The organism is Salinimonas profundi (assembly GCF_014750655.1).
Lineage (GTDB): Bacteria > Pseudomonadota > Gammaproteobacteria > Enterobacterales > Alteromonadaceae > Alteromonas > Alteromonas profundi_A.
This window is the reverse complement of record NZ_JABBXD010000002.1, coordinates 1-101795: the sequence shown is the minus strand read 5'-3', so window position 1 is coordinate 101795 and position 101795 is coordinate 1. Positions and strand designations below refer to the sequence as shown.

Sequence of the window (101795 nt, the reverse complement as noted above, 5' to 3'; positions counted from 1 at the left end):
CGAAAGCGTTGCTTTCGAAAGAAGATTTTCAGTCCCCTTCGTCTAGAGGCCTAGGACACCGCCCTTTCACGGCGGTAACAGGGGTTCGAATCCCCTAGGGGACGCCATAAACAAAAACCAGCCTTCGGGCTGGTTTTTTTTTTGCATCTGTGGCGGATGAGAACCCTTTTATCATCCGTTTATCTCAACGTACTTTGTGAAATACAAATCAGAAGGGGTCGACTGTCGCGTAGGGAACGCGACAGAACGTACTTGTGCACAGCCCGAGAGTGAAGGGTAGGAAGCACCTGATATCCTTCAGTAGACGTTATATTAAAAAAACAGCATTCCTGGAGGCTGACTTTCTATATCTAATTGTTTGCCTCATCCACCGCTGCGTAAAATTACTTAGCACTAAAGTTCAATAGTTTTTGGAATGAAAGCGATTACACTGCTGCATGAAAGCATTATTGGGCATGTTCGATGAACTTAAATTTACATGTGTCAGACCAAGCCACGGGAAGTGGTTTAATGGATGGATTATCTGTTTTTTGTTATCAGCAAAGACTGGATGTAAAGGAAGTGCTTAAGTTTGAGAAAAATACATCAGTCACCGCACGATTGAGTGATGAATCATTGATCCAGTGTACAGTTTTTTCTGCGGGAATCATCGATATTCAGCGAACAACATCAACGCGTCAGTTGAGTTACCGGCTTACCAAAAATTGTTTCACCTGGTCATCAGCGCTGATAGCACACGATACGATCAGCGCTGAATAACAAAACTGGGCGACTTAAGGCTCGCCCAAATATTCGTCTACCGTTTCCTGCCACTCCCGTGTATTGATGATTCGTAATAACGAGGTATTGAATTTTTCCCGTTGCTGACTCCCTTCAGGCAATCCAATAGAGTAGTCCTGTCTGTCAATAACATCAGGCAGCACGGTAACATCTTCACTGAAGCTTTGGTTGATGCGATAAGATAAGATGGGTTTGTCATATACCAACGCGTCGGCATTTCCCTTTTGCAGTGCCGCTAATCCATCGTTCACCGTCTCAACCGTCTTGTAGTCAATATTACGGTTGTCCAGAAAAGAAGCGCTTGCTGAATTTGTCAGTGTCAGAACCTTTACACCCGGCAGATCATCCACGCCCTGAACCTTGGTCTGTAACTGACTCACGGTAAGACTGGTCGCAATAGCAGCGGTAAAACTACTGATGATAATGATTGCAGCAAACATCCAGATAAAGCCCACGATGCGACCGCCAAGCGTAACGGGTGACTTATCTCCGTAACCGACGGTAGTCATGGTAACGGCAGCCCACCAGAAGCCCGCGCCAATCCCTTTGGCCGTTCCGCCTCCGAATTGTTCTTTGTTACCCTTTCGCTCTGCAAGCCAGACGACCAGACCTACCCCGAGAAGCAAGAGACACAACCCACCCAGTGCGACAAAAAACTTCCATGAAAAGAAGCCTGAAACTGCTGCCATTAATCGGCTTTCATCTTTAGGTACCGCTATGGCTAAGCCAGTGGTGTAATACGGGTGGGTAAAGTCTATCCGGGATTCTCTGTCCGCGTTAACCGTCAGCGCAGCAATAGAAGCATCGTATTTACCCGATTCAAGACCTGAAATCATATCCGACAGCTCAGTTTCAGCGTATTGAAACTGCAAATTGCGTGCTTCAGCAATTTTTTCGAACAACGCAATACTGATACCCTCAAATTCACCGTCCTCATTCTTCATAACGAACGGCGGGGCTTCTTTGGTTGCAACAATCATTTTGCCTTGTTGGGCAAAGAGTGAACCAGATACAGTACTGGTTCCAATGAGTACCATCAGGCAAAGTAAAATTTTACGCATCGATGTTTTTTCCTTTTTATGCGGTCTGTGCTTTCCAATAGATATCTTTTCTTGTTCGGTAGCGATATAGATCGCTTGCGTAATGGCATGTTGCCAAAACTTAATAAACAAATTCTGTGGTATTTCAACCTAACATAATGATGAGCCGTAAGCATCTGCACACAGCAGACGCAGCATTCGGGTCGTCTGTGTTAACATTGTCATTTTTAAAATAAGGCGGAAATCAATCTATGCAGGAATATCCCATCGGGACACCAGGCCAGCCCTGGTCAGATGAAGAAAAAGCGCAGTGGAAAGAAAAACAGTCAATTCAGCGCAGTTATCGCGAAGAGGTATTAGAGAAAATACCTGACAGTTTGGATGGCTTTTCCATCGTCCAGTACGGTGCCCTCCCTTATGATGAAGAAAAATATCCCCTCTACGCGCTGGTCAGCGAGCCGATGTCTCAGACTAAACCTACCATTCTTGTCACGGGTGGTGTACATGGATATGAGACCAGTGGTGTCCAGGGCGCATTACGGTTTATCAATAACGATGTAATGCGGTATACCTCGCGATTTAATTTCGTCATTGTTCCCTGCATTAGCCCCTGGGGATATGAGACCATTAATCGCTGGAACCCCATGGCGATGGATCCAAATCGTTCATTTTATAAAGACAGTCCGGCGCCCGAATCAGCCCTTGTTATGCAGTTTCTGGACTCTCTGGATGTGTCCTTTCTGATGCATATTGATCTGCATGAAACAACCGACACGGATAACAGCGAGTTTCGTCCGGCTCTGGCAGCGCGCGATGGCATTACCAATACTAACTGGAATATCCCCGACGGCTTTTACACGGTTGCCAATACTCAGGCGCCGCAAATGGATTTTCAAAAAGCAGTGATAGAGTCGGTCCGCAAGGTGACGCACATCGCACCCAGTGACGATGAGGGACGCTTAATTGGAGAACCGGTTCAATCTGAGGGTGTCATTTGCTATGACAAGAAAAAGCTGCATTTGTGTGGTGGTATGACAGATGCCACATTTGTAACAACCACAGAGGTTTATCCTGACTCCCAGCAGGCAACGCCGGAGCAGTGTAATCAGGCGCAGGTCGCCGCTATTACCGGCGCGTTGGACTATCTGATGGCTGCAAATCTGTAAATTTACGTATAGACGTTTGAATGTATAGACGTCTAAATGTATATTGAAGGCTTCTTGATCAAGAGGCCTTTTTTCGTGTTTCAATTTACCGCACTTATCTTTGCTGATAACAAGCAGCAACTTATCTCAAAAGCGGCCCCCAGCCGTGATGACTTTGAGCACTTTCTGGTTCAACGATTTGGTATCTATGTGTGCTTATGGCATGTCTGTGGCGATGGACGTGAACATGGCCATCGTTAACATTTAGCAATATTGCGACTTTGAGTCAGTCCGGGCGTTTGATAAACTGCGCGCCCCACTAATATTGTGATAATGACAGATATGAAAGTAGTACTTGCTCCGATGGAGGGCGTGGTTGATCATCTGATGCGGGAAATGCTGACGCAAGTTGGTGGTTTCGATCTGTGTGTCACTGAGTTCGTCCGTGTCGTCGATCAAAAGCTGCCTGCTAAAACGTTCCTGCGGTTATGTCCGGAGCTTGAGAATGGCGGCAAGACGGCGTCGGGCGTGCCTGTCAGAGTCCAGTTACTGGGTCAGCACCCTCAATGGCTGGCTGAAAATGCACTGACTGCTATAGAGCTGGGGTCACCCGGTGTTGATTTAAATTTTGGCTGTCCGGCCAAAACCGTTAATAAAAGCCGGGGCGGAGCAGTGTTGCTAAAGGAAACCCAGGCGCTTTATGACATTGTTAAAGCCGTGCGGGAGGCCGTTCCGTCATCGTTTCCGGTAACAGCAAAAATTCGTCTTGGCTTTGATGATAAATCAAAGGCGATAGACAATGCCCAGGCCATAGAAGCGGCTGGGGCAAGTGAGCTTACTGTCCACGCGCGAACCAAAACGGAAGGCTATAAACCACCGGCGTACTGGGACTGGATCGCAAAGATAAAAAGTAAGACGACGCTTCCTGTGATCGCCAATGGTGAAATCTGGAGTGCGGAAGATGCCTACCAATGTCAGCAACAGTCTGCATGTGAAAATATCATGATAGGGCGTGGTGCCCTGGCACTGCCAAATCTTGCTAATTGTATTAAACAAACGGCGTCGCCGATGTCCTGGGAGGCTTTGACCGGTTTGTTAATCCAGTATTCCGGTTATGAAATTTATGGGGATAAGGGGCGTTACTACCCTAATCGAATCAAACAATGGTGTGGTTATCTTAAACGCCAATTCCCGCAGGCCGAGCAGTTATTTAACGATATCCGTCGATTACAGAATGCTGATGATATTGTGGCAGTGCTGCGTCGTCAGTCTTCGCAATAGTCTGGCATTTAGTCTCAAAAATTTGGTTTTCCATCGAACCTGAAGTAGCGTAAGCGTAGTATAAAGGTGTGATTTATTGATCACTTCCTAAACGACTTATAACAAAACCGACAGGCAAATAATGCCTGTTACTACAACAAGATGGAAACACCATGGCTCATACTCGCACTTGCGTAACTGCTGCGCTGGCGTTTTTGGTTCCTGCGCTGTTAAGCGGCTGTCAGTCAACCCAGAATTCGGGGAACGACAGCGAACAGGCGGCCCAAAAAGTCAACATAGATACAAATCCCTACCCAAGCACCTATACCCCCATTGAAGGACAGCCCACTGTAATTACCAATGTTACGGTAATCGACGGTGTGGGTAATAAAATCGATAACGGCATGGTGTATTTTGCTGATGGCAAAATTCAGGCAGTGGGGGAAAACATCGATTTTCCCGATGATGCTCGCGTCATTGATGGTGAAGGCAAATGGGTAACGCCCGGTATCATAGATAATCACAGTCACCTTGGGGTGTATCCATCACCGGCCATCGGGTCATTATCTGATGGTAATGAAATGACCAAACCGGTCACACCCGGTGTGTGGGCCGAGCACTCTGTTTGGCCACAGGATGCAGGCTTCGCACGTGCGTTGGCCGGCGGGGTCACAACACTTCAAATCCTACCTGGCTCTGCCAACTTGTTTGGCGGTCGCTCGGTCGTGCTGAAAAATGTGCCTAGCCGCACCATGCAGGATATGAAATTCCCTGAAGCCCCTTATGGAATGAAGATGGCTTGCGGTGAGAACCCTAAGCGTGTTTATGGTAAAAAAGGCGGCCCGATGACTCGCATGGGTAATGTAAGAGGCTACCGTCAGGCTTGGTCTGATGCGCAGGATTACATGCGTAAATGGGAAAAATATGAAGCCGACGTAGACGCAGGTAAAGAGGCTACGCCGCCCAAGCGTGATCTTGACCTGGAGACCATGGCCGGTGTGTTGAATGGCGACATTCTGGTGCATATGCATTGTTACCGAGCTGACGAGATGGTCACCATGATGGATATGATGAAGGAGTTTGATTATCAAATCAGCTCATTCCATCACGCAGTCGAGGCTTACAAAATTGCTGATAAGCTTGAGCAAAATAACGTCTGTGCATCGATGTGGGCTGACTGGTGGGGCTTTAAGATGGAAGCCTATGACGGTATCCGTGAAAATATACCGATGGTCGAAAAAGCGGGAGCCTGTGCAATTGTCCATTCAGACAGCGATATCGGCATTCAGCGTCTGAACCAGGAAGCGGCCAAAGCATGGTCTGATGGTAAGCGTGCTGGCATTGATATTTCAATGGCGGATGCATGGGTCTGGCTAACAGCTAATCCGGCAAAATCACTGGGTATCTTTGATAAAACCGGATCGCTCGAGGCGGGCAAAAATGCGGACCTCGTGCTGTGGACCGGCAACCCGTTCTCCACTTACACAAAAGCAGAAAAGGTATATATCGACGGCGGGCAGGTTTTTGATTTGAATGATCCGCGCATGCAACCACAAAGTGACTTTGAAGTGGGTCAGGCAGCTCAGGGAGAAAACCAGTGAGAAAACTAATCATTGCAGCAGCACTTGCCAGTGCAGGCTTTGCTCAAAGCGCGTTGGCTCAGAACATTGCGATTACAGGCGCAAAAATTTACACCCAGACCGAACAGGGTGTTATTGAAAATGGCACGTTGCTTATTCGCGATGGCAACATCGAAAGCATTGGTAACGATGTAAATGTGCCTGATGGCTACCGCAAGTATGATGCTAGTGGAAAAGTCGTGACACCCGGATTGGTGGGAGCCATGACATCGCTGGGGTTGGTCGAGGTTGAATCCTGGGCGGGTGTGGTTGATGCCTCAGTGGGTGATGCCAGTGTTTCGCATAGCGGGGCAGCGTTTGATGTAAGCTATGCCATTAACCCCGACTCAACAGTCATTGATGTATCACGCATTGAAGGCGTGACGTCTGCGGCCACTACGATCTCCTATACAGACTATTTGTTTCAGGGGCAGGGCAGTGTGATTTCCCTGGGTAAAGGTGCTGAAATCATTAAACCACGCGCCTTTACGGTGTTGGATGTCGGTGGAAATGGTGCCGAACACTCCGGCGGTTCGCGCGCTGCATTATGGGTGACACTGGAAAAACTGTTTGATGAAGCCAGCGGACTTTCCGAAGCACCGGGCCTCGATACAGTGTGGGAAGGATTGAACACTCGGGCTGATATCGAAGCGCTCCAGCGTATTTTAAGCGGGGATATGCCGCTGGTCATGGAAGCAGAGCGTAAATCAGATATCCTTCAGATACTGGCGTTTAAAAAGCGGCATCCGGAAGTGAATATTATTTTGATGGACGCAGCAGAGGCCTGGCGGGTTGCCGATGAACTGGCCGAGGCTGATATCCCGGTCATCATGAACCCGGAAATGAACCTGCCAGATAGCTTTGAGGCCATTGGTGCAAGCATTGAAAATGCCGCCCGTCTGGCAAAAGCCGGCGTTAAGGTGGCTGTGGGCATGGAGACCCATAATATTCGCCTGGCGACACAACATGCTGGTAATGCGGTTGCTAACGGCCTTACCCATGAGCAGGGCATTGCCAGCCTTACAAGCAATCCGGCCAGTATTCTGGGAGTGTCTGATCGGGTAGGATCGCTGGCAGCTGGTAAACAGGCTGACGTGGTTATATGGAGTGGCGATCCTCTGGAAGTTACCGAATATGCTGAGCAGGTCTTTATAAAGGGTGAGCCTATCGATATGGATAGTCGCCAGACTGAGCTTCGCGACAGATATCAGAATTTTTACGGGCAGGATGGCAAGACATCTCAATACATACAGCCTTAACATTTTAACGATAAAAAAGCCGGCATACCGCCGGCTTTTTTGGCTTTAAATATGTATTACTCAACTAACGGACGTAATTTTGTGTCCATGAATTCGGCAATCAGTGGCTGCGCTTGTTTGTTCGGGTGGATGCCATCGCGTTGCATAAGTGATCTATCCAGTGCTACAGACTCCAGAAAGAATGGTATAAGTGGCACCTCCTGATTCTGCGCGACATCGTCAAATGCATCAGCAAACATACTGGTGTAGCGTTTTCCGTAGTTCGGCGGTATCTCCATATCCTGCAAAAAAACAGTGGCGCCTGATGCTTGTGCCAAATCAATCATATTGTTGAGGTTTTTCTTCATTTTGGTGATAGAGTGGCCTTGCAGACCATCATTTCCGCCCAGCTCGATTAATACATGCGTGGGAGAATGCTGCTCCAGTAATCCGGGTAAACGAGATAATCCGCCATCAGTGGTATCGCCGCTTATCGCAGCATTTATTATCTCAATCTGAAGCGCCTCGTCTGCCCAGCGCTTTTGTAACAGACTGACCCAACCATTGTGCGTCTGAAGGCCGTAAGCCGCGCTTAGGCTATCGCCCAGAATCAGTAACGATGTCTTGGCCTTTTCTGATTGCTGTGTTTGTGCAAAGGATTGATCTGCCAGCAGTAACAGAGGTAAAAATAGAACAAGCAAGGCTTGTCTTATCGAAAATCGACGATGAATAATAAACACGACCGCGGTGACTCCTTTATGATTAAAACCAGCCAGTTAACCAAAATAGTTAGTACGAACGAAGGTGAACTGGAGATTCTTAAACCCATCTCCTTTGAAGTCAAGTCTGGTCAGACCGTTGCTATTGTCGGCGCGTCGGGCTCCGGTAAATCAACACTTTTAGGCTTGCTGGCAGGGTTGGATCAGGTTTCAGGCGGGCAAATCTTTTTAGATGATGAACCCCTGCACGAGATGGACGAAGAACAGCGGGCGCAGTTAAGAGGCGCTAAAGTAGGCTTCATCTTTCAAAGCTTTATGTTAGTACAAAGCCTTACTGCGATTGAAAACGTGATGTTGCCTGCCGAAATCGCGGGTTTTGATGATGCTCGGGAACAGGCAAAAGAAATCCTTGAACAGGTTGGGCTGGGCCACCGCGCTAACCACTATCCAAATCAGTTGTCCGGTGGCGAGCAGCAACGCGTAGCTATTGCCAGGGCGTTTATTGGCAAGCCCAAAATTTTGTTTGCCGATGAGCCTACCGGAAATCTGGATGCCGCTAACAGTGAGAAAATTGAAAAGCTGTTATTTGAGCTAAACCGTGACTTAGGCACGACACTGATACTGGTTACCCATGATGAAGCGCTGGCCCGGCATTGTCAGCGACAACTCACCATGCAGGCCGGCGCGCTCAGCGAAACCAGCTCGGATGACACCTTGAAACAGGGTATCGCATAATATGAACCGAGTTTTCAGCCTGGCGTGGCGCCTGTTTAAACATGAAGCTCGCAGAGGCGAGCTGACCATAATCCTGGCGGCAATTATTCTTTCAGTGGCCGCCGTATTATCACTGTCACTTTTTAGCGAGCGTTTACAAGGCGCCCTTACTGAACGTTCGGCCAGTTTTCTGGCTGCAGACCGTCAGCTTGAGGCCCGACAACCCCTGAAGCCCGAGTGGCTCAGCGCCGCTCGGTCACAGTCGCTACAGACCGCGCAACAGGTTCAGACCCGTTCAATGGTGTTCGGACCACAGGAAATGTCATTAACCGATCTTCGGGCCGTGAACAGTGCCTATCCGCTAAAAGGTGAAATCACTGTTGCCGATAAACCCTTTGGCACCGAAGAAAAAGTTAGTCAGGTGCCAAATCCCGGCGAGGCATGGATAGATTCGCGTCTTTTCCAGCTTTTAGCGGTGTCAGTGGGCGACAGTATTGAAATTGGTCAGGCTTCATTTGAAGTCACCAGAGTCTTATCTGAGATACCCGATGCCGGTTTTAGCCTGTTCAGTACCGACCCGATTGTGCTGATTCGCATAGCGGATCTGGAAAAAGCAAATATTACCGGGCCAGGCAGCCGGGTTTCCTACAAAGCGTACTTTTCCGGTGATGAGGCGCAACTTGAAACCTACTATGATTGGTTGCGACCACAACTGGATGAAGAGATTCATCGCTGGCAATCGGTCCAGGATGATGAATCTCCCATTGGGCGCTCCGTTGCACGTGCAGGCCAGTATTTTCTGCTCGCCAGTTTACTGGCCATCGTACTGGCAGCTGTCTCTATTGCGGTGGCCGCTCAGCGCTACAGCCAGCGTCACTACGACCCAGTCGCCATCATGAAAACGCTGGGTGCCAGCAAATCAATGATACGAAAGGTATATGTGCTCCAAGTGATGTTTATTGCGGTTCTGGGCATCGCAATCGGTATTGCTGCCGGGGTGCTTATTCAGCAGATGGTTGTCAGCGCATTAGCGGATAAAGTAGAAGTAAGTCTGGCAGTGTGGCACTGGCGGCCCGTGCTTATCGCCGTTTTCACTGGCGTTATCTGCGCCGTGCTGTTTTCAATGTATCCGCTGCTACGACTCTTTTCTGTTCCGCCGCTGCGGGTTTTGCGCAGGGATATGGACTCCAGCCTGAGCTCCAGAACATTCCAGTTTGCTATTTCAGGCTCCGCTGTTTTTTTGCTGATGTGGGCTTACAGCCAGAACCTGAAGATTAGCGCTATTTTGTTTGTTTCCGGCATCGTATTGGTAGCTGCGCTGATTTGTGTCACCTTCGGTCTTATCAGGCTGGGGCGGTGGCTCGGAAGCAGTAAAATGGGGGCATGGCAACTTGCCTGGGCGCGTATTCGCAGGCGGGCCATGGATAACAGCGTTCAGCTAATCAGTTTCTCTATTACGATTATGCTGCTGCTGGTCGTGCTGGTAATGCGTAATGATATGATTAAGCAGTGGCAGGCGCAGTTGCCTGAAGGAACGCCAAACTACTTTATGATCAACATCACTGAGGATGAGCGCCCTCAGCTTGAGTCACACTTTGCTGAGAATGATGTCACCATCGATCGCTTTTATCCGGTAGTGCGCGGACGTTTTATTGCTGTTAACGATCGCAGGGTCAACACGGAAGTCACCAAAGAAGATGTTGAGCCCGAAGATCAGGAAGACACCCAGGATGGGCTGGGCCGTGAGGCAAACCTCACCTGGTCAAATCAGCTTCAAAAAGAAAACAGTATTGTTGCCGGTTCCTGGCACGGCAATGCGCAGACGCCGTCTCAGACAAATGATATGTATGAAGTCTCGGTAGAAAGCGAAGTTGCTGTTCGGCTTGAGATAGCAATGGGCGATACCCTGACTTTTGATATCGGTTCGCAGATAGTGAAGGCGAAAGTAACCAGTCTTCGTCAGGTGAACTGGCAGACCATGCAACCCAATTTCTTTTTTGTTTTATCGCCTGAGGCGATGACGTCATTTACGCCCACTTACATTACCAGCTTCTATCTGCCGACAGAGAGAAAACCAGAACTCACCAGCTTATTGCAGCCATTTGCATCGGTGACGTTATTCGATGTGGATGCGCGCATCAATCAGCTTCGCGGAATTGTTGAACAGGTGTCTCTGGCAGTAGAGTTTATTTTAATTCTGGTGCTGGTAGCCGGTTCGCTGGTGCTTATTGCACAGGTGCAAGCAAGTATGGATGAACGGCAACAGGAACTGGCTATTCTTAGAACGCTGGGCGCGAAGGGGCGATTAATTCGCTCAAGTGTGATTTATGAGTTTGTGATTATCGGTGTGGTAGCAGGTTTCATGGCTGCACTGGCCAATGAGTTCAGCTTATACCTGTTACAAACACAGCTGTTTAACATGACCCCGTCGTTCCATTTTTCTTACTGGCTGATAGCGCCGATCACCGGTGCAGTTGTGGTAGGGTTATTAGGAGCAGTGGGATGCTGGCGCTTACTAACGCTTAACACCAGCGACTTACTTCGTAAAATTATGTAGATAAGAGGGGATGCCCCCCTTTTATCTACGCTGTTCTTTGGACTCATTGCAGCACCGGAGAATTTCAGCTGTTGAATATGTCTTTCAAAGCGCCTTCTAAATCCGGATGGGTAAATGTGAATCCTGCCTGTTGTAGTTTTTCAGGCAGTACTTTCTGACCTGTCAGCAGCATCTCGGCAGCTTCGCCCATTGCCGCTTTCAGCGCGAATGAGGGAACAGTAAATATAGAGGGCCGGTGAAGCACATCGGCAAGGGTACTGGTAAAGGTTTTATTGGTCACCGGGTGTGGCGCGGTCATATTAAAGGCGCCCTCACAGTCGTTTTCATTCAGCAGGAATATAATAGCTTTGACCATATCATCGATATGGATCCATGACATATATTGCTTGCCATCGCCCATTTTACCCCCTAAACCCAGCTTAAATGGGAGCGTCATTTTATCCAGTGCGCCTTCCCCCTTTGCCAATACAATTCCGGTTCTGAGTAGGCACACGCGACTGACGTCGCTGACCTCTAGCGCGATATTTTCCCACTTCTGACAAAGCTCGTGGGTGAACTCTCTGTGTACGGTGTGATTTTTTTCGGTAACCGGCGTATCACCCTGTCGGCCATAGTAGCCAATTGCCGAACCGGACAAAAACGTGTGAGGCGGCTGCGATGCCGTTTTGATTCTGGCGACCAGTTCGCGGGTAATTTCCCATCGGCTATCGCAGATACGTCGCTTTTGCATCGCATTCCAGCGCTTATCGGCAATCGGCTCGCCAGCCAGATTGATGACGGCATCCAGAGTACTGAAATCAGCAATCTCTGTCAGCGACCCTATCAGCGAGACGTTCTCAGGTAAGGCCGATGCCGCGCGTGACTTATCGCGGGTCAGCACGGTTATTTCATGCGTTAAGTGCAGGCGATCGATAAGATGCCTGCCAATTAAACCAGTACCGCCAGTTATCAATATTCGCACATCGGCTCCTTTATTATTTGTGGCAGGAGAGTGTTAAAGAGACAGAATCTGAGAACCGCAGTGCATGCGGTTTATCGACCTCTACCTCGGCAAAAGTGACCCAATGATGCTCAGCTGCAACGTTAAGCACTTCTGCGGTTAATTTTTCAAGTAACGAAAATCGGTTATTCTGCACCAGTGCAATAATGGACTTTGTCACTGTTTTGTAGTTAAGTGCATCCTCCACACTGTCGCTGTCGGTCGCCCGACCAGCGTCATAATGAATTTTTACATTAACAACAACATCCTGTTTGTTCTTGATTTCATCATCATTAATACCGATGTAAGTGCGAAGGCGTAGATTTTTAATTTTGATTGTAGCCTGATTCAAATTCATGAAATTGCTCGTATTTATGTTTTGATGTATAGAATACCGACAGTATCAAATTTGTACTTAAAAAACGGAAATATCGTTTATTATGGAACTTAAATCGCCCACCGCTAAAGCGTTGATAGTATTAGCTTGTCTTGTGGTTGTTCTGGCAGGGATAAAAGCAGCATCCGCGATCATGGTGCCATTCTTCCTTTCCGGGTTTATTGCTATTGCCTGTAGCCCCCTGATTAACTGGGCATCACGGCATCACGTCCCCAAATGGTTATCCATATCACTGGTGATTGTGATGATTGTCGTGATTGGTTTTCTGCTGGCGGGGCTGGTGGGCCAGTCACTGGCAGATTTCAGGCAGAACCTTCCCCAGTACCGAAGTCAGTTGGACAACGAATTTAACTGGGTCATCGATAAGCTGGCGGCCATGAATATTCATGTCGACCGTGAATTAATCACTTCCCAGCTCGATCCGGGGTTGGCCATGTCGCTTGCTACAAACTTCATCAGCGGCATGGGAGGCGTGCTATCTAACCTGTTTCTTATTCTGCTGACGGTAATTTTTATGTTGTTTGAAGCCAGTAGTATTCCGGTAAGGTTACATACCGCACTGGCTGATCCGGATATGAAAATGCAGTACATCGACCGTTTTATACGCTCAGTGAACAGCTACCTGGCGATTAAAACTGTGGTAAGCCTGGCAACCGGACTGATTATCGGTATCTGGTTATACGTCATGCAGGTAGACCACTTTTTGCTGTGGGCGGTATTGGCATTTATGCTCAATTTTATTCCCAATATCGGATCAATTATCGCTGCATTGCCAGCGGTACTGATTGCCTTTGTACAGTATGGTTTTGCCTCGGCGGGCTTAGCGGCGCTGGGCTTTGTACTGGTAAATACAATTATGGGTAATCTCATCGAGCCGCGTTTGATGGGACGGGGAATGGGATTGTCCACGCTGGTGGTATTTCTTTCCCTGATTTTCTGGGGATGGCTGCTCGGTACAGTCGGGATGTTGTTATCAGTGCCGCTGACCATGGTGGTGAAAATAGCGTTGGAGTCGCGTTCTGAAAGCCGCTGGCTGGCAATCTTGCTCTCTAGTGCCAGTGAAAAGAAAGCCCCGGCTTAGTGCGCGTCGGGGTAGGGCAGGCGTATCTGTATACGAGCGCCGCCCCACGTGCTGTCTTCTATGATAATCTGGCCCTGGTATATATCCACCAGATCACTGACCACGGCCATCCCAATTCCCTGACCTTCGGTATAGGTATCAAGCCTGGCGCCGCGACCCAGTAATTCATGCTGCTGCGTGGCGGGAATGCCGGGGCCGTCATCCTCGACAATGATAATAGTCGCATTGTGCATTGTTGTGACAGACAGGCTGACTTTTTCGTCTGCCGCTTTACAGGCGTTATCCAGCAAATTTCCCAGGATTTCAAATAGATCTGTTTCGTCACCGTAAAAAACCGCATTGTCATTGGTACGTTCATCTATGGTGAGTGACTTATCTCTGTAGATCGTTTGCATGCTGCGGGCTAGCTTTTCACTGACCGGTTTAACGGGTACCGGCGCCTGCCATCCCTTTGTCCCGGCGGTCGCCCGTTTTAGCTGACGCTGTATTAGTAGATCAACCTGCTCCAAAGCATCGTTGGCCTCATGAGGCAGTCCGCTGGTACCCATTGCCACAGCCAGCGGCGTTTTAAGGCTATGTGCCAGGTCGCCCAGACTGTTCTTATAACGGGAGCGCTGTTGCGATTCTGTCGCGATTAACTGGTTAATGCTTTTCTTAAGGCCATCGAATTCTTTTGGATAGCGGGCAGTAAGTCTTTCCTGTTTGCCATCGCTGGCTTGTTTAATTTCCGCTATCAGCGTGCGTACCGGTGCCAGTATCAATACGTGCCCGGCACTGACGATTAACAATAACAGTCCACCCAGCCCGGCCAGTCCTTTCCATACGGTTTCTAAAAACAATGCGCGCTTGGCAGAAAATGCTGCCGTGTCGTTTAATACATAAAAACGCACGGGGATAAAATCATCACCCTGAGCAAACTCAGCAGTATAGGCATAAAGAAAGTGAGCTGTATTATCAGGCTGCAGACGGTAATTTTGCTCAAAAACAGACTGACCAACCGCCGGGGCAGGCAAACGGGTGTAGTCAGGTGCGCCTAATGATGAAGCTGATTGCCAGACAATCTTATCTTTCAGCATAATAATGCCGATGAAACTTGAGTCAGGGAGATTGAGCTGTTCGTCATACAGAAGATCCGGCATCTGGATGCCTGTCTCGCTAAGTTCAAACTCTGAAATCAGAGACAGATTCATCAGCTTGAGCTCATCGGCTTTAGCTTGTGTCAGACTGGTGGAATACGCATCCTCAAGTACGTAGGCCGTGACAGGTAAAAATATTACCAGCGCAACCACCGCCAGAAGCAGGCTTCTTATCTTAAGGGAGAGACGTCTCATAACTGCGGATTAATACGATAACCGCGGCCTCGTAAGGTTTCAATGGGATGCAGGGTGCCCTCAGGATCAATCTTTTTACGAAGCCGCCCGATGAAGACTTCAATCACATTGCTGTCCAGATCAAAATCCTGATCATAGATATGTTCGGTTAACTCGGTTTTAGACACCGTTTTTTGAGGGTTGAGCATCAGATATTCCATCACCCGGTATTCATAGGCTGTGAGATCCAGCAACCTTTCGTTCACCTTTAACTGCTGTGAAACGGTATCCAGCGAGACTGGGCCACGTTCAATTACCGGATTTGCCTGACCCGCCGCCCGTCGTATCAACGCTTTTACCCGTGCCAGTAACTCTTCGTTATGGAATGGTTTGGTAAGATAGTCATCAGCACCTGCATCAAGGCCCTCCACCTTTTCCTGCCAGCGGTCCCGGGCGGTTAAAATGAGTATGGGCGTCTTTACCTGTTGCTGACGAGCTTTTCTGATCAGTGCAAAACCATCCAGCACAGGCAAGCCTACGTCTATAATGGCTGCATCATAAGGATACTCAGTGGCCAGAAACAATCCATGATCGCCGGCGTCTGCTAAATCGACACTGTAGCCATTATCCTGAAGCAACTTGTCCAGCTGCGTCAGTAAACGACTATCATCTTCAACAACTAAAATCCGCATCAGCGCTTCTCTTCTTTTTTTGAACGTTTTACCTGGCCGGACTTTTTATCCACATCCACAGACACTACCCGGCCGGATTTCTTCAGCACCTTTACCCGATAATTGTCGCGATCCTGTTCGACTTTAAGCACACGTCCACGAACTTGTTTTTGTGCTTTTTCAGCCGCCTGAGATTTACTCAGGCTCACTTCTTTGGACGGCGGCGACTGCTGTGCAAGTGCCAGAGGAGCGGCGCTCAATCCACATATAATGAGAACAAAAATCAACGCTTTCATAGCACTGTGCTTCCTAATAACCGAGATAAGACTAATGTACTGTTTCCAGCCTGATAATACTATACAGGGCTTATCTGAATTGAGCATGAATGTGCTGACCATAGACACAAAGGATAGAAATTTTGCACAAACTGCGAAGGCCTTACCTGTCGTTCTTGTCCTGACAATATTCAATGAGCGTAAATTTATGATAAATAATGTTTTTTATCATGGTGCGGGCGTTGCATTACAAAGCTGACTGAATAGTAAAATTAAAACGCGCGTGAGGCGGGCAACAGCGTTTTCAGACCCCCGCAAGTTTCTGTTCCGCGCGAATAACCCGGAGAGAGTATGTCTACTGATATTCGAACAAAAATGTGGAAAGCAATGGCTGACAGCCCTAACGTTATGCTGAGCCTGACAGATACCAATGAACCATCAGAGCCGATGCGCGCGCAGCTTGATAAAGAAGCAGACAGCGAATTTTGGTTTTACACCACAACGTCAAACCGCGTCGCTTCAGGCGGTAACGCCATGGTCCACTTCTCTAGTAAAGGACACGATATGTATGCCTGTATTCGGGGGAAGCTTGTTGAGGAGACTCGTGACGAGATCATAGACAAGTACTGGTCGAAGCCGGTAGAGGCATGGTATGAGAAGGGTAAAGATGATCCCTCGCTGAAGATGATGCGGTTTGAGCTGGATGATGCAGAAATCTGGGAAGCCGATCCGAGCTTTAAAGGCATGTTTAAAATGATGACCGGCAAGGATATAGAGCCTGAAGAGATGGGCGAGCATGATAAAGTGAAGTTGTAATTAATCAGAGCCGAAAAAAAGCCGGATGATAATCACCCGGCTTTTTTATGTTCGGTCTATTGAACCCGCATTTACAGCTTTACGAAGCCTTTATGGCAACACTTTTTTATACGGTTTCACCACAACATCTGCGTACACACCTGCCTTGACGTAGGGATCATTGTTCGCCCATTGCTTTGCTTCATCGATAGATGCAAACTCTGCCACGACTAACGACCCGGTGAAACCCGCCGGACCCGGATCAGGTGAATCGATAGCCGGAAACGGACCGGCCATGACCAGTCGCCCATCAGCTTTAAGCGCTTCAAGCCTTGCCAGGTGGTCCGGCCGCGCGCCTAATCGCTTTTCAAGACTGTCGGGCGTATCTGTCGCGCATATCATATAAAGCATCAGCTTTCCTTGTGAGTGGCAGCTTTCATGCCGCTGACAAACTTACTCAATTCGCTTAGCATTGCTGGTGTGTCTTCCAGATGCTTTGCAATGATGTTGACTGTGGCAGAGCCGCTGATAGCGCCGGCCGCACCAGCCTCAATGGCGGCTTTAACCTGTTCAGGTTTAGAGATCCCAAAACCAAGCAGAGGCGGAGCACAGTGGTATTTACTCAGATTTTCCACCAGTGATGCAGCGGGTATCTGCGCGGCAGTTTCTGCGCCTGTCACACCGGCTCTGCCCAGTAAGTATGTATAACCGGATGACTGTTTGCCAATTTGCTCCAGCGTTTCTTCACTGGCATTGGGCGGCGCAATAAGAATCTGTTTGATACCCTGGGAATTTGCAGCATCAATAAACCGGGCAGCTTCCCGAAGCGGCACATCAGCAATAAGCACAGAGTCTACCCCGGCCTGTGCTGCGCGTTGATAGAAGTTATCCAGTCCGTTGGCCATGACCAGATTACTATATAACAACAACCCTACCGGAATGTCAGGATGACGTTCACGAATTCGGGTAAGCAGCGCAAAGCAATCCGCCGTGGTCACTTTGCTTTTCCGGGCACGGATACTGGCGGCCTGAATGGTAGGGCCATCGGCAATAGGGTCGGAATAGGGAAGACCGAGCTCAAGTGCATCCGCGCCACTTTCAATCAGGGTGTCGATAATTTTTTCGCTGGTTTGAAGATCAGGATCGCCAAGTGTGACAAACGGGACGAATGCGCCCTGATTTTTTTGCTCAAGGGCGCTGAACATTGCTGCATATCTATCCATTAACATCGTCCTCCAATAACTTTGTAACAACACCGATGTCCTTGTCACCCCGGCCAGATAAGTTAACCACTAATATGGTATCGTCCTCGGCGTCATCTGCCATATTCAGTGCATGAGCCAGTGCGTGGGCGGTTTCCAGCGCCGGAATAATACCTTCTTTTCGCGCCAGCAGTTTAAAGGCATTTAGTGCTTCATCATCAGTTACCGACACATATTCAGCCCGTCCGGTATCGGCCAGGTGGGCATGCTGCGGCCCTACTGCCGGATAATCCAACCCGGCTGACACGGAATAACTCTCTTCAATCTGACCTTCTTCGTCCTGCATAATATACGTGCTTGAACCATGCAGAATACCTTTTGAACCTGTACAGATGGTTGCACCATGTTCCTTGGTATGGAGTCCTTTACCAGCTGGCTCCACGCCAACCAGCCTGACGCTTTCTTCTTCAATAAAATCGGCGAACATACCAATTGCATTGGAGCCGCCACCAACACAGGCGATGACCGCGTCGGGCAGACGTCCCTCTTTTTCCATGATCTGAGCGCGCGTTTCCTCACCAATCATCCGGTGAAACTCGCGAACGATAGTGGGGAAGGGGTGAGGACCAGCAGCCGTACCTAACAGATAATGCGCTTTATCATAGTTAGCGGACCAGTCTCTCATCGCTTCATTAACAGCATCTTTGAGTGTCCCTGAGCCTGCATTGACCGGAATCACCTCTGCACCCATCAGACGCATTCTGAATACATTCGGGGCCTGACGCTCAACGTCCTTCGCGCCCATATAAATACGCGCTTTCAAACCCAGCAGGGCACAGGCCAGCGCGGTAGCCGTTCCATGCTGGCCAGCACCGGTCTCGGCGATGACTTCCGTTTTACCCATACGTTTGGTTAACAGCGCCTGTCCCAATACCTGATTGGTTTTGTGGGCGCCGCCGTGCAGCAAATCTTCACGCTTCAGGTACAATTTAACCTTGGGGTTGCTGACCAGATTACGTGTCAGTGTCATTGCAGTGGGGCGGCCGGCATAGTCTTTGAGCAGAGCCTGAAATTCTTTTTCGAATTCCGGGTCTTTTTGTGCATCAATGAACGCCTGCTCAAGCTGATCAAGGGCGGGGATAAGTAGCTCAGGAACATACATTCCGCCGTACTCCCCGAATTTTGGATCTAACTGATTCATGGAAATTCCTGTATAAAATTGAAACTAATAATTTCGCAAATTTGTGAATAAGGTCTGGATTTTATCCGCCGACTTGCGCCCGGGTGAGGACTCCACCCCCGAGCTCACATCGATGATGGCGGCACCGGTTTGCCTGGCCTCAACAATACTGTCGGGTGAAATACCACCTGCCAGAATAACGCGGGATTTATCAGCAAGGCTGGCTAACAATGACCAGTCAAACTGCTTACCCGTGCCGCCTGTCTGGCTCCCCACACGGGTATCAAGTAATACATAATCAACCGTGTCATCATCAAGCAATGTGGTCACACTGTCGGGCAGTGCATCAGCGACCCCTACGACCTGCCATATCCGACAGGACTCTGGTAACTGATTACGCAGCGACTGCCTGAACGTGGCGTCGGTGTTATTGTGAAGCTGCACAGCGTTTAGTCCGATTGTCTGCACCGCGTGTAACATATCGTCTATTGACGCATCCACAAACACACCCACATAGCTGCCCGGTACCGCCGTAGCTATCTGTCGCGCGGCGTCGACGGACAGCGCCCGGGGCGATTGTGTCGCGAAAATAAAGCCGGCAAAGCTGGCGCCGGATTTAAATGCGGTATAGGCGGCGTCGGCATCGGTAATACCACATACTTTCACCGCGCCGTAAATAAGTGATTTTACGGCCATAGGTAAGTCGGGCTGGGCCATCAACGCGCTACCAACCAAAAAACCATCGCAGTACGGACTTAACCTCAGTACATCTTCATGGGTATAGATGCCCGATTCTGATATCACCACGAAGTCATGGTCAGCATCTTCCAGCATAGGTACCAGTGCTTCGGTACGGCCAAGATCAGTGCTTAAATCCCGCAAGTTACGGTTGTTGATCCCTATTATGCTGGCTTTAAGCGCGATAGCGCGATGCATTTCCTCTTCATTGCTGACCTCGGTGAGTATGTCCAGTCCCAGATCATCTGCAATATCAGCCAGTTCAGCATACTGCTCATCGTTTAGCACGCTGAGCATCAACAGTATCGCATCAGCCTGATAGTAGCGCGCCAGATAGACCTGATACGGATCGATGAAAAAGTCTTTATTCAATACGGGTTGGGATACTTTGGATGTGACCCGCTCCAGATTTGCATAGCTTCCCTGAAAATACTTCTGGTCAGTGAGCACCGAAATTGCTGCGGCATGCGGCGCGTAGGCATCAATAATCTCATCAAGATCAAAGGGGTCGCGAATCAAACCTTTTGAGGGAGACGCTTTTTTACACTCAAAAATAAAGCCCGCCTGTGGCTCGGCGAGTGCAGCGAACAGACTTTTTTGCGAACGCTGAAGCCCGGCTTTTACCGTGTCGATATCTAACCGCGTTTTCTGCTCGATTAGCTCCTGACGTTTATTTTCGACAATCTTTTCAAGTACGTTAGCCATGACTGTTCTCCTGCTGACTGATTGTGGCCACCTGCTTGAGTACATCAAGCGGTGCGCCTTCTGCCATTTTTGACATGGCCAGTTCTGCACCTTGTTTAAATGTATCGACGGTACCGGTGACTTTCAACAGCGCCCCGCAGTTCATCGCAATCGCCGCTTTGTGCGCCTCATCTCCCTCACCAGCAAGTGCTGCCTCGACCAGCTTTTTATTTTCATCCGGATCGCCGCCTTCAATGGCACTTAACGGGTATTCCTGAAGCCCGAAGTCTTTGGGCGTCACATCGTAGTGCCGGCTATCACCATGCTCCAAATCAACCACATGAGTGGGGCCGTGTAATGCCAGTTCATCCAGTCCGCTGCCATGAACAATCAGGGCGCGATGCTGACCCAGTAGCATTAGCGTCTGAGCGTACGCGTCCAGTAAGTCTGGCGAATACACACCAAATACACCATGGCTGGGACCCGCCGGATTGGCCAGCGGGCCAAGAATATTGAACAGTGTCCGGGTTTTAAGAGATGCCCGGACCGGCGCTGCGTGGCGCATGCCTGCATGGTAAACCGGTGCAAAAAGAAAGCTGAAATTGGCTTCATCCAGGCAGCTACGGGCGGTTTGCGGTGAAATTTCTAAATTTACCCCAAATTGACGAAACAGATCAGCAGAGCCTGAGCGTGAAGAAACACTACGATTTCCATGCTTGGCCACCTTCACACCACAGGCTGCAGCAACAACACCGGCCGCACTGGAGATATTAATAGTATTGTGGCCATCGCCGCCGGTCCCTACGATGTCAGCAAACGGATAGGTTGGCGAAGGAAAGGGCAGGGCATTGGACACCATGGCACTGGCCGCGCCCGCAATTTCCACCGGTGACTCTTTTTTCAGTTTAAGGGCAACCAGAACTGCGGCCACAACCGCATCGGGCTGCTCGCCATGCATAATGCTGTTAAACAACGCAAACGACTGCGTCTGGGAAAGCGACTCGCCTGCATAGAGCGTATTCAGCGCATCGGTGGCATCAAACATGAGACGCTCCTTGATCAGTAAGAAAGTGGATACTTTGTTTAAGTAGCTGACTGCCCTGCGCACTTAAAATGGATTCCGGGTGAAACTGAAAACCCAGCATCCTGTCATTTTCATGCAGCACTGCCATGGATACGGTCGCGCAGGTTGCAACCGGCGTTAAGCTGTCCGGCAATGACGTTGCCACCAGTGAATGATAACGTGCAACCTGCAGAGGCTGTGGCAAACCATCAAAAAGTGCACTGCCATTATGCGTGATCATGGAGGATTTTCCATGCATGACATGTTCTGCTCTGCCAATGGTACCGCCATAATGGTGAACAATAGCCTGGTGGCCCAGGCATATTCCCAGCACCGGGAACACGCCCTCAACCCGTTTTAACAGCTCCGGCATACAGCCCGCCTCATGCGGTGCGCCGGGACCGGGCGAAAGCAGCAGCAAAACTGCCGACTCTTTTGCCTGCGCCTGCATTCGCTCGAATAATGTCTGCGCATCAACCGTGTTGCGATAAACAACAATATTCAGATCCATCGTTCTGAGCTCATCCACCAGGTTGTAGGTAAATGAGTCGATATTATCCAGTAGGAAAACGGTCACCGCCTGACTCATTGTACAGACTCCTTCATAGATTGCGCGTGCTTCACCGCGTTAATCACTGCTTGCGCCTTACTGCGTGTTTCATTGGCTTCACTGAGAGGATCAGAGTCATAAACCACACCGGCACCGGCCTGAATATAGGCCGTATTATCTTTCACAAAAGCCGAACGGATAACGATGCAGGTATCCATATCACCGTGACCATTTATATAGCCAACAGCACCGCCGTAACTTCCCCGACGCTGCTTTTCTACCTGACGGATGAGTGTGGCTGCACTGACCTTGGGAGCACCCACCAGTGTGCCCATATTCATGCAGGCCTGATAAGCATGCAGCGCATCCAGATCGCCGCGCAGCTGGCCGACCACGCGGGAAACCAGATGCATGACATGAGAATAACGGTCTACTTTCAGCAGATCCCTGACATACCGGGTACCCGGCTCGCTCACTTTAGCGACGTCATTGCGGGCCAGGTCTACCAACATAATATGTTCTGATTTTTCTTTCTCATCCTCGCGCAGGTTAAGCTCAATACGACTATCCAGGTCTGCATCAATGGTGCCATCAGCACGCTTGCCGCGTGGTCGGGTGCCAGCGATAGGATACACTTCTACCTGATTACTGGCTTTATCGTACTTAAGCGCCGATTCCGGCGATGCACCGAAGATGGTGAATTCAGCATCCTGCATATAAAACATGTACGGGCTGGGATTTTGTTTTTTCAGTGCAGCATAGGCACTAAGCGGTGAGGGGCAGGGAAGTGAAAATGTTCGCGAAGGCACTACCTGGAAAATATCCCCGGCCAGAATATGGGTTTTCAGATAATTGACATTTTCCATAAACGCTTCATCGGAAGTATCGACCGAAACACTGACATCCTCATCAGTTTGCAGATCGTGCCCTGCAGATTCGGGGACTTGCTTCAGTTGCTGCTGGAGGCTCTCCAGACGCTGCGCCACACTGAAATAATTTGAGGCCACGCCGGGACCTGAAAACACACTGCCAATCAATTGCGTGGTGTTCGACTTATGATCGATAGTCAGCAGAGTTTCTGCCAGGTAGAAAACAAAATCCGGACAATCGTTCTGGCCTTCTGCTACTTCTGGTAACTTTTCAAATGTCGCCAGTAAATCATAAGCGAATGCACCACCCAGAAATACAGCCTGGGGATGGTCGCGAAGCGCAACAATATGGTTAACCACCAGACGCAGCGCATCGAATACACTGGCCGCTTTCAGGCGCGCATCCTCATCAAAAGTACTGTCGGGCAAAGTGAATGTCATCAGCGCGCTATTTTCGCTAAGTGAGCAGGCGGCTTGTGCCGGACAATATTCACTGAACAAGGGTAAGGTCGCCTTGCCGTTATCGCTTAATGCGGTAACGGTAACTGTTTCATTACGACACTCAATGCGAAGAGCTGCATCCACCATTAACAGGCTTTGAAGATCGTCTTTGCTGTCGATTTCGGCCGATTCAAGCAGCAAAGCGTGCGAAGAGGCTGCACAGATGTGCGAATACGCTGCCAGGGGATCCGGCAAATAAGGCGCCTGCTGAATAATCGTTTCTACTTTACCGGGCTGTTCGCCCAGTTCGGCTAAGCTCATTGAATGATATCTCCTGCTAAAACAAAAAAAGCCCGTACAAGACGGGCTTTTTTCTGTGTTATTTACACGCACCAATGCGCACACCGCCCGTTAAGTCAGGGAGTGCCACCACCAGATAGCGCGGTGAAGCGCGATTTGTTGAAAAGAAACAGGCATTGGTGAATAAATTCCGGGTAAACTTCGTTAGCCAACGATGGCTGTTAAACTGTATAGTATGCCTATAGAAGAAAACAAATCGCACCGTGTGTCAACCTTAATGAGAAAAATTCGTGAAAATTGACCTACATAGCCATACCACGTTTTCTGATGGTCAGCTTTCTCCGGCAGAGCTGATTCAACGCGCGCATACCATGCAGGTTGATGTGCTGGCTATTACCGACCACGATACTACAGCAGGGTTACCCGAAGCACATGAGGCGCAGCGTCAGCACTCACGCCCCTTGCTCATTGTCGATGGTGTGGAAATATCGACGGCCTGGCACAATTTTGATATTCATATTGTAGGCTTACAGGTCGATACACAGCATCCTGCGTTAACGACGTTTTTATCGGCGCAAGCCGAACGGCGCGAAGAGCGGGCGCACAGAATTGCCGATAAGCTTGAAAAGTGTGGCTTCGATGGCGTGTATGAAAAAGCGAAAGCAAACGCCGGCAAGGGACAGATAACACGCGCCCACTTTGCCCGGGTTCTGGTCAGTGATTACGGTGTCAGTTCCATGGATGCAGTGTTTAAAAAGTATTTGGGAAAAGGTAAACGGGCGGCAGTTAAGGCACAATGGCCGGAGATAGCTGAAGCGGTGGATATTATTCATCAGGCTGGCGGGCAAGCGGTGCTGGCCCATCCAGCGCATTACGATATGACCGCAAAATGGTTGCGTCGACTGGTCGATGAGTTCAGTCAAGCCGACGGCGATGCTATCGAGTGTGCATCAGTCGCCGTTGGTAAACAAAAGCAGATGTTGATTGATGAGCTGGCTGTGTCGAACGATCTTAAGGTGTCTACCGGTTCTGATTTTCATTTTCCATCGCGCTGGACTGAACTGGGCCGCAGTGCAAAACCGTCAACATCGCTTACGCGCATTTGGGACAGCTGGGATTTATCAGCATCCTGATAACTTTAGGTATTTATTATGAGCCAGTTTTTTCAGATACATCCCGAAAACCCGCAACCACGCTTACTAAAGCAAGCCTGTGAACTGATCCGTCAGGGCGAGGTCATTGTGTATCCCACTGATTCAGGTTACGCCATTGGCTGTCAGATGGACGATAAAAAGGCGCTGGATAAGTTGTGCCAGATTCGTGATATTGAGAAAGACCACAATTTCACACTGATGTGCCGCGATATGTCGGAGCTTTCGTTTTATGCAAAAGTGGACAATACTGCGTTTCGTCAGATCAAAAACAATACACCGGGGCCCTATACATTTATTCTTAAAGCCACCCGGGAAGTACCACGCCGGCTACAAAACCCAAAGCGGAAAACCATCGGCATCCGGGTTCCGGATAATGTTATAGCCCTGAAATTACTCGAAACCCTCAATGAGCCGCTGATGTCTGCCTCGCTGATATTACCGGGGGAGCGCATGGCAGAGTCCGATCCCGAAGAAATCCGCGATAAGCTGGAAAAGCGTGTCGGCCTCATAATTGATGGCGGGCCATTGGGCGAACAACCTACCACAGTGATAGATGTATCAGAGGGGCCGGCTGTTGTTTTACGTGAGGGAAGCGGCGATGTATCGCCGTTTGTGTAGGCCGGTTATGATGCTGCGGATACAACGGTCTTGAGTGAGTTCCAGGATGCCGGACCGGTTCAGCAACCGCTCCCACTGGCGTTTATTCACGGTCAGGCTTTAATTGAAAAACCTCAGGATCTGTATATACCCCCTGAGGCCCTTGAGGTTATTTTAGAAAGCTTTGAAGGGCCCCTCGATCTCCTGCTCTATCTGATAAAAAAGCAAAAATTTGATATTACCACCTTGCCGGTGGCACAGATTACTGCGCAGTACATGGAGTACGTAGAAGCAATGACTGCGCTTAAGCTTGAGCTGGCTGCAGAATATCTGGTCATGGCTGCCGTGCTGGCAGAGATTAAATCCCGGTTATTACTGCCAAAACCGCCCTCTGATAACGCAGAGGAGGACGACCCCAGAGCAGAGCTTATCCGGCGTTTAAAAGAATATGAAGTGGTAAAGGACGCTGCCCGGGAAATTGATGCGCAACCACGCATTGGCCGCGACATTTATGCCGTAAGGGGCGAAGTGGGGCAGCCTGTGCAGCCCGTTAAAATTGATCCCGACGTTGCTTTGGATGATATTGTCCACGCCTTTAGAAATGCGATGAAACGCGCAGCGGCATTTGAGCACCATACTATCGAAAAGGAAGTGCTCAGCACACGCGAGCGCATGAGCCGGATTATGGAACAGGTGAGTGATGAGCACTATACGCCTTTAGATGCATTATTCACCTTTGATGAGGGCAGAGCCGGGTGCGTAGTCTCTTTTCTGGCTATACTGGAACTGGTTAAAGAACAAATGATTTTGTGCACGCAGGCAGGACCTTATGCCCGAATTTATGTAAAATTGGGCGGGTATGAAGAGGATTAATCGTGCTCAGCTAAAACAGCTGGTCGAAGCGACCCTGTTTGTAGCAGATAAACCGATGAGTAAAAGCCGGCTCAGGGAGACCACGCTGGCAGCGTTTGCGGTGTCCGACAAGCAGCTTTCCAGCGTCATCGAGGAACTGATACTGGACTATCAGCCCCGTGGCATTCAGCTTGTTGAAGTAGCCAGTGGCTATCGTTTCCAGTCACTGGACAGTCTGGCGCCCTTACTTAGCGTATTATGGCAAGAAAGTGCACCTAAGTACTCCAGAGCCATGCTTGAGACACTGGCGCTTATTGCTTATCGACAGCCTATTACGCGTGGCGAGATTGAACAGGTACGCGGTGTAGCTGTCAGCAGTAACATTATAAAGACACTGACCGAGCGCGAATGGATCAAAACCGTCGGTCATAAAGAAGTGCCAGGCAGGCCGGCGTTGTACGCCACTACCAAAGCGTTTCTTGATTATTTTTCGTTAAAATCGTTAGCCGAACTTCCCAGTGCTGAACAATTTGATGTACTGGCAAATCAGGATAGCGACGATACAGAGGTACCGTCTGCAATGTCAGACCGTACGAACGATAAACCTGAACCTGAGAGTTTACCCACCAATGAGTGAAAAATTACAAAAAGTCCTGGCGAATCAGGGCCTGGGCTCCCGCCGGGAAATGGAGCGCTGGATAGAGCAGGGCCGAGTGTCAGTGAACGGCAGTGTTGCGACCCTGGGCGACCGGGTTGAGCCAGAAGCACAAATTCGTGTTGACGGTCATCTGTTATCACGACAAACCGAAAAGCCGGTGTGCCGGGTGCTGATGTATAACAAGCCGGAGGGTGAGCTATGTAGTCGGCACGATCCTGAAGGGCGGCCGACCGTATTTGAACGATTGCCTGCTATCCGTCTGGGCCGTTGGATTGCAGTAGGACGACTGGACATTAACACCAGCGGTTTGCTGCTGTTTACCAATGATGGTGAGCTGGCTAACCGGTTGATGCACCCGAAAAACGAAGTGGAGCGTGAATATGCGGTGCGGGTATTTGGTGAAGTATCAAAGCCTACACTGGCTAAGCTGCAAAAAGGCGTTGAGCTGGATGATGGTGTTGCCCGCTTTACCACAATAACGCCGCGCCCGAATGATGATGAAAGTATGAATCAGTGGTTTAACGTGACACTTCAGGAAGGCAAAAATCGTGAAGTCAGGCGTTTGTGGGAGTCTCAGGACGTTCAGGTCAGTCGTCTTATACGGGTACGCTATGGACCTGTAGAGCTGCAAAAGCGCTTGCCTATCGGTGCATGGGTTGAGCTGGAGCTTAGCGATGTTAATGCGCTGCGTCGTCTGGTGCAGCTGGATGACGAAACACAAAGCCTGGTCGATGTGCGCCAGACCAAGCTGGACCATGCCCGCTTAAGCCGTATGCGTCGCTCGGTAAAAAAACACCGGGCCCGCAAAGAAGCACAGACGAAAAAACGTTGATATCACAGGCGCAGGGTTATTCTGCGCCTGTCTCTTTCACATCAGGTTTACACCTTTTCTGAATTTTAGACTCTCCCTGTTGTATCTGCTGCAATCTGTCCTGATGACATGTGCGACTGTCGTATCAGATATATCGTTACGATCTTATTAAACGCCGGTTGCGTAGCACATCATACGACAATCCGTGCTGGGTAAGCGTTATAGCGTTTTTCTCGCTGGCAGCATTAACCGTAACAAGTGAGGAGTTTAATTATGCAAGACATGCCACACATCGGCGTGGGTACTTTTCGTTTAGAAGACGACACTGCACACAAAGCGGTGGTTGATGCGCTTAAAGTTGGCTTTCGCCATATCGATACGGCGCAGGTATACGGCAACGAAGAGCAGGTAGGTGATGCGATCCGTACCCAAAATATGGATCGCGATGACATTTTCGTTACCACCAAAGTCTGGTTTGATCATTTTGGCAATGACAGCTTTATCGAAAGCGTCCATGAAAGCCTGGCTAAACTGAAACTCGACTATGTGGATTTACTGCTCATTCACTGGCCGTCTCCCCATGATAAGGTGCCAATGGAGCAATATCTTTCAAGCCTGAAACAGGCAAAAGATGAAGGTCTGACGCGACATATTGGTGTGTCCAACTTCACGATTGCTCAGATGGAGCAAGCCGTTGAAATTCTGGGTGAAGGCGAAATATACACGAATCAGATTGAGCTTCATCCGTACATGCAGAACCGCAAGGTTGCTGAACGCGCTGAAGAACTCGGGATGAAAGTGACAGCATATATGCCTTTTGCCGTGGGCAAGGTGATGGACAGTGATGTGCTTAAAGACATCGGTGAAAAATTTGATGCTACACCTGCACAGGTCACACTGGCCTGGATGGTAGAAAAAGGCTACTACACCATTCCATCGTCAACCAATCCTGATCATATCAAGGATAATTTTGAGTTCGATAAAGTAAAATTGTCCGACGATGATATCAACCGTATTGACGAGCTTGATAATGGTGATCGAATCGTTGATCCTGATTTCGCGCCCCAGTGGGATTAGTGATAATTACGACGCTCAGATAGCATAAAAAGGGTATTGCAGGATAATCCTGCAATATCCTTTTTTGTATTACTCACAGGTGCAGGGTAATGTTTGGGCATCTCCCTTGCTGAGCGATGATTTATGTAGAGGTCAGGGTGAAAGAACAGCAACTAGCCAGAGCAAAACGCATCGCGCTGATTTGGCTGCTTGGTGCAGCAATGCTATTTATTGCGGCTACCATTGGTGAAAATGCGACGTCGCTGGCAAACTGGCAAACGCTTATCGGCTTTATTAAAATGACCAGCGAGGCTGCACTGATAGGTGGGTTGGCAGACTGGTTTGCTGTTACTGCGTTGTTCAAACCGATTCCGCCACGGTATCCCATTCCTCATACAAATATCGTGGCAGCTAACAAGCATATGATCGCTCAGAATTTGTCTGAGTTTGTGCAGGAAAAATTTTTCCATGCACAGGCCATCGCCTCACTGGTTCAGGAAAGTCAGCCGGCACAAGCACTCAGTAAATGGTTAAGACAGCCTGACAATGCGCGTCGTACGGCCCGCATTGGTGCCGATATCGCACGTGGTGGTCTGACGCTCGTCAATGATGAAAAAATAAGCCGTCTGTTTACGACTAATCTTAGCAAGATGCTGCGGCGAATTGATTTATCGCCACTGGCAGGTGGCACACTGGAAGTGCTTACCCGGGAAGGGCGCCATCAACAGTTGCTTGACCAGATGATAGCAAAAGCAGCAGCATTGCTTCAGCGCCCGGCCGCGCAGCGGTTCATTACCAATAAACTACATTTGTGGCTGAAAACCGAGCATCGTCGACTGGAACGAATACTGCCCTCTGCGTGGCTGAGCGAACAGGGAGCACGAGTGGCAACGAAAGCCATCATCAGCACCATTGATGATATTAATGAAGACCCGGACCACCCTTTTCGCAAACGCTTTGATACGTATGTCCAGCAACTAATCGATGATGTTAAACACGATCCGGACCTGGCCCACAAACTCAATTCGCTCAGAGACCGGATGCTGGATAACACGGTACTACATACGTATATCACCCATATTCTTGATGATCTTTATGCCCGACTGGATGCAGATTTATCCAGCCCTGATAGCCGTATACAGGCGCACATGGCAACGCTGTTGCAAGACATGGCCATCACGCTAGATGAAAAGCCAGAGGTCAGTGCCTCTATTAATCGCTATCTGACAGAGGCTGCCACTTACATGGGGCCGCAGATGAGTGATTTTCTTACCGGCCATATTAAAACCACTATTGAGAACTGGGACGAGCAGGAAATGGCTGAACAAATTGAACTCAATATTGGTAAAGACCTTCAAAAAGTGCGAATCAACGGGACGCTGGTGGGCGGACTTATCGGGGGCATATTATTTATTATTGAGTTAGGTATTGGTCGGGCTCTCACACTTTAATTTCATCCGGATTTTCCAGGGAAGCATCCGATACGGCTTGCTTCAATTGCGGAAAAAAACGGTGAAACGCCGCCTCCATATTCGCATAGTTTGCTTCAATCTCAGTAATGCTGTCATAAAAATTATGAGTGAAGCGAATTCTGCTGGCTGTGTTATCCAACGCGCGGGCAACACCCTGTAAACTGCCATACGTTGTCAGCCACTGATGCCGAGTCATACTTTTTACCGTGTGTTGCATATTGACGGGCATATCAGACAAGCAGTCGGACAAATCCCGGTAAACCGACTGACAGAATGGATCCAGAGGCTGGACCGAATAAGTTGCCCAGTTTTTTATCAGGAAATGGTCAAAGGCAATATCAACGATGATGCCTGCAAAGCGGCGGCGGGCAGGGGATACTTTTTGCTTGAGTGTTGTGACTTCGACGTGGCTATCGGTGAATTTATCCACCCACCGGTGATTAGCCAGCCCACGCTGTACAGCGTGGCTGAACATTTCTGGCCTACTGCCGCGCATAAAGTCGCCCAGTAAATTCCCAAATCGCGAAGACGGGCCAGGTTGCGCCAGATAAAGATGAGCCAGGTAGTTCATTATCGTTACTTACAGATATTCGGATGAAACACAGCTGGAACGGTGGACTCAGAACAATCCCATAAAACGTCGTCACCGACGATAACCGGTTCCATAATCAGTTCACCGGCCGACGCATTGCCGGCATTGTCAAATTGCATGGAGATCCTGCCCCGGACAATTTGGATATGTTGCCCGTATTTTTCTGTAAAGGCCCCCGGTAACGACAGATCGCTGAGTTGTGACGGGCGACGCCCCGTTTGCTGTATATAACGTTGTGCAGACTTGCCCAGGGTTTGTGAAGCTCTTACCTGGTTTTGTAAACCCGACAGATCAGAAAATGCCTTAAACGGGATATAAAGTGATGTAATCAGCGCGCCGGCGATAAGCAAAAAGCCGGTAATCAAAAATACTGCCAGTACCCGCGCGCTTTCATGCCCGTTACCAATACCGTGATTGTACCGCTGATTCCAGCGTCGCTGGTCGGTTGTCATAAATATAATACATTCAACTAACGCTACCAACCAGGGCACTGGTGTCCAGCAAAACAGTAAATAAATCACACCGCGCCACTGCCCAAGATAAAAACGATGTAAGCCCAGCGCGCCGCCAAATAATGCCAGTGCAGATGCTGCTACTCTGCTTCTGTAGGTAAAGCGAGAGGACACATGCCCACATTTTTCACAACGTAACGTATGTGTACTGCATTCGGTGGCACAATTTTCACAGTGCGACGTGGAGCGTGGTGATTCAGGTCTGGCTGACATAGTGTTGATATGCATGGTTTAAAAGCGCATTGTTACACAGGCGGGGCATCTCCTGCCAGTGATGGCGCGTCGGCAGCCAGCTGTTGGCGCAGGTAATCGATGAATATACGCACTTTTGTACTCATTTTTTTGTGTTCTGTCACCACTGCCCAGATGCCCTCGGCAGGCATACGGTGTGCATTTAACACTTCTGTCAGGTGCCCGTCGTCGATAAGCGGGCGCACGTAGTAATCAGGCAACTGAACAATCCCCAGCCCCTGAGTGGCCTGCTCTAACAGCACCCGGCCAGAGTTACAGCGAATTTTGCCGGATAAGCGAATAGTCTGAGGCTTACCGGCTACCTGAAATCGCCAGAAGTCCATCGTGCCGACCAGGCAGCTGTGTTCACGCAAATCCTTAATGGCTGCCGGAGTACCATGCTGTGCCAGATAGGCGGGGCTGGCACAGGTATGAACGGTCCTGTCAGTAAGCCGGCGAGCGATAAGTGTCGAGTCATTCAGATGTCCAAGCCGGATAGCGACATCAACATTTGATTCGCGTAAATCGAGCAAATCATTGGTCAGCATCAGTGATATCGATATTTGCGGGTAGGCTTGCAGAAATGCAGTCAGCAATGGTGCGATAAATGTCTCGCCGTATGCTACAGGTGCCGTTACGGTAAGCAGCCCGGCTGGCTTATGTTGAAGGTTTGCGACCGCATCTTCGGCATCGCTGAGTAATTCTATTATGGGCTCACAACGACTATAGAATGTTTGCCCGGCTTCAGTGAGTGAAACACGCCGCGTGGTTCGGTTAAGCAGTTTGACCTGCAGGCGCTCTTCTAACGCTGCTACTGCGCGACTGACCTGCACAACACTGTAATTAAGTGATGCAGCCGCTTTCGTAAAACTCTGGCTTTGAACGACTGCAACAAATTCGGTAACGCCCGTCCATTTATTCATTTTATTATTTCACGAGTGAAAAAGTGTCTTTCATTTTAGGGGGATTATACCAATAGGTGAAGTGGTTATACTGCCCGATATGACAAAGAGGGAGAAATATTATGACAATTTCACTATCACCGGGCCAGACCTCAATATCAGCGAAAGCGGCTGTAGCATGGGGCCCAGGGGAACCGTTACGCGTCGAAACGATTGATGTCGCTTTACCAAAAGCGGGTGAAGTATTGATTCGGGTTGTTGCCAGTGGTGTGTGTCACACTGATGCGTTCACATTAAGTGGTGACGATCCGGAGGGGATATTCCCGGCCGTATTAGGCCATGAGGGCGGCGGTATTGTAGAGATGGTCGGTGAGGGGGTTACCAGTGTTAAGCCCGGTGACCATGTGATCCCTCTTTACACGGCAGAATGCGGTGAGTGCAAATTCTGTCTGTCTGGCAAGACAAATTTATGTCAGGCGGTCAGAGAAACGCAGGGTAAAGGCGTCATGCCGGACGGTACCACGCGTTTTTCAAAAGACGGTCAGCCAATTTATCATTATATGGGATGCTCTACGTTCTCAGAATATACAGTATTACCTGAGATATCGCTGGCCAGGGTCGATAAGGCTGCACCGCTTGAAGAAGTCTGCTTGCTGGGATGCGGTGTGACAACGGGTATGGGCGCTGTGCTTAATACCGCAAAGGTCAGCAAAGGTGACACCGTGGCAATATTCGGGCTGGGCGGAATAGGTTTGTCAGCCATAATCGGGGCAAGAATGGCGGGCGCTTCCCGGATTATCGGGATTGACATCAACGAAAGCAAATTCACGCTTGCTCGTCAGTTAGGCGCTACCGATCTGGTGAATCCTGCCCAGTACGCTGACCCGATTGAGAAAGTCATCGTTGATATGACCGATGGCGGGGTTGATTACTCGTTTGAGTGCATCGGTAATGTCAATGTGATGAGGCAGGCGCTTGAGTGCTGTCATAAAGGATGGGGAGAATCTGTCATCATCGGTGTGGCAGGAGCAGGGCAGGAGATATCAACACGACCCTTTCAGTTAGTTACCGGGCGCGTGTGGAAAGGTTCGGCATTCGGTGGTGTTAAAGGACGCAGTGAGCTACCGGGTATTGTGCAGCAATACCTGAATGGCGAGTTCGGGCTTAAGGAATTTATCACTCACACGATGGAGCTGGACGCGATTAATGATGCATTCGACCTTATGCATAAAGGCGAAAGCATTCGTTCGGTAATTCGTTTCTAACATATCGGCGGGCCAGCAGCGGGCTGGCCTGGCAGGCTTTTCTGAAGGAAAACGATTAATCGGGGTGATACCCTTCCCGCCGGCTAACGTATAGGTTGACGCTGGTGCACCACTTATCTGACGTTATGACACTTTTATGTCATTTTTATGACAATCTCGTTGACAGCGTCAGGCGAGTACGTACACTTCGCGACATATCGGCCATCGCTGCGGTCAGTGGCAAATGGGCGTTAACTTTCTCGTAATTTCGGAGGCCACTTTGGCGCGGCGTTTTTCTGTTCGTTTGCTTTCCCTTTGTTCAGTACTGTCAGTGTTTTCATCACATGCAGAGTTGGTGAATACTGAGTGGGTGAAGATACCTGGAAAAAATCAGTCTGGTGTACTTTTTGGCGGTGACGATAAGTTTGCTTCGATGCAGGTAAATATCCGGGGACAATTTCGTTACTCATCTAAATTTCCGGATGTGCCCAGAGAGCCGGACGATTTTAAGGGGGCAGAAGATGACGAATATAATGTCAATCGTGCCCGTCTGAAAGCAAAAGGCCATGTTGGAAAGTCCTGGCTTACTTACTCCTGGGAGTACGAGCTATCTGATGAGTACCTGCTTGATTACCAGTTCAGATTTGAAAAATATGATGCGCTGAAAGTAAAAGCCGGTCAGTGGAAGCTTGAATATTCCAGAGAAAGAAGTATCAGCAGTGGTGGCCAGCAGATGCTGGAGCGCTCACTTATCAATCGCGTGTTTACCATCGACCGGCATAAAGCCATCTCGGTGTATGGGCAATTAAATAAAGGGACGCGCGCAGACATCAACTACTGGGCGGGTATTGCCAGTGGTCAGGGACGGGGTAATGGTACATCAGGGCCGGGAAGGCCATTATATTTCGCCAGAGTTCAGTGGAACCCGACCGGTAATGGTGTAGCTTTTGTGGGCAGCGATATTAGTGGGCATGATGATCTTGCGCTTTCGGTAGCTTACGCTTGGGCTGATTATGAAAGCCTGTTCAGTCGCTTTTCATCGTCCGGTGGCGGTCAGCTGAAGCGCTGGCCCACTGTCGAGGGGCAGATAAATGATGTCAATCAATTCACCCTTGATTCCGCACTTATGTACAAAGGCTTCAGCTGGCAGGGCGAGTACCATGAAAAGAAGGTGCGCGCTTCGGGTCAACCGACACTGGAGCTTGACGGCTTTTATGCTCAGGGCGGGTATTTCATTCATCGGTCACTGTCCTGGTGGCCAAAAAATGTGGAAGTCGCTGCGCGATTTGCGGCTTATGAATCGCAAATCGATTTTAATACCCACACCAACCGGGAAAGGGCGATAGCGGTAAACTGGTTTTTAAACGGCCATAACAACAAACTCACGGCAGATATTACAAAATACAATTTAAGCAGTGATGAATATTCTGATTATGATGACACCCGATTCAGGTTGCAGTGGGATGTCACATTTTAAATCAGCTGCACAAAAAAAGGCTCGTTGTTAAACGAGCCTTTTTCTTTGTGTCTACACGCTATAGCCCTGTTCTGCGCTGTCTGACAAGTTATCAGTGATATACAGCGAGATCGTACTGCGAGCGGGGCGAAAATAAAATTCTGAAAAAGCGTGACTCTACTTTCTGGGTGGTCCCGTTACTTAATCAGACCTGATATAACGTGCTGGCTATTGGATTAATTGCCTGAAAAGAGTTCAGACTTTTTCTTAATCTTACAGTCAAAAATTTTCTGAGTGTTTTTTCTTCCAATATAAAAAGCCACTGTGTATGGGTGTTTACGCTGAAAGAACTTTGCTACAGACTTAATCATAAATCCTCCTGTTCTTCTTTTACGATTTTTATACTATACCAATCTTTAGCAAGGATCTAGTTTATTTCACACAACTGTCATAAAAGTGAAATATTCGAGTGTTAGCTAAAAAGTTGCCTGTCCCATGAAGGGTGAACTAGTCGCTGGCAGAAGGCGTAACACAAAGAAGTACTTACTACATAGCAGGGCAAAACATATCCTTACGCTGTGCTGGTAAATGCACAGATGAAGAATCATGCACGATTCTTACCAAAATTTAGTTATGAGGTGTAGCATGACAAAATCACATGATAAAACCAGTAAAAACAGTACCGATCAGGACAAGAAAGAAGACGTCAGCAAAATCAGCGAAGATGAAGCCGAGGCTGGCGTACCCGACGATGAAAGTATTGCCGGCGAGGAAGACCCGGGTTCTGCTATTGAAGAATGGGTTAAAGATAAAAAGGATTATGAAGAACGTCACAAAAACGATGACAAGGCATAATCGATAATACAGACGCTCGATATTAGTGTTACCTTTCTACAGTACTAAGAAGGATTTACAAGCGAAAAAATAACAACCAATCGCTAGTCAACATAGTGCTCGCCGCATGTCTGAAATGGCACGTGTGGTGGTAGAGGATGATAGCGATATTGCACTGCCGTGGTGCAAGAGTACTGGTTAAAAGTAGTAGTTAAATGAAGATGCCATTTAAAAACTGCTCTGAGAAGATTCATGCCCGGCTACCTCCCTTTCGACCACAAGCCGGGCGATTTTCCTTATTTATTTTCGCTAAATTGCTCAAACGCCTGCATTGCATCTGCTGCATACATCAAGGAAGGGCCACCACCCATATAAATCGCCATCGCCAGTGTTTCTTCAACTTCCTGTTGTGTTGCGCCCAGTTCAACCAATGCCTTCGTGTGAAAGCCGATACAGCCATCACAACGCGTCGATACACCAATTGCCAGCGCGATCAGTTCTTTGGTCTTTTTATCCAATGCACCGTCAGATGTTGCACCTTTAGCCATTGCGGAGAAGCCCTGCATAGTATCAGGAATATTGTTGCGTAATCCCTTCATGTTAGACGAGATGCGCTGGATAATGTCAGGGTAGGATTTGCTCATAGATAATGTCCTGTGTGAGTAAGTAATAATTTCAACTAAGTTAACTGTACGTCATACCACATCGTAAATTTGTACGTTACGATCAATTCTTTGAACCGGCAGAAATGATATATTTTGGGGCATCAGGGAATATCTTTTTTAAAAATCGGGACTCGCCATCCCCATTTTAAGGCCCCCAGACGCAATGAGATTGTGGTTACCAGCGAGGCTGCAATACACCAAAGATAGGGCGCGCCTGCATACAGTAACCCGGCATAAACAAGCCCTCCGGCAATACATGCAGTGGCATAGAGCTCACAGCGCATAACCAGTGGCACCTTGCGGGCGATGACATCGCGCATCAGACCGCCGAAAATAGCCGTTACCGTACCCAGCGTTATGGCGACCCCCATGCCGGTTTCATTTATTAGTGCTTTTTCAATACCAATCACATTATAGAGTGCAAGACCAAATGCATCGAATCCGATCATCAACCTGTTCGATATCCCTGAGTTTAACCGAATTAATATAACGGTAACGATAATAGCGCCGTAAGTTGAATAGAGGTAATCCGGCTTAGCTATCCAGAAAATGGGCTGATCCAATAATACATCCCGCAGGGTCCCACCACCCACTGCAGTAATCACGGCCAGTACAACAACGCCAAAGCTATCCACCTCTTCCTCGTAGGCGACCAGAGCACCTGATATAGCAAAAAAAGCAATACTGATCGTGTTCAGAAGATGAAACCAATCATCGCTCATTAATATTCTCTTATTTGATAGTGCTGATAGAGATTCTTTAGTCTTAAAAAAAATTTAGATCAACACCAAAACCTGATTTGACGTTGAACATTTCCAGTCAGCTGAATTTGCGGAAGATTAAGTGATGTTTATTTAAAAGGAAGACGGCGAGAAATGAGAGTAATGGTTTGCAAAATTATACTTTCGTATAAATTTCACAAAATTTTGACCACTATTGCAAACAAGTGCGTATGACACACTGTGAAAGCGTAATAGGTTTTATCATGTCTGTGCCACAACTGAAATCAACATTTATGTCCAGCGATGCTTTGGACGCGTTGTCTTATTTTTGCACTATCCGCCAGCTCTCAGTGCACTCATTGGAGCTTGCCGCTCATAACATTGTTGCGAAGCTTTATGATAGTTTGTCACTGGAAGTGAAGCTTATTGATAAAAATCATGCGCAAATGATATTGCAGTCTCCGGATTTTACCGAGGATTATATTATGTCCCGCAAGGATGGATGCTGGGAAGCGTTGCATAATTAAAACCGCCGTTTACCTGATTATCCTAATATTTTTTCAGCGCTTTATGTCACCATTTTAACGAAATGCTGCATCTATAATCATCTGAAGTGAGTATTGTCCAAAATACATGAACTTATGGACGATATTGTGCACAAAAGAGCCACTTTCACCGCTATCCCACTTTCCCTAATCAGCCTTAGCACGTTTGCTGCGTACCATGATATTGAAATTGTTGAAATTAAAAGCCGGCAGGTCAATCTTGTAGGTGACGCTATATCTGCTGCTGAAGGTGTCGTCGGTCAACAGGAAATACAATTACGGCCATTGATGCGTACCGGTGATGTACTGGAGTTTGTGCCAGGCATGGTTGCTACTCAACACAGCGGCTCCGGAAAAGCGAACCAATATTTTCTGCGTGGATTTAACCTTGACCATGGCACTGACTTTGCCACGTCAGTTGATGGTATGCCGGTTAATATGCGTACGCATGGTCACGGCCAGGGATATACCGACCTTAATTTTATCATCCCCGAAACTATCCAGTCTTTAACGTACCAGAAAGGCGTATATTATCCCCAAGTGGGTGATTTTAGCGGGGCGGGCAGTGCCCAATTGAAAACGATGAACAGAGCACCGTCGCCAATGACCGAAGTGACTCTTGGCGAATATGGTTATCGACGCGCAGTTGGCGTGACTAACTTTACCGGTCCTGCCGGGCACTGGCTGGTAGCCGCTGAGAAGCATTTTTACGAAGGGCCCTGGACAGATATCAATGAAGATATCAATAAAACCAACGCATTAATTAAATGGAGCGCAGCATTGGGGGAGGGTGACTTTGCTGTTACTTTCATGGGCTATGACAACAGCTGGAACAGTGCTGATCAGATCCCTTCTCGCGCTGTAAGCGCCGGTCGAATTGGTAACCTTGGCTCAATCGATGAAACTGTTGGCGGGGAGTCTGGTCGCTACAGTCTCAGTGCAGACTGGTCCAGTGACAGGTGGCACGTATCTGCTTACGCAATATCCTATGATTTAAATTTATGGTCCAATTTCACCTATTTTTTAGATAATCCAGCGCAAGGCGACCAGTTTGAGCAAGTCGATGATCGAATGATATACGGCGGTCAGGCAAGTTACACGAACAGTCATACCACCTTCGGAGCGCCCTCTGTGACACAGCTTGGTGTGCAAACAAGGGTTGATGATATTGATGAGGTGGGATTGTACGCGACCCAGGCCAGAACCCGGTTGGGCACAACTCGCAGTGATGCAGTAGAACAGAGCAGCCTGAGCAGTTTTTTTAAAAACGAAACGCAATGGACTTCCGCGTTTCGCAGTGTGGTGGGTGCACGCATCGATTATTTTGATTTCTCCGTACGCGATCGCGCGGGTATTAATCGTTTTGGTGTGGATCTTTCGTTAAATAGTGGAGATGCGTCTGACGCTATTTCCTCGCTGAAAGGAAGTTTGATTTATACCCTGTCACCGGAGTGGGAATTGTATGCTTCCGCGGGGCAGGGCTTACACTCAAATGATGCCAGAGGGACAACAATAAATGTTGATCCGGTCTCCGGCGAGCACGTGGAGCAGGTGAATCCGCTGGTTCGAACCACAGGGTTTGAGGCTGGCGTGCGCGCATTTTATGATGAAACCCTCAATGCTTCTTTGTCGTTGTGGCAGCTTGAGCTGGATAGTGAGCTATTATTTGTCGGTGATGCAGGCAATACTGAAGCGAGTCGGCAGAGCAAGCGTCATGGTCTGGAACTCACCGCCTACTATTACTTTGCGCCCGCGTGGAGTCTTGACCTGGAGTACGCCTATACAGATGCGCAGTTCACCGACAGTGACCCTGCCGGCGACAGTATCCCAGGAGCGTTAAAGCACGTCTTGCAGGCCGGAATAAGTGCTGACCTTGAAAACGGATGGTTTGGTAGTCTTCGCATGCGTTATTTTGGTCATCGCCCCCTGACAGAAGATCAAAGTATCTCTTCGCCCTCAAGTATGCTATTTAATCTACAGGCCGGTAAAACGTGGAAGCAATGGCAGATTACGGTTAGCGTTCTTAATCTGACCGATAGCGATGATCACGATGTTGACTATTACTACGCGTCGAGACAGCAGGGCGAATCTGCTGAAGGCATTGAAGATATTCACTATCATATTTTCGAGCCGAGAGCGGTGCGGGTCGCTGCGCGTTATCGATTTTAATAGTTATCACTGAATAATAATAAAGCATTATTAAATTATAATTAATACTTAAGTATGATCTTATCTGTTAGTGTCGCGTATCCATTTTCCCAAACTCATACCGACACTGTCTTTCACTTTCGTACCTTGCTACGTAACCCTGTTTGTCGCGGTGTCCAAAACACAGGGTTTTACCATGTTTATGCGCACTGCCAGACACCATCAGACGGTGTCAGATATTTCCTCACAGTTATCTCAGCATCAGGCGTTTTACGATGCAGTGAGTCACGCCGTTCCTCTGGTCAAATTTACGCCTGACGCTGTTGTCTCAGAAGTAAATCATCAATTTGCCGACATGATGGGCTTCGCGGCAAGCGAATTGATCGGTAAACGTCACTCGGCGTTATGTACTGCGTCATTTGCAGCCTCCAACGAGTATCAGGCACTGTGGCAAGACCTGCAGGCAGGGAAAACGGTGCGCGGTACCTTCGCGCGCGTGCACAAGTCCGGACGCACGGTATGGCTCGAGTCCACATATTTTCCTGTCACCGATGACTATGGTAAAACCGAGTCGGTGATAAAAATTGCCTATGATGTGACGCTCAAGCATGAGCAGTGGCTCAGACTGACTGCACTGACCAATGCCCTGGATCGCTCAACCGCGATTATTGAATTTGAACCCGATGGCACAATAAAAGAAGCCAATACTAACTTCCTTAAAACCGTCGGGTACACAAAATCGCAAATTATCGGCAAACATCACCGCATGTTTTGTGACGATGTGTTTTACCAGCAAAACCCCGACTTCTGGCAAATCCTCGCACGTGGAACAGTAGAGTCAGGGCTTTATCGGCGTCTTGATGCAAATAATCAGGAAGTTTGGCTTGAAGCCACCTATAACCCCGTATTCGATGACTTCGGGAAGGTCGTGTCGGTGATAAAATTTGCCACCAACGTTACAGAATCGGTGCGAGAAAAGGCCTCTGTGCTGAAAACAACGGAAGTCGCATTGTCCACTGCCCGTGAAACGGCGCAGGTGGCTATGGATGGCAAGGCGTCGCTGGAGGAGGCGGTCCATGGCTTCAATGAAACGTTAAATGAGGTCAATGAAACCAGTGTCCTGATGAACAGTTTGGGTGAGCAGTCTTCGCGCATTGAGGCAATTGTTTCTACGATTCAGGGGGTTGCCGAGCAAACCAATTTGTTAGCGCTCAATGCCGCCATCGAGGCTGCGCGAGCCGGTGAAACCGGCCGCGGGTTTGCCGTCGTTGCTGATGAGGTTCGCCACCTCGCCCAGCGCACCAATGAGTCAACGGTGGAAATTGAATCAGTGGTTAATGAGAATAAACGGTTATCCGAAAAAGCATCGGCTCACATGCATCGTGTGAAGCAGCATGTCGATAAAAATAGTCACTATATCAGCGGGGTGCAGTTGACTATGGAGAAGATTGAAGCCGGGGCAGTCAATGTTACCAGTAGCGTGTCACGGTTGTCGGAAAACTCTGACGACTCATAGGCTATGTTCAAAGTTGATCGCCCGGCCAATGCCCTCAATGCCGGGCGTGATATCCTGCGGACTTGCGCCTAACTGAGATAACTGTGATTTAAGCTGATGGATAAACTCTTCGCTGCGGCCAAACCGAATCTTCATCAAAATGGGCTTTTTGGTATCTTTCGCAACATCTTCCAGACCAAATTTTCGCTTCCCTGACACGGTGTAACGTGTTCGGTGAGCATTAATCGTTGCATCTGTATAACAATTGGCTACTGCAATCGGAAAGTCCGGCAGGTTATGGCTACCGAAAGCATAACTGTCGTGCGTGTGCTGATGACTTTCACTCAGTTCTTCCCCGTCCATTTTAAACACTTCATTGTGACCCAGCGTCACTTCATTTAAAGCATTAGGATTGAGTACCCACACAGTGGGCGTTGTTACATCCTGTTGCCAGATTGCAAAATACAATGCTATCAGCGGGCTGGTGCTCCAGTGCAATAATCGTGTGGGAATGCCAAATCGATCGGCCATGGTGTACCAGCAAAAGGTTCGGTTGCTACAGGCGTCTTCGGGCTGAAAATGTTTAACCCTGCGAACAAAGTCATCGAAAATGGTCCGTTCTCTGTCAGCCGCGATATTATCGCGCCATTGCGTGGAGCGCATAATGACAGGTGTTAGCCGATACATCGAACTTTCTACCCCACGAAACCATAAAGCCCGGGGATCGCAGTCAAGTTTTCGCGCGATAAGAGCAACCGATTCTACAAAATCACTGAGAGACGCAAGAGGGCGCGTGTTCTGGATATAGCCATGACGTTGTTCAAATTGCATAGTAGAAATTATCAGCATAAAAATTTTTGGCTACGCTATCACGCAACGCAAGGAAAAGCTTATACTTTCGTCTAGATAATCCTTTTTTTTTACTCATCGTCTTGCTTCGCCTCGGGTCTCGGAAAATACTTACAAAAATAGCGTTGGTAAGTATTAAAAATATCCGGGTTTTATTATGGCCAGTCTCAATTCAAGCGTCATTCAGGCACTGTCAGAGTTTTGTGATTATTGTTCAGTTACGATGCAATCTGTTGAAAGTCAGCAGCACAATGTGATCGCGCGACTCAGCTGTTAACGGTGTCTTTATATCTATATGGTCGATGCTAAAAATCTGGAATTTGTGGTTATCGATGATTTGAATACCCAAACATATTTTGCGGAGTTACTTTTCGATAGGTGGACATTTTCTACCGTATCCTTGTGTGCCTGAAATCCACTTTTTACTTTTCTCTACCGAACTTTTTGCGCCTGCCGGGGTTATAAATCTAGAACCCTGAAAAGAGGAGCAGACATGTTAGGTAAATCGTATCTGGTAGTCGCTAATCAAGCAGAAGCAAAAATTTTCATCGAGAAAGACGGTGTCAGCAGCCTGGAGCCTGTCGTGACATTACTCAATGATGATGGCAGATCATCTGATGCAAGCCTGGTCACTGACCGTCCCGGCGCTATTTCAGCTCCAAGTAATGCGGTGCAGGGGGTTGACACCATGAGCAGAAAAGATGCATCAGAGGTAGAAGCCAAAAGGTTTGCCGGTAACGTGACAGACTGGCTCGAAAGTAAACGGTGTGAAGAGAAAATCTATCACATTGATATTATTGCTGAAGCCAGCTTCCTGGGTAAACTCAGAAATCATATGAATAAAAACTTGGAGCAGCTCATTGGCTGCACGATCAATAAAGATGTGGTCAGAGAAGACCATGACACCTGGCAGAATTATCTTAAAGAGGCCGGTCGAGGCTCAACGCTTCAATAAATTATCAGCCTGCTGGCTTAGACGGTAAGAAAAACCGGATATGAAACCCATATCCGGTTTTTTATCTCAGGCAGATTGCGTTTGCGTCAGTTCACTCACCATTGTCTCACGCATTTTAAATTTTTGAATCTTACCTGTCACCGTCATCGGATAAGCATCGACGATACGGATGTACCGAGGCACTTTGAAATAGGCAAGTTCATTCTTCAGGTATTCCCTTATAGCCTGCTCATCCAGCGAAGCGCCGTCTTTCACTTTTAGCCACAGGCATACCTGCTCGCCAAATTTGTCGTCAGGAATACCAAACACAGCGGCGTCGCTGACATCCTCATGCAGATAAAGCACCTCTTCAATCTCCCGCGGATAAATATTCTCACCGCCGCGGATGATCATATCTTTCATGCGACCAACAATTGTTACGTAGCCCTCTTCATCCATGACACCTAAATCGCCGGAGTGAAGCCATTGCTGCGAATCGATGGTGGCGCGGGTCTTCGCTTCATCATCCCAGTATCCTTGCATGACACAATATCCTCTGGCGCAAATCTCTCCCGGACTGCCAATCGGCACAGTCTCATTGTGCTCATTAACAATTTTAACTTCCGTGTGGGCCATGGCACGGCCCACTGTTTTAACCTGCTTTTCCAACGGTGCGTCGGTATCGGTAATATGGTTGATAGGACTGCACTCTGTCTGACCATAGCCGATAACCACATCGGTCATGTTGAACAGGTTGTGTACTTTTCGCATAAGTTCTTCAGGACACGTACTTCCCGCCATCACGCCGGTACGCAGTGTACTTACGTTGAAGTCAGCAAAGTTTGGTAATTCCAGCTCAGCAATAAACATGGTGGGCACACCGTGCAAGCCTGTACATTTTTCCGTTTCTACAGCGCGTAAGGTTGCCACAGGATCAAAGGATTCACAGGGATAGACCGCACATGCCCCCCTGGCCAGGCAGACCAAATTACCCAGAACCATACCAAAGCAGTGATATAACGGGACCGGAATGCAGAGTCTGTCGTGTTGCGAAAACCGCATTGCTTCTGCAACCAGCAACCCGTTATTTAATATATTTCTGTGAGTTAAAGTCGCGCCTTTCGGATTACCGGTGGTGCCGGAAGTAAATTGAATATTGATCGCCTCATCTGCTGTCAGTGTTACCGCTATTTGTTGCAGCCGCGCATGATCCTGTTCGCCTCCCGCCTGCTGTAACTCATGAAAAGGCAGCATCCCGTCACACTGCTTTTCACCGATACTTATGACGCGTGCAAGGTGGGGCAGTGCCTTACAGTTAACTTCACTATGCCCGCCTTGTTTTAGTTCCGGCGCCAGCTCATAAAGCATTTGCACATAGTCAGATGATTTGAATTGCTGAGCCATTACCAGAAATTTTACCTGAACATTGTTAAGTGCAAACGCCAGTTCACCAGGTCGGTAAGCCGGATTTAGACACACCATTATCGCCCCGATCCTGGCGGTAGCCATTTGAATTAATGCCCACTCAATGTTATTCGGCGACCAGATCCCGACGCGATCGCCTTTCTCAACCCCAATTGCGAGCAGACCGGCGGCGACCCGGTCAATTTCTTTCTGATAAGTCTGATAGTCCCAGCGGATATTTTGATGAGACACAACAATGGCGTCATGATGTGGGTACTTGTCGACAATCTTATCAAGATGCTGGCCGATAGTTAATTCACTCAATGCAGGACTTTCAGGTCCAGAAAAGTAACTTTGAGTAAGGGGGAAACCAGTAGAAGGGGTCGTGTGATGCAACGTCATAAATAAAAGCTCCATGCTAGGGCACGTTAGATGAGGAAACGTTGTTACATTAACGCATCAGCGATTTTGCTGAACTGCGGGCATGGAATTACAATAAACAAGCAAAATGGCTTATGCAATTGACATAGGACTAAAGTCGAATCCCGTAAAGATGTCGACATCTCTTAGTTGTAAAGAAAAGAGAACGCAGGCGCGTTTAAGGCAATTCCTTTGATGGCGGATGACCAAATTCACGCAAATACTCGCGGCTGAATTGGGATGCGCTGGTATAGCCCGCTTCCAGTGCGCTGGTCGTTACGCCTGCGCGTCCCTCGCGCAAAAGCGCGCGGGCATGCTGCAGTCGCAAACGTTTTTGAAATTGCAGCGGACTGAGTGCTGTGACAGCTTTAAAATGAGAATGGAATGCCGACACACTCATACCGGCAAGGGAAGCCAGCTCATCAACGGACAACGGCTGCTGGAAATGACTGTTTATCCAACCAATCGCTTTTGACACTTTTCTGATGGCCGAGTCTGCCTGTGCAATCTGTAAAACCTCCGGGCCCATTTTACTGCGCAGCAGGCGAATCAGTATTTCATCAATACAGTGTGGTACCAGTAAGTCTGCATCTTTTTGTTCTGTAAGAATGGTGAGCATACGATTGGCTGCTGAAATGATGCCGGCGTTAGCGTCTTTAACATAAACTGCGCGCGAGGATTTGCGCTCAGGCACCCCTTCGGGAAACACTTTTGCAGATAAGCGATGTAATGCTTCAGGGTGCAATGGAATGACCAGGCAAAAGTAGGGGGCGTCCTTACTTGCCTGCGTGACCCGAATACTGATAGGAACGGCCGCTGAATATACCACCATTTTTCTGTAATCATATTCAAAGGTGGTATCTGCCAGAGTGACCTGTTTGGCACCCTGAGGAACGATACAGATACTCGGCTGTGATAGAACACATGTCGTCTCGCTCTGTACTTCCGTAGAGCGCACAACGTGCAACAGCCCCCCTGCAAGATCAAAATTGCCATCATGAGGTGCAAACGCACAGAGAGCAGCACTTAACATGTCACAATCATCAGGACGAGGTTGGGCCTCTTCATCTTTTTCAACTGATAAATCGATCATTGATGCTCTCTGCTACTGGCGTTTGCTAATTTACCTCATAATATAACACTGACAGAAAGTTACGCGTCAACAGACAGCGACGACATGTCGATAACGAAGCGGTGAGCCACGTCACCCTTTTCAAGATGGGCAAACGCATCATTGACTTCATCAGCATTGATCATTTTGCATTCAGGATGAATGTTATGCTCAGCGCAGAAATCCAGCACTTCCTGCGTTTCCTTTATGCCACCAATCAATGATCCCGCGACGCGCCGTCTGCCCAGCACCAGTGGTGCCGTAATGGGCTCTTCCATCGGACCAATCTGACCAACAATCACCAGTGTCCCGTCAATATCAAGCAGAGGCGTGTAGGGATTAAGGTCATGCTTTACCGGCACTGTATCGATAATGACATCAAACGCATTGGCAGATGCCTCCATCGCTTCTTTATCGTCTGAAACGAGGATGCCACTGGCACCAATATTTTTGGCTTCCTGTTCTTTTTTAGCCGATCGGCTTAGCACCGTAACTTCAGCGCCCATCGCCACCGCAAGCTTAACCGCCATGTGACCCAAACCGCCCAGGCCAATTACCCCGACACGACTGCCTTGTTTTACGCCAAATTTCTTCAGCGGTGTATAGGTGGTAATACCGGCGCACAGGATCGGCGCCGTGCGGGCCATATCCAGTGAATCTGGTACGCGCATCACAAACTCTTCTCGCGCTACAATATGCTTTGAGTAACCCCCTTGCGTGATTTCGCCTGTCTGTCTGTCAGGTGCACCGTAGGTCGGCGTCATACCATCGCGACAAAATTGCTCTTCATGATTCTCGCACTGGTCGCACGTCTGGCAGCTGTCGACCATACAGCCTACCGCGACATGATCGCCCACCTTATACTTAGAAACCTGTGAGCCCACATCAATAACTTTACCAACGATTTCATGACCGGGAACAAGTGGATAAGGCTGATCGCCCCAGTCGCCATTTACCGTATGCAAATCCGAATGACATACACCGCTGTATAAAATTTCTATGGAGACGTCATTGTCACGCAAATTACGGCGCTCAAAATGATAAGGCACCATATGTGCGTCAGATGATTTCGCTGCATAACCGATAGTTTTCATAGTTCACCTTTGTGGTTTTAAGTTTCTGTTACGTTACTTTACTCTTAACCAAATAAATGGCTTGCCTATTCTTACGCCGCTTTTGCCTAAATCTATTTTCATCACATGATTAACTTTCATTTATCTATCGCTGAGCAGCAAAATTAACGACTTGCTCTTGCCTGGTATACTGAGTGATTGCCTGATTATCCTGCTTAAATGAAATAAACACGACCAAGATAAGGCAACACATCAGGAAACATTAAACATCACCCCAAGTTACTTGCCAGACAAATTTCATTACTGTATAAATAAACAAGTACTGTATATCTATAGAGTGTTTTTATGCTTGTTCAATTGTCTATTAAAAACTTTGCTGTTGTGCGGGAACTGACGGTTAACTTTGAACAGGGACTTACAGCAATTACGGGTGAAACCGGCGCAGGTAAGTCTATCGCCATAGATGCGCTGAGCTTGTGTCTTGGTGAGCGTGCGGATGCAGGCTCGGTCAGAAAAGAAGCCGCTAAGGCTGAAATCGTCGCGCATTTTGCACTCAACGGAAATACGGCGGCAATGGCCTGGCTGTCAGAGCATGAACTGGAAGCCGATGACGACGCGGAAAGCTGCTTCATTCGACGGGTAGTCTCTAAAGAGGGGCGTTCAAAAGCTTTTATCAATGGCGTCCCGGTATCACTGCAACAACTTAAAGGTTTTGGTCAGTTTCTGTTAGCGATTCACGGACAAAACACGCATTTACAACTGTTAAAAGATGATGTGCAGCGTAATCATCTGGATAGCTTTGCCAATCACAAGGCGCTGACGAGCGCTGTCAATCAGTCTTTTCAACAGTGGCGCGATGCGCAAAAGCAATTCCAGTTATTACAGCAACAAGCGCAAACCCGCGCTGACAGGCGTCAGCTGTTGGTCTATCAGGTTGAAGAACTGGACGACTTTGCACTGGCAGATAATGAATTTGAAGAGCTTGAAACAGAGCATAAAAGACTCAGCAATGGGCAGGCTTTACTGGAACAAGCCCAGACCAGTTTTTATAACCTGTACGAGAATGATGAGGGCAATGCGCTTTCGGTCATACAGAATAGTCTGGAGCGTCTCATCCAGTTACAGGAGCACGATGCAAGTCTCTCTCCGATTATCACCATGCTGAATGATGCGTCGATTCAGGTCGAAGAAGCGGCATCTGAACTTCGCAGTTATTGTGACGCGCTCGAAATCGATCCGCTCAGGCTCCAGCAAGTGGAAAGTCGCTATAGCAAATGTCTTGAGCTGGCCAGAAAGCACAGTGTTGAACCTGAGCATCTGTATGAGTTGCATCAGGCGTTGACGCAAGAGTTTAAGCAGCTGGAAGATGAAGATAACCAACTTGAGGCGATAGCCGTTGCACTTGAAAAAGCAAAAGCAGACTACATGACCGCTGCTCGTAAACTGTCGGACTCAAGAAATGATGCCGCCACCATTTTTGCTCAAAAGATAGAAACGCAGATACGCCAGATGAATATGGCGCATGCCACCGTGGTGGTCGATGTCTCGTTCAATGCCGATAAAACCCCCTCAAATCGTGGGCTGGATGAGGTAACGTTACTGGTCTCTACCAATCCGGGTCAGGATCCTGATCGACTAGACAAAGTGGTTTCAGGCGGTGAGTTATCAAGAATTGGGCTGGCTATTCAGGTATTGGCAAGTGATCAGAGTGCGACACCAACTATGATTTTTGATGAGGTCGACACCGGAATCAGTGGCCCGACTGCATCTATCGTAGGTGGTTTATTGCGTAAGCTTGGACAGCGCAGTCAGGTGATGTGTGTTACACACTTACCTCAGGTAGCTGCGCAAGCCCATAACCAGCTATTTGTAACCAAGCTTACTGATGGACAAAGTACTCAAACAATGATGATGGCGCTGGCCGAGCAAGAACGTGTTGATGAACTAGCACGACTGTTAGCGGGCGATAAGGTGACTGATTCGGCGTTAGCTAACGCCAGAGAATTACTGAAAAGTTCAGGATCGAACTAATAAGCGGTTGATTGGTCATAGTGGGGTGGGGTAGCATGCTCCGCATCAAAATTCGTATTGTCGGGGCAGTACTCCGCTTACGAGATCATAAAAAAGTAACTGGACCAGATTCTCGAATGAAGTTGTATCAATACCTACTACTGGCTGCGCTGACTGTGTCGACAGCGGCGTGTTCAAACTGGATTTATCGAATTGATGTCCCTCAGGGTAATTTTCTTGACGAACGTGATGTTAAAGAGCTGCGTAAGGGTATGTCTAAAGACCAGGTAATTTATGTTCTGGGCCACCCTGTCGTTGAAGACTCGTTCAATGATGATACCTGGTATTATGTATATGATATGAAGCGCGGAATGCGCAAGCGTGGAGAAGATTTCCAGAAACAGCTCATTCTGACATTTGATAATGATAGTTTGGTTACCGCTACCGGTGACTTCGATCTTTCAGAAGATTTTGAAACACCACTGGATCAATAATATTACTTAGCGTTATTGGGTAACCTGTTACGCGTTGAACAGGTTATGCTTCTCTACGTTTACCGTCGGCGCATAGCGTGATTAATCACAACAGCGCTTTTGCTGGTCCCATCCGGATGTTGAGGCGCAGTAACACGTTTGACCGCTTGCGCCGTGCCGATACGGACACTTTTCTGTATTAAACGCGATAGTGCTGGTCAACACGCACATTCACTGATACTATCGCGCCGCTCTGAACTGGCTTTAATTACGTTCTCTCTTTGCTTCTGCCGTTAGTCCCTCTAAAACAGAAACTTTCCGTTTTAAGCTAAATAAGTTTGTCTGACATCGCTATCATTTTCGTGTTTATAGCTCATGCGACAGGCGTTCTCTGCCTTTTGGTTTACAGGATTACTGTAACAGCCAATGGTAAAAGAGCGCGCCTTGGCATATTCACTGATGTTTAACGTGGTCACCATCATCCTGCGTATCCGGTATTGAGTTTTGTTATTTAGAGCAACTGTACACTGAATGTTAATTACACAGTCTACAGTCTGAAGTCGACGAATTACGGTGTTCTGTCTGTCGCAACAGGATACATGACTATTTTTTGAATGCGCCGCGTGCACATAACCGGCAAATTCTCTATTATTTTTGAGGTTTATATGTCATTTACCCAGTTGGGCTTGTCAGATAATTTAATGAAGGCCATTGAAAAACAGGGCTACCAAACACCATCACCTATACAGGAAAAGGCAATTCCTGTCATTTTATCAGGCAGCGACGTACTTGCTGCCGCACAGACCGGTACAGGTAAGACCGCGGGCTTCAGCCTGCCGGTTCTGGAGCGGTTAGGTAAGGGCAATCCACCCAAAGGCAACCATGTAAGAGCTCTGATCCTTACACCGACCCGGGAGCTTGCTGCTCAGGTGGAACAAAATGTCAGAGAACTCAGCGAATTTACGCCACTTAATACCACAGTGGTGTTTGGTGGTGTGGGTATTAACCCGCAGATGAAGCGACTTCGTAAAGGGGTTGATATTCTGATAGCGACGCCTGGCCGCTTACTGGATTTGCACCAGCAAAATGCTGTTAAATTCGACCAGCTCGAAACGCTGGTACTGGATGAAGCCGACCGCATGCTGGATATGGGGTTTATCCACGATATAAAAAGGATTATCAAATTATTGCCTAAGGCGCGACAGACACTGATGTTCTCCGCAACCTTTTCAGAAACGGTTACTGCATTAGCACAAACTCTTACCCGTGATCCGGTGAAAATCTCCACCACGCCGGCAAACACCACCGTTGATAAAATTGACCAACGATTAATCTCTGTAGATAAAAACCGTAAAATGCCGGCTTTGATTTCTATGGTGAAGCAAAATAAATGGAAGCAGGTATTGGCTTTTACCCGGACTAAACATGGAGCCAACCGGTTATCCAAAAAGTTAGATGCCGCGGGGATTCCCAGTGCTGCTATTCACGGCAATAAGAGTCAGGGGGCCAGAACCAAAGCGCTGGCAGATTTTAAATCTTCCGATATAAATGTACTGGTCGCTACCGATATTGCGGCCAGAGGCATCGATATCAGTCAGTTACCTGTCGTGGTTAATGTTGATTTGCCCAACACCGCCGCTGATTATGTGCATAGAATCGGCAGAACAGGGCGAGCAGGCGCTGTAGGACAAGCGTGGTCTTTGGTCAGCGCAGATGAATATCAACAATTAAAGGATATTGAAACGCTGATACAAACCCTGATTCCACGGGAGAAATTAGCGGGTTTTGAACCAGAATTATCCCTGGCAGAAACGCGGTTATCACCCCCTAAAAAGCCTAATAAACCGAAAAAGCCAAAGCGTTCATCCAACGCGCGCGGCGCCACAGATGATAAGAATGGCAGAGGTCGCCCAAACAAGCCCGTGACGCCTCGCCGCTCATCGCGCCACGCGTCTTCAACATAATGCTTCAGTCAAAAAAAAAGCCATGCAGATGCATGGCTTTTCTCTTTATAGGGGTAGTAAGGGAGGCGGCTGTCTTATGCCTTTCTTGCGCGGCCACACACAAGGGCGATTAAGCCCAGTACCATCAACCCCAAAGAACCGGGTTCCGGTACTGTGACGCTAACAGCATCAAGCAGATTGCCAGTGGAGCCGCTGTTTAATGAGGTAAAGGTAATCGTTGTCATATCAGATGAGGCTACAAATACGGTGTTAAACGTATTCCATTGACGTCTTGTCGTTTGCGTAATGACCTCAGAAAACAGCGTAGTGTCGCTATTTGCATCACTTATCACAATTTTAAACGATTCGCTCAGGTTGTCTCTGGCCGTGTGGGCAAAATCAAGCGCGTAAACCTGCCCTGCGTCAGATGCAAAGCTCTGGTAAAGGCTTTGATAACCAGAGCCATTTGAATTCAATTCAGCTAATTGTGCTCCGTCGAACGCGGCGAAATTGTTCAGATTGTTCCAGATTTCAATACCGGCTTCTGAGGACCAGCCATCAACCTGTGAAGAGTTGAATGATTTCCAGCCACCGGCGTTAACAGTATTGTTTTCAAAGCTACCATTTACAATCAGACTGGCATTGGCTGTTACGCTTGCTAGTAGCGCAATACCGCCAATAAATGATGCGATCACCTTCTTCATAACTTTCCTTTTTTAAACTGCGAATGGGGTGTAAAGACGGCATACATGCCCTCTCGGTTACACTACTGGAAGCTATGTTCGTGCCACATTGAAAAATATATTAACAATCAATAATATAGATATTATTCATACAACTTTATTACTAATTGTGTAAAAAATAATGACACATTGGTAGGTGATAGATCAGGTATACTCAGAAAATGCAGAACCGGGCGGGTGGGCTTCATTTTTTATTGAGATACAAAAGGTAGTGCCAGTCCCACGATCGCTTTCAATCCACGCCTTACCCTTATGTGCTTTCGCGACAAGTCTTACCAGGTACAAGCCTAGTCCCCAGCCCTCTTTTCTCTGATCTCTGCCGCCGGTGTGACGGGATAAAAATTCGAACATAGAGTTCTGTTGTTCTGGCTCAATATACGACCCTTCGTTGTGAACACTGATAAGAATCTCATCGGTGTTCTTTTCAAGCGAGAGCGTTATCGGGCTTTCTACACTACCGTACTTAATACCGTTAGAAATGAGGTTTTCTACAACGCGTAAAATAGACATGTGATCACACACGACATGAGCGGTTTCCAGCTCAGTGGCAAAGCGGATAGGATTATCATAGACTTCCTGCGCTTCATTCGTGGCAACGCCTAATTCTTTAACCATGTCTTTCTGTTCGAAGCGAAATGTCATGCCACGGCCAGCTTCAAGTTGTGTGGTATCCAGTAATTCACTAATAAGTTTCAGCGCCCTTTCAAGACTGCGCTTAAGTGAACCAAACACTTTATCAGAGGTTGAGAGTCCAAGTTCACCGATTTCCACATAACTTCTGGCGACTGAAATAGGGTTTCTTAAATCGTGAGCGATAACACTGATAAGTTTTTCCTGAACTTCGTCCAGTGAGTTAGCAAATTGTTGTGCCGCCTGCGCGCAGCTGGTTTCGATGAATCTGTCAATTATCTCAGCGGTGGTGAGGCAAAGGATGTTGTTATCATAAAGGCGACTTCGCAAAACCTGACGGAGCAGTGAGTATTCCTGGATAACCTGTGCGACCGTATAACGTGCTACCGACGCTCTGGAGCGGCCGTGTTCATCACTGTATTTCGCGTCAAAATCAATGTTATTGATTTTTTCGATGTCGCTGCCAGATTCCAATTCAAATGCTTTCAGCTCGGACACCAGGTTTGCCAGAAAATAGGGAAGATAATTTCTGACAATTAAATCCGGCGCGTTAGAAGCTGCTTTCAACTTTTCATTGGCAAGTTCTTCCCACTGAGCAAAAATCTGCTCTTTTTGCGCTTCCAGATATAAACCGCATTCCGTGGTATTAACTGTCAAAACTGTATCCTTCTTGTATAGAGTCAGGTTGCCTAACGTGCGATTATCAATCGTCTATTACTACTTATTTACAGTTAATTTTGATTAATTTCAACATGCCTGGTTCGGTAAAAGGCGGATATATTGCGATGTCGGCGTGCTGTTAATAGAGCTTTGAACCCCAGCTCAGTTTACTGCGCAAAACGTTAAAGTAATTGTAGCCTTTTGGATGTACCATCGACAGCTTATCCTTGCTTTTTTGAACACGAATTTCATCGCCGGGTAGCACGGGAAGCACGATATGACTGTCGCAGCTTACTTGCAAGCTATCAGAATTAGCCCGCGATACCCGCATCGAAATGGTACTGTTGGCGTCAACAACGATAGGACGACTGCTTAACGTATGGGGAAACATGGGCACCATAGTAACCGCATCCAGCCGGGGCATAAGAATGGGGCCGCCCGCAGACAGCGAGTAGGCAGTTGATCCTGTCGGTGTTGACAAAATAAGTCCGTCAGAGCGCTGACTGAAAACAAATTGTTCATCAATGTAAATTTCAAATTCCATCATGTGCGCCACCTTTCCATGGTGTAAAACCACTTCGTTCACTGCGGTGTTGCTGCTTTTAAGCTTTTCATGCCGATATACGCCTACCTCCAGCAAAAAACGTTGCTCTGCAATGGCCTCGCCGGCAAAGATAAGATCAAGCTGTGAGGTAATATCATCCGGATGAATATCAGTCAGAAAGCCAAGATTACCGCGATTAACACCGACTACGTGAATATCAAATCGCGATAGTACTCTGGCTGCACCAAGCATACTGCCGTCACCACCCACCACCACCGCAAGGTCGGCATGCTTACCAATTGCCACAAGATTCTGCGCTTCAAGGTCTGGCGCGTTCAGTTCCTGCTGGATGTGCTCTTCAAGCAGGACCGTACAACCTCTGGCCTGGAGGTAGTCGATAAGGTGCTTAAGACTGGTGAGGGTTTCGGTGTGACCGGGTTTGCCGATAAGGCCGACCGTTTTATAGGGCATGGTATGCTAATGTCCCTGGCATCTGCGATGGTTGGGACATTAGCACAAAAATAAAGATAAATGAAAGCGTTAGCGGGCGGTCCAGCCGCCATCCAGTACCATTGTCTGGGCGGTAATATTGCGGGCCACATCACTTATGAGAAAGCGCGCTGTACCGGCCAGTTCCTCAATACTGATAAAGGCTTTTTTCGGCATCGGCTTTAACATGATTTCGTTGATGACTTCATCTTCACTGATACCATTTTCCTTTGCCTGATCAGCGATCTGCTTCTCAACTAAAGGTGTTTTAACATAGGCCGGGCAGAGCGTATTAATGGTGATATCTGCATCAGCGACTTCCAGCGCCAGTGTTTTGGCAAAGCCTAGTAAGCCATGTTTGGCAGACACATAGGCCGACTTATAGGGCGAGGCAACCAGAGAATGTATAGAGCCTACATTGATGATCCGGCCAAAATTTCGTTCCCGCATACCCGGTAAGAATGCCTGACTGAGTAGGGCGGGGGCGACCAGCATAATATCAATAAGCTGCTGCCATTTTTTGGCGGGAAAATCTTCTAGCCGCGACACATGTTGTATGCCTGCATTATTGATAAGAATATCAATTTTCAGGGTATCCAAACGCTTTGGCAGCGCCGCTACGGCGTCTGCATCAGTGACATCTACAGCAACCGCGCTGGCGTTTAATTGCTGATCAATGAGGCGCTGTGCGGCCTCGTTAACAGCCTGTTCATTGATATCCGCAAGGACCACATGATGGCCATCTTTTGCCAGGTTTTCTGCAAGACCGAAACCAATGCCACTGGCTCCACCGGTTATAAAAATTGTATGTGACATTATGACTTATCCTGTTTATCGGTTTTTGCAAATGACGCTATAAAGGCGTCTACAGCCTGAATCTGAGCACCCTCTCTGGTGGCATAATCTGCACCGGTATAGCCCCACCAGTCCCAGCATCCCTGGGGGTTTAAGGGCATAAAGAGCGACTTTTTCGTTTGCGGATAAATAACCACAAGGTTATTACTGTCAGCCCAACGGTTAAAGCCAGCATTATCTACATACGCTTTACCCACTTCATCAGCATACTGGTTACAGCCGTGAAAGCTCACATGCACCTGACAAGCCTCGCCTGTTTTACAGCTTTCAGGCACGTAGGCAAAACCTGTTTCGGCCAGCGTGTCTGCATTGGACCCGCCAATCTCTTTTTGATTGAACGAAACCACCTCACCCGATAAGGTTTTTGCGGGCGGCTTTAGCGCACCGAGTAAAAAAGAAAGTGCCTTGCCAGCTGCATCATAATCACAATCTCCGATATAGGGCGCGGCAGAACTGTCACAGGATACACCACTGTTTACGGTGGGTAACAGATGACCGAACGGCTTGTCTTTTACATACTGGATATCGCCACTGGTCAGCCAGCCCTGATATTGTTCATACAGTGATGCGGTGACAGTCTGTGCCACCCGCTTATCGCGGGTGCCATGAAATAACCAGACGCGATCCTCACTCAGATTAGATAATGGTGCTATTTTTCCCTGCGCGGCCCATTCCTCAGCGCGTTTAGAAAAGGTCTGTAGCGGAATCGGCTCTGATTTATCCACGCAGGCACCCAGCGCGATAGTGATATCGTTTCGCGCACAATAGTAGGGGCCTGCACTAACGATCGCTGCGCCGCTGACCTTATCACTGTGGGCAATATGAAACTGATTCGCCATGTATCCGCCGGAGGACAACCCGGAAACGGTGATATTGTCAGTATCAATGTTCATTTGCTGACACAGGGCTGAAGCGCTGTACAACGCCAGTCCCAGTGTAATCACGTATCCCTTCATGGTTTCCTCACTTATCATCATTTAAAAAGGATTTGAGTTTCTCGCCTTGCTCCTGGATATCAAGCACACCCTCAAGGTGACCCAGGTTGCCTTGTAATTCTGCATAGTGACTGTTTTTTCCTGCTTTGCGTAACTGTTCATAAGTACGGGTAGAGAGGTACGGCATAAGCAGCAAGTCGTTGGCGGCAGGCATAAACAGGGTTTTGGCCTTGATTGTTGACAGGCCTTGCTGCAGGCTGTCTTTGTGTCCTGCCACGAATAGCTGGCAGGCTCTGACCAGATAAAGCAAGTGATTGGCATCCATTTTATCAGCACGGCTTCGGGCGCGCTGCTCAAGCCAGTTAACGATGGAATGGCTTTGACGAATATCTTCCAGCGGGGCCGGTTCTACCGGCTGATAATCGATCGAGTTGCCCTGTTGATTAAAAAATGCCGGATGTAACGCCTGCTGGGTAATCAGCATCAGTGCGGATACCAGCCCTTCTGTAGGCGGCTCTTGACGGGTGTAATCGCCATCGTTCCAGTTTTTATCCAACCGAATAGGACGCGCCCAGTGCTCCAATGCAGCGGTTGTCCAGGCATCGCTTTGGCCGCTGCCGATAACCGATACCATTCTGGGTACCCACTGCGGATAAGCACTTGCCCAGTCGATAGCTTGCATCGACCCCATCGACGGACCAATGACAGCATGTAATTTGCGGATACCCAGACTTTCCAGTACCGCTTTTTGTACGTTCACAAAGTCACGGATAGTGACAACAGGAAAATCGAGCCCATACGGTTTATTGGTCTCAGGATTCACAGATGCCGGTCCGGTTGTGATGACGTTGTCATCGTACGCAGAAAGGTTAGCCAGTGAATCCACACTAATGACAAAATACTTTGATGTATCAATGGGCTTACCCGGGCCGATGATGGCATCCCAGTACCCGGGCTGGGCATCATCCTCATGATATTTACCGGCAGCGTGGGAAGAGCCGGAAAAATAATGCGTAATTAAAATAACATTATCTTTTGCTTCATTCAGTTCGCCATAACTTTCCCAACCCACGGTTACCTCAGGCAGTACTTTACCCGAGAACAGGGCAAACTGTTTGGTTGTAAATGTTTGCTTTTCGACCAGGGGCAGGGCGAGCGCCGTATTACAGCAAAACAACGCGATGAGCATTATACGGGCAGCGAAATGTGTTTTTGCGATCATGAAAAATTCCTGTTTTAAGAAAGCGTAAACATCGTAATGGCCATCGCCAGACCGATGAGCGGCGTAATGACAGTCAACGCAGCGACGGGTCCATATGCAGCCTGATGTGTCTCGTGACAGATAGCCCGGATAGTGGTAACAACATAGCCGTTATGGGGTAATGAGTCGAGTGCGCCTGATGAGATGGAAACAATCCGGTGCAACTCCTCCGGCTCTACGCCCTGATCCAGATAATGCGGTGCCACCAGAGGCAGTACGATGGCTTGTCCGCCGGACGCAGAGCCGGTCAGTCCGGCAATCACACTTACTGCAATGGCCGCGCCGATGAGTTCATTTCCCGGAATTTGGGTCATCAGGTCGACGGTGCTCATAAACGCATCCGTATTTTTAGCGATACTGCCGAAACCCACTACCGCTGCGGTATTGCCAATTGCTACCAACGCACCTGTGGTGCCCAGATTGATGGCGCCAGGTAAATTCTGAAAATGCTTATAGTTGACCAGCATCAGCGTCAGCACACCGCCGCCGAGGGCTACAATCAACGCATATTGCGCGATAGTATCGTGTAGAAAAAACGAGAGCAGTAATACTACAACAAGGGGGATGAGGCCGGTTGCCGGATTAGGATAATCGCGCTCAGGAATATCCGGGTCATGATCGCGTGCTTCAAAATGCTCTCCATTGGCGACAGCCTTGCCAATCATACGTTTGAGCCACCAGTAACCAAAGCATGCCATAAAGATTGCTACCACCAGACTGACTTCCCAGGCTGCAAAGGGTGAGGTGCCCAGATATTTGATGGGGATCCAGTTTTGAATCTCCGGGGAACCGGCAGAGGTCATCGTAAAGGTGACTGAACCAAACGCCAGGGTCGCTGGGATAAAGCGGCGCGGTAAGTTCGCGTCTTTAAACAAACTCAACGCCATAGGGTAAACAGAAAACGCAACGACAAACAGACTCACTCCACCATAGGTTAGAATCGCGCAGGCCAGCACGACCGCCAACACAGCATGCTTAAAGCCCAGCTTATCGACAATCCAGCGTGCCAGAGAGTCCGCAGCGCCGGTGTCTTCCATGAATTTGCCAAAAATGGCTCCCAGCAAAAACATAAAAAACCAGGCGGCAATGAAGCCTGAGAAGCCACTCATGTAAAGCGTGACAAAATTACTGTCGCCGCTAAACAGGGGGATGTGATTGGTAACTGCCACAATTAATGCACATAACGGGGCGGCTATAAATAAATTCATGCCCCGGATAGTCAGAATAATCAGCAATACCAGGCCCAGCAGCAGGCCAGTCATACTCAACATAATGCGTTTCCTTTTATTTGTTCTGTGACCGCAGAGCCTCAAAGGAACGTGATTATTCTGCCGACAGAGGGCTGGGTTTGACATAGTACGATGGTACTACGTACTAAGGTACTAGATACCTTAAGGAAAAAAGGCTTTAGATTAGATTTTGACCGCATCCTTTAAGAAAGCGAATTCTAAAGATAGAGACAATAATAGGGACCTGTTATGAAACACACCCAGATAAAATCGCTTGGTTTTAGTCGTACACTCTGCGCGGCTGCTGTAGCAACTGCCTTTGCCTATACGCCGGTCACACTGGCACAGGAAGACAACGCCGATGAAGAGAAGGGCAAGTTAGAAAGAATTGAAGTCACTGCACGTAAAACGGTGGAAACCTTACAGGAAGTGCCGGTAGCGATAACCTCCATCGGCGCGGCTGAGCTGACGGAAAAAGGCATCAGCGTACTGACCGAAGTACAACAGTTTTCGCCCAACACCACATTGCAAACCAGCCGTGGGACAAACTCGACACTGACCGCTTTCATCCGCGGTCTCGGTCAGCAAGACCCATTGTGGGGGTATGAGCCGGGCGTCGGTATCTATATTGATGATGTCTATGTTGCTCGTCCTCAGGGCGCGGTTCTGGATTTACTGGATGTACAGCGCATTGAAGTGCTGCGCGGACCGCAGGGAACCCTGTATGGGAAAAACACCATCGGTGGCGCAGTAAAATATGTGACCCGCGAAATGACGGGCGAGCCGCAGTTGAATGTTCAGGGCACTGTGGGCAGTTATAGCCAGCGCGACATTAAGGTCACCGGTCAGTATCCGCTCATTGATGATACGGTCTATCTGGGCTTTGGTTATGCCAATCTGAATCGTGACGGTTTTGGTGAATACCTGATTTTATCGCAACCTGGTCAGGATAATGAAAACTACAATAAAGATTTATGGGCGGCACGTCTTTCTCTGGAAATTCATGCCAGTGATGACTTATTTTTCCGCCTGGGCTGGGATAAAACAGAAGACGACTCAAATGCAAAAGGCGGATATCGCCTACTTCCCAGCCTGCGGACTGACGCGCCTCAACCCGACTCGGTGTTTGATTCTTATTCCAGCCTTCCTACCACTAACAAGGTTGAGTTAGACGGATATAGCTGGATGGCGCGCTACGATATTAACGACGCCATGCAGGTCAAGTATATCGGTTCGCATCGGGAAAGTTACTCACCCACTAATATCGACTTTGATAATACCCAGCTGGATATCTTTGATGTACCGGCCATCTATGAAGATGAGAATGACACCCACGAATTTCAGTTTAATTATACCGGCGACAGCATGACGCTGGTCAGCGGTCTGTACTATTACGATGGTGAGTCCTGTGGTGTCTTTGATGCGGTGCTGGGTGTGTTGGGCAGAGACTTTGCCGCAGCAGGCGTTTTCCCGGAAGGCACCACTGGCTTTACCCGTGAAGTGTCAGGCTGTAACAACAGTGAAAGCTGGGCCGGGTATGCGCAGGTCAATTATGATGTAACCGATAAGTTATCGTTGTCATTAGGTGCACGCTACACCGATGAAGAAAAACAGGCAACGGTCAATAATGGTACTGTTCTGTACAACCTGTATCCTGAGAGCGGCTGGGTTGACGGGTTTGTCAGACCCGACATGGTACCCATTCCACAGGTGCTGGGCACAGACACCGACGGCGACGGCGTACTTGATGCACCAGCGACCGAAAGCTGGTCACGCTTTACACCTCGGGTAGGCATTGAATATCAGTATTCCAGAGACATGATGTTCTTCGCCAGTTACGCACAGGGCTTCAAATCAGGCACATTCAACCCGCGAGCCACGACCAATGAGCCGGGTGTTGATCCTGAAATTGTTGATTCTTTTGAAATTGGTATGAAAAGCGACTTAACCGACCGATTCAGACTGAATACCACGCTGTTCAGCTACGACCATCAGGATCGGCAGTATATTGGCATAGAAGGCAATTCGAACGACCCGACGGCGCTGCAACAGCGTCTGCGCAATGCGGCTGAAACGTCAGCGAAAGGGATAGAGATCGAGGCTACCTTTGTGGCCACTGACAACCTGTCCTTTGACGTTGCTTACGGTTTCATCGACTTTGAAATTGAAGAGAATAATGCTGTGCCACCGCTCATCGGGCTTGCCAGCACACCGGAAAATACGCTGAATGTGGCCGCCAACTATGCCATGGATACCCAATATGGCTTCTTTACATTCAATGCGAACTATTATTACCGGGATGAATATCTGATTTTCGAAACCAGTGACCTTATTCAGCAGGATGCCTATGGCATGGTCAACCTGAGTATGAACTGGGAGAGTGTGGAAGGTAACTGGTACGGAGGCCTGCATCTGAAAAACCTGACCGATGAAGAATATATCGTGGGAGGGTATGACTTTGTGACCCAGAATGAAGATGGCAGCTTCGGCCCGGGCTTGGGTAACGACACCACGCTAATCAGTTATTACGGCGATCCCCGTACCGTTCATTTAACTGTGGGCTACCGTTTCTAATACAACCGCTTCAACATTTGTTGTCTTAGGCAGGGTCACACCTGCCTTTTTTTGTTTTCTCTTGCGGGTTTTCATTTCGTTGATATAGTAGTAACAACTTTGCAACCTGTTGTTCTTTGCTTATGTCCACGCCTGTTCTTATCGCTGATGATCATCCGTTATTTCGTGCTGCAATGAAACAGGCAGTTTGCGGCGTTGTCGGTGAAGCTATTCTGGAATCCTCCACATTGGCGGAAACCCTGGATACCCTGGCGGCAAACCCCGAGGTTGAGCTTCTCTTTTTAGATCTCAACATGCCGGGTACCACGGGCCTCAACGGGTTGGGAGAGCTACTGAATCGTTATCCGGATATACTCACCGTTGTGGTATCTGCGCAGGATGAGCCGGCGCTTATCCGGCGGGTTATGGATATCGGCGCCTGCGGTTTTATCCCAAAGTCCACCCCGCTGGATGAAATAACCTCTGCTGTTGAAAAAATCATGCAGGGCGAAAACTGGTTGCCCGAGCATGTGCAAAACGACACTCTCCAGCCTGAAGCTGTTGAGCAAACCCGTTTTGCGCACAACCTCGCCCAGCTTACGCCACATCAGTACACCGTGTTAAAAATGCTGGCAGCCGGGCTGCTCAATAAGCAAATTGCATTTGAGCTTTCTATTTCTGAATCTACGGTTAAGCAGCACGTTTCCGCTGTTTTACGCAAGTTACAGGTAGTAAACCGTACCCAGGCGGGTGTCCTGTTTAATCAACTGGTAGCTGAACACTAATTGAGTAATCGCTTAATCGCGCGCTTCAAGGCCAGCGACTTGACGGGTTTAGGTAAATAGTAAAGCTGTGCGGTGGCTGCAATCTCCTTGATATTTTCGTCTCGTTTAGCCGTATTTAATATACCGGGTACAGCATGCTGCCATCGCTCACGTAAATGCAGGGCAACGGATGTCCCTGTCTGCTGGTTACTCAGATGATAATCCACCACCATCAAAGACGGGGGCGCAGAGCATGCTGCCAGCGCAGACTCCAGATTATCTGCCAGCAGTGTCGTAGCGCCCCATTGTTCCAGCGTCAGCTTCATGGCTTTGGCCACGTCAGGATCGTTTTCAACAATCAGCACCGATTTGTCTACCAGAAATTGTTCCGTACATGAATTTGACTGTTCAACACTGACTGGCGGTGAAGGTAGATTCACCGGGCGGGCTACTCGTGGTAATGTCACGGTAAATCGCGTGCCTTTTCCCGGCATTGAATCCAGTCGGATAGGGTGGGCGAGTAGCTGGCTTATGCGGTCAACGATAGTCAGGCCCAATCCCAGCCCGGGATTGTTTTCATTGGCGTCCAGCTGATGAAACTCAGTAAATACTTCCTGTTGTTTTTCCGGCGCGATACCGGTACCGGTATCACATACCCAGATGGAAACAGTATTATCCGCACATCTTCTGACGCCAACCAGCACGGTTCCTGAGTCTGTATAACGAATTGCGTTGGAGACCAGATTCTGCACAATACGCCGCAGCAAGCGCTTATCAGAATGAACGTACACTGATGTCTGCGGATAATTAAGCGTCAGTCCTTTTTGACGGGCAATGACAGAAAATTCCTGTACCAGTGGGGTCAGCACATCGTTAAGCGCAAAGCAGGATACTTCCGGTATCATCACCCCGGATTCCAGCTTTGTCATATCCAGTAGCATAGAAAGGAGCGTTTCGGCACTGTTTAATGATGAAACGACACCCTGGCTTAATTCTTCCAGCGCCGTGCCGGTTGTACGTTGAGTCAGTAGAGAAGCAAATAAGGTGGCAGCATTAAAGGGCTGCATCAGATCATGCCCTGCAGCAGCGAGAAACCGCGTTTTACTTTCATTGGCGCGTTCAGCATCATTTCGCGCCTGTTGCAATTCTTCGGTGCGTTGCCTGACTCTGTCTTCCAGTGCCAGCTTTGAATTTTCAAGGGCTTCCTGAATCTGGATGTACTCGGTAATGTCACTGTAGGTGGTAACATAGCCACCGCCGGGTAAGGGACTGCCATTAAGCTCGATGACTTTTCCATCTGGCTGGCGGCGAATATATTTATAGCGGGTTCCTTCTTGCATAAAGGCAATGCGCTTGGCGATCTCATTGTCGACGTTATCACTGTCTCCCAACAGCCCGCGTTTAGCGTTGTATTGCAGCAATTGTTCAATGTGCATGCCGGTTTCAAGCACGTCTGCGGGGTAATCAAATAACGCTTCGTAGCGTTTGTTCCATGCCAGCAGACATAATTGCTGATCCAGAACACTGATGCCTTGATGAATATGTTGTACTGACGACTGTAGCACTTCGTGATTAAACTGAAATGACATTGAAGCTTCTTCGACCCAGTCTACAAGATCGGGGAGTTCATGGTGTCTGGTTTCTGCCAGTGCACTTAACAGGACGCGGGCACCCGGTGTTCCTACCTGATTTGCCAGCAGCCGCTCGACCTTCTGCAGTAACCCGGCACTGGCATAGCCCGTGCCCGCCGCGCTGTTGCCCGCAAGCTGCTCGCTGAGCTGCTGTTGTTCTTGTGGCTCTAACACCCGCTGTGTTAATTGCATCAGGTTGGCCACCCGAATCATCAACGCCGGTGTTTTGAGCGGCTCTTCATCATGAACGGTGTGGCGTGATGACGTCATGATGCTGATAAGTACCAATGTCACTACGTTTACCAGCAAACTAAGCACGAAGCCTCCGGCTAACTGGCTATCACTGGGCGCGGGCTCAAAGTAATAACTCGATAGCAGGCTGGGGTAAAGCACCCAGGCCAGCCAGCCGGCGAAACCGGTCAGTATGGCCATATAGGCGCCGGTAACAGTACTGCGCTGCCAGTACATGCCTAATAACATTGCCGGCAGCATCTGACCCAGCAGGGCAATAGCAATAATGCCGCTTTTGACCAGTGGCGCTGACTGACTGACATTCAGGTGATACCAGTAAGCCACCGATAGTACCACTAGTACGGTAATGCGCCGGATAGTAAGAATGCCGCTGGCTTTCATCGTACTTACTGAGCGTTTTTTCAGACGTATAGTCAACCAGAGTGGTGTAATCAGATTGTTGGCAATCATGATGCCTAGCGCCAGTGTCGCCACGATAATCATACTGGTGGTGGCAGAGAGCCCGCCAATAAAGGCCGCCATTGAAACCGGCAGGTTTGACTGGGATAACGGTAATGCCAGTACAAATTCGTCTGAGCTAATGACTGCGGTGTCCAGCAGCATCTGCCCGGCCAGCGCCAGCGGCAAAATAAATACAGTCATACTCAACAGGTATAACGGAAACAGCCAGCGAGCCGTGCGAAGCTCGCCATCACCGTTACTTTCGACAAAATTCATATGAAATTGTCGGGGCAGAACAAACATGGAACACACGCCTAACAGCACATGCCCCAGGTAAACCCATGGCGCATTGTCAGCATAAAGAATGTCGCGGGATGCCGGGTGCTGCGCAGCCTGTGCCACCAGATCCAGGGGGCCGTCGAACAGGACATAACAGGCAAACAGGCCGACGACAGATAATCCAATCAGCTTGAGCACAGACTCAACGGCGATAGTGAGTAATAACCCAGGGTGCTTCTCTTTGAGGCTCAGGCTTCGGGTGCCGAATAAAATGGCGAACAGTGCCATTAAAGCAGCAACGTAGATGCCAACCGTGTTAAGACCCTGTCGGGCGTTCGGCGCCAGCAAGTTAATGCTTTTGGTTATCGCATCCAGCTGTAAGGCAATGTAGGGGATCACGCCGATAAAGCATATCGCTGTGATAACAGCGGCAATGAGGTGTGAACGCTGGTAACGAAGCGCGATGAAGTCAGCCAGCGAGCTGATGCTGTGCTGCTGGCAAAGCCGGTTTATGCGTAATAACACCGGAAACATAAACATCATTACCAGTATGATGCCAGCGTAGGTGGGTACCACCGCCCATCCAAACTGTACAGCTTGTGTGGTGGTGCCGAAAAATGCCCATGATGTGCAGTGAACGCCTAATCCCAGGCTATAGAGAATCGGATGCTGTTGATTGGCCTTCAGGTACTTGTCACCTAAAAAAGCGACAATGAACAAAAACGTCAGATATCCCACCACGATGGCGCCGACAGTCCAGATACTTAGCATGGTTTTTATAATTAAACGAGTTACCAGACAATAACATACCGCAAGTTGACCGCGCTTCACAGGTAACAGTAAGGGAAATCTTATAGGTAACCCTTGAAGCTGCTCAAACAAACCCCATTACTAAGCCCACACGCAGTTCAGCACTGACTGAGCAAAAGATTAAATAACAAAGTTTTTTGCATACAGGGGCTGGAAAAATCACTGAACGACCCTATTGAAGGGGTAACGAAAAATTGCCCTGAATATTTAGTTGGAGGTAGGCATGAGCGAAAAGCGCGACGAGCAGGCGCAGCCAGAAAATGACGCTGAGATAACCGCAGAAAACGTGCAGGAAGAGGCACAGGAAATTCCGGTTCAGGAAGGTGAGGTTGTCAGCGAAGAAGAAGCCGCTGCCGGTGATGATGACGCGCAGCAACGCATCTATGCACTTGAAACAGCATTAAGCGAAGCGGAAGCAAAAATCAAAGATCAGCAGGAAGGCGTTTTACGGGCCCGTGCTGATATGGAAAATGCGCGCCGTCGTGCAGAAGCTGAAGTTGAGAAGGCGAGAAAGTTTGCGCTGGAGCGTTTCGCGGGTGAGCTACTGCCTGTAGTAGATAACCTGGAACGCGCGCTTGAGGCTGGCGACAGCTCCAACGATGCAGTCAAACCTTTGCTTGATGGCGTTGAAATGACACAAAAATCATTTATCAGCACCATTGAAAAGTTTGGCGTTAAGACTATCGACCCACAGGGCGAAGCTTTCAATCCTGAATTGCATCAGGCCATGGCGATGCAGGAAAGTGCAGACCACGAACCGAATACGGTGATGACGGTCATGCAGAAAGGTTACGAATTAAATGGTCGTCTGTTAAGACCGGCCATGGTGATGGTGGCACGCGCACCTGATAGCGGCGTTGACACCAAAGCCTGATAAATAAGCAAAACTTTTTGCTGTTGAGTATTGAAAAGTGGCGGAAATAACCCCACTAAAAGTGCAGAAATTACAGAACATATTTTCGGAGACACGTAATGGGTAGAATCATTGGTATCGATTTAGGTACAACAAATTCATGTGTCGCAGTGTTAGACGGCGACAAACCACGCGTAATTGAAAACGCGGAAGGTGATCGCACCACGCCCTCGATCATTGCATACACCAATGACGGTGAAACATTGGTTGGTCAGTCTGCTAAGCGTCAGGCTGTAACTAACCCAGAAAACACGTTGTTTGCTATCAAGCGACTGATTGGTCGTCGCTTTGAAGATAAAGAAGTACAGCGTGACATTGATATTATGCCTTATCAAATCACTAAAGCAGATAACGGTGATGCCTGGGTAGCCGCAAAAGGTGAAAAAATGGCGCCACCTCAGGTGTCTGCTGAAGTGCTTAAAAAGATGAAGAAAACCGCAGAAGACTACCTGGGCGAAGAAGTAACCGCTGCAGTTATTACTGTACCGGCTTACTTCAACGACTCTCAGCGTCAGGCAACGAAAGATGCGGGTCGTATCGCCGGTCTTGAAGTTAAACGTATTATCAACGAGCCAACTGCCGCGGCGCTTGCTTACGGCATGGACAAGAAGAAAGGCGACAACGTTGTTGCAGTCTATGACCTTGGTGGCGGTACATTTGATATCTCTATCATCGAAATTGATGCGGTAGATGGCGAACACACTTTTGAAGTTCTGGCTACAAATGGTGATACCCACTTAGGTGGTGAAGATTTTGATAACCGTATCATCACGTATCTTGTTGATGAATTTAAACGCGAACAAGGCATTGATCTGCGTAAAGATCCATTGGCCATGCAGCGTTTGAAAGAAGCCGGTGAGAAGGCGAAGATCGAGCTGTCTTCAGCGCAGCAGACGGAAGTGAATCTACCGTACATTACTGCTGATGCATCAGGTCCTAAACACCTTGCTATCAAGATTACCCGCGCCAAACTTGAGTCGCTGGTAGAAGATATGGTTAAAAATTCGCTTGAGCCGGTCAAGAAGGCATTGGCTGATGCGGATCTGTCGGTAAGCGACATTGAAGACATTATCCTTGTTGGTGGTCAGACGCGTATGCCGTTAGTGCAAAAATATGTGTCTGAGTTCTTCGGCAAGGAGCCGCGCAAAGATGTTAACCCTGATGAAGCGGTTGCTGTTGGTGCAGCGATTCAGGGTGGTGTATTAGCCGGTGATGTGAAAGACGTATTGCTACTTGACGTAACACCGCTGTCTCTGGGTATCGAGACAATGGGCGGCGTGATGACCGTGTTGATTGAGAAAAACACGACGATTCCGACTAAGAAATCGCAAACTTTCTCTACAGCGGAAGATAATCAGTCTGCGGTAACCGTGCATGTCCTGCAGGGTGAGCGTAAACAGTCCAGCGGTAATAAATCTCTGGGTCAGTTTAACCTTGAAGGTATTCGTCCGGCAGCACGTGGCGTGCCGCAAATCGAAGTGACCTTTGATATTGATGCTGACGGTATTTTACACGTATCTGCTAAAGACAAAGATACCGGTAAAGAGCAGAAAATTACTATCAAGGCATCTTCAGGTCTGAGCGATGATGAAGTTGAAAAGATGGTCGCTGATGCAGAGGCCAATAAAGACGCGGATAAGAAGTTCGAGGAACTGATTCAGGCGCGTAACCAAGCTGACGGCATGATCCACGCCACGCGTAAGCAGCTTGACGAAGTGGGTGATGCACTATCTGAAGAAGATAAAGCACCTATTGAGCAGGCGATTACTGACCTGGAAGCTGCGGTGAAAGGCGAAGATAAAGAACAAATCGAAGCCAAAACGCAGGCATTGGTTGAAGCGTCTGGCAAGCTGATGGAAGCGGCGCAGGCACAGGGCGGCCAACCAGGTGCAGAAGGTGATGCTGATCAAGCGCAGCAGCAGGGTAAAACCGACGACGACGTCGTGGACGCTGAGTTTGAAGAAGTAAAAGACGACGATAAAAAGTAAGCTGTCGTCCGGCATTCCGGGTGGTTAGCCCGGAATTACGTCACAGTTCAGGCGCAGCAGGATAGTCTTGTTGCGCCTTTTGTTGTGTAAAGGCAATGAAATTGTACTGTGATAACCGATTGATAAAGTGTGTGATGATCTCAGGCACTTGAAGTAACGAAGTAGGAAAAGTAGCGATATGTCGAAACGTGACTACTACGAAGTGTTAGGCGTTGATAAAAGCGCCGGCGCACGCGATATCAAAAAAGCGTATAAAAAGCTGGCGATGAAATATCACCCTGATCGCACGCAGGGCGACAAAGCACTTGAAGATAAATTCAAAGAGATTCAGGAAGCTTACGAAATTCTGACTGATGATCAGAAGCGCGCAGCGTATGATCAGTACGGACACGCCGGCGTCGATCCTAATCGCGGTGGCGCGGGCTTCGGTGGCGGCGCTGACTTCGGCGATATTTTCGGCGACGTATTTGGCGACATCTTTGGTGGTGGCCGTGGGCGCCAGTCACGAGCACGTCAGGGTGCAGATCTGCGCTATAACCTCGAATTATCGTTAGAAGAAGCGGTTCGTGGTAAAGATGTAGAAATCAGAGTGCCGACGCTGGTCGAGTGTGAAGTCTGTCATGGGTCAGGCGCGAAAAAAGGTACGTCACCCACAACGTGTCCAACCTGTCACGGCAACGGTCAGGTGCAAATGCGTCAGGGCTTTTTCGCCGTTCAGCAAACCTGTCCAACGTGTTCGGGGCGCGGCAAAATTATCAGTGACCCGTGCAACAGCTGTCGTGGCCAGGGCCGTACAGAAAAGACCAAAACACTGTCGGTTAAGATTCCGGCGGGTGTGGATACCGGCGATCGTATTCGCTTAAATGGCGAAGGTGAAGCGGGTGAAGCCGGTGCACCAGCAGGCGATTTATATGTTCAGGTTCATGTCAGACAGCACGATATCTTTTCTCGTGATGGCAACAATCTGTATTGCGAAGTACCACTGAGCTTTACTACAGCAGCGCTGGGTGGAGAGCTTCAGGTGCCAACGCTTGACGGCAAAGTTAAGCTGAAAGTAAGTCCTGAAACGCAAACCGGCAGGATGTTCCGCTTGCGCGGTAAAGGCGTTAAGTCTGTGCGCAATGGAATGGTCGGCGATCTGATGTGTAAGGTTGTGGTCGAAACGCCGGTTAATCTGTCATCAAAGCAAAAAGATTTGCTGAAAGAACTCGATGAATCAATGGGCGGAGCAAAATCTAAGCACAGCCCCAAAGAGCAGGGATTCTTCGACGGGGTTAAAAAGTTTTTTGACGACCTGACTAACTAATCATTAAAAAGCCCTTCCACTACGAAGGGCTTTTTTTTGCCTTTTCGAAATAGGCCGGTCGGCGATGCCATGATTGCAAATAGGCCAGGGCCCATAGTGATCAGTTAAGCTGAATAGCAGGTTGGTACGTAGATAAGCCAATAATTGGAAAAAAGGATGAATACAATGAAGCGTGTATTGTTAATAAGTGCCGCTGTCGCAGGATTGACTATCGGCCTGCCCGTGCAAGCGGCTGATGTGACCAGGGCAATGTCAGAAAAACATGCCGAGGCGTATGTTGAATATCGACAGTCAGTATTCACTTTGCTTAAAAGTAACATTGCACCACTTGGCGGCATGGCAAAAGGCAAAATTGACTATGACGCGCAGGTAATGGAAACCAATGCGATGCGTATGGAACAGCTTGCGGCGATGTTATCTGATTACCTTCGGGTAGATACCAGTGACAGCGGTGTTGAATCATCAGCCAAAGCATCATTGTGGTCAAACTTTGATGATGTGGAAAGCAAGATTGCCGATCTTAAAAATGCAGCTGCAAACCTGCAGAGTGTGGCGAAGTCGGGCGACGAATCCGCGTATCGGGATGCCATTGGCAAGCTCGGTAGTACCTGCAAAGCATGTCACGACGATTATAAAATGGATTAGTTTGCCTGACGAAAAGGGTAGCGCAGACACCAAAATGTTTTTACAGGCATGCAGAAGCTGACGTTGTGTCAGAGTTTAGCACGCTTAAACCAGCCTATTTGAGGGGAGTTCTTTATGACGATTGAAGATGATCATGCACCCAGCGACAAAAGCATCGCAGGAATGGAAGGGTTGCAATCAGCCATTGCCAATGGGGAAGTCAACAGAGTAAAGCAGTTGCTGACTAATGAAATGCTCGATGAGCTTCAAAAAAGCTATCTGATTGACCTTGCCAAAACGGGCAACCATCAGGAAATCATTAAGCTACTTGAAGATACACCCACTCGCCCCTGATCCCACATCAAATCACAGTTGCGCCTGATTTTTTACAGGCGCCTACTGCCTGTGACACCCTCGATGCGCATCACCCCAGCACAGAAATTACTCCGTTTAAATTGGCATAATCTAATCTATAGACTACGTTTTGCTATGCATTAGATAATTAGGTTACGTCACGTTTTGGAGCTGTCGGGTAGACACGGCTCAGCGCAAAGGTGAGCGTACCAGTGGACATTGGATTGTGGCTAAAAGGAGATAAGCCTGTGAATAGCCAAGCGAGTAGGCAAATATTGACTAAGCCCGGCTACAGAGCACGTATCGCCACAGTAGTATCTGTTATTCGTGATTACAGAGATGTTACTGACGTACATGTTTATATTTGTGATGATGAAAATTTGTCACTTGTCTGTGATGACTGCGAAAGTGGCGAAGCAGAACCCGTAGTTCGTTCATACATCGAATGCGATGATGAGCAAAACGCAGATATCGATTACGTTGTAGCAGATAACACTACCTGGGCGCTATGCCCGTTACACTTCGCAACATGTACGCTGATTATTGTGTGTCGCCTGTCTGATAGTGCTTTATCTGACAACACGCAGCAGGTAATCCAGCTTTGTGTCGATAGTATTTACCAGTTCCACCGGACTTTTGATGTTCAGGGCGATAGTGCCCCAGCAAATTGCTGTAGTGTACTTGAAAATATAAGTGCCAAAACGCAAACCGGTGGCTGGGAGTTTCTGGTCGCAGACAACGCTATACTCTGGAGTGAACAGACTTACCGGCTGTTTGGTTTTCAGGGGAACAATGTTGTCGCGCTGCATCGCTCATTGTCGACCTTTCCCCATGCGTCCCGTCAGCAGATTGATGCATTAATACAGCAGGTATGTATACACCATACCACCAAGCAGTTGGAAGTCCCATATTTTACCGGTGCTGGCAAACAGCGGTGGGCAAAAATAACAGCCAGCCCGGGGCCGCTTGGCGTTAGCCATAGTGTCGTCGGGACGATCAGTGATATTACTGAGCAGCGGCGCTTGTCAGATACCCAGCACAACTTTACGACCTACTTCAGAACCATACTGGACAACCTCAATGATGCCATATTTACCGTGGACGATCAGGGTACTGTTATCACTGTCAATATGGCTGTAGAGCGCATATTCGGCCTTGCTGCAGAGCATTACATTGGTACAGATATCGCACACCTCGTGCCGGATCTGTTTGCAGCGAAAAGCACTATTGAGACATTGGTTGGCGCCGTGGGAATAAGTCAGGAGCATCAGCTTTATGGCGCCAGAAATAACGGTCAGCAGTTTCCTATCGAGTTGTCTGTCACGCCCATTTTTCAGGATGGCTATCAACAGTATGTCATTATTATCAGCGATATTACCGAGCGAAAAGAAGCGTCGGATACGATGTATCGGATGGCATTTTTCGATGATATTACCGGTCTGCCGAACCTGAAATCTTTTGAGCGGGATATTAAAGGTTTAATACGTCAGGCCAGAGAGCGTGATCAGGACCTGTACTGTCTGATGTTTGACGTTGATAAGTTCTCTCATTTCAATCTTACCTTTGGTAAAGACATTGGTGACTTCATCCTGAAAATTCTAGCTAAACGCATCGAAACCCATGTCCCGGCTTTATTTAACGCCTATCGCGGCGATGCAGACCGCTTTTTTCTGGTATTCAGCGCACCATTTGATGCCAGCGATACTGCAATTGAAGAGATGCGAAATGAAGCAGAGTGGAAGCTGCAACGGGATGTGCTCGCCGATATAACATTACATGACCATCTTCACCCCATCAGTGCTTCTGTGTCATCTGCGCTAATAGAAGGCAATCTGGCAACCTATGAAAAAATTGTCGGCATTCTCGAATTCGGCCGTAACCGTGCAAAGGGGCAAGGCCTGGCGGGCAAGGTTGCTTTTGACCGACGCGCATTTTCAGATTACGAGCGCCACAACTTTATCGGTAAAGCCTTTGCTCAGGCATTTGAGAACAACGAATTTTATCTGATGCTTCAACCTCAGTTTGACGAACATGGCAATGTGGTCTGCTCTGAAGCGCTATTACGATGGAATCAGCCGTCTCTGGGGCCGGTCAGTCCCGGCGAGTTTATTCCAATAGCCGAAGAAAGTGATGTTATTGTCGATATTGGGTATTGGGTACTGGAAGAAGCATGTCGCATTCTTGCGCATTGCCATCAGCAGGGCATAATCACCCGGATTGCGGTTAATATCAGTGGGCGCCACATCGCGCGTCCGGATTTTGCTGATAAACTCATGGAGATCGTTCAGCGCTGGCATATCCAGCCAGCACAATTACAGCTGGAAATCACCGAAACGACAGTGGTATCCGGTATCAGCATTGTTCGTGAGCGGATGGAGATGTTGGCTGTATTTGGTTTTCGCTTTTCGATTGATGACTTTGGCACGGGATACTCCAGTCTGAGTTATTTAAAAGAGCTTCCCATTAGTGAGCTGAAGATTGATCGATACTTTGTTGATGAGATCAATTTCTCGCAGGAGGAAGTGCCCATTGTGAATACCATTATTGATATGGCGGATGCAATGGGCGTAAGTACCGTAGCAGAGGGGATTGAAAATGATATTCAGCTGCGCTATTTAACTGAACGCGGATGCCAGGTGTTTCAGGGCTTCCATCTATCCAGACCGGTGGTTGAAGATGCATGGGTGACGCTACTCAACGGCCGCAAGGCGGGATAGGGTATACGCATATAAGGCTGAAGTCTTATCCCTGATGTTGAAAAAGTGTACTAGTGTAGAGAGAGTCGAACGGTTTTATCAGACTCTACAGCGTCTGCTTGCCTACACAGGACACTATCATGGATTATCAATCACAGTATAAACGCGCGATTTCTGACCCCAGAGGATTTTGGCAGGAGCAGGCCAGAAAACTTCCCTGGTATACGTTTCCCGAAACAATATTGTCTGACACAGCAGGTCGGGACGAATGGTTTGCTGATGGTCAGATGAATACCTGCTACATGGCGCTTGATCATCATGTGAAGCACGGCAGAGGCGATCAGCTTGCTCTCATTTACGACTCCCCGGTTACAGGCACAAAACAATCGTTTACTTATCAAGACTTACTTAATGAAGTCAGCCAGTTTGCCGGAGCATTGAAGCAAAAAGGCGTGGAAAAAGGTGACAGGGTTGTCATATACATGCCAATGATTCCCCAGGCGGCGATTGCCATGCTGGCCTGTGCTCGGCTTGGGGCTATTCATTCTGTGGTGTTTGGCGGTTTTGCGCCCCGCGAGCTGGCTGTCAGAATTGACGATGCTAAACCTGATGTGATTGTCACCGCGTCCTGTGGTATAGAGGTTGATCGTGTCATCGCGTATAAGCCGCTGGTGGATGAAGCAATCAGACTGGCCAGTCATTCGGTTAATCACTGCATTGTTTATCAGCGCGAACAAGTCTCCGCTACCCTGGACGCCACCCGGGACAGTGACTGGTGTGACGTGACGCAACATGCGCAGCCTGCTGCCTGCACGTCGGTGAATGCCACCGATCCGTTATATATCTTGTACACCTCCGGCACCACGGGTAAACCCAAGGGCGTGGTACGCGATAACGGCGGTCATGCCGTCGCGCTGAATTTTTCGTTAAGCGCAATCTACAATATTAAACCAGGGGATGTCTTCTGGGCGGCGTCAGATGTTGGCTGGGTGGTGGGCCACTCATACATTATTTACGGTCCTTTAATTTACGGGGCGACGACGATTATGTATGAAGGCAAACCAGTTAAGACACCAGATGCCGGTGCTTTCTGGCGAGTGATAGAAGAGTATAAGGTGAATGTGATTTTTGCCGCGCCAACGGCCTTCAGAGCCATTCGAAAGGAAGATCCCGACGGTAAGAAAATTAACGCGCAGGCACTGTCCAGTCTGCGAGCTGTTTACATGGCTGGCGAGCGACTCGATCCCGCTACCTATGACTGGACCCGCGAGCACACGGGCAAACCGGTGATAGACCATTGGTGGCAAACAGAAACCGGCTGGCCGATTTGTGCCAACCCAGTGGGCATCGAGGCATTTAACACAAAACCCGGTTCCTCGACGCTGCCGGTACCTGGCTTCAATGTTCAGGTGCTGGATGAATCAGGCAATACGCTGCCCGCAGGTGAACAGGGGGCCATTGCCATCAGGCTGCCCTTACCACCAGGGTGTCTGCCAACCATTTGGCAGGATGATGAACGGTTTAAGGCCAGCTATTTGTCACGTTACGATGGCTATTATTGTTCTGGTGACGGAGGCTATAAAGATAATGACGGTTATGTTTTTATTATGGGCAGAACCGATGATGTCATAAATGTAGCAGGTCACCGACTCTCCACCGGCGAAATGGAAGAAGTACTGGCTGCACATCCCGCGGTGGCTGAATGCACGGTTATTGGCGTGGCTGATAGTATGAAAGGGCAGGTCCCGCTGGGGATGGTATTGCTAAAAGACGGTGCTGCTATCGATGAGGCCACACTGGAGGCTGAACTTATTGCCATGGTACGCGATGCTATCGGACCAGTTGCCAGCTTTAAACAGGCGATCGTTGTTCCGCGCCTGCCTAAGACACGGTCAGGAAAAATATTGCGAAAAGTATTAAGACAAATGGTATCCAATGAACCGCTCAATGTGCCTTCTACCATTGATGATCCCCAGGCCATTGACGATGTAAAACAATGCATGCGTAAAAAAGGCGTGATCAGTTAATATCAGGGACGCCGTGTCCAAGCATAGCGCTTTTAATAATACACCTCTTCGGTAACCGGTGCCGGTGGTGCAATGACCACAAGATAGTAAATTAAAATAGCGGTTACCACTACCAGGAAGGCTGCGAGCCAGAGTTTTGATGAACGGATTGCGGGCTTCTTGGTAGACTTTTTTCCATGCAGCATAGCGCTCGTGAGCGGCTGTTTTTTAAATATTGCGTAAAAAATCACAGCGGTAATATGCAGTGCAATAATTGCCAGCAGCCAGTTAAATCCTGTTCGGTGTAGTGTGTTCATCCAATTCTGGACTGACTGACTGGCACTGGCATACCACGGCCCTTCCATAAATATGTCGTCTGTCATAAACAGCCCGCTTACCGCTTGGGTAATTAGCATTGTCAGCATCAGTACCACTACATAACCACCAAGGGGATTATGACCGGTATAGGCCACACTATGACGAGAAAACAGGGTTTTATTGTAATTGAGGACAGTGGCAGGGGAGGTCAGAAAGTGGGTAAAGCGCGCGTAGGTTGGCCCGACCAGGCCCCATAGGAGACGAAATACCAGCAGGCCAAGAGTAAAGTAACCGCAGTAAAAGTGCCACTGCATGGCGTTTTCTATCCAGGTTGCAGTCAGATACTGCACAATCAGGCTGGCCACAAGCAGCCAGTGAAAGAGTCGGGTAGGCAGGTCCCAGACGAGGCGGCGTTCCATCGGTTTCTCCATCATTCAGGCATTATCTGTCTGCGCAAGCGCCTTATAAGGTAAAAGCAGCATATCGTATGAACGCGTAATATACACGCAGATGAGTTGCAAGCGTAATTTCATCAGGCAAAATGCTGGGTAACGATGAGTATGGGAATAAAAGTATGAAGGTAGGTATCTTTGGCGCAAATGGTCGTATGGGCCGTGTGCTTATTGAAGCTGTACAAAACGATGAGCGCGCAAAACTGGCTGCCGCCACAGTCAGAGAAGATTCACCCTGGGTGGGCATGAACGTAGGTGAGTTGGCTGGTGTTGGCAAGTTGTCTGTAGATTGTTGCGCGGTCAACACGCTCAGACCATCAGACATTGATGTGATGATCGACTTTACGCTTCCGGCCGCCCTGACACACAATCTGGAATGGTGCAAAGCAAACCAGAAGCCTGTTGTTATTGGCACAACCGGATTATCCGATGAACAAATGTCAGTTTTACGGGATGCCGCCAAACACATACCCGTGGTTTTCGCAGCGAATTACAGTGTGGGTATCAATGTGATGCTTGCGCTGGTCAGGCAGGCCGCCAATGCGCTAGGAAGCACCGCGGATATTGAAATTACTGAAGCGCATCACCGTTTTAAAAAAGATGCCCCGTCCGGCACCGCCATGGCCATTGGTGAAGCGATTGCAGATGAGTTAGACAGAGATTTATCACAATGTGCCGTATATGGCAGAGAAGGCCATGAGCCCGAGCGGGAACACGAAACGATTGGCTTTGCTACTGTCCGCGGTGGCGATATTGTGGGTGAGCATACGGCGATGTTTGCAGATATTGGCGAGCGTTTGGAGATTACGCACAAGGCATCCAGTCGTCTGACCTTTGCCAACGGCGCTGTCAGAGCAGCAAAGTGGCTCACCACGCAGTCAGCGGGCCTGTATTCGATGAAAGATGTACTGGCATTAGCAGATTAATAAAGGTTGACGTTCATAAGGCGGTGCGCAGACGAATCAGTCATAACCCGGTTCCTGATGATTGGTTAGCAGGCGACTGGCGCACGTATCGGCAGAAAGGTGCGGTTATGAGGGCATCTGTATGCGATGAGAATACAACACCTTACACGACTGAGGTTTGCTGTCTGTCACATGACTTTCGGCTGCTTTTTCGACAGAAAGCCACCACGTGACCGGGCGGAGGAAACAGGATTATCTTTACCGGATTTCCCACTAAAGTGGATGTTTCACGGTGTTTCATGATTTTTCGCGTCTAAATGGGTATTTTTATAAGTTTTCTCAAATCGCCGTAGACCTGTTTTAAATACTGCTGTATACTTATTGGAATTTGCCAAGATTTTGCGCTGACGGTTGCTCAGTGCAGGTTTATTAGCTGCAAAGACTGCAAACGGGATGTTGATGATGATGCTCACCTCCCGTTTTTTGTGTGTTTTAACAATGTTTGTTGGAACTCTCGGTTATCCTTAATTTGGAGGTTGACTTGGCTAATTCTGCCCTATTGGTGTTAGAGGATGGGTCTGTTTTTAAAGGTACGGCGATAGGTGCTAAAGGCACGGCCGTCGGGGAAGTCGTTTTTAATACTTCCATGACAGGTTATCAAGAAATCCTCACTGACCCCTCTTACGCTGAACAAATCATCACCCTGACTTATCCCCACATCGGTAATACCGGTACCAACCCTGAAGACGTCGAAGCTGATAAAATCTGGTCCAAAGGCCTGGTTATTCGCGATCTACCATTGGTTGCCAGCAATTTCAGACAAACCCAGACGCTGTCAGAATACCTGACTGAAAAAGGAGTTGTAGGTATTGCTGATATCGATACGCGCAGACTCACTCGGTTGTTGCGGGATAAAGGTGCGCAAAATGGTTGTATTGTGTGCACTGATGAACTGGATGAACAGGATGCGTTAGAACAGGCCCGAAACTATCCGGGTCTTAAAGGCATGGATTTAGCCAAAGAAGTGTGTATTAAAGCTCCCAGAGAGTGGGATGACGGCTCATGGCAATTAGGTCAGGGTTATGTCAAAGGTTCAGAGCTTAAGTTTCATGTTGTGGCTTATGACTACGGTGTTAAGCACAATATTCTGCGTATGCTGGTGGACCGGGGCTGTAAAATTACCCTGGTACCCGCTCAGACGCCAGCTTCTGAGGTGATGGCAATGAATCCGGATGGCGTATTCTTGTCTAACGGCCCGGGCGATCCGGCACCCTGCGATTATGCCATTGAGGCAATTCGCACGATAGTTGATGCAGGTATCCCTACATTTGGAATTTGTCTTGGGCATCAGCTTCTGGCGCTTGCCAGCGGTGCGACCACAGTGAAAATGAAGTTTGGTCACCATGGTGCTAACCACCCGGTCAAAGATCTGAAACGTAATGTGGTCATGATCACCAGCCAAAACCATGGTTTTGCGGTTGATGAGACGAATCTGCCGGATAACCTTGAAGTCACACATATTTCTTTGTTCGATCAGTCTTTGCAGGGGATTCACCGCAAAGATAAGCCGGCATTCAGTTTTCAGGGGCATCCTGAAGCCAGCCCGGGTCCGCAGGAAGCCAGCGCGCTTTTTGATCACTTCATTGAACTTATCGAACAATCAAAGCAGTAGGACACGCCCACTATGCCAAAACGTACCGACCTTAAAAGTATATTGATACTGGGAGCCGGGCCTATTGTAATTGGCCAGGCCTGTGAATTTGATTACTCAGGCGCGCAAGCCTGTAAAGCACTGCGTGAAGAAGGGTATCGGGTTATTCTGGTGAACTCGAATCCTGCCACCATCATGACTGATCCGGAAATGGCTGATGCTACCTATATCGAGCCGATTCACTGGGAAGTGGTGCGCAAAATCATCGAAAAAGAACGTCCTGATGCCGTATTGCCCACAATGGGTGGCCAGACCGCATTGAACTGCGCCCTGGAGCTTGATCGCAAGGGGGTATTAGAGGAGTTTGATGTTGAGCTTATTGGTGCTACCGCTGATGCCATTGATAAAGCAGAGGACCGAGACCGCTTTGATAAGGCAATGCGAAACATCGGACTTGAATGCCCTCGCGCTGAGATTGCACACAGCATGGAAGAAGCGCACGATGTGCTTACCCGCATCGGATTTCCCTGCATTATCAGACCGTCTTTTACCATGGGTGGCTCAGGTGGTGGTATTGCTTATAATATCGATGAGTTCAATGAAATCTGTCACCGCGGTTTGGACCTCTCACCAATCAATGAACTACTGATAGATGAATCGCTGATTGGCTGGAAAGAATATGAAATGGAAGTGGTGCGGGACAAAAATGATAACTGCATCATTGTCTGTACCATTGAAAACTTCGATGCTATGGGCGTACACACTGGCGACTCAATTACCGTTGCACCTGCACAAACGCTGACAGACAAAGAATTTCAGATTATGCGTAATGCAGCAATGGCTGTGTTGCGTGAAATTGGTGTTGAAACCGGCGGCTCTAACGTTCAGTTTGGTGTGGACCCTGAAACCGGGCGAATGGTTATCATTGAAATGAACCCGCGTGTTTCGCGCTCTTCGGCGCTGGCGTCCAAAGCGACCGGCTTTCCGATCGCCAAGGTAGCAGCGAAACTGGCAGTGGGTTATTCCCTTGATGAGTTGGACAATGACATCACCGGTGGTCTGACGCCGGCATCGTTTGAACCGTCCATCGATTATGTGGTTACCAAAATTCCACGCTTTAACTTTGAAAAATTTGCCGGGGCGAACGATCGCCTGACCACGCAGATGAAGTCGGTGGGTGAAGTCATGGCAATTGGCCGCAATCAGCAGGAGTCTTTGCAAAAAGCATTGCGCGGGTTGGAAGTCGGTGCCACGGGCCTCAACCCCATGATTAATCTGGATGATGCGGATGCGCGTAGTAAGCTGATTTATGAACTCAGAGAGCCTGGTGCAGAGCGGATCTGGTATATCGCTGACGCGTTTCGTTTAGGCATGACAGTGGATGAAGTCTTCGAGCTGACCAATGTTGACCGCTGGTATCTGGTACAACTGGAAGATCTGGTCCTGTTAGAGAACCAGGTAACCGAACTGGGTATTAGTAATATCGATGCACAGATGATGCGCACGTTGAAGCGTAAAGGCTTCTCAGATGCGCGACTTGCTGAGCTGACTAACGTTGCTGAAAGTGACGTGCGTGATGTACGCCGTGGGTTCGATATCTTCCCGGTGTACAAGCGCGTGGACACGTGCGCGGCGGAATTTTCCACCAGTACAGCCTATCTGTACTCGACGTATGACGAAGAGTGTGAGGCCAACCCCACTGACAACGATAAAATCATGGTGTTGGGTGGCGGGCCAAACCGTATCGGTCAGGGTATCGAATTTGATTATTGTTGCGTGCATGCTGCATTGGCACTGCGTGAGGACGGTTATGAGACCATTATGGTCAACTGTAACCCGGAAACGGTTTCAACGGATTATGATACATCAGACCGGTTGTACTTTGAGCCGGTGACACTGGAAGATGTACTTGAAATCGTGGCAAAGGAAAAGCCTAAAGGTGTGATTGTACAGTACGGCGGACAAACGCCACTTAAGCTGGCCCGTGCACTGGAGGCTAATGGTGTGCCTATCATTGGTACCGCTCCGGATGCAATTGATCGCGCTGAAGATCGTGAGCGTTTCCAGCACATGGTCAATAAGTTAAGTCTGAAGCAACCTGCCAATGCAACTGTCAGTAATATGCAGGAAGCGCTTGAGCGGGCTGACGAGATTGGTTTTCCGCTGGTCGTTCGTCCATCTTACGTACTTGGTGGCCGCGCAATGGAAATCGTGTATGACATGAAAGACCTGAAACGCTATCTGAATGAGGCGGTGAAGGTGTCTAACGATTCGCCGGTATTGCTGGACCGTTTTCTGGACGACGCTATTGAAGTCGATATCGATGCGATGTGTGATGGCACCGATGTGGTCATCGGCGGCATCATGGAACACATTGAGCAAGCGGGGGTTCACTCTGGTGATTCAGCCTGTTCACTGCCGCCACATTCTTTGCCTAAAGACATTCAGGATGTGATGCGTCAGCAGGTTAAAGATATGGCACTTGAGCTGGGCGTGGTTGGTCTGATGAATACCCAGTTCGCGGTGAAGGATGGCGAAGTTTATCTGATTGAAGTCAACCCGCGTGCTGCGCGAACGGTACCGTTTGTATCAAAAGCAACGGGTATCCCGTTAGCCAAAGTGGCTGCGCGGGCAATGGCGGGCGTCAGCCTGGCAGAGCAGGGTGTGACTGAGGAAGTCATCCCACCGTTTTACGCGGTAAAAGAAGTGGTTCTTCCATTTGCGAAGTTCCAGGGTGTTGATCCGCTGCTTGGTCCTGAAATGCGCTCTACCGGCGAGGTCATGGGCGTTGGTGAAACGTTTGAAGAGGCCTATGCCAAAGCCAATCTGGGCGCTGGTGCACCATTGCCTAAAGAAGGTAAGGTGCTGCTTTCAGTCAGAGACACCGATAAAGCCCGTGTTATTGAGCTGGCAAAACTTTTGACGGAAAATGGCTTTGAGATCGAGTGTACCCGCGGTACGGCAACTCAGTTATATGATGCTGGCATCATGAGCTCGGTTGTTAATAAAGTATCTGAAGGGCGGCCAAATATTGTTGATTCCATCAAAAACGGGGTATATGACTACATCATTAATACCACCGAAGGACGTCAGGCAATCACCGACTCTGTCTATATCCGCCGCGAAGCACTGCTTAATAAAATCACCTATACAACGACCATGAACGCTGCGTTTGCAACGGTTCAGGCTAAGTCGGCAGATGATCGCGATCGTGCTACTTCCGTACAGGAATTACACGCGCGAATTAAACGTTGATGACAAAAAACAGGATACGAGGTATCCTGTTTTACATTAATAACGAAAACTGTGCGCCTTAATGGCGCACTTTTTTTGATCATGACAATCCAAAAAACACAGGTGAGACAATACCATGGCTCAGTATCCAATGACTGCTCACGGTGCAGAGCTTCTGCGCAACGAGCTTAACGAACTGAAAACTGTAACGCGCCCCCGCATTATCGAATCCATCGCCGAAGCGCGCGAGCATGGCGATTTGAAGGAAAACGCTGAGTATCATGCGGCGCGCGAGCAACAAAGCTTTTGCGAAGGCCGTATTCAGGATATCGAGGGTAAGCTTTCCAACGCGCAAATTATCGATGTGACCAAAATGGAAAACACCGGCAAGGTTATTTTTGGCACAACGGTGACCATCATGAACCTTGAAACCGATAAAGAAACCCGCTATCGCATTGTGGGTGACGACGAGGCGGATATCAAAAACAATCTGATCTCGGTTAACTCGCCCATCGCGCGGGGCCTGATTGGCAAAGAGGTAGATGATGTGGTGAACATCGAAACGCCCTCTGGTACCGTTGAGTTTGAAATTACTGAAGTAGAATATATTTAAGCAAAGGGAGCCGAGGCTCCCTTTTTGTTTGTAACAGGAATGGTTTTTTTAAGGACAAAAAACAGTGAAACGCTTTCTCACCATAACAAATATCTGCGCACTGGTTTTCCTGGTTTCCGGCTGCGCCGGTTTAGTCGCTGATGAGATTGAAAATGCAAAGTTGAAACCTGTTTTCAGTAAGGGAAGTGTTGACGAGTTATATAAAATAATAAATGTCTCCACGAGGGATTATTGCAGCAGTACCACGTCATTTTGCACGCAATATTTGTACAGTGCGGCTTCTCCTGCTCAACCAACCGATACCAATACTGCATCCACGTCCGAATACGGTCTGAAATTAACATCGAGCGTGGATTCAGGCTCAAAAGTGGTAGAAAAAGTGCTGCTGTTAGACGAGCAGCTGGAGAATCAATATCAAGGTACGGTGCTCCTGCTTCATGGTCATGGCGGGGATAAGAATATCTGGGCATTTACCATAAGCTACTTCCATTATCTGGGGTTTGATGTGGTCGCGCCGGATTTGCCCGGTCATGGCGAGGCAAACTCGCAACGAAGCTATGGAGTTGCCGACGGCCGGGAAATGGCTGATTTTATCAGTACCGAATTAAAAGACGCACCACGTCCGCTTATTGTTGTTGGTCACTCAATGGGCGCACTGGCGGCGGTCAATGCCGCGCGCGAAAGCCAGGCGGCAGACGGATTAGTATTGCTGGCGCCGATGCAGCGTTTTGATAAAGCGTCGCTGGGTGTGGCGCAAACGTTCAGCCCCTGGCTGAATATGCTGGTACCGGACAGTTCAATAGAAGCGGGCGCTGAACTGGCCCTTACCCGCGGTGGGGTGACGATGGCGCAAACTGATATGCTACCGGCGATACCACTTTTGGGTGTACCCACACTGGTATATGGCGCGCAGACTGATCCGGTCAGTAATATCAGTAATGAAGGTGGATGGCAGTACCCTCATGTGCAGCGCTATGTGAATGACGAGGAGTCGCATGTTTCCCCGATTATGGTGGGGCAGAAAGAGCATGAAATGTTCGTTGACTGGTTTGAAAATATCCCGGGTATCATAAGTATGACAAAACAGGAATCCGTGAGTGAGTGATAAAGACAAAACAGAGATAAAAACACTGCGCTCTAAAACGGTTTATCAAAACCGGTGGATGACCGTCAGAGAAGATGAGATTGAACGTCCCAGCGGCGCGAAGGGCTTGTACAGTGTGGTAGAAAAGCCGCATTTTGCCATTATTATTCCTGTACACAATCATCAGGTTTATATGGTTGAGCAATATCGGTATCCAGTCGGCGAGCGCCAGCTTGAATTTCCACAGGGTACCTGGGATGACGCGCCGGGTGTTGATCCGCTGACACTCGCTGCTGGTGAGCTAAAGGAAGAAACAGGTCTGACAGCGGGCACTATGGAGCATGTGGGGTTTCAGTATCTGGCTTATGGTATGTGCAATCAGGGATACCATATTTATCTGGCACGCGAGCTTACCGCCGGTGAGCAGCAGCTGGATCCGGAAGAAGAGGGCCTTACGGTTCACCAGTTATCGCTGGATGAGCTGGACGAAAAAATTATCAGCGGGCAAATTAAAGATGCCTCAACCTGCAATGCCCTGGGGCTGGCTCGTTTAAAAGGATACCTATGACTGAATTTGAACCGGCAGGTTTTATGCGTCGATTTTTAGCCGTTCTGGTCGACACAGTGATGTTTTTCTTGTTTATCACTGTCCCGGTCACCCTGACGATGGGCTCAGTACTGATTGCCAGCAGTGGTGAAGTTAACTGGCTGAACGTGACACTGGGCTATATTCTTCCGTTTGTGCTTACTATCTGGTTCTGGCAGAAGTACCTTGGGACGCCAGGAAAAATGTTACTTGGGATTCAGGTGGTTGACTTTAACACTGGCGCAAAACCATCAGTTACCAAATCGGTGGTTCGCTACTTTGCTTATATCATATCAATCGTGCCGCTGTTTCTGGGGTTTATATGGATTATTTTTGATAAAAACAAACGGGGTTTTCACGATTACCTGTCAGGCACGGCGGTGATCCGCAACATGCCTGAGTACGTGCGTAAATAATCTATCTCAGATCCGAAAGCCTTTTACTGATCGCGATCTTTTGAGGTTTTTTAGCTTCAGGCAGAATCCGCTCCATGTCGATGTTAAGTAAACCGTGCTCTAAATCCGCACCTAATACTTTGACATTGTCTCCCAGCTGAAATTTTCGCTCAAAGCCGCGGTCGGAAATGCCTTTATGCAGAAATGTTCGCTCTGGCGCACCCGTCTCGCGGGGCTCTTTTTTTCCGGAAATGGTCAGCGTGTTCTCAAGCATCTCAATATTTATTTCTTCCTGTCTGAAGCCTGCGACCGCCATAGTAATACGGTATTTGGTCTCGCTGAGAATTTCTACGTTATACGGTGGATAACCACTTTGTTTTTCAGATTGCGTGGCAGCATCAATAAGGCTGGCCAGATGGTCACTGCCGATAAACGAGCGGTATAAGGGCGTTAAATCTATAGAGCGCATAGGGCATATCCTTCTTCAAGCAATATGTAATAGTCTGACCTCTTGGACGGAGCATCAGATAGCTGTTCAGTTTCAACCGGTGTTGAAAAATCGTTGTTAGTTTACACGTTTGTCCACAGATAAAAACGTGACACCGTTATCCACATTAAATAATAGCCAGCCCACGTACAAGTGTGATCTCGCCAATGACAAAAATTGTAAATATGAACAGTATTTTTTTATGGCCCAACTATAACTATATGAAAGTAGGCCAGGTATTACGGAATAGTTGAATGTCTGATAAGAGTGGCGAGATAACGTTTAATTTTGAAAATTGTGAAGATGAACCTATTCATATTCCGGAAGCTATTCAAAGTTATGGTTTTTTGATTGCCTTCGAAGATGATGACCTGACGATAAGTGTTGTCAGCGAAAATACACAGCAAATCTTCAAAGAATCTATTCTGGACAAACACTTCATCGATATCCTTTGTCCCAAAACCGATACGAAAGCGTTTTTAAAAGATACTTTCGAACGGGTGTCAGCGAATAAAATCCGCCTGCCAATCAAAATTGAGCTTGATGAAGCATTACTGCAACCCGATACCGATAACGATTATCTTGCTGTGGTTTACAATGCAAACGGCAAGTACGTTGTCGAATTAGAGCCGGCGACCGAATTCAGAGATGCCTATAGCGCAGAACAATTTATCAAGCTGTATGCCATGTCGGTGGCACCACGTTTTAAAGAGATGAATTCGTTAAGCGAGATGGCGCAGGAAATGGTGTCAACCATCCGGTATTTAACAAATATGGATAGGGTGGTTCTATACAAATTCCATGATGACTATTCTGGAAAGGTGATTGCTGAAGCAAAGGCAGACGATATGGATTCTTATAAGAATCTTTATTTTCCTGCCAGCGATATACCCAGTCAGGCGCGCGAGCTGTACACGCAAAACTGGGTTAGATTGACCCCTGATACAGAATTACCGGCCGCAGCGCTGATCCCATCCATTGAACAATCAAATCGCGAACCCCTTGATCTTACCCGCTCGCTATTACGGCGTTTTTCCCCTATTCACTTGCAGTACATCAGGAATCAGGGGTTGAGAGCATCTTTTTCAATCTCACTGGTCACTGAGGGCGAGCTTTATGGATTGATTTCCTGTCATCATCGCGACGCAAAATATATCCCTCAGGATGTTCGGCTTCAGTGTGAAAACTTAAGTCAGTTATTCAGCTGGCACTTACGGGCCAAAGAGGAAGAAATTGCGCGTAAGAAAAAACAGCAAATCGATAAAGCTGTCGATGGCATGCTGGATAAAATCGGCCCCTCTAATCCCATCGGCCGGGTTGTGAAAAGCGGCGAGAAAGCCTTTTTGGAGGCGATGAATAGCTGCGGATTTATTTACTTCTCACAATACGAAACCATTGTTTTAGGTGACACCCTGCCAGTAGATTTAATTAAATCTATATTTAGCAGCGCCCGGAACACGACCGGATTTCCTTATGAAAATGACGCGCTGTATGAAGAGTGGCCAGAAGCTGAGCATTACAATATTGCCGGCATTCTGATTATTCCATTATTTGAAAAAAAGCAGTATTTCACGGCCTGGTTCAGAAAAGAGGAACATCGTGTACAAAAATGGATAGGCTCTGAAGGTGAAAAATCCGAGGCTGCATCAAAAGAAGAGCGGTTAAAGCCACGCACCACTTTTCAGGTTAATGAGAGAACGATCACGGGGCGCTCAACTGAATTTGATAAGGCAGATATTGATACTGCAAATCGCCTGAACCGCATGTTTCTGGTTTACGCACTGGAGGTGCAGGAGCGCATGCATATCAGTATTGAAGAGCTGGAAAAGCAGGATCAGTATCGCAATGAGTTTCTAGCAACACTGGCGCATGAGCTTCGCAATCCGCTTGGGCCTATTATGTCAGGCGCCAGTATTTTAGAGACGGCCTCAGATGAAGCTACCCGGGCGCGAGTGACTTCTATCATCAATCGTCAGGCTGAGTATATGTCTAAGTTGATTAACGACTTAATGGATGTGTCGCGGATCACACGAGGCAAAGTGAAACTGGAGTTTGAGAAGGTCAACATTCAGGACGTTATTTCCGATTCACTGGAAATTGTTGACCAGCACATCAAGGCCAAAAATCATGAACTGGATCTTCACTATCTTCAGGATGGCGTCACTGTATTTGGTGACAAAGCCCGGTTGAGTCAGATTTTTTCAAATATCATTCACAATGCGGCCAAGTATACTGAAGACAAAGGCGAAATTTCTATAAACGTTCGCGAAGAAGGTCCAATGGTCGTGGTGGCTGTTGAAGATAACGGTATGGGCATTCCCGAAGACCGGCTCAAAGATGTCTTTAACATGTTCACGCAAATTGATGCGCATTCTACCCACACCAAAGGTGGACTGGGTATCGGCCTTACGCTAGTGCATAAGCTGGTAACATTACATCACGGCGATATTTCAGTATTCAGTGAAGGGCAGGGCAAAGGCAGCACTTTCGAGGTGCGTTTACCGATTTCAAAACAGGCCTTTGAAGAGTCGGATACAGAATCTACGCCAGTGTCATCCACTCGCCAACAAAAGATAATGTTTGTCGATGATAATGCCGATCTTGTCGATACATACTGCTTACTGTCTGAGGCAATGGGGCTTGAAGCGTCAGGTATCACCTCGCCCAAAGAGGCCGAAGAAGCGTTTAAGCGCTTTAAACCTGACTTTGTTTTTCTTGATATTGGCATGCCTGACATCGATGGCTATGAGTTATGCCGAATCCTTAAAAAACTACCCGAGGCACAGAATGTCAGGTTCTTCTCGCAAAGCGGGTGGGGCACAGAAAAATATATCGAGGAGTCGAAGGAAGCCGGGTTTGAGCAGCATTTTGTGAAACCGTTATCCACCGACACAATTCGCTCAGTTCTCAAGTAAAAACTCTGAGTGAAAGCAAAAAAACGCCTGATAATGACAGCGATGGTCAAAGACAGCGTAACGTTAAATATCACGGTGTAAAAGAGAAGATGTAAGCGGTAAGCAAATGGCGCTACCGCTTTTTAGCTACAAGGACGAGCGATGAAAAAATTTGGTTTGTTATTATTTCCGTTGATAGCTGTTGGCTGCAACACCACTGATTCTGCAAAATCTGAACATGTCTATCCGCAAAAATATGTCGACCTGACCGCAGAAGATGGTCAACATCTGTTGGAAAAATACTGGATTCTGGCAACAAGAAAAGATCCGGCGCTGCCTCCGGCAGCTGCCAGAGAAAGTCTCGCAGGCTGCACAGGTGTCACTTTTCTGATCAACAGCAAGGGGCGCGCTGATGGATATAAGATTACTAATTCATATCCTGAAGGCATGTTTGACCGGCACGTACTTGCCGCGCTTGCTCGCTGGCGTTACAAGCCAGCTGAAGGCAACCCGGATAAAACGCCAGTGCTGACCTCAGTCTCGATAAGTTTTACGCCTGAAAAGGCTGGTAATGCAAACGAAGCTGCGCAGCGATGTGAAAACCTCAGCAATCGATAACGCAACTGGGTGATGAAAAATCAGTTGCGGTAGCGACAACGTTATCGCAGTAAGCTGTCTTTACTGGCTCGACGATTCATCGCCGACACAGATTGCGTCTTTTTCTCCTGTTCAGTCTGGCACTCAATGCACATTTGTACGCCCGGTATTGCTTCGCGTCGGGCCTGTGAAATAGGCTCATCACAGAGCTCACAGAACTCGGCACTTTCACCCTGAGGAATACTGCCCTTAGCCCGGGCCACTCCGTCTTCGACGCTCGCATCAATTTGTTCCTGAACTGCACCATCTTTGGCCCATCCACCTGCCATAGTTGTCTCCGGTTATTTAAACAATACGCTTAGGGTAGCGTTACCATTTTATTTCGATCTCAAGTTCTGAATCGTTGTCAGCCTGACCCACCATTTCTTCATAGGGCGTCGCCTGACGTAACCATACTTCATCGAACGTCTTATCTTCGAAATGCGTTCTGATTTCATCGATAGAATTAAATGTCTTTGGTTTATCCTGGGATGCCATAAGCGGTTTACGGTTGTCTTGCTCACCAGTAGCGACAACGTAGTAGCCCCCCTCCAGCGACTCAATGTATAAATTCATAATTCATCTCATTGTATAATAATGTATATATGTAACCCTGAGACTGATAAAGTGATCATTAAAGTTGGGTAATGCGGCAAATGAAGCATGCTTTTTCTATTTAACTTTTGAAAGATCTGGCCGATAAAAAAGTGCGGCTGACTACACCCCCTCCGAGCGCCTGAGTAGGTTGGAAACATGCGTATTGCCAAAATTTGTAAGCGCTTAACAGCATTGATTTTACTGCTTTTCAGTATCAGTGTGAGCGCGCAAAAAACACTGTCAGTAGCGGTGAATGTTGGTCCGCCCTGGGCTTATTATGATGAAGAACGCGGTGTGGTCGGCATCGACGTCGATATTATCAGCAGTATCTCTGAGCGACTTGGCTATCAGCCAGACTTTCACCTGCTCGTATACAATCGGCTGATAGAGGATTTCAGAAACGGTAAGTATGATATCGCCAGCCCGGCGGCGTTTGATTCTGCAATAGGCTTTCAGACTTCACCTTATCTCCCATTCGAAGATGTTGCCGTCACCTTGAGCAGCAGAAACATGACGATCGATACAATTGACGATTTGGCGGGTAAAAGCATTGTTACTTATCAAACCGCCCGGTATGTGCTTGGGGAAACGTTTGCCAATATCATTGCTGACGATCACTATCTGGAGATCGCTGACAGAGAGGCGCAACTGAAATTACTGGCAAATGAAAGAACCGATGTGGTTATCGGAGAGCGCCGATTGCTGACCTATATAATGAGGCAATACTACCCGGATATAAAGCTCGCCATTCACCCCATTTTTGAGGCGCGTCCATATGGGGCGATAATCAAAGATGAAGCCTTGCGCGATGCATTTGAGACGGAGTTAAACAATATGAGAGCGAAAGGCGAGCTGAAAAATATATACCGCCGATGGCCGTGAGTTTCAGTCTTCAGGTTGTCTGATTATTTCCCCGTTTTTAATCACCAGCGTAACATTTTCCAACACCTGAATTTTTTCCAACGGATTTCCCGGAACTGCAATAATATCTGCCAGCATTCCCGGTTCAACACTGCCCAGTTTGTCCTGCTGTTTAAGCAGTGATGCAGCATTGATTGTTGCTGCCTGTATGGCCTGTAAGGGCGTCATGCCAAATTTAACCATCCGCGCAAACTGTCGGGAATTATCACCGTGCGGATAAACGCCCGCATCAGAACCAAATACCATTTTAACGCCTGCCTTGACGGCTTTGCTGAAACTTTCCCGCTGTGTTTTACCCACGGTCCGTTCCTTAGCCAGGCTCTCTTCAAGGATGCCCGCCGCTTTCCCCTCACTCAGGATATACTCGGTCACATAAACATCCATGGATAAATAGGTGTTATTTTCTACTGCCAGCCTGATGGCCTCATCATCTAACAAGCTGGCATGTTCAACAGAGTCGACCCCGGCGCGTATGGCTGCTTTTATACCCGATGTGCCATGGGCATGCGTAGCGACGGTCAGGCCACGAAGGTGCGCTTCTTCCACCAATGCCTGCATTTCTTCAGCAGTATATTGTTGTGCACCCACTTTGGTACCTTTGGACAAGACGCCACCGGTTGCGCAAAATTTGATAAGATCAGCCCCGTATTTGATATTACGACGAACCGCTTTGCGAATCTCCCAGGGGCCGTCGGCAACACCGTCACTGGTCTGGGCATAGTCAAAGGGCAAAAGGTTATTGTCACAATGCCCGCCGGTTACGCCAAGCGAGGGACCGGCCACAAACATCCGGGGACCTGTTATTTCACCCGCGTTGATTGCGTCTTTCAAAGCGACGTCGGCAAATCCGGGTGCTCCGACATTGCGCACTGTGGTAAATCCGGCGTGCAATGTATCTGATGCGTGTTTCACTGCTTTGAGCGTCGCTCGTGGCACTGATACGCCCAATCGCTTGTAGCCATGTGTGGCAGCATCGCTGGTCAGGTGCACATGCATGTCCATCAGTCCCGGCAGCAGCGTTGCATCACCGAGTCGGATAATCCGGGCATCGTTATCAATAGTGATATCTTGGGCGCTTCCTGCCTGACTGATAACGTTATCCTCTATTACCACCACGGCGTCATTGATGAGCTTACCACGCTTTACATCCAGCATCCGGTCAGCTGTCACAACCAGGGACGCTGATAAAGCCGGCAGCGAAACGATCACTAAAATAAAACTTAAAAGATAACGCATGGTTCACCTGACATTTGAAAGTTGAAAACGGTGCTTACTTATCGCTGTTTTTTTGCCCGTTTTGTAAATACAGAGCAGTTCCGACACTTATCAGCAACAGAATGACCATTGGCCACTCACCCAAAAAGCGATAGGGTGTAAATCCGGTGGTGGCGGATACGCTCTCCGTTAAACTGGCACGCTCAAATCGTGGCAAACGGCTGGTTACGTTACCCGCATCATCAATGAAGGCGGTAATGCCATTATTGGTGGCTCTGACTACCGGACGCCCCAATTCTTTCGCCCTGACACGGGCGATTTGTAAATGCTGCGCCGGACCGTGAGATTTACCAAACCAGGCATCGTTGCTTACGGTAATAATCATGCCGGTATCCTGATGGACGTTGGCTGAAACCTGGCGGGGAAAAGCGATTTCAAAGCATAATGCCGGCGCCATGCGCACGCCGTTAGCCACAATATTTTCCTGCACAAACCCGCCTCGTGAAAAGGATGACATTGGCAGGTCAAAAAGCGGGGCCAGAGGGCGTAAAATGCTCTCAAATGGCACAACCTCGCCAACAGGCAGTAAATGGTGTTTTTGATACCGGTTGCTACCGCCATAGCGATAGTGACCGGCTTCCCCGGCAGATTTAGTTCCCAGCACAATCATCGTGTTCCAGGAATTTTTGGTTTCAAAATTATAATCAACAATCCCGGTGATTAAAGCGGTCTGAGTGGATGCTGCTTTTTCATCCAGCGCGTGCAAATAGCCGTTTGCAAGATATTCCAACTTGGGCACGGCCGCTTCAGGCCATATCACAATATCGCTGCTCCACAGAGGTGTAGTCATTGCCTGGTACATCGCCATAGTGGGCGCATCCTGTTCAGGCTCCCAGCGGATAGATTGCTCGATGTTGCCCTGCACCATGCTCACAGTATGTTGGTCAGTGGTGGTGACCCACCGATGCTGATTAAGCACCATACCGCTTATCGCAGTGATGGCGATCAGCAGTACAACAGGCACCAGCTTTTTGCTGAAAGACCAGATGGCAGTAGCAGTACACACCAACATGACCAGCGCTGTAACGCCGGTTTCACCAATAACCGGAAACCATCCTGCCAGTGGACTTTCGAGTTGGCTGTATCCGAGGGACAGCCAGGGAAAACCGCTTAATAACCAGCTTCTCAGCCACTCGGTAAAAAACCAGGTGGCGGGTAGTGACATGGGCCATAGTGCGGGCGTAAAAAACCGTTTAGTCAGATAAAAAGCAAGAGCAGGGAAAAGGGCCAGGTATCCACACAATAGTGCCATGATGCCCACTGATGCTATGAGCGGCATGCCGCCAAATGTGGCGATACTGACGTGAACCCAGCTGATCCCTGCACCAAACCAGCCCAGGCCAAACCACCACCCGGTAGAAAACCCGGAGGCTGGTCGTGTATGCAGTTGCCGGATAGCAATGACCACAGCCAGAAACGTAACTGGCCAGGCGTAAAACGGAGAAAATGCAAATGTCAGACTGGCCCCGCTTATAATCAGCAGAGCCACAGAAAAAAACGCGTTCAGAAGAATTACTCCAGAGAGGGAATGGTCACTTTTAGCTGTACCAGGCGTCGTTTATCTGAGTTTGTAACTTTAAAATGAATATCTCCGATGGAGATTTCATCGTTAGTGGCAGGCATGTGGCCAAACGCTTTTAAAACAATGCCACCGATCGTATCGGCTTCTTCTTCACTGAAACTGGTTTCAAAGAATGCATTAAACTCATCGACCGGCGTCAACGCTTTAACGGAATAGGTATATTTGTTCAAAGGACGAATATCATCGGTACCGTCTTCTTCGGTATCGTATTCATCTTCAATTTCACCTACTATTAATTCCAGAATGTCTTCGATAGTAACCAGTCCGGATACGCCGCCATACTCATCCACCACAATAGCCATGTGATAACGCTGCTGACGAAACTCTTTTAACAGTACATCCACCCGTTTGCTTTCCGGAACGATAACGGCCTGACGAATCACTTCTTTTAAATTGAACTCCTGCTCGGAGTTGAACATGTAAACCAGCAAGTCTTTAGCCAGCAGAATGCCTTCAATGTGGTCTTTGTCTTCGCTGATAACGGGAAAGCGGGAGTGAGCGGATTCGAGCATAATGGGAAGAAATTCTTCCACTTTCTGATCGATATCAATGGTGGTCATTTGTGTGCGGGGAATCATAATGTCTCTGACACGCATGTCATTAACACTTATCACGCCTTCGATCATTTCCCGCGTCTGGGGATCAATAACTTCGCGCTGTTCCGCTTCGGTGATAACTTCTACCAGATCTTGCTTGCTTTGCGGCTCTCCGGAAAAGGTTAGTTTGATTTTGTCGATCCAACTTTTTTGCGAAGAGCCGTTGGTAGAGTGGGGATTATCGTCGCTCATAGTGTCCGTTTAATTTGTTAGTCAATGGTCAAAGTAATCGTCTTGGTAAGGGTCGTCAATGCCTAATTCAGCCAAAATGCGAATTTCGAGGGCCTCCATTTGCTGGGCCTCAGCCTCATCAATATGGTCATATCCCAGCAAATGCAAAATGCCGTGTACAATCATGTGAGCATAGTGATTACCCACCGTCTTATTCTGTGCTTCAGCTTCTTCACTGATTACCGGTGCACAAATAACCAAATCACCTAATAGTGGTAACTCAATACCCGGTGGTGATTCGAAGGGAAAAGACAGCACGTTGGTAGGCTTATCTTTACCCCGATACTGGTGATTCAGTGTACGTGATTCTGTACGATCCACAAACCGTGCGGTGAATTCCTGATCATTGAGCGCCAGGTATGCAAAGACGGTATCAGCCCAGCGCTGGAGGTTTTCAGGTGAGGGAATGTCAGCGGCGATCGTATCATCGCCGTCGAACGCCATTTGTATATCGATCAGTGCCGTCATGAAGCGCTGGAATCATCACTGGCTTGTTGCTGCTCTTTTAGCGCCTGTTCTTTTTTAGCCTGCTTGAGCGCTTCCTGTTGCGAATCATACGACTCATAGGCCTGAACGATGCGCGCGACGACCGGGTGACGAACAACATCATTGGCCGTAAAGAAGTTGAAAGAGATATCTTTGACTTCTTTAAGTACTTCAATAGCGTGACGTAAACCAGAACGCGCCCCGCGAGGCAAATCGATTTGTGTAATGTCACCAGTGACCACCGCTTTGGAATTAAAGCCAATACGCGTTAAGAACATTTTCATCTGCTCAGTGGTTGTGTTCTGACTCTCATCAAGAATGATAAAGGCATCATTTAACGTACGTCCGCGCATATAGGCTAGCGGTGCGACTTCAATCACATTTCGCTCCATCAGCTTTTCGACTTTTTCAAAACCCAGCATTTCGAACAGGGCATCGTAAAGCGGACGAAGATAAGGATCGACTTTCTGAGACAGGTCACCAGGCAAGAAGCCCAGCTTCTCACCGGCTTCAACCGCCGGGCGGGTTAACAGAATACGGCGCACTTCCTGCCGTTCCAGTGCATCTACCGCGGCCGCCACCGCCAGATAGGTTTTACCGGTACCGGCCGGGCCGATACCAAAGGTAATATCGTGGTTGACGATATTCGCCACATACTGACTCTGACTCGGGTTGCGGGGCTTGATGACCCCACGCTTGGTCTTGATAGTAACGTCTTTACCGTGGCTAGTACCGCTGCTGTCTTTTTCCAGCACCCGGGATTCCTGTATTGCCAGATGAACCTGCTCAGCCGTAAGCTCTGCAGGCTGGCCTTTTACCGGCTGCGTTTCTACATAAAGATCTTTGAGTAACTGCGCCGCACCATTTGACTGGGCATCCTCGCCCAGAACTTTGAAAGCGTTATTCCGGTAGGTGATTTCAACCCCCAGCCGACGCTCAATCTGTTTAATGTTGTCGTCAAACGGCCCACATAAAACCGACAAACGTTTATTATCGGCAGGTTCCAGTACAAATTCGTTACTTACCAAATTACTCAAGCTGCTTAAATCCTCGCAAAAAGTGTTCAGGCTGATGGGACAAACTGGCCCACGCCAAGTGAATCAGGCTGCGTCGCCTGATGCTTTGCTGTAATAGATTGGGGCGAAACTGCCACACGCAACCCCATATCACCTTCGCGACGCACCACGTCGCCACGCAGTGAGTTGGTGAACACATCGGTTATTTTCACATCGACAAATTCACCCACCATATCCGGTGAACCTTCAAAATTTACCACACGATTATTTTCAGTACGCCCGGACAGCTCCATTGGGTTCTTTTTAGACGGTCCCTCAACCAGAATACGTTGCTCTGTGCCTACCATGTTTCTGGCGATGCGCAAAGCTTGCTGGTTGATTCGTTGCTGTAGCAGATATAGCCGCTGTTTTTTGGTGTCTTCGCTGACATCATCAACTGCATCGGCTGCGGGTGTGCCGGGGCGAGCGCTGTAAATAAAGCTGAAACTCAGGTCGTAATCAACCGCCTGAATGAGATCCATCGTTGCCTCAAAATCGGCGTCGGTTTCTCCGGGGAAGCCAATGATAAAGTCAGACGACATGCTGATATTGGGGCGAACCTTACGCAGCTTGCGAATACGTGACTTATATTCCAATGCGGTATGCCCGCGCTTCATCAGGTTCAGGATGCGATCTGAGCCACTTTGGACGGGCAGATGAAGATGATCAACCAGTTCAGGAACCGTTTCATACACTGCAATGATGTCGTCTGTGAACTCAACCGGGTGAGATGTGGTGTAGCGAATGCGATCGATGCCGTCGATAGCGGCCACCAGCTCCAGCAGTTCAGAAAAACGACAGATGCTGCCATCATCCTGCTCGCCACGATAGGCATTAACATTCTGTCCTAACAGGTTAACTTCACGCACGCCTTGTTCAGCCAGTTGCGCCACCTCAAGCAGGACATCGTCGAGCGGTCGGCTGACTTCCTCTCCCCGGGTGTAAGGAACAACGCAGAAACTGCAGTATTTTGAGCAGCCTTCCATGATAGAAACAAAGGCCGTCGGGCCAACTGCTTTAGGTTCAGGCAGCCGATCAAATTTTTCAATTTCAGGAAAGCTAACGTCTACGACGGATTTCGCGCCGCCCTGTAATTGTTTAATCATTTCCGGCAGGCGGTGCAGCGTCTGTGGACCAAACACAAGATCGACGAACGGGGCGCGCTGCCGGATTGCGTCACCTTCCTGAGAAGCCACGCATCCGCCGACACCGATAACCAGCTCCGGCTTGTCTTTTTTAAGATGCTTCCAGCGACCTAACTGATGAAACACCTTCTCCTGTGCTTTTTCACGAATTGAACAGGTATTAAGCAGAATAACATCTGCATCTTCCGGCTCTTCAGCGCGCGCATAGCCGTGCGTGGAATCCAGCAAGTCGGCCATCTTGTCCGAGTCATACTCGTTCATCTGACAGCCCCAGGTTTTGATATACAGCTTCTTAGTCATAGCCACTACAATACAATGTTAGATTACCGGCACACAGCAATGCCTGAGGGTACAGGAAAAACACACGTGAGAGCACCAAATAGATGGCGCTTACCCGTATCGTTTTTTACAACTAGCGGGTGTCGGTTGATGTTCAAAATAGCCGCGTATTTTACCTGTTTTAATGCGCTTTGCCCAGCGATTCACCAATCCGCCGGATTAAATATTCATTATCACCGTATAACCTGTTTAACAGTTCATGACTACCACCATCGATTAGGACATAATACCGTTATAAATGGCAGGAGGGCGTATGTACGATTTTTGTGTAAACGGGGCAGGGATGACAGGTGCGGCAACCGCATTAGGTTTGATTCAACAGGGATATTCAGTGGCCCTGTTAGAGCCCCGGTTACCTGAACCCTTTAACGCAGAGCAACCGCCGGATTTGCGGGTGTCTGCCATATCGCTGGCATCAGCCCGGATGCTAGAAGCGCTGGGCGCCTGGCAGCATATTCCCGTTGCGCGTATTCGTAAGTACGACCGCTTATCAGTGTGGGAAGACGACGGTGCCCGTACAGACTTTGATGCTGGTATGGCTGATACTGATACTCTGGGCTATTTCATTGAAAACCGGCTCATTCAACTGGCGTGTTTGCAAGCGGCGCAAGAAAATGCGCACAGTCAGAAGCTGTCATTATTCCAAGCTGCCCCAGCCTCTATCCAGTTTAACCAGAATGTTGACGGGGAATCGGTTGCAAACCTGTTACTTGATTCTGAACAAACCATAAGTGCCCGGTGGGTCATCGGCGCAGATGGCGCACAGTCGGTGGTGCGCCGCGAAGCCGGAATCGGTGTGAGCGGCTGGCAATACGAACAGCATGCGTTGGGCGTCGTCGTGAAACTCGATGAGCCTGTGGCAGACTGGACATGGCAGGAGTTTCACAGCAGCGGGCCGCGCGCCTTTTTACCCATGTACGATAATATGGGCTCGTTTATCTGGTACGACAGCGCCACAACAGTTAAGCAGTTAAGCCGGATGGATCATACTACACTTAAACAGCGGATAGCAGACGCATTTCCGGCTCACGCGGGTAATTTTTCCGTCGTTGGCAAAGCAGCTTTTCCCCTTACACGCATGCACGCCCAGCACTATCTCAGACATCAGGCTATTTTGCTCGGTGATGCTGCCCATACTATTAATCCTCTGGCCGGACAGGGCGTGAATATTGGGTTTAAAGATGTTGCTTTGTTACTTAATCTTATCAGTACATGTGAAAATATTAGCGCGTTGGATGAGGTGCTTGCACAAAAGTACGAGCCGGTCAGACGTCGGGATAATCTGGCGATGATGAGTGCGATGGACGGATTCTACTGGCTGTTCAGTAACGATAATCCGCCCGTCAAGTGGTTGCGTAACAAAATGCTCAGAGTGGCACAACGTGCGATACCTGCCAAGCGACTGGTACTTAAATACGCAATGGGGATCCAGTAATGGAAGTTCTGATTATTCTGGGGATTTTGTTTTTAGCATTATTTATCATTATCCCGCTGATTGAACGCTCTAACATGCGTGTCAGCAGTGAAACGGCATCAAAAATAGCACGATGGATCTGGCCTTTGATTATGATCAGCCTGGTGATACAGCTTCTGATGATGATGTTCAGGGGGTAGCGGGCCACTGTCCCTGAATATCGAGCATAAGCTTATCGATAAAAAAATGAATTGCTTCATCATTTCCGGCCCGATACGCACTATGGCGCAGGCCGATAAACTGTGTTTGCAACCAGGTAGCAATAAGATTCGGTGATACTGACGTAGTGATCTGCCCGGCGCTTTGCAGTGCACTCACCAGTGTTGTAAAACCCTTTTCAATTTCCGTCAGGGCGTCGTCTAAAGCCCGCGCGGCATCGGTCCCCAGTTTCGAGCGCTCTGCCATCGCGTTAATTAACAAACACTGACGTTGATAACGTTTGCTGGGTGGGCGTAGTAATTCATCGGACAAAAATCGTCGCGTTGCGGTCAATAACTCCGTTTCATCGGAGGTCAGCTCGAGGCGGGCGCGCAGTTGAGTTGCGTAATGCTGAATGACCTGCACGAACAGGGCGGATTTGCCGGGAAAGCGCGCATAGAGACTGCCCGGGCGCATATCCAGCTTATCCTGGACATCACGCATACTGGTCGCCTGATAACCTTTTTCCCAGAATAATTCTGTGGCTTTATCCAGAATCTCATTAGATCGCTCAGACACAGTGCACCTGTCGTTATCTGATTAAAGAGGATGATTTTTCATTGTTACCTGAACAATTGTTCAAGTAAACCCATATACAGAGTTACATTCACCAAACAGCAGGTATGAATAATGTCTGAGAATAAGTCTGAATACACCATCCATGATGAGCAGAGCGCCCCGGAAAAGGCCAAACCGCTGTTAAAAGCCTCTAAAGAAGATTTTGGTATGATCCCGAATTTGCACGGCATTATGGCAGAAGCCCCGACGCTGCTTGAAGGTTATCAGAAACTTCATGCTCTGGCGCAGGAAACCTCGTTCAACAAAGATGAACTGACCGTCGTATGGCAAACCGTGAATGTTGAGCACGAATGTCATTACTGTGTGCCTGCACACACTGGCATCGCTAAAAACATGGGGGTGGAAGATAAGCTTATTAATGAGCTGAGAAATGACGAAAAACTCAGTGACAATAAACTGAATGTACTGAAAAACGCAGTACTGTCCATTACCCGCAATCGTGGTCGTATTGATGACGATTCGTTAAGCGAATTTTTTAACGTGGGATATGACCGCCAGCAGCTGCTGGAGATCGTGCAAATACTCTCACAAAAGGTTATGAGTAATTACACCAATCACCTGGCCAATACGCCAGTAGACGAACCATTTGAAAAATTTAAATGGAATCCTGAAAAACTATAATAAAAAGGCGGCCTGCAGGCCGCCTTTTTTTTTTACCAGATATTTTCTTCTGTACTGCCCTGAATAGAGCAGTCACCCTGTTTATATTCGGGACGCTCACCACGTTGTCGCTTGGCGAAGTAATCTTTGCTGATTGAAACAATCGTCGGCGTCATCCAGATTATTGCGATAATATTAATCACTGACATTAGCCCTAACGCCATATCCGCCATTGCCCACACTGTGGGCAGCGCTGCCATGGATCCCCATAAAATCATACCCAGATAGCCTGCGGTATAAATTAACCGGCCTGGCTTGTTGTCCAGGTGAAACATATGCAGATTACTTTCACCATATGCATAATTTGCGACGACCGAGGTAAATGCAAACAGACAGATTGCCGCAGAGATGAAGTCAGTGCCCGATGCGCCAATATGAATGCTCAGCGCATCCTGTGTCAGGCCAATACCGCCCATGCCCTCAGCGGCATTTTCATTACCGGCCAGCAAAATGATAAACGCCGTACAGGTACACAGAATAATAGTGTCAAAAAAGACGCCCAACATCTGTACATAGCCTTGTGAAACCGGATGATTCGGGTTAGGCGCAGCACCTGCAGCAGCATGGGGAACACTCCCAGAGCCGGCTTCATTTGAATAAAGACCACGCTGGATACCATTTTTAATGGCAGCGCCCAAGACACCAGCGCCGGCTTCTTCCAAACCAAACGCAGCAGAAATGATGTGCCCGAGCATGGCCGGGACCTCTGTGATATTAATCGCAGTGACGACTAACGCAACCAGAATATAGCCTACGCCCATAAATGGCACAGCCAGCTCAGCAAACCGGGCAATTCCCCGCAATCCGCCAACCACAATCAGCGCCGCCAGTAGGATAATCGCGAGGCCGGAATACAGGGTAGGGATGGCGTAGGCATTTTCCAGCGCATCAGTGATAGTGTTTGCCTGCACCGCACTGAAAACAAAGCCATAACCGAAGAAAAGGCACAATGAAAATGCCACTGCCAGCCAGGTTTTTCCCAACCCCTGCTTAATGTAATAAGCGGGCCCGCCGCGAAACTCACCATTATCGTCGCGAACTTTATAGAGCTGACCAAGTACGCTTTCAGCAAACCCGGTGGCCATACCGATAAGCGCTATCATCCACATCCAGAAGATAGCGCCGGCGCCACCTAATGAAATGGCCACTGCAACACCAGCAAGGTTACCTGTACCCACCCTGGCAGACAAACTTGTGCATAAGGCCTGAAATGAGCTGATGCCTTCTTTGGTTGAGCGTGTACTGCCTTTCATGACAGAGAACATATGGAAAAAATGCTTAAACTGAACACCACCGAGTTTCACGGTGAACCAGATGCCGCAAAAGACCAGCATGTAGATAAGCAGAGGGCCTGTGGCGATATCAACAGGCCCAAGAACCGGTACATCAGCACGTAAGGCCAGTCCTTCGCCCCACAGAACGTTGTTCACAGCGGCAACAATCGTGTCTAACACAGTATATCCTTGAGGAAAAAATTTTATTATTTTCCAGCATATTACCACGCATGGACAGATGCGAAAGTAGCCCCGGCATTATTCTGCAACGGATAATCGAATATCTAATGAAAAAAGTGTCTGGATGAGAACAAAAGGATGGCTGGGGTAGCAGGACTCGAACCTACGAATGGCGGGATCAAAACCCGCTGCCTTACCAACTTGGCTATACCCCA

At 48.5% G+C, this 101795-nt stretch carries 92 protein-coding genes and 2 tRNA genes; 50 read left to right on the top strand and 44 right to left on the bottom strand.

The features are described from left to right. Nucleotides 1-31: 31 nt before the first annotated feature. Nucleotides 32-107 (top strand) — tRNA-Glu (locus HHX48_RS04900). Between the two features lie 355 nt (nucleotides 108-462). Then, on the top strand, nucleotides 463-759 hold the full coding sequence (locus HHX48_RS04895; RefSeq protein WP_191022795.1) for a hypothetical protein: 297 nt from the start codon (nucleotides 463-465) through the stop codon (nucleotides 757-759). Between the two features lie 14 nt (nucleotides 760-773). Here the strand turns inward: HHX48_RS04895 and HHX48_RS04890 are convergent, their stop codons facing one another. After that, nucleotides 774-1841, bottom strand: a complete 1068-nt coding sequence (locus tag HHX48_RS04890) for a transporter substrate-binding domain-containing protein (RefSeq protein WP_191022793.1) — start codon at nucleotides 1839-1841, stop codon at nucleotides 774-776. Nucleotides 1842-2071: 230 nt separating this feature from the next. Here HHX48_RS04890 and HHX48_RS04885 point away from each other — a divergent pair, with 230 nt between their 5' ends. The 5 genes from HHX48_RS04885 to HHX48_RS04865 all read left to right on the top strand — a co-directional run bounded on the left by HHX48_RS04885 (nucleotide 2072) and on the right by HHX48_RS04865 (nucleotide 7103). Continuing rightward, complete coding sequence (locus HHX48_RS04885) at nucleotides 2072-2986, top strand: M14 family metallopeptidase (protein ID WP_191022791.1); 915 nt, start codon at nucleotides 2072-2074, stop codon at nucleotides 2984-2986. Nucleotides 2987-3061: 75 nt separating this feature from the next. Continuing rightward, a complete protein-coding gene (locus HHX48_RS04880; RefSeq protein WP_191022789.1) occupies nucleotides 3062-3226 on the top strand; it encodes a hypothetical protein in 165 nt (54 codons plus the stop codon). An 81-nt stretch (nucleotides 3227-3307) separates the two neighbouring features. After that, nucleotides 3308-4246 carry a tRNA dihydrouridine(16) synthase DusC gene (dusC, locus tag HHX48_RS04875; protein WP_191022787.1) on the top strand — a complete coding sequence of 313 codons (939 nt, stop codon included), beginning with the start codon at nucleotides 3308-3310 and terminating at the stop codon, nucleotides 4244-4246. Between the two features lie 152 nt (nucleotides 4247-4398). Beyond that, nucleotides 4399-5826 (top strand): amidohydrolase, encoded by a 1428-nt coding sequence (locus HHX48_RS04870; RefSeq protein WP_191022785.1) that lies wholly within the window; start codon nucleotides 4399-4401, stop codon nucleotides 5824-5826. Further along, nucleotides 5823-7103: an amidohydrolase family protein gene (locus tag HHX48_RS04865; RefSeq protein ID WP_191022783.1), complete on the top strand. Its 1281-nt coding sequence runs from the start codon at nucleotides 5823-5825 to the stop codon at nucleotides 7101-7103. The genes HHX48_RS04870 and HHX48_RS04865 overlap by 4 nt, the downstream gene beginning before the upstream one ends. A 56-nt stretch (nucleotides 7104-7159) precedes the next feature. On the opposite strand, the gene HHX48_RS04860 is transcribed toward HHX48_RS04865, so the two are convergent. Beyond that, nucleotides 7160-7822 carry an arylesterase gene (locus HHX48_RS04860; RefSeq protein WP_191022781.1) on the bottom strand — a complete coding sequence of 221 codons (663 nt, stop codon included), beginning with the start codon at nucleotides 7820-7822 and terminating at the stop codon, nucleotides 7160-7162. An 18-nt stretch (nucleotides 7823-7840) separates the two neighbouring features. Here HHX48_RS04860 and HHX48_RS04855 point away from each other — a divergent pair, with 18 nt between their 5' ends. Continuing rightward, entirely contained in the window at nucleotides 7841-8536 is a 696-nt protein-coding gene (locus tag HHX48_RS04855) for an ABC transporter ATP-binding protein (RefSeq protein ID WP_191022780.1), read from the top strand. Between the two features lies 1 nt (nucleotide 8537). Further along, the gene (locus HHX48_RS04850) at nucleotides 8538-11072 is read left to right on the top strand and encodes an ABC transporter permease (RefSeq protein ID WP_191022778.1); all 2535 of its coding nucleotides are present in this window, start codon (nucleotides 8538-8540) and stop codon (nucleotides 11070-11072) included. Nucleotides 11073-11136: 64 nt separating this feature from the next. Here HHX48_RS04850 and HHX48_RS04845 read toward each other — a convergent pair whose 3' ends face one another. Together HHX48_RS04845 and folX are read right to left on the bottom strand one after the other, a co-directional pair. Then, nucleotides 11137-12033 (bottom strand): TIGR01777 family oxidoreductase, encoded by an 897-nt coding sequence (locus tag HHX48_RS04845; protein ID WP_191022776.1) that lies wholly within the window; start codon nucleotides 12031-12033, stop codon nucleotides 11137-11139. A 13-nt stretch (nucleotides 12034-12046) separates the two neighbouring features. Next, nucleotides 12047-12409, bottom strand: a complete 363-nt coding sequence (folX, locus tag HHX48_RS04840) for a dihydroneopterin triphosphate 2'-epimerase (protein WP_191022774.1) — start codon at nucleotides 12407-12409, stop codon at nucleotides 12047-12049. A gap of 82 nt (nucleotides 12410-12491) precedes the next feature. Here folX and HHX48_RS04835 point away from each other — a divergent pair, with 82 nt between their 5' ends. Next, nucleotides 12492-13529: an AI-2E family transporter gene (locus HHX48_RS04835; RefSeq protein WP_191022772.1), complete on the top strand. Its 1038-nt coding sequence runs from the start codon at nucleotides 12492-12494 to the stop codon at nucleotides 13527-13529. On the opposite strand, the gene HHX48_RS04830 is transcribed toward HHX48_RS04835, so the two are convergent. The 3 genes from HHX48_RS04830 to HHX48_RS04820 are packed head-to-tail and all read right to left on the bottom strand — an operon-like array spanning nucleotide 13526 to nucleotide 15806. Further along, nucleotides 13526-14860 (bottom strand): ATP-binding protein, encoded by a 1335-nt coding sequence (locus tag HHX48_RS04830; RefSeq protein ID WP_191022771.1) that lies wholly within the window; start codon nucleotides 14858-14860, stop codon nucleotides 13526-13528. The two genes, HHX48_RS04835 and HHX48_RS04830, sit on opposite strands and share 4 nt — an antisense overlap. Further along, complete coding sequence (locus HHX48_RS04825; protein WP_191022769.1) at nucleotides 14857-15531, bottom strand: response regulator transcription factor; 675 nt, start codon at nucleotides 15529-15531, stop codon at nucleotides 14857-14859. Before HHX48_RS04825 ends, HHX48_RS04830 begins: the two co-directional genes overlap by 4 nt. After that, the gene (locus HHX48_RS04820) at nucleotides 15531-15806 is read right to left on the bottom strand and encodes a PepSY domain-containing protein (RefSeq protein WP_191022767.1); all 276 of its coding nucleotides are present in this window, start codon (nucleotides 15804-15806) and stop codon (nucleotides 15531-15533) included. Before HHX48_RS04820 ends, HHX48_RS04825 begins: the two co-directional genes overlap by 1 nt. 330 nt (nucleotides 15807-16136) lie before the next feature. Between HHX48_RS04820 and HHX48_RS04815 the strand changes: the two genes are divergently transcribed. Then, nucleotides 16137-16601, top strand: coding sequence for a pyridoxamine 5'-phosphate oxidase family protein (locus HHX48_RS04815; protein ID WP_191022765.1), 465 nt, complete (start codon nucleotides 16137-16139; stop codon nucleotides 16599-16601). 90 nt (nucleotides 16602-16691) lie between these two features. Here the strand turns inward: HHX48_RS04815 and HHX48_RS04810 are convergent, their stop codons facing one another. From HHX48_RS04810 to HHX48_RS04780, 7 genes are read right to left on the bottom strand one after another with little or no spacing between them, the layout of a single operon-like run. Continuing rightward, complete coding sequence (locus HHX48_RS04810) at nucleotides 16692-16991, bottom strand: YciI family protein (RefSeq protein WP_191022763.1); 300 nt, start codon at nucleotides 16989-16991, stop codon at nucleotides 16692-16694. After that, the gene (gene trpA, locus HHX48_RS04805; RefSeq protein ID WP_191022761.1) at nucleotides 16991-17803 is read right to left on the bottom strand and encodes a tryptophan synthase subunit alpha; all 813 of its coding nucleotides are present in this window, start codon (nucleotides 17801-17803) and stop codon (nucleotides 16991-16993) included. Before trpA ends, HHX48_RS04810 begins: the two co-directional genes overlap by 1 nt. Next, nucleotides 17796-18983 (bottom strand): tryptophan synthase subunit beta, encoded by a 1188-nt coding sequence (gene trpB, locus HHX48_RS04800; protein ID WP_191022759.1) that lies wholly within the window; start codon nucleotides 18981-18983, stop codon nucleotides 17796-17798. The genes trpA and trpB overlap by 8 nt, the downstream gene beginning before the upstream one ends. Nucleotides 18984-19007: 24 nt before the next feature. Then, nucleotides 19008-20405 carry a bifunctional indole-3-glycerol-phosphate synthase TrpC/phosphoribosylanthranilate isomerase TrpF gene (gene trpCF, locus HHX48_RS04795; protein WP_191022757.1) on the bottom strand — a complete coding sequence of 466 codons (1398 nt, stop codon included), beginning with the start codon at nucleotides 20403-20405 and terminating at the stop codon, nucleotides 19008-19010. Then, a complete protein-coding gene (gene trpD / locus HHX48_RS04790; RefSeq protein ID WP_191022755.1) occupies nucleotides 20398-21429 on the bottom strand; it encodes an anthranilate phosphoribosyltransferase in 1032 nt (343 codons plus the stop codon). The genes trpCF and trpD overlap by 8 nt, the downstream gene beginning before the upstream one ends. Further along, nucleotides 21422-22036, bottom strand: coding sequence for an aminodeoxychorismate/anthranilate synthase component II (locus HHX48_RS04785; RefSeq protein ID WP_191022753.1), 615 nt, complete (start codon nucleotides 22034-22036; stop codon nucleotides 21422-21424). The genes trpD and HHX48_RS04785 overlap by 8 nt, the downstream gene beginning before the upstream one ends. Beyond that, nucleotides 22033-23628: an anthranilate synthase component 1 gene (locus HHX48_RS04780; protein WP_191022752.1), complete on the bottom strand. Its 1596-nt coding sequence runs from the start codon at nucleotides 23626-23628 to the stop codon at nucleotides 22033-22035. The genes HHX48_RS04785 and HHX48_RS04780 overlap by 4 nt, the downstream gene beginning before the upstream one ends. 269 nt (nucleotides 23629-23897) lie before the next feature. On the opposite strand from HHX48_RS04780, the gene HHX48_RS04775 reads away from it, so the two are divergent. From HHX48_RS04775 to HHX48_RS04745, 7 genes are all read left to right on the top strand, one after another. Then, on the top strand, nucleotides 23898-24740 hold the full coding sequence (locus tag HHX48_RS04775) for a PHP domain-containing protein (protein WP_191022750.1): 843 nt from the start codon (nucleotides 23898-23900) through the stop codon (nucleotides 24738-24740). A gap of 18 nt (nucleotides 24741-24758) precedes the next feature. Next, a complete protein-coding gene (locus HHX48_RS04770) occupies nucleotides 24759-25379 on the top strand; it encodes an L-threonylcarbamoyladenylate synthase (RefSeq protein WP_191022749.1) in 621 nt (206 codons plus the stop codon). Nucleotides 25380-25409: 30 nt separating this feature from the next. Then, nucleotides 25410-26231 (top strand): segregation and condensation protein A, encoded by an 822-nt coding sequence (locus HHX48_RS04765; protein WP_191022748.1) that lies wholly within the window; start codon nucleotides 25410-25412, stop codon nucleotides 26229-26231. Then, the gene (scpB, locus tag HHX48_RS04760) at nucleotides 26218-26847 is read left to right on the top strand and encodes an SMC-Scp complex subunit ScpB (RefSeq protein WP_191022747.1); all 630 of its coding nucleotides are present in this window, start codon (nucleotides 26218-26220) and stop codon (nucleotides 26845-26847) included. The genes HHX48_RS04765 and scpB overlap by 14 nt, the downstream gene beginning before the upstream one ends. After that, nucleotides 26840-27700, top strand: coding sequence for a 23S rRNA pseudouridine(2605) synthase RluB (rluB, locus tag HHX48_RS04755; protein WP_191022746.1), 861 nt, complete (start codon nucleotides 26840-26842; stop codon nucleotides 27698-27700). Before scpB ends, rluB begins: the two co-directional genes overlap by 8 nt. A 252-nt stretch (nucleotides 27701-27952) precedes the next feature. Further along, a complete protein-coding gene (gene dkgB, locus HHX48_RS04750) occupies nucleotides 27953-28756 on the top strand; it encodes a 2,5-didehydrogluconate reductase DkgB (RefSeq protein ID WP_191022745.1) in 804 nt (267 codons plus the stop codon). Nucleotides 28757-28872: 116 nt separating this feature from the next. Further along, nucleotides 28873-30186, top strand: a complete 1314-nt coding sequence (locus HHX48_RS04745; RefSeq protein ID WP_191022744.1) for a DUF445 domain-containing protein — start codon at nucleotides 28873-28875, stop codon at nucleotides 30184-30186. Here HHX48_RS04745 and HHX48_RS04740 read toward each other — a convergent pair. The 3 genes from HHX48_RS04740 to HHX48_RS04730 all read right to left on the bottom strand — a co-directional run bounded on the left by HHX48_RS04740 (nucleotide 30176) and on the right by HHX48_RS04730 (nucleotide 32465). Then, nucleotides 30176-30778 (bottom strand): acyl carrier protein phosphodiesterase, encoded by a 603-nt coding sequence (locus HHX48_RS04740; RefSeq protein ID WP_191022743.1) that lies wholly within the window; start codon nucleotides 30776-30778, stop codon nucleotides 30176-30178. The two genes, HHX48_RS04745 and HHX48_RS04740, sit on opposite strands and share 11 nt — an antisense overlap. Nucleotides 30779-30783: 5 nt before the next feature. Next, nucleotides 30784-31425, bottom strand: a complete 642-nt coding sequence (locus HHX48_RS04735) for a TM2 domain-containing protein (RefSeq protein WP_317983476.1) — start codon at nucleotides 31423-31425, stop codon at nucleotides 30784-30786. Between the two features lie 131 nt (nucleotides 31426-31556). After that, nucleotides 31557-32465, bottom strand: a complete 909-nt coding sequence (locus HHX48_RS04730) for a LysR family transcriptional regulator (RefSeq protein ID WP_191022739.1) — start codon at nucleotides 32463-32465, stop codon at nucleotides 31557-31559. 101 nt (nucleotides 32466-32566) lie between these two features. On the opposite strand from HHX48_RS04730, the gene HHX48_RS04725 reads away from it, so the two are divergent. From HHX48_RS04725 to HHX48_RS04715, 3 genes are all read left to right on the top strand, one after another. Beyond that, on the top strand, nucleotides 32567-33709 hold the full coding sequence (locus tag HHX48_RS04725; RefSeq protein WP_191022737.1) for an S-(hydroxymethyl)glutathione dehydrogenase/class III alcohol dehydrogenase: 1143 nt from the start codon (nucleotides 32567-32569) through the stop codon (nucleotides 33707-33709). Between the two features lie 310 nt (nucleotides 33710-34019). Further along, the gene (locus HHX48_RS04720) at nucleotides 34020-35165 is read left to right on the top strand and encodes a porin (protein WP_191022735.1); all 1146 of its coding nucleotides are present in this window, start codon (nucleotides 34020-34022) and stop codon (nucleotides 35163-35165) included. Between the two features lie 624 nt (nucleotides 35166-35789). Next, the gene (locus HHX48_RS04715; protein ID WP_191022733.1) at nucleotides 35790-35999 is read left to right on the top strand and encodes a hypothetical protein; all 210 of its coding nucleotides are present in this window, start codon (nucleotides 35790-35792) and stop codon (nucleotides 35997-35999) included. 275 nt (nucleotides 36000-36274) lie between these two features. On the opposite strand, the gene HHX48_RS04710 is transcribed toward HHX48_RS04715, so the two are convergent. Beyond that, nucleotides 36275-36622: a carboxymuconolactone decarboxylase family protein gene (locus tag HHX48_RS04710; RefSeq protein WP_191022731.1), complete on the bottom strand. Its 348-nt coding sequence runs from the start codon at nucleotides 36620-36622 to the stop codon at nucleotides 36275-36277. A gap of 122 nt (nucleotides 36623-36744) precedes the next feature. Next, nucleotides 36745-37365 carry a trimeric intracellular cation channel family protein gene (locus HHX48_RS04705; RefSeq protein ID WP_191022729.1) on the bottom strand — a complete coding sequence of 207 codons (621 nt, stop codon included), beginning with the start codon at nucleotides 37363-37365 and terminating at the stop codon, nucleotides 36745-36747. Between the two features lie 263 nt (nucleotides 37366-37628). On the opposite strand from HHX48_RS04705, the gene HHX48_RS04700 reads away from it, so the two are divergent. The 3 genes from HHX48_RS04700 to HHX48_RS19025 all read left to right on the top strand — a co-directional run bounded on the left by HHX48_RS04700 (nucleotide 37629) and on the right by HHX48_RS19025 (nucleotide 41574). Next, the gene (locus tag HHX48_RS04700; RefSeq protein WP_191022727.1) at nucleotides 37629-37892 is read left to right on the top strand and encodes a hypothetical protein; all 264 of its coding nucleotides are present in this window, start codon (nucleotides 37629-37631) and stop codon (nucleotides 37890-37892) included. Nucleotides 37893-38006: 114 nt separating this feature from the next. Further along, nucleotides 38007-40079, top strand: coding sequence for a TonB-dependent receptor (locus HHX48_RS04695; protein WP_191022725.1), 2073 nt, complete (start codon nucleotides 38007-38009; stop codon nucleotides 40077-40079). A gap of 175 nt (nucleotides 40080-40254) precedes the next feature. Beyond that, on the top strand, nucleotides 40255-41574 hold the full coding sequence (locus tag HHX48_RS19025) for a methyl-accepting chemotaxis protein (RefSeq protein WP_191022723.1): 1320 nt from the start codon (nucleotides 40255-40257) through the stop codon (nucleotides 41572-41574). Here HHX48_RS19025 and HHX48_RS04685 read toward each other — a convergent pair. Next, nucleotides 41569-42402, bottom strand: a complete 834-nt coding sequence (locus HHX48_RS04685; RefSeq protein WP_191022721.1) for an FRG domain-containing protein — start codon at nucleotides 42400-42402, stop codon at nucleotides 41569-41571. The two genes, HHX48_RS19025 and HHX48_RS04685, sit on opposite strands and share 6 nt — an antisense overlap. A 493-nt stretch (nucleotides 42403-42895) precedes the next feature. Here HHX48_RS04685 and HHX48_RS04680 point away from each other — a divergent pair, with 493 nt between their 5' ends. Then, on the top strand, nucleotides 42896-43357 hold the full coding sequence (locus HHX48_RS04680) for a host attachment protein (RefSeq protein ID WP_191022719.1): 462 nt from the start codon (nucleotides 42896-42898) through the stop codon (nucleotides 43355-43357). 66 nt (nucleotides 43358-43423) lie between these two features. Here the strand turns inward: HHX48_RS04680 and HHX48_RS04675 are convergent, their stop codons facing one another. From HHX48_RS04675 to HHX48_RS04665, 3 genes are all read right to left on the bottom strand, one after another. Continuing rightward, the gene (locus HHX48_RS04675) at nucleotides 43424-45142 is read right to left on the bottom strand and encodes an AMP-binding protein (protein ID WP_191022717.1); all 1719 of its coding nucleotides are present in this window, start codon (nucleotides 45140-45142) and stop codon (nucleotides 43424-43426) included. A 196-nt stretch (nucleotides 45143-45338) separates the two neighbouring features. Beyond that, nucleotides 45339-46253 (bottom strand): AraC family transcriptional regulator, encoded by a 915-nt coding sequence (locus HHX48_RS04670; RefSeq protein ID WP_191022716.1) that lies wholly within the window; start codon nucleotides 46251-46253, stop codon nucleotides 45339-45341. A 59-nt stretch (nucleotides 46254-46312) separates the two neighbouring features. Continuing rightward, nucleotides 46313-47365 carry an NAD(P)-dependent alcohol dehydrogenase gene (locus HHX48_RS04665; protein ID WP_191022714.1) on the bottom strand — a complete coding sequence of 351 codons (1053 nt, stop codon included), beginning with the start codon at nucleotides 47363-47365 and terminating at the stop codon, nucleotides 46313-46315. Nucleotides 47366-47689: 324 nt separating this feature from the next. Between HHX48_RS04665 and recN the strand changes: the two genes are divergently transcribed. From recN to HHX48_RS04650, 3 genes are all read left to right on the top strand, one after another. Then, entirely contained in the window at nucleotides 47690-49375 is a 1686-nt protein-coding gene (gene recN / locus HHX48_RS04660) for a DNA repair protein RecN (protein WP_191022712.1), read from the top strand. Between the two features lie 116 nt (nucleotides 49376-49491). Next, nucleotides 49492-49848: an outer membrane protein assembly factor BamE gene (locus tag HHX48_RS04655; RefSeq protein ID WP_191022710.1), complete on the top strand. Its 357-nt coding sequence runs from the start codon at nucleotides 49492-49494 to the stop codon at nucleotides 49846-49848. Between the two features lie 644 nt (nucleotides 49849-50492). After that, nucleotides 50493-51791 carry a DEAD/DEAH box helicase gene (locus HHX48_RS04650; protein ID WP_191022708.1) on the top strand — a complete coding sequence of 433 codons (1299 nt, stop codon included), beginning with the start codon at nucleotides 50493-50495 and terminating at the stop codon, nucleotides 51789-51791. Nucleotides 51792-51865: 74 nt separating this feature from the next. Here HHX48_RS04650 and HHX48_RS04645 read toward each other — a convergent pair whose 3' ends face one another. The 7 genes from HHX48_RS04645 to HHX48_RS04615 form a co-directional block, all read right to left on the bottom strand. Continuing rightward, nucleotides 51866-52474: a DUF642 domain-containing protein gene (locus HHX48_RS04645; protein ID WP_191023657.1), complete on the bottom strand. Its 609-nt coding sequence runs from the start codon at nucleotides 52472-52474 to the stop codon at nucleotides 51866-51868. Nucleotides 52475-52657: 183 nt separating this feature from the next. Further along, nucleotides 52658-53800 (bottom strand): sensor histidine kinase, encoded by a 1143-nt coding sequence (locus tag HHX48_RS04640; RefSeq protein WP_191022706.1) that lies wholly within the window; start codon nucleotides 53798-53800, stop codon nucleotides 52658-52660. A gap of 142 nt (nucleotides 53801-53942) precedes the next feature. After that, nucleotides 53943-54818, bottom strand: coding sequence for an NAD(+) kinase (nadK, locus tag HHX48_RS04635; RefSeq protein WP_191022704.1), 876 nt, complete (start codon nucleotides 54816-54818; stop codon nucleotides 53943-53945). A 69-nt stretch (nucleotides 54819-54887) separates the two neighbouring features. Beyond that, entirely contained in the window at nucleotides 54888-55655 is a 768-nt protein-coding gene (locus HHX48_RS04630) for a 3-hydroxybutyrate dehydrogenase (protein WP_191023655.1), read from the bottom strand. Further along, nucleotides 55652-56647: an extracellular catalytic domain type 2 short-chain-length polyhydroxyalkanoate depolymerase gene (locus tag HHX48_RS04625; RefSeq protein WP_191022702.1), complete on the bottom strand. Its 996-nt coding sequence runs from the start codon at nucleotides 56645-56647 to the stop codon at nucleotides 55652-55654. Before HHX48_RS04625 ends, HHX48_RS04630 begins: the two co-directional genes overlap by 4 nt. Before the next feature lie 7 nt (nucleotides 56648-56654). After that, nucleotides 56655-57815, bottom strand: coding sequence for an E22 family MetX-like putative esterase (locus HHX48_RS04620; RefSeq protein WP_223858108.1), 1161 nt, complete (start codon nucleotides 57813-57815; stop codon nucleotides 56655-56657). 47 nt (nucleotides 57816-57862) lie between these two features. Then, complete coding sequence (locus HHX48_RS04615) at nucleotides 57863-59158, bottom strand: GntP family permease (RefSeq protein WP_191022698.1); 1296 nt, start codon at nucleotides 59156-59158, stop codon at nucleotides 57863-57865. Nucleotides 59159-59365: 207 nt separating this feature from the next. Here HHX48_RS04615 and HHX48_RS04610 point away from each other — a divergent pair, with 207 nt between their 5' ends. Together HHX48_RS04610 and HHX48_RS04605 are read left to right on the top strand one after the other, a co-directional pair. Further along, entirely contained in the window at nucleotides 59366-61690 is a 2325-nt protein-coding gene (locus HHX48_RS04610; RefSeq protein WP_191022696.1) for a TonB-dependent receptor, read from the top strand. Nucleotides 61691-61812: 122 nt separating this feature from the next. Next, the gene (locus tag HHX48_RS04605; RefSeq protein ID WP_191022694.1) at nucleotides 61813-62454 is read left to right on the top strand and encodes a response regulator transcription factor; all 642 of its coding nucleotides are present in this window, start codon (nucleotides 61813-61815) and stop codon (nucleotides 62452-62454) included. Here the strand turns inward: HHX48_RS04605 and HHX48_RS04600 are convergent. Further along, a complete protein-coding gene (locus tag HHX48_RS04600; RefSeq protein ID WP_191022693.1) occupies nucleotides 62451-65807 on the bottom strand; it encodes a PAS domain-containing hybrid sensor histidine kinase/response regulator in 3357 nt (1118 codons plus the stop codon). The genes HHX48_RS04605 and HHX48_RS04600 overlap by 4 nt on opposite strands. A gap of 262 nt (nucleotides 65808-66069) precedes the next feature. Between HHX48_RS04600 and grpE the strand changes: the two genes are divergently transcribed. The 7 genes from grpE (at nucleotide 66070) to HHX48_RS04565 (ending at nucleotide 75754) form a co-directional block, all read left to right on the top strand. Then, a complete protein-coding gene (gene grpE, locus HHX48_RS04595) occupies nucleotides 66070-66720 on the top strand; it encodes a nucleotide exchange factor GrpE (RefSeq protein WP_191022692.1) in 651 nt (216 codons plus the stop codon). A 98-nt stretch (nucleotides 66721-66818) separates the two neighbouring features. After that, entirely contained in the window at nucleotides 66819-68747 is a 1929-nt protein-coding gene (gene dnaK / locus HHX48_RS04590; RefSeq protein ID WP_191022691.1) for a molecular chaperone DnaK, read from the top strand. A 178-nt stretch (nucleotides 68748-68925) separates the two neighbouring features. Then, nucleotides 68926-70053, top strand: coding sequence for a molecular chaperone DnaJ (dnaJ, locus tag HHX48_RS04585; protein ID WP_191022689.1), 1128 nt, complete (start codon nucleotides 68926-68928; stop codon nucleotides 70051-70053). A 165-nt stretch (nucleotides 70054-70218) separates the two neighbouring features. After that, nucleotides 70219-70698 carry a c-type cytochrome gene (locus HHX48_RS04580; RefSeq protein ID WP_191022687.1) on the top strand — a complete coding sequence of 160 codons (480 nt, stop codon included), beginning with the start codon at nucleotides 70219-70221 and terminating at the stop codon, nucleotides 70696-70698. A gap of 114 nt (nucleotides 70699-70812) precedes the next feature. After that, nucleotides 70813-71031 (top strand): hypothetical protein, encoded by a 219-nt coding sequence (locus HHX48_RS04575; RefSeq protein WP_191022685.1) that lies wholly within the window; start codon nucleotides 70813-70815, stop codon nucleotides 71029-71031. 248 nt (nucleotides 71032-71279) lie between these two features. Then, nucleotides 71280-73748 carry a putative bifunctional diguanylate cyclase/phosphodiesterase gene (locus HHX48_RS04570; protein ID WP_191022683.1) on the top strand — a complete coding sequence of 823 codons (2469 nt, stop codon included), beginning with the start codon at nucleotides 71280-71282 and terminating at the stop codon, nucleotides 73746-73748. 119 nt (nucleotides 73749-73867) lie between these two features. Beyond that, nucleotides 73868-75754 (top strand): propionyl-CoA synthetase, encoded by a 1887-nt coding sequence (locus tag HHX48_RS04565; protein WP_191022681.1) that lies wholly within the window; start codon nucleotides 73868-73870, stop codon nucleotides 75752-75754. Nucleotides 75755-75786: 32 nt separating this feature from the next. On the opposite strand, the gene HHX48_RS04560 is transcribed toward HHX48_RS04565, so the two are convergent. Beyond that, a complete protein-coding gene (locus HHX48_RS04560) occupies nucleotides 75787-76470 on the bottom strand; it encodes a cytochrome b/b6 domain-containing protein (RefSeq protein ID WP_191022679.1) in 684 nt (227 codons plus the stop codon). A gap of 155 nt (nucleotides 76471-76625) precedes the next feature. On the opposite strand from HHX48_RS04560, the gene dapB reads away from it, so the two are divergent. From dapB to HHX48_RS04525, 7 genes are all read left to right on the top strand, one after another. Continuing rightward, nucleotides 76626-77429 (top strand): 4-hydroxy-tetrahydrodipicolinate reductase, encoded by an 804-nt coding sequence (gene dapB, locus HHX48_RS04555; protein ID WP_191022677.1) that lies wholly within the window; start codon nucleotides 76626-76628, stop codon nucleotides 77427-77429. Nucleotides 77430-77949: 520 nt separating this feature from the next. Further along, the gene (carA, locus tag HHX48_RS04550) at nucleotides 77950-79080 is read left to right on the top strand and encodes a glutamine-hydrolyzing carbamoyl-phosphate synthase small subunit (protein WP_191022675.1); all 1131 of its coding nucleotides are present in this window, start codon (nucleotides 77950-77952) and stop codon (nucleotides 79078-79080) included. Nucleotides 79081-79092: 12 nt separating this feature from the next. Then, nucleotides 79093-82314, top strand: coding sequence for a carbamoyl-phosphate synthase large subunit (carB, locus tag HHX48_RS04545; RefSeq protein WP_191022673.1), 3222 nt, complete (start codon nucleotides 79093-79095; stop codon nucleotides 82312-82314). 115 nt (nucleotides 82315-82429) lie between these two features. Continuing rightward, on the top strand, nucleotides 82430-82906 hold the full coding sequence (gene greA / locus HHX48_RS04540) for a transcription elongation factor GreA (protein WP_139756695.1): 477 nt from the start codon (nucleotides 82430-82432) through the stop codon (nucleotides 82904-82906). 64 nt (nucleotides 82907-82970) lie between these two features. Beyond that, complete coding sequence (locus HHX48_RS04535; RefSeq protein ID WP_191022671.1) at nucleotides 82971-84011, top strand: alpha/beta hydrolase; 1041 nt, start codon at nucleotides 82971-82973, stop codon at nucleotides 84009-84011. A gap of 58 nt (nucleotides 84012-84069) precedes the next feature. Further along, the gene (locus HHX48_RS04530; RefSeq protein ID WP_191023653.1) at nucleotides 84070-84558 is read left to right on the top strand and encodes an NUDIX domain-containing protein; all 489 of its coding nucleotides are present in this window, start codon (nucleotides 84070-84072) and stop codon (nucleotides 84556-84558) included. Further along, nucleotides 84555-84992 (top strand): RDD family protein, encoded by a 438-nt coding sequence (locus tag HHX48_RS04525; protein ID WP_191022669.1) that lies wholly within the window; start codon nucleotides 84555-84557, stop codon nucleotides 84990-84992. Before HHX48_RS04530 ends, HHX48_RS04525 begins: the two co-directional genes overlap by 4 nt. Before the next feature lies 1 nt (nucleotide 84993). Here HHX48_RS04525 and HHX48_RS04520 read toward each other — a convergent pair whose 3' ends face one another. After that, nucleotides 84994-85440: an Hsp20 family protein gene (locus tag HHX48_RS04520; protein WP_191022667.1), complete on the bottom strand. Its 447-nt coding sequence runs from the start codon at nucleotides 85438-85440 to the stop codon at nucleotides 84994-84996. A 272-nt stretch (nucleotides 85441-85712) separates the two neighbouring features. Here HHX48_RS04520 and HHX48_RS04515 point away from each other — a divergent pair, with 272 nt between their 5' ends. Beyond that, nucleotides 85713-88373: an ATP-binding protein gene (locus HHX48_RS04515; protein ID WP_191022665.1), complete on the top strand. Its 2661-nt coding sequence runs from the start codon at nucleotides 85713-85715 to the stop codon at nucleotides 88371-88373. A gap of 141 nt (nucleotides 88374-88514) precedes the next feature. Next, nucleotides 88515-88970 (top strand): energy transducer TonB, encoded by a 456-nt coding sequence (locus tag HHX48_RS04510; RefSeq protein ID WP_191022663.1) that lies wholly within the window; start codon nucleotides 88515-88517, stop codon nucleotides 88968-88970. A gap of 41 nt (nucleotides 88971-89011) precedes the next feature. Here HHX48_RS04510 and HHX48_RS04505 read toward each other — a convergent pair whose 3' ends face one another. Together HHX48_RS04505 and HHX48_RS04500 are read right to left on the bottom strand one after the other, a co-directional pair. Further along, a complete protein-coding gene (locus HHX48_RS04505; RefSeq protein WP_191022661.1) occupies nucleotides 89012-89278 on the bottom strand; it encodes a DksA/TraR family C4-type zinc finger protein in 267 nt (88 codons plus the stop codon). Between the two features lie 40 nt (nucleotides 89279-89318). Further along, nucleotides 89319-89564 carry a DUF6482 family protein gene (locus tag HHX48_RS04500; protein WP_191022659.1) on the bottom strand — a complete coding sequence of 82 codons (246 nt, stop codon included), beginning with the start codon at nucleotides 89562-89564 and terminating at the stop codon, nucleotides 89319-89321. Nucleotides 89565-89741: 177 nt separating this feature from the next. Here HHX48_RS04500 and HHX48_RS04495 point away from each other — a divergent pair, with 177 nt between their 5' ends. Then, nucleotides 89742-90467 carry a substrate-binding periplasmic protein gene (locus HHX48_RS04495; RefSeq protein WP_191022657.1) on the top strand — a complete coding sequence of 242 codons (726 nt, stop codon included), beginning with the start codon at nucleotides 89742-89744 and terminating at the stop codon, nucleotides 90465-90467. A 3-nt stretch (nucleotides 90468-90470) separates the two neighbouring features. Here the strand turns inward: HHX48_RS04495 and HHX48_RS04490 are convergent, their stop codons facing one another. From HHX48_RS04490 to miaB, 6 genes are read right to left on the bottom strand one after another with little or no spacing between them, the layout of a single operon-like run. Then, nucleotides 90471-91742 (bottom strand): Xaa-Pro dipeptidase, encoded by a 1272-nt coding sequence (locus HHX48_RS04490; protein ID WP_191022655.1) that lies wholly within the window; start codon nucleotides 91740-91742, stop codon nucleotides 90471-90473. Nucleotides 91743-91776: 34 nt separating this feature from the next. Continuing rightward, nucleotides 91777-93270, bottom strand: a complete 1494-nt coding sequence (gene lnt, locus HHX48_RS04485; RefSeq protein WP_317983475.1) for an apolipoprotein N-acyltransferase — start codon at nucleotides 93268-93270, stop codon at nucleotides 91777-91779. Nucleotides 93271-93293: 23 nt separating this feature from the next. Continuing rightward, on the bottom strand, nucleotides 93294-94151 hold the full coding sequence (corC, locus tag HHX48_RS04480; protein ID WP_191022653.1) for a CNNM family magnesium/cobalt transport protein CorC: 858 nt from the start codon (nucleotides 94149-94151) through the stop codon (nucleotides 93294-93296). A 21-nt stretch (nucleotides 94152-94172) separates the two neighbouring features. Further along, nucleotides 94173-94658: an rRNA maturation RNase YbeY gene (ybeY, locus tag HHX48_RS04475; protein WP_191022651.1), complete on the bottom strand. Its 486-nt coding sequence runs from the start codon at nucleotides 94656-94658 to the stop codon at nucleotides 94173-94175. Then, the gene (locus HHX48_RS04470; RefSeq protein ID WP_191022648.1) at nucleotides 94655-95713 is read right to left on the bottom strand and encodes a PhoH family protein; all 1059 of its coding nucleotides are present in this window, start codon (nucleotides 95711-95713) and stop codon (nucleotides 94655-94657) included. The genes ybeY and HHX48_RS04470 overlap by 4 nt, the downstream gene beginning before the upstream one ends. A 26-nt stretch (nucleotides 95714-95739) precedes the next feature. Further along, nucleotides 95740-97176, bottom strand: coding sequence for a tRNA (N6-isopentenyl adenosine(37)-C2)-methylthiotransferase MiaB (gene miaB / locus HHX48_RS04465; protein ID WP_191022646.1), 1437 nt, complete (start codon nucleotides 97174-97176; stop codon nucleotides 95740-95742). A gap of 292 nt (nucleotides 97177-97468) precedes the next feature. Between miaB and HHX48_RS04460 the strand changes: the two genes are divergently transcribed. Beyond that, a complete protein-coding gene (locus HHX48_RS04460; RefSeq protein WP_191022644.1) occupies nucleotides 97469-98650 on the top strand; it encodes an FAD-dependent monooxygenase in 1182 nt (393 codons plus the stop codon). Then, on the top strand, nucleotides 98650-98829 hold the full coding sequence (locus HHX48_RS04455; protein ID WP_191022642.1) for a hypothetical protein: 180 nt from the start codon (nucleotides 98650-98652) through the stop codon (nucleotides 98827-98829). Before HHX48_RS04460 ends, HHX48_RS04455 begins: the two co-directional genes overlap by 1 nt. Here HHX48_RS04455 and HHX48_RS04450 read toward each other — a convergent pair. Next, the gene (locus tag HHX48_RS04450) at nucleotides 98819-99406 is read right to left on the bottom strand and encodes a TetR/AcrR family transcriptional regulator (RefSeq protein ID WP_191022640.1); all 588 of its coding nucleotides are present in this window, start codon (nucleotides 99404-99406) and stop codon (nucleotides 98819-98821) included. The genes HHX48_RS04455 and HHX48_RS04450 overlap by 11 nt on opposite strands. Nucleotides 99407-99517: 111 nt before the next feature. On the opposite strand from HHX48_RS04450, the gene HHX48_RS04445 reads away from it, so the two are divergent. Next, complete coding sequence (locus tag HHX48_RS04445) at nucleotides 99518-100087, top strand: carboxymuconolactone decarboxylase family protein (protein WP_191022638.1); 570 nt, start codon at nucleotides 99518-99520, stop codon at nucleotides 100085-100087. Between the two features lie 32 nt (nucleotides 100088-100119). Here HHX48_RS04445 and HHX48_RS04440 read toward each other — a convergent pair whose 3' ends face one another. Both HHX48_RS04440 and HHX48_RS04435 read right to left on the bottom strand, forming a co-directional pair. Further along, nucleotides 100120-101580, bottom strand: a complete 1461-nt coding sequence (locus HHX48_RS04440; protein WP_191022636.1) for an alanine/glycine:cation symporter family protein — start codon at nucleotides 101578-101580, stop codon at nucleotides 100120-100122. 139 nt (nucleotides 101581-101719) lie between these two features. Further along, a tRNA-Gln gene (locus tag HHX48_RS04435) sits at nucleotides 101720-101795 on the bottom strand.

Excerpts from the sequence above, each read along its gene's own strand:
- rluB (WP_191022746.1), top strand. The coding sequence starts at position 26,840 with ATGAGTGAAAAATTACAAAAAGTCCTGGCGAATCAGGGCCTGGGCTCC.
- HHX48_RS04855 (WP_191022780.1), top strand. The coding sequence starts at position 7,841 with ATGATTAAAACCAGCCAGTTAACCAAAATAGTTAGTACGAACGAAGGT.
- HHX48_RS04455 (WP_191022642.1), top strand. The coding sequence starts at position 98,650 with ATGGAAGTTCTGATTATTCTGGGGATTTTGTTTTTAGCATTATTTATC.
- HHX48_RS19025 (WP_191022723.1), top strand. The coding sequence starts at position 40,255 with ATGTTTATGCGCACTGCCAGACACCATCAGACGGTGTCAGATATTTCC.
- HHX48_RS04740 (WP_191022743.1), bottom strand. The coding sequence starts at position 30,778 with ATGAACTACCTGGCTCATCTTTATCTGGCGCAACCTGGCCCGTCTTCG.
- HHX48_RS04445 (WP_191022638.1), top strand. The coding sequence starts at position 99,518 with ATGTCTGAGAATAAGTCTGAATACACCATCCATGATGAGCAGAGCGCC.
- HHX48_RS04530 (WP_191023653.1), top strand. The coding sequence starts at position 84,070 with ATGACCGTCAGAGAAGATGAGATTGAACGTCCCAGCGGCGCGAAGGGC.
- HHX48_RS04895 (WP_191022795.1), top strand. The coding sequence starts at position 463 with ATGAACTTAAATTTACATGTGTCAGACCAAGCCACGGGAAGTGGTTTA.
- HHX48_RS04745 (WP_191022744.1), top strand. The coding sequence starts at position 28,873 with ATGATTTATGTAGAGGTCAGGGTGAAAGAACAGCAACTAGCCAGAGCA.
- scpB (WP_191022747.1), top strand. The coding sequence starts at position 26,218 with ATGAAGAGGATTAATCGTGCTCAGCTAAAACAGCTGGTCGAAGCGACC.
- HHX48_RS04650 (WP_191022708.1), top strand. The coding sequence starts at position 50,493 with ATGTCATTTACCCAGTTGGGCTTGTCAGATAATTTAATGAAGGCCATT.
- trpD (WP_191022755.1), bottom strand. The coding sequence starts at position 21,429 with ATGTTTGATGCCACCGATGCGCTGAATACGCTCTATGCAGGCGAGTCG.
- HHX48_RS04505 (WP_191022661.1), bottom strand. The coding sequence starts at position 89,278 with ATGGCAGGTGGATGGGCCAAAGATGGTGCAGTTCAGGAACAAATTGAT.
- HHX48_RS04515 (WP_191022665.1), top strand. The coding sequence starts at position 85,713 with ATGTCTGATAAGAGTGGCGAGATAACGTTTAATTTTGAAAATTGTGAA.
- HHX48_RS04460 (WP_191022644.1), top strand. The coding sequence starts at position 97,469 with ATGTACGATTTTTGTGTAAACGGGGCAGGGATGACAGGTGCGGCAACC.
- HHX48_RS04500 (WP_191022659.1), bottom strand. The coding sequence starts at position 89,564 with ATGAATTTATACATTGAGTCGCTGGAGGGGGGCTACTACGTTGTCGCT.
- HHX48_RS04675 (WP_191022717.1), bottom strand. The coding sequence starts at position 45,142 with ATGACGTTGCATCACACGACCCCTTCTACTGGTTTCCCCCTTACTCAA.
- folX (WP_191022774.1), bottom strand. The coding sequence starts at position 12,409 with ATGAATTTGAATCAGGCTACAATCAAAATTAAAAATCTACGCCTTCGC.
- HHX48_RS04770 (WP_191022749.1), top strand. The coding sequence starts at position 24,759 with ATGAGCCAGTTTTTTCAGATACATCCCGAAAACCCGCAACCACGCTTA.
- HHX48_RS04815 (WP_191022765.1), top strand. The coding sequence starts at position 16,137 with ATGTCTACTGATATTCGAACAAAAATGTGGAAAGCAATGGCTGACAGC.
- trpCF (WP_191022757.1), bottom strand. The coding sequence starts at position 20,405 with ATGGCTAACGTACTTGAAAAGATTGTCGAAAATAAACGTCAGGAGCTA.
- HHX48_RS04510 (WP_191022663.1), top strand. The coding sequence starts at position 88,515 with ATGAAAAAATTTGGTTTGTTATTATTTCCGTTGATAGCTGTTGGCTGC.
- HHX48_RS04785 (WP_191022753.1), bottom strand. The coding sequence starts at position 22,036 with ATGAGTCAGGCGGTGACCGTTTTCCTACTGGATAATATCGACTCATTT.
- HHX48_RS04680 (WP_191022719.1), top strand. The coding sequence starts at position 42,896 with ATGTTAGGTAAATCGTATCTGGTAGTCGCTAATCAAGCAGAAGCAAAA.
- HHX48_RS04520 (WP_191022667.1), bottom strand. The coding sequence starts at position 85,440 with ATGCGCTCTATAGATTTAACGCCCTTATACCGCTCGTTTATCGGCAGT.
- HHX48_RS04495 (WP_191022657.1), top strand. The coding sequence starts at position 89,742 with ATGCGTATTGCCAAAATTTGTAAGCGCTTAACAGCATTGATTTTACTG.
- HHX48_RS04670 (WP_191022716.1), bottom strand. The coding sequence starts at position 46,253 with ATGATCGATTTATCAGTTGAAAAAGATGAAGAGGCCCAACCTCGTCCT.
- trpA (WP_191022761.1), bottom strand. The coding sequence starts at position 17,803 with ATGGATAGATATGCAGCAATGTTCAGCGCCCTTGAGCAAAAAAATCAG.
- HHX48_RS04600 (WP_191022693.1), bottom strand. The coding sequence starts at position 65,807 with ATGCTAAGTATCTGGACTGTCGGCGCCATCGTGGTGGGATATCTGACG.
- HHX48_RS04830 (WP_191022771.1), bottom strand. The coding sequence starts at position 14,860 with ATGAGACGTCTCTCCCTTAAGATAAGAAGCCTGCTTCTGGCGGTGGTT.
- HHX48_RS04825 (WP_191022769.1), bottom strand. The coding sequence starts at position 15,531 with ATGCGGATTTTAGTTGTTGAAGATGATAGTCGTTTACTGACGCAGCTG.
- ybeY (WP_191022651.1), bottom strand. The coding sequence starts at position 94,658 with ATGACGGCACTGATCGATATACAAATGGCGTTCGACGGCGATGATACG.
- HHX48_RS04710 (WP_191022731.1), bottom strand. The coding sequence starts at position 36,622 with ATGAGCAAATCCTACCCTGACATTATCCAGCGCATCTCGTCTAACATG.
- HHX48_RS04525 (WP_191022669.1), top strand. The coding sequence starts at position 84,555 with ATGACTGAATTTGAACCGGCAGGTTTTATGCGTCGATTTTTAGCCGTT.
- miaB (WP_191022646.1), bottom strand. The coding sequence starts at position 97,176 with ATGACTAAGAAGCTGTATATCAAAACCTGGGGCTGTCAGATGAACGAG.
- HHX48_RS04560 (WP_191022679.1), bottom strand. The coding sequence starts at position 76,470 with ATGGAACGCCGCCTCGTCTGGGACCTGCCTACCCGACTCTTTCACTGG.
- greA (WP_139756695.1), top strand. The coding sequence starts at position 82,430 with ATGGCTCAGTATCCAATGACTGCTCACGGTGCAGAGCTTCTGCGCAAC.
- recN (WP_191022712.1), top strand. The coding sequence starts at position 47,690 with ATGCTTGTTCAATTGTCTATTAAAAACTTTGCTGTTGTGCGGGAACTG.
- trpB (WP_191022759.1), bottom strand. The coding sequence starts at position 18,983 with ATGAATCAGTTAGATCCAAAATTCGGGGAGTACGGCGGAATGTATGTT.
- HHX48_RS04610 (WP_191022696.1), top strand. The coding sequence starts at position 59,366 with ATGAAACACACCCAGATAAAATCGCTTGGTTTTAGTCGTACACTCTGC.
- grpE (WP_191022692.1), top strand. The coding sequence starts at position 66,070 with ATGAGCGAAAAGCGCGACGAGCAGGCGCAGCCAGAAAATGACGCTGAG.
- HHX48_RS04575 (WP_191022685.1), top strand. The coding sequence starts at position 70,813 with ATGACGATTGAAGATGATCATGCACCCAGCGACAAAAGCATCGCAGGA.
- HHX48_RS04810 (WP_191022763.1), bottom strand. The coding sequence starts at position 16,991 with ATGCTTTATATGATATGCGCGACAGATACGCCCGACAGTCTTGAAAAG.
- HHX48_RS04835 (WP_191022772.1), top strand. The coding sequence starts at position 12,492 with ATGGAACTTAAATCGCCCACCGCTAAAGCGTTGATAGTATTAGCTTGT.
- HHX48_RS04655 (WP_191022710.1), top strand. The coding sequence starts at position 49,492 with ATGAAGTTGTATCAATACCTACTACTGGCTGCGCTGACTGTGTCGACA.
- HHX48_RS04850 (WP_191022778.1), top strand. The coding sequence starts at position 8,538 with ATGAACCGAGTTTTCAGCCTGGCGTGGCGCCTGTTTAAACATGAAGCT.
- HHX48_RS04730 (WP_191022739.1), bottom strand. The coding sequence starts at position 32,465 with ATGAATAAATGGACGGGCGTTACCGAATTTGTTGCAGTCGTTCAAAGC.
- corC (WP_191022653.1), bottom strand. The coding sequence starts at position 94,151 with ATGAGCGACGATAATCCCCACTCTACCAACGGCTCTTCGCAAAAAAGT.
- HHX48_RS04870 (WP_191022785.1), top strand. The coding sequence starts at position 4,399 with ATGGCTCATACTCGCACTTGCGTAACTGCTGCGCTGGCGTTTTTGGTT.
- nadK (WP_191022704.1), bottom strand. The coding sequence starts at position 54,818 with ATGCCCTATAAAACGGTCGGCCTTATCGGCAAACCCGGTCACACCGAA.
- HHX48_RS04695 (WP_191022725.1), top strand. The coding sequence starts at position 38,007 with ATGGACGATATTGTGCACAAAAGAGCCACTTTCACCGCTATCCCACTT.
- carB (WP_191022673.1), top strand. The coding sequence starts at position 79,093 with ATGCCAAAACGTACCGACCTTAAAAGTATATTGATACTGGGAGCCGGG.
- HHX48_RS04490 (WP_191022655.1), bottom strand. The coding sequence starts at position 91,742 with ATGCGTTATCTTTTAAGTTTTATTTTAGTGATCGTTTCGCTGCCGGCT.
- HHX48_RS04780 (WP_191022752.1), bottom strand. The coding sequence starts at position 23,628 with ATGAGCTTAGCCGAACTGGGCGAACAGCCCGGTAAAGTAGAAACGATT.
- dnaK (WP_191022691.1), top strand. The coding sequence starts at position 66,819 with ATGGGTAGAATCATTGGTATCGATTTAGGTACAACAAATTCATGTGTC.
- HHX48_RS04645 (WP_191023657.1), bottom strand. The coding sequence starts at position 52,474 with ATGAAGAAGGTGATCGCATCATTTATTGGCGGTATTGCGCTACTAGCA.
- HHX48_RS04705 (WP_191022729.1), bottom strand. The coding sequence starts at position 37,365 with ATGAGCGATGATTGGTTTCATCTTCTGAACACGATCAGTATTGCTTTT.
- HHX48_RS04615 (WP_191022698.1), bottom strand. The coding sequence starts at position 59,158 with ATGTTGAGTATGACTGGCCTGCTGCTGGGCCTGGTATTGCTGATTATT.
- HHX48_RS04885 (WP_191022791.1), top strand. The coding sequence starts at position 2,072 with ATGCAGGAATATCCCATCGGGACACCAGGCCAGCCCTGGTCAGATGAA.
- HHX48_RS04725 (WP_191022737.1), top strand. The coding sequence starts at position 32,567 with ATGACAATTTCACTATCACCGGGCCAGACCTCAATATCAGCGAAAGCG.
- HHX48_RS04605 (WP_191022694.1), top strand. The coding sequence starts at position 61,813 with ATGTCCACGCCTGTTCTTATCGCTGATGATCATCCGTTATTTCGTGCT.
- dkgB (WP_191022745.1), top strand. The coding sequence starts at position 27,953 with ATGCAAGACATGCCACACATCGGCGTGGGTACTTTTCGTTTAGAAGAC.
- HHX48_RS04820 (WP_191022767.1), bottom strand. The coding sequence starts at position 15,806 with ATGAAAGCGTTGATTTTTGTTCTCATTATATGTGGATTGAGCGCCGCT.
- HHX48_RS04620 (WP_223858108.1), bottom strand. The coding sequence starts at position 57,815 with ATGCTCATCGCGTTGTTTTGCTGTAATACGGCGCTCGCCCTGCCCCTG.
- dapB (WP_191022677.1), top strand. The coding sequence starts at position 76,626 with ATGAAGGTAGGTATCTTTGGCGCAAATGGTCGTATGGGCCGTGTGCTT.
- HHX48_RS04565 (WP_191022681.1), top strand. The coding sequence starts at position 73,868 with ATGGATTATCAATCACAGTATAAACGCGCGATTTCTGACCCCAGAGGA.
- HHX48_RS04700 (WP_191022727.1), top strand. The coding sequence starts at position 37,629 with ATGTCTGTGCCACAACTGAAATCAACATTTATGTCCAGCGATGCTTTG.
- HHX48_RS04665 (WP_191022714.1), bottom strand. The coding sequence starts at position 47,365 with ATGAAAACTATCGGTTATGCAGCGAAATCATCTGACGCACATATGGTG.
- HHX48_RS04890 (WP_191022793.1), bottom strand. The coding sequence starts at position 1,841 with ATGCGTAAAATTTTACTTTGCCTGATGGTACTCATTGGAACCAGTACT.
- dnaJ (WP_191022689.1), top strand. The coding sequence starts at position 68,926 with ATGTCGAAACGTGACTACTACGAAGTGTTAGGCGTTGATAAAAGCGCC.
- HHX48_RS04715 (WP_191022733.1), top strand. The coding sequence starts at position 35,790 with ATGACAAAATCACATGATAAAACCAGTAAAAACAGTACCGATCAGGAC.
- HHX48_RS04685 (WP_191022721.1), bottom strand. The coding sequence starts at position 42,402 with ATGCTGATAATTTCTACTATGCAATTTGAACAACGTCATGGCTATATC.
- dusC (WP_191022787.1), top strand. The coding sequence starts at position 3,308 with ATGAAAGTAGTACTTGCTCCGATGGAGGGCGTGGTTGATCATCTGATG.
- HHX48_RS04580 (WP_191022687.1), top strand. The coding sequence starts at position 70,219 with ATGAAGCGTGTATTGTTAATAAGTGCCGCTGTCGCAGGATTGACTATC.
- HHX48_RS04625 (WP_191022702.1), bottom strand. The coding sequence starts at position 56,647 with ATGAAGGGATACGTGATTACACTGGGACTGGCGTTGTACAGCGCTTCA.